The following is a 110,706-nucleotide window of genomic DNA, read 5'->3' as shown; positions in this document are numbered from 1 at the left end:
TAGACCGGCACGCCCGCCTCCGACAGCGCCAGCACGTCGCGGTGCACCGTGCGCTCGGAGACCTCCAGCTCCCTGGCCAGCTCGGCCGCCGTCATCCCGCCCCTGGCCTGCAACAGCAGGACCAGCGACATCAGCCGCGCGGCGCGCACAGCGGCAGCACCACGGCCGAGGGGCGGGCGGGGGAGTGGAACACCTCGACGTCGGCCGGCACCATCGGGCCGCCGGGCGCGCCCACCGGCTCGCCGGTGCCCGGGTTGCGGGCGATCGTCGGGTACGCGCCGGCCGCCACGTGCACCCGGATCCGGTGGTCGCGGCGGAACCGGTGGCCGATCGGCCACAACTCCACCCGTACCCGGCGCACACCGTCGCCGTTCCCTTCGTCGGCGGTGTGCGGGCCCAGCCGGCGCACGCCCTCGCACAGGTTGAGCGAGCGCCCGTCGGGGTGCACGTCGCAGACCCGGACCACGACGTCCACGTGCGGCGTGCTGGACCGGACGTAGACGTCGGCGTGCACCGGGCCGATCATCTCCACGTCCGCCTCCAGCGCCGCGGAGCTGTAGACCAGCACGTCGCGCCGGGCCTCCAGACGCCGCTGGTCACGCGGCCTGGAGTCGGCCAGCAGCACGGGCCCGCCGATCGCCGGCGTCGGGTGGGCGGGGTGGTAGCGGAACCGGTCGGACCCGTCCTCCTCGGGCTCCCGCGGGTCCAGCCCGCCGCCCGGCCGCAGGTGCCAGCGCTGCTCCCGCACGCCCGGCACCGGCCAGTCGGGGTAGTCGCGCCACTCGCCGGCCCCGGTGACGTACAGCCGCACCGGGTCGGCCCGCAGGCCGGACGGGTCGTCCATGAGGTGGGCGCGGAACCAGGCCAGCGCCTCGGCCATCGAGGGCCGCCCGTGCCGGGAGTCGACGTGGTACCAGGGCCCGATCGTCAGGTACGGCCGCCGCCCGGCCGCCCGCATCGCCGCGTAGTCCTTGAGCTGCCAGGGCAGGAAGACGTCGTACCAGCCGCCGAGCATGGTGACCGCCGCCTCCACCTCGCCGACCTTGAGGGAGAAGTCGCGCTTGTGCCAGTACGGCACCGCCGGGTCGGCGTGGTGGGCCAGCAGGTCGCGGAAGAAGCGCAGCGGCCGGCCCGCCGAGGCCACGTCCAGCTCGGCCACCGGCCGCCCCGACAACACGGCCCGGCGGGTCAGCCTGGGGGCGGTCAGCATCGCGGCCCCGCCGACGAAGCGGCGCCTCATGGTGTCGGTGAGCGTGGTCCAGCTCAGCGTCGACTCCAGTGCGAACGCGCCGCCCACGTAGGCGGCGTCCCTGAACTGGGAGGCGGTGATCTGCGTGGCCATGGCCTTGAGCTCGGGCCCGGCCTCGGCGGCGACGGCCCACTGGGCGTAACCCAGGTAGGAGGGGCCGAACATGGCGAACGAGCCGCCGTACCAGGGCTGCCGGCGCAGCCAGGCGATGGTGGCCAGGCCGTCGTCGTGCTCGTCGCCGAGCGGGTCGAGGCTGCCGCCGGAGCCGAAGCCGCCGCGGCAGCTCTGGATGAGCACGTGGAAGCCGTTCCTGGCGAAGCCGCGGCCGTACATCCAGCCGAACAGGCCGCGCCGCCCGTACGGCGAGCGGATCAGCACCGCCGGGGCCGGCCGCCCATGAGCCGGGGCGTAGTGGTCGGCCAGCAGCGTCACACCGTCGGGCATCGGGACGGGGATGTCCCGCCGCAGCCGCACGCGTCTCATGTCCTAACCAGTAACAGATGTGACGGGACAGGTGGTAGCCGGGGGTTACGGTCGCGTAGGGACAAAGGTCCTTGGCAAACTATCCGGTCATGGGACGAATCACTTCGTATGTCGCCCTAGGGGACAGCTTCACCGAAGGACTTGAGGACCCGGCCGACCACGGGTTCCGCGGCTGGGCCGACCGGCTGGCCGAGCACATCGAGGCCGACCGCCGCCAGGCCGGGGAGCCCGGACTGCGGTACGCCAACCTCGCCGTCCGCGGCCGGCTGATCGAGCAGATCGTGTCGGAGCAGGTGCCGAAGGCGGTCGAGCTCGGCGCCGACCTGGTCTCGCTGTGCGCCGGGGGCAACGACATCCTGCGGCCGGGCAGCGGACCGGCGTCCGTGGCCAGGCGGCTGGAGGCGGGCGTCAGGACGCTCACCGAGGCGGGCAGCCGGGTGCTCATGTTCACCGGCTTCGACCTGCGGCACGTGCCGGTGATGCGGCTGGCCCACTCCAAGATCGAGGTCTACAACCTGCACATCCACGACATCGCCCGCCGCTACGACGCGCTGCTGGTGGACCTGTGGCCGATGCGGGTCCTGCGCGACCCGCGCGCCTGGAACGCCGACCGCCTGCACCTCAGCCCCGACGGCCACCGCCGGGTGGCGCTGCGGGCCGCCGAGGTGCTCGGCGTGCCGGTGGCGGAGGACTGGCGTGAGGCGTACCCGGCCAGGCGGCCGCCGGTCTGGACGGCCGCCCGCCGCGAGGACCTGCGCTGGGCCAGGACCTACCTCGGCCCGTGGATCGGCAGGCGCATCAACCGCCGCTCCTCGGGCGACGGCGTCGCGCCCAAGCGCCCCGACCTCGCCCCGCTGCCGACCGCCGCCCCCTGACCCCCGCCCGGTTCCCGGCCCCTTCTTCCGGCCCGCCGCCGGTCCCGGCCGCCGATCCGGCCGCCGGCCCGGGGTCCCGCCGCACCAGGAACGGCGGGACCCCGGACGGTCAGGGCAGCGCCTTGTCCGGGCGCTCGGAGACGCGCACGCCGTTGACCAGCGTGGCCCCCTGCCGGGCGGCGAAGCGCACATTGAGCTGACCGTCGGTCACCTTCACCGTGTACTGCCTGGCCACCGCCGTGTACGTGCCCGCCTCCAGCGCCAGGTCCAGCGCCGGGATCGCGAGCTGGCCCTCGACGAGCACATCGAAGACCCGCTTGCCCATCTGCGTGCTCTTCACCTCGGCGAAGTCCAGCTCCACCGTGTACGTCCCGGCGGGCACGCCGTCGAACCGGTACTCCAGCATGCCCTCCCTGGCCGTCCGGAACAGCGCCTGGTCGCCGGTGCCCGCGATGGTCCTGGACGTGCTCGCCGTCTTGGACGAGGTCGCCACGTAGCCGTACCCGCCCTGGGTCCAGCGGCGGTCGGGCGACCAGGCGTCGCCGTCGGCGTCGGTCAGCGCCTTCGACCCGCCGACGTCGACGGCCACCTGGAACTTGGGCACCACCACGGTCACCTTGATCTCGATGGCCGGCTGCCGCCCGCTGGCCGACTTGACGACCAGCTTGCCGGTGCGCATCCCGCCGGGCGTCACCCCGGCGGCGGAGAGCGTCACCCGCAGCGTCGCCTTCTGACCCTTGGCCAGCTCGCCCGCCTGCGGCGTGACCGACGCCCAGTCGGCGTCGCTGGTCACCGTGTAGGCGGTGGGGGAGCCCAGGTTCGTCAGCTCCAGCGTGCGCGTCCTGGTCGCCCCGGCGGGCGTCACCGCGGTCAGCTCGGCGGCCGAGGCGCTCACCCGGCCGGTGACCAGAGCGGTGTCGATCCTGGTCAGCGTGCCGGGCGCGACCGTGACCGGCTTGGTGAAGGTGCCGTAGTTCTCCTTGGCCACCACCACGTCGTGGTCGCCCGCCGGGACCTGCCCGAAGAACGACCCGTCCGCGCCGGTCGTGAACGAGGCCGCGTCGCCCAGCTTCACCGACGCCCCGGCCAGCGGCTGGCCGTCGTTGGCGTCGGTGACCACGCCGGTCACCAGGCCGTGCCGGCTCGCGGTGAACGTCACGCCGCGGCCGGTGGCCAGCGCCGCCTCCTCGTAGGAGTAGAGCAGCGCGTCCGTGCCGGCCGCGTTCTCGATGCCGACCGTGGCGCTGGAGCCCTGGTCACGCTCGCTCTCGAGGTCCTTGTACCGGAAGGAGACCGAGCCGTCCTCGCCCAGCAGCGCCGCGAACGACACCCGCTCGCCGGTCGCGCTGTAGAAGGTGACGTTGCGCCACTCCACGACGTACTGGCGGTGCGGGGCGGTGCCTACCACGCCGGTGTAGACGCCCGCCTCGGCGTCCACCTTCAGGTCGTCCCAGTACGGGTAGACCGCGTTGTTCGGCGTGCCCGTGCCCGGCAGGCGGCTGTTGCTGCCCGTGGTGACCCGGTCGGCGGCGAAGGTGACGAACCCGTTCGTGCTGATCCACGCCCTGGACTGCCCGGTGCCGTAGAATGGGACCGCGAACGGCAGCGTCACCTGCACGGCCTCGTCGTCGCCGGTCAGCGCCAGCTTCTCGGTCCCGGCGACGTACGGCTGCGCCGCCGCCCGGCAGGTGTAGCCGAAGCCGTCGCCGCGCAGCGGCAGCTCCACGTCCCTGACCGTGTCGCCGTCCACGGCGACCTGCGCGCTCGCGCCGCTGGAGCAGCGCGAGACCGGCGTGACCGTCAGCGTGTACGTCCCGCGCGGCAGCGTCATCGTGTACCGGCCGGAGGCGTCGGTGACCGCGCTCACCGGCGTGCCGCCGGCGGCCACGGTCGCGCCCGGCTCGGGCACGCCGGCCGTGCTGACCGTGCCCGACAGCGTGCCGGACGGCTGCCGGACGAGCGTCACGTCGCCGGTCGTGACCTGATCGGCGGTCACCGTGGCCGTGGCGCTCCCGCGGTCGTAGCCGAACTTCTCCGCCGTCAGCGCGTACTCGCCGGGCAGCAGGCGCGGGATCGTGTACGTGCCGTCCTGGCCGGTGACCACCGAGCGGGCCAGCGGCCCGGTCACCTTGACCGTCACGCCCGGCACCGGCTCGCCCGCCGCGGTGACCGTGCCGCGCAGCTCGCCCAGCCCCTCGTCCGGCGCGGCCTGGACGGCGGCGTAGGCGTCCAGGCGGCCCTCGCCCCAGACGTTGTTGTCGGCCGCGGTGCCGCCGCAGCTCGTGTCGGCCACGTCGATCGCCGTGCGGTCCAGCAGCGGCCGGGTCGCGGCCACGTCGCCCTGCAGCCGGGGCGCGGCCGACCAGATCAGCGCCACCGTGGCGGCCACGTGCGGTGAGGCCATCGAGGTGCCGGTGTAGGAGTCGTAGTCGTCGTCCGGGACCGAGGAGCGCACGTTCACCGCGGGGGCCGCGATGTTCGGCTTGATCTCGCCGTCCTGGCCCTCGCCCTTGCTCGACCTGGCGTACAGCACGTTGTTGACGTCGAAGCCGCCCGCGCTGTAGCTGATGGCGTACTGGCCGGGCGAGCCGCTGGTGCGGCAGGCCGGGCCCTCGTTGCCGTTGGCGAAGGCGGGGAAGATGCCCGCGGCCACCCACGCCTGGACGGTCTCGACGTACCAGGGGTCGAACCCGTTGCCGCCCCAGGAGTTGTTGACGATGTCCGGCGCGAGGTCGGGACGCGGGTTGGCGCCGTTCAGGTCGGTCGGGGCCAGCACCCACTGGCCGGCGGCCAGCAGCGAGGCGTCGGTGCAGGTGTTGACCTCGCAGCCCTTGGCGGCGATCCAGCGCACGCCGGGCGCCACGCCGATGCCGTTCGCGCCCGCCATCGTGCCCATGACGTGCGTGCCGTGGCCGTTGTTGTCGCACGGCGCCGCCGACGGGCAGACGCGCGCCGGGTCGAACCAGTTGTAGTCGTGGGTGTAGGAGCCGTCGGGGTTCCTGCCCCGGTAGCTCGCGGCCAGGTCGGGGTGGTCGTACTGGACGCCGGAGTCGATCGAGGCGACCACGATGCCCTCGCCCCGGTCGCCCAGCTCGCTCCACACCCGCGGGGCGCCGATCCGGTCGACGTTCCACTCGACCGCGCCGGCCCTGGGCTCGGCCCGGCCGGTCACCGGCTCGGGCAGCGCCACGACGGTGACCGGGTCGATCCGGTCCACCTCGGGCAGCTCGCTGATCGCCGACGCCAGCTTGGCGTCCGCGGTCACCCGTACGGCGTCGACGATCCAGTACGAGGTGTAGTCGGCCTTCTGGGCCTCCAGCAGCTTGACCAGCCCGGCCTGCGAAGCCTTGGCCCGCTCGGTCTTGGCCTGGTAGACCAGCTGCGTCCTGGCCCGTTTGGTGGCGGCCCGGCGGGCGGCGCCGAGGTCGGCGGTGCCCTTCATCCGGACCCAGAAGGTGGCCTTGCCGTCCTCGTCCAGGTCGGCCTGGACGGCCTGGGAGATCTTGCCGGGATCGGGCGCCGCCTGCGCCGGGGCCTGGGGGACGGCCAGGGCGGCGGCGGTGACGATCCCGGTCAGGATCGCACGCCAGGTGAGGGTGTTGCGCACGTGCTCTCCTTCACGACGTTCACGACGGTGAGGAAGAGGTGATCTTTCCGCCTCTGTCGAGAAGGGTGAAGAGATCCTGTCGGGAAAGCAAGGGCGCTGATCCTAACAAGCTCGGATAAGTCCCGAAATGTAATGTGGTCAGCTGAAATGTCGCCACATCGGCCAGGTGGCGGACCACGGCCGCACCGGATCCCGGCACAGCCACACCGGCATGCCCTGCTCCTCGTTGTCGACGTCCGCGCCGTTGTCCACGCGGGCCTTCTGCTCGCAGGAGCCGAACATCGCACGGGCCCGGCCGCCCGCGTTCACCAGGATCGTCACGGTCGCGTCGTCCGGCGGCGGGCCGTACGCCCAGAGCTGGTTGTGGCCGGAGTACACGCGGGTCAGGCCCGCCCGGGCAAGGGCGCCGTACTCGCCGTAGTTGCCCGTCACGACCACCGCGCGGGCCCGCTCGTCCGGCGGCAACGCCCGCAGCACGCCGCCGACGGCCGCGGCGAAGCGCGGCCAGCCGACCGACTCGCGGGCCACCTCGTTGATCGCCGGCACCGGCGTGCCGGCCAGCGCGCCGACCGGCACGAGCGGCAGCGCGAGCACCGCGCAGGCCGCCGCGTTGACCGCGAGGAACGCCCACGCCGCGCGCACCCGCCCGGCCCGCGCCCGCGACACGCTCACGCACCCGGCCGCGAACAGCGCCACGATCAGCCCCGCGGTGTAGTCGAAGCGCCCGCCGCTGACCAGCGTCAGCACCGCCGTCACCGGATAGGCCACGGCCAGCGCCCGCACCCGCCGGTCGCGCCACAGCCGGACGAACCCCAGCGCCGCGACCACCGACACCACCGGCCCGAACAGCGTGAGCTGCATCGGCACGAACATCATCCGCATCTCGGCGCCCTTGTCGGCGCTGAGCGCGGCGGCCATCGACAACTGCGGCCAGTCGTGCGTGGCCTGGTAGACCAGGTTCGGCGCGGCCAGCACGGCGGCGAGCAGCGCGCCGCCCCACAACCACGGGCCGGCCAGCGCCCGCCGCGGCCCGGCGATCAGCAGCCCCGCCGCCAGGCCCAGCACCAGCAGCGCGATGAGGTGCTTGTTGTAGGTGGCCAGCCCGATCACCGCGCCCGCCGCGAGCCACCAGCGCGGCTGCCCGCGCAGCAGCGCCCGGAGCGCGAACAGGATCGCCGCCGTCCACAGCGGCAGGTCGAAGCTGACCGTCAGCAGCGTGTGCGCCGCGATCAGCGTGTACGCCCCGGTCGCCGCGCCCACGGCGGCCATCGTCTGGGCGAGCCGGTCGCCGCCCAGCTCCCTGGCCACCAGCGCCACCAGCACGACCACGGCCGCCGCGGCCAGCGCGGGGAACACCCGCAGCGCCGTCACCGTGTCGCCGAACAGCCCGAGCGCCGCCTTGGCCAGCATCGGCGTCAGCGGGGGCTGGTCGACGTACCCCCAGGCCGGGTGGCCGGCCAGGACCCGGAAGTACAGCTCGTCGCGGTGGTAGCCGTACCAGGGGCTCAGTGCGAGGGCCACGCCGGCGGTCAGGACCGCGGTCACCGTCACCGGACGCCACGCCCAGGGCCGTTCCATGGACGTCGAGGCTAGATCCATTACCCGCCGTTTGTCACTGCCGGAGCGGGTGTCGCGTTGCGCGATCTTGGTCCGGCGGTTAACCTGGGGGCATGCGAAATCGCCCTCAGATCCAGTGGTGGCGCCGCTCCTAGGCGGCGCGTTTTCGCATTCCTCTCAAAGGACGGCCGCCCCGGATGGCGGCCTTTCTCGTGTCCGCCCCCGGGGCCTCATGATGTGACGTGGTAAGGGGCAGCAAGTGGAGAGCAGCGGATATACCACCGCCGGGGGCGTCGGCGTCGAGCGCGAGGCACGCGACGTGTCGGAAGAGGCGCTCGAAGAGATCGTCACCGCGCTCGGCGAGCGGCGCGGCGGCGCCTTCTCGTCGGGCATGGACTACCCGGGCCGCTACAGCCGATGGGCCTTCGGCTACGTCGACCCCTGCCTGGAGCTGGTCGCCAAGGGGCGGGTCATCTCGGCGACCGCGCTCAACGAGCGCGGCAGGGTCGTGCTGCCCGCCGTGGCCTCCTGCCTGCTGGCCGCGGGCAAGCCGGTCAGCGAGCCGACGCCCGACCGCGTCGAGGTGCACGTCCCCGAGTCCGAGGACCTGCTGCCGGAGGAGATGCGCAGCCGCCGGCCCACCGTGTTCACCGCGATCCGCGAGGTCATCGCCGCCTTCGCGGGCGACGACCCCCACCTCGGCCTCTACGGCTCCTTCGGCTACGACCTGGCCTTCCAGTTCGAGCCCATCCGGCAGGAGCTGGCCCGTCCCGACGACCAGCGCGACCTGGTGCTCCACCTGCCCGACCGGATCGTCGTCATCGACCGCCAGCGCGAGACCAGCGTCGAGTACCGCTACGAGTTCACCGTCGACGGCGCCACCACCCGCGGCCTGGAGCGCACCGGCACCTCCGTCCCGCAGGTCGTCCCCGGCGAGCTGCCGAAGGACCCCGTGCGCGGCGAGTACGCCAAGGTCGTGGCCGCCGCCAAGGAGCGGTTCAAGCGCGGCGACCTGTTCGAGGTCGTGCCCGGCCAGATCTTCCACGCCGTCTGCACCGACCCGTCGGCCTTCTACCGCAGCCTGCGCCACAGCAACCCGGCGCCGTACGAGTTCATCATCAGCCTCGGCGACGGCGAGCACCTCGTGGGCGCCTCGCCCGAGATGTACGTCCGGGTCAACGGCGACCGCGTCGAGACCTGCCCCATCTCCGGCACCATCGCCCGCGGCAGCAACCCGGTCGAGGACGCCGAGGCCATCCGCACCCTCCTGAGCAGCGTCAAGGAGGAGTCGGAGCTGACCATGTGCACCGACGTCGACCGCAACGACAAGTCGCGCATCTGCGTCCCCGGCACGGTCAAGGTCATCGGCCGCCGCCAGATCGAGCTCTACTCGCGCCTGATCCACACCGTCGACCACATCGAGGGCCGGCTGCGTCCCGAGTTCGACGCCCTCGACGCCTTCCTCACCCACATGTGGGCCGTCACCGTCACCGGCGCCCCCAAGACGTGGGCCATGCAGTTCATCGAGGACCACGAGGCCACCACCCGCCGCTGGTACGGCGGCGCCATCGGCTTCATCGGCTTCGACGGCTCCATGAACACCGGCCTGACCCTGCGCACCGCCCAGATCAAGAACGGCGTGGCCACCGTCCGGGCCGGGGCGACCCTGCTGTTCGACTCCGACCCCGAGGCCGAGGAGCGCGAGACCGAGCTCAAGGCCAGCGCCCTGCTCGGCGCCCTGGCCGCGGTCAACCAGCCCGGCGCCGTCCCGCCCGCCGTGGTCAGGGAGCAGCCGGGGGCCGGCATGAAGGTGCTGCTCGTCGACCACGAGGACTCCTTCGTCAACACGCTGGCCGACTACTTCCGCCAGGAGGGGGCCGACGTGGTGACGCTGCGCCACGGCTTCCCGGCCCACACCATCGACGACGTCGCGCCCGACCTGGTCGTGCTCTCGCCCGGCCCCGGCTGGCCGTCCGACTTCGGCATGGCCGCGCTCATCGACGAGATCTACGCCCGCGACCTGCCCGTCTTCGGCGTGTGCCTGGGCCTGCAGGCCATGGTCGAGCACGCCGGCGGCTCGCTGGAGCTGCTCGACTACCCCGAGCACGGCAAGCGCGGCCAGGTCAGCCGCCTCGGCGACAGCGCGCTGCTGGCGGGGCTGCCCGAGGAGTTCACCGCGGCCCGCTACCACTCGCTGCACGCCAAGCGGCCCGGCGTGGTCGGCTTCACCCCGACCGCGCTCACGCCCGACGGCAACGTCATGGCCATCGAGGACGTCGAGCGGCGGCGCTTCGCCGTGCAGTTCCACCCCGAGTCGATCCTCACCCAGGAGGGCGGCGCGGGCGCGAAGATCATCGCGAACGTGCTGCGCCTCACCCGGCGCTGACCCGGGCCGGTTCGTCTGGGAAGGGGCAGGGTGTTCCTGTCGTAGGGCAAAACGTCCGCGGGGGCGTGCGGGGCTCCCCTAGAGTCTCCGCATGCTCCCCGTAGCCCTGCCCGACACGGTGCGTGACGCGCTGCTCGCCCCGCTCGTCGACCACCACTGTCACGGGGTTCGCCGGGACGACCTGACCCGGGCCCAGTTCGAGCCGCTGATCAACGCCGGCGGCGCCCCGGCCCCGCCCGGCACCACGCATTTCGACTCGCCGTTCGGCATGAGCCTGCGCCGCTGGTGCGCCCCGCTGCTCGGCCTGGAGCCGCACGCGCCCCCGGCCGTCTACCTCGCCCGGCGGGCCGAGCTGGGCGCCGGCGAGGTCAACCGGCGCCTGCTGGCCGGGGCCGGGGTGGTGGCGTTCCTGGTCGACACCGGCGACGAGGACATCGACCTGCTGTCGGCGGCCGAGATGGGCCGCCACGGCGGAGCCGCCGCCGACGAGATCGTCCGGATCGAGCAGATCGAGCAGGACGTCGCCGAGTCGGCGCAGCTCGCCGTCGACTACCTCGACGGCCTGGCCGACGAGCTGTCGGCCAGGGCCGCCAGGGCGGTCGGGCTCAAGACGGTCATCGCGAGCCGCTGCGGGCTCGACTTCGACCCGGCCAGGCCGAGCACCGGCTCGGTCATCGCCGGCGCCAACCGCCGCCTGGCCGACCCCAAACGGCCGCTGACCGACCCGGTGCTGCTGCGCCACCTGCTGTGGAGCGCGATCGACGTGGCCCGCGAGCGGGGGCTGCCGGTCCAGTTCCAGGCCGGGTTCGGCGGGCGCGGCCCCGACCTGCACCGTACGGACCCGGCCAGGCTCAGCGCCCTCATGGACGCGTTGCAGCCCCTCGGCGTGCCGGTCATCCTGCTCCACTGCTACCCCTACCACCGCACCGCCGCCTACCTGGCGGGCGTCTACCCGCACGTCTACGTCGACGTCGGCCCGGCCCTGCCGCACGCCGCCGCCTCGGCCCGCGTCATGGACGAGCTGCTGGAGCTGGCGCCGTTCCACAAGCAGCTGTTCAGCTCCGGGTGCCGCGGCGTGGCCGAGACCGGCTACCTCGGCGCCCTGTACCACCGGCAGGCGCTGGGCGCGGCCCTGCTGGCCAGGCTGGAGGCGGGGGAGTGGAGCCCGGCCGACGCGGCCAGGATCGCCCACATGATCGGCTCGGGCAACGCCCGCCGGGTGTACCGCCTCTGACGCCCGCGCGCCCGCCGGTGCCCGCCCGCGCGCCCGCCGGTGCCCGCCCGCGCGCCCGCCCGCCCGCGCGTCGCCGGTGGCGGCGGTGCGCGTTGTCTCCGTAACGGAATGCCATTAATTCACGACATTTCCATCACTAATCGGAAATTTACATTTCCGGTAATCAAATTGTGATTTGTCTGTTTGTCAATATTGCTGTGATGATCGTGGACGCCAGCCCCCCTACGCCACACCTGGAGGTGTCGTGTCCTGGCGTCCCTTCGTCCTCACGGCCGCAGCCCTGTCGCTCGCGCTGGCCGTTCCCGGTGTCGCGGCGGCCGACGACCCGCCGCAGCCGCAGGTGGAGTCCCGGGCCGGCACCCGGGCCCCCGCCGAGGTGAGCGGGCTGGCCGAGCCCGCCGCCGCGGCGGACCCCGTCGCCGCTGCCAAGGCGCACCTGGCCGACCCGCGCTACCACCTCGACCCCGCCGACCTGGTGCCGCTGCGCACGGTCGTGAACGGCCAGGACGAGACCGTCAGGTTCGCCCAGCGGTACCGGAACCTGCCCGTCTTCGGCGCACAGTACCTGGTGCGCTTCCGCAGGGACGGCGCCGGCCGCGAGGTGACCGGCGCCGGCGGCCGCTTCCTCACCGAGCTCGACGTGAACACCACGCCCACGGTCACCCCCGCCCTGGCGGCCCGGCTGGCCCGCGCCCGGCTCGTCCGGGACGACCAGGTCCGCGCCAGGGTCAAGGCCACGCCCGGCGAGCTCGTCGTGCTGCCGCGCGGCAAGGGCGTGCTGGCCTGGCACGTCACCCTGACCGGCGCCGACGCGGCCAGGAAGCGGCCCGTCCTGCTGGACGCCTACGTGGACGCCCACTCCGGCCGCCCGCTGTTCGCCCTGGACCGGCTGCGCATGGAGGGCCCGGCGACCGGCAGCGGGCAGACCGCGCACGGCAGGACCGTCCCGCTCAACGTCTACCAGCGGGCCGACGGCGCGTACGAGCTGCGCGACCGCGCCCGCCCGATGTGGAACGGCACCACCGGCGAGATCCTCACCTACGACGCCGCCGGCGCCGACGTGCAGCAGTTCCTCGAGCCCGGCGTGCCGGCGGGCACCGAGCTCGCCAAGTCGCCCACGCCCGCCTTCGGCCCCGAGCACACCGAGAGCGGAGCCGTGGACGCCCAGTGGGGCGCGGGCAAGGTCTACGAGTACTACAAGGGGCTCGGCCGCGACGGGCTCGACGGCAAGGGCGGCACGATGTACTCGGTCGTCAACGTCACCTACTTCGGCAGCCCGTTCGAGAACGCCTTCTGGGACGGCACCAAGATGGTCTACGGCGGCGGCGGCGCCGACCTGCACTCCTTCGCCGCCAGCCTCGACGTCGTCGGCCACGAGATGACCCACGGCGTCATCACCCACAGCGCCGACCTGGTCTACCAGGGCCAGTCGGGCGCGATGAACGAGGGCCTGGCCGACTACTTCGGCAACGCCATCCAGACCGGCGCGCTCGGCATCCCGATGAGCGACCCCGACGCCAGCCTGCTCGGCGAGGACCTGTGCAAGAGCCTGCCGCCCGCCCAATGCGCCACCCGCGACCTCGACGACGACCGCGACGCCGCCGAGGACTACCTCGGCGTCACCACCGCGATCGACGCGGGCGGCGTGCACCTCAACTCCACGATCTTCTCCGGCGCCCTGTGGGACGTCAGGGAGAAGCTCGGCGCCGGGTTCGACAAGATCGTCTACAAGGCGCTGACGGAGTACATGACCCCGCTCGACGACTTCGCCGACGGCCGCCGCGCCGTCGAGTCGGCCGCCCGCGCCGCCCGGCTGCCGGCGCGCGACCGGCTGGCGATCGCGCTGGCCTTCGAGCGGCACGGCATCAGGCCCGGCTGGGAGCGGCTGATCCGCACCGACAGCCGCGTCGTCCTGGACGGCCTCACCGACTCCCTCGACCCGCCCGCCCTGGCCGGTGACCGGTACGCCGTCACCGACAGCACCCCCGACGCGAACGGCCCCACCGTCATCAAAACCGGACGCGTGAGCGGCGGCCCCGCGACCACCGTGTCCGACGACGGCCGCTGGGACTGGACGCCCGCCACCGACGGCAGGCGTGCGGCGTGGGTCGCCCTCGACGCCGCGTCGGGCCGCTTCCAGGTCCGCTCCCGGCCGCTCGACGCCTCGGCGCCCTCCACCGTCCTGCACGAGACCACGGGCTACGTCTACGCCGTCGCGGTCTCGGGCGACGCCGTGGCCTGGTCCGGCGAGGACCCCGCGACCGGCGAGGTCGAGCTGTGGCTCAAGCGCGGGAACGCCGCCCCGGTCAACCTCACCGCCGACAAGGGCGTGGCCGGGTACATGCCGTCGGTCACCGGCGGCCGGCTCGTCTACGTGCGGGTGAGCTTCGGCTCCGGCGGCGGTCACAGCACGCCCGTCGTGCACGACCTGGCGACCGGCAAGGAGGTCGTGGTGCCCGAGGTGCCGCCGGCCGGCGCGATCCCGTCGCTGTCGATCCGCCCGGCGCTGACCGCCGGGCACGTCGTCTGGCTCTACGACGCCGACCGCGACGGCCGGATGGGCGTCATGCGGGCCGCCCTGGACGGCACCGGCCAGACCCCCGTCGTGCCGGACGGGCCGCAGGCGCCGTACGCCACGTGGCTCGACGCGAGCGAGTCGCGGGTGACCGTCGGCGTGCAGCCGGACGGGACCACGCTGGAGAACGCGAACCTGACGAAGATCTACCAGGTTCCGGTCACCGGCGGCGCCCTTGAGCGCTACTCCTGCAACCGCGGGGAGCAGGCGCTGTTCGCCGCCGGCGCGGCGGGCCGCGTCCTGTGGCTGGACGGGACCGCCGGCGACACCGACCTGGTGACCCGCGACCGGCCCGCGCACCGCTGCTGACCTGGCAAGGGCCCCGGCCCGGCGCCCGCCGTTCCTCCGGAGGGGGACGGCGGGCGCCGAGTCGCGCGCAGCCCCGGGAGCTGGTTTGCTTGAGCCCGTCACAAACCACAGAACCCGAGCGGGGGGCTCCCTTATGCGCAGTGTCGAACCCGAGGTCTTCATCGTCGCCCGTCCTGAGCTTGACTACGACGAGCTCGGCCGTTACCTCGCCGAGGTCGGCGGCGAGAGCTGGCTGGAGCGGCTCGACCGCGGCGACCTCGACGCCCAGAACCTCGCCGAGTTCGCCGGCCGCCTCTGCTACCGCTCCTTCGAGCCGGGCCTCAACCCCAACGTGGTGCGCATCAGGGAGAACCAGGACGACTACCTGCGCAACATCCTGGCCAGCGCGCACGGCTCGGTCCTCGAACACGTCAGCTTCAGCTTCGTGCTGCACAACGTCAGCCGCGTCCTGACGCACGAGCTGGTGCGCCACCGGCCCGGCGTGGCCATCTCCCAGGAGTCGCTGCGCTTCGTCCGGCTCGACGAGCTGCCGTTCTGGTTCCCCGAGTGGGCCCAGCAGGACCCTGAGCTGATGAAGCGGGCCACGGCCGTGCTGGAGCAGCTGGAGCAGTTCCAGCTCTGGATGGCCGGGCACTTCGGGCTCGACGAGGAGGGCGTGCCGTTCTCGGAGAAGAAGCACCGCACGTCGTTCATGCGCCGCTTCGCCCCCGAGGGCCTGGCCACCGGCCTCGTCTGGACGGCCAACGTGCGCACGCTGCGGCACACGATCGAGGCCCGCACCGCCGTCGGCGCGGAGGAGGAGATCCGCCTGCTGTTCCAGCGCATCGGCGAGCTCATGCGCAAGGAGGCGCCCGCCCTGTTCGGCGACTACGTCGTCGAGGACGGGGCCTGGGTGCCGGGCTGGCGCAAGGTCTGAGGCGTCAGGCGAGCGCGGGCAGCACGTAGACCTCGGCGCCCGGCGGCAGGGCGCAGTCCAGGCCGCCGAGCCCGCGGGCGTTCTCCCCGCACACGATCATGCTGATGTGCCGGCGGATGCGGCCGTAGTCGTCGCGCAGCCGCTCCTCCAGCAGCGGATGGGTGCGCCGCAGCATGTCGAGCGCCGAGCCGAGCGTGGGCGGGGAGTCGCGGTCGGCGCCGACCGCGAACACCTTCACCTCGGTGCGCCCGCTCACCCACCGCCGCAGCGAGCTGGGCAGCACGAACACGACCATCGTCACGGGCTTGGTGAATGACCTGGCCATCGGTCAGAGCACCGCCGCGCGCACGCTCAGCACGTCGGGCAGGTGGCGGGCGACCTGCGACCAGCTCTCGCCGTCGTCGCGCGAGCAGTGGACCTCGCCGTCGCGGGTGCCGAAGAACAGCCCGGCGGGGGAGGCGGTCATCGCGTCGCGCAGCACGGTGGCGTGCACCGGCCCCTCGGGCAGGCCCTCGCCCAGCTCCTGCCAGGTGGCGCCGGCGTCCTGGCTGCGGCAGACCCGGTAGCGGTGGCCGACCGGGGTGCGGTCGACGTCGGCCGTCAGCGGCAGCACGAAGATCGTGTCGGGGCGGGTGGGGTGGACCACGATGGGGAAGCCGAAGTCGGAGGGCAGCGCGGAGCCGATGTCGTGCCAGCTGCCGCCGAAGTCGTCGCTGCGGTAGACGCCGAAGTGGTGCTGCAGGTAGAGCCGGTCGGGCCGGGCGGGGTCGAGGCAGACCTTGTGCACGCACTGCCCGAACTCGGGGTACTGCTGTCCTTCCGGCAGGAAGGGCGCCCGGATGCCCTGGTTGGCGGCCTCCCACGACATGCCGCCGTCGCGGGTGCGGTAGAAGCCGGCCGCCGAGATCGCGATGCCCATGACCTCGGGGTCGGTGGGATGGGGGACGATCGTGTGCAGGCACAGCCCGCCGCCGCCCGGCTGCCATCGCGGCCGGTGGGGATGGTCCCACAGGCCCTCGACCAGCCGGTAGCTGACGCCGTTGTCCTCCGAGCGGAACAGCGCGGCCGGCTCCACGCCGGCCCACACCACGCCCGGCTCCGACGGCGAGGGCGTGAGCTGCCACACCCGGGTCAGCGTCGCGTCGGTCTTGTCGGGGAAGGCGATGGGCGGCTGGGGGGCCTCGTCCCAGGTCTCGCCGAGATCATCGGAGTACATCACGGACGGACCGAAATGGCCGTACTCGATACCGGCCAGCAACCGGGGTGTGCCTCCCCGGGTGTCGATGGCCACCGAGGGCACCGCGACCGTGGAGAACCGGATCGGCTCGATCTCGAACGGGCCGCCGCCCGCCGAACGGGCGAGGAACAGGCCCTTGCGGGTGCCGATCGCGAGGACTGCGTCACTCATAGCATCGCTCCCATGTTCGCTTGCCGCCATCGTGCCACGCGCGCGGCGGCGGTGCCGAGGACTGGGAGATTTGCCGCACGCCTGCCCCCCGGCCGCCCCCGGACGGCCGGAGCGGCACGGGCATTACCCGACAGGTAATCGTGATACTTCCCTCTAACCGCTAAATTTCCTGACATGGGAGCAGTAGCGATACAAGAAGAGACTTTTGGTGATTTGTTGCGTTCGTGGCGGCAGCGGCGCCGGGTGAGCCAGCTCGACCTGGCCATCGAGGCCGACGTCTCCTCCCGGCACGTCAGCTTCCTGGAGACCGGCCGCGCCCGGCCCAGCCGCGAGATGGTGATGCGGCTGGCCGAGGAGCTGGACGTGCCGCTGCGCCACCGCAACCGGCTGCTGGTCGCCGCCGGGTTCGCGCCGGTCTTCCCCGAGCGTGAGGTGCGCGCCCCGGAGATGGCCGTCGTCCGCCAGGCGCTGGACAAGATCCTGGCCGGGCACGAGCCGTACCCGGCGCTGGTCGTGGACGCGGCGTGGAACCTCGTGGCGGCCAACTCGGCGGCCGCCATGTTCATGGCCGGCGTGCCCGCCGAGCTGCTGGCCGAGCCGGTCAACGTGATGCGGCTGTCGCTGCACCCCGACGCGATGGGCGGCAGGCTGCTGAACCTGGCCGAGGTCCGCGCCTACCTGCTGCACCAGCTCCGCAGGCAGGCCGAGGCGTCGGCGGACGGCCGCCTGGCCGAGCTGCACGACGAGCTGGCCGCCTACACCTACCCCGGCGTCAACCTCAACGTGGCCCACGTGCCGGGACCGGGCGACATCCTGCTGCCGCTGCGCATCGCCGACGGCGACCGCGTCTTGTCGATGTTCACCACCATCGCCACCTTCGGCACGCCGATGGACGTGACCGTCTCGGAGCTGGCCATCGAGACGTTCTGGCCGGCCGACGAGGAGACCGCCGCCGCCTTCCGCCGCGACCCGGCGGCCTCCTGACGCCCCCCGGGAGGGCGTTCTAGCGTTCCCCCGGGACGACGTCGCGGTGGATGCGCGACAGCGGCACGCCGTCGGCCCGCAGCCGGCGCACGGTGCCGTCCACCATGCCGCCCGGGCCGCAGACGTAGACGTCGTGCTCGCACCAGGAGTGGAAACGCCCGGTCACCTCGGGCAGGTGGCCGCGCATCCCGGCGTAGGACGGGTCGCCCGAGACCACCGGCAGCACCTGCAGCCACGGGAAGGACGCCTGCATCGCCAGCAGGTCGGGCAGGTCGTACAGCTCGTCGGCGGTGCGCGCGCCGTGCAGCAGGTGGATCCGCGGCCGGCGGCCCGAGGCGATGACGTGCTCGACGATCGCCTTCAGCGGGGCCAGCCCGGTGCCGCCGGCCACGCACAGCAGGTCGCGGGCGCTGTGCTCGCGCGGCGTCATCGTGCCCATCGGCGGCCCGAGCATGACCGTGTCGCCGATCCTGGTGTGCCTGGTCAGCGCCGTGGACACCCAGCCGCCCGGCACCGAGCGCACGTGCAGCGTGACCGTCTCGTCCGGGCGCGGCGCGTTGGCGATGGAGAACGTGCGCCACACCCGCGGCCAGCGCGCGGTCTGGACGGTGACGTACTGGCCCGCCGTGTACGGCAGCCGCTGCGCGGGCCGCAGCGTGATCACCGCGATGTCGGGACGGCGCAGCTCGTGGTCGACGACCTCGGCCGGCCACCAGGCCGGCGTGACGCCCGCCTGCGACTCGGCCGACTCGATCATCAGGTTCGCCGCCGCCGTGTACGCCGACACCCACGCCGCCTCGATCTCGTCGTTCCACACCTCGGCGGCGAAACGCCGGATCGTGGCCAGCAGGGCGGTGCCGACGGCCGTGTAGTGCTCGGCGAGCACCCCGTACTTGCGATGGTCCCTGCCGAGCTGGCCGAGGTAGGCGGCCAGGCCGTCCGGGCTGTCCAGGCTCCACACGATCCGGGTCAGCGCGCCGAACAGCCGGTCGCGCTGGACGTCCATCGCGGGCGGGAACATCCCCCGCAGGTGCGGGCTCGCGGCGAACAGCCGCCCGTAGAAGTACGCGGTCGCCTTGTCGGCCACGGGCTCGACGAGTGAGAAGCTCTCCTTCACCAGTCGCGGATTCAACGACATGCACTCAACCCCACCCCATTGGACCGGAAATTCGATTCCGGCCGCGTCGGCCACCTCCTGACGGCTCCGGGTCGTGAACGCGCTGCGTGCCCCGGCACATCCGGCGCGCTCGGAAATGAGTCTTACACCACCTCTGATGCGTCACAACCGATTCACCCCAATTGCGATATGGGCTTTTCCGGCGGAGAAAACGAATAAAAGTGATTTTCGTCTTTCGGTTTCCGGTGTTTCCCGCCGGCCGGCGGAGGCGTAGCATCCCGCCATGACAGCCCGCCACCCCCAGACGGGTGGCCCGGAAAGGCGCGCACACCTTCGTGCCGGCCGCCAGCACGGCCATCACCACGGCCATCACCACGGCGACCCGCCCGGCCGCCGGCTCGGGATCTCGAACCAGTGCCGGCCCGGCGCAGGCCCGGCTGACCGCCGGGACGGCCTCCCGCCTGCCCTGACCCGCCCCTGGAGATCCGCATGTCCCGACCGCTCATCGGCATCACCGCCTACCTGGAGGCCGCCCGCTGGGGCGACTGGGTGCGCGAGGCCGTGCTGTCACCGCCGTCCTACGCCAAGGCGATCGAGCGGGCCGGCGGCGCGCCGGTGCTGCTGCCGCCGCTGGACCCCCACCTCGCCGGCGACCACGTCGGCGGCCTGTCCGGCGTCCTGCTGGCCGGCGGCGCCGGCCTCGGAGCCGCGGCCTACGGCGGCGAGCACGACGAGCGCGAGCCCGAGCCGCAGCCCCACCGCGACCGGTACGAGCTGGCCCTGGCCGGGGCCGCCGTCCGGGCCGGCCTGCCGATCCTGGCGATCGCCCGCGGCCTGCACGTCCTCAACGTCGCCCGGGGCGGCACGCTGATCCCGTGGCTGCCCGAGGTGCTCGGCCACGAGCGGCACGGCGCGCCGGGCGCGGTCCACGACATCCAGGTGAGCGTGTCGAGCAGGCTCGGCAAGGCCGTCGGCGACCACGTCGAGGCGGTCGCGCCGCACCACCAGTCCGTGCGCCGCCTGGGCAGCGGCCTGCTCGCGGTGGCCTGGGCCGACGACCAGATCGTCGAGGGCGTCGAGCTCCAGGGCCACCGGTTCTGCGTCGGCGTCCAGTGGCATCCCGAACGCGGCGGGGACAATCGGCTCTTCGATGCGTTCGTCGAGGCGGCCCGCTAGGCTGCGCTCATGCCGCTGCACCCCCAGGCGCGGGACTACGTCGCCCTCTACCCGTCGGACCTCAACACCGACCTGGCCACGCTCGACCTGGCCACGATCCAGGAGATGCGCGCGCACGACGGCTTCGCGGCCCAGCGGGGGCCGCTGACCAAACTCCCGTTCGTCCGCGACGAGCTGGCCGGCGACGTGCCGATCCGCATCTACCGCGCCGACCCCGGCGACGGCCTGCTGCCCGTCGTGGTCTACTTCCACGGCGGCGGCTGGGTCTTCGGCAGCGTCAGGCGCAACGACGCGCTCGGCCGCGACCTGGCCCTGCGCACCGGCGCCGTGGTCGTCTCGGCCGACTACCGGCTGGCCCCGGAACACCCCTTCCCGGCCGCCGCCGACGACGCCTGGACCGTCGTGCGCGACGTCTTCGCCAGGCCCGCCTTCTACCAGAGCAACGGCAGCGTGGCCGTCGTCGGCGACAGCGCGGGCGGCAACCTGGCCGCCGTCGCCGCCTGGCGGGCCGCCGGGTCCGGCATCCGGCTGGCCCACCAGGCGCTGGTCTGCCCGGTGCTCGACACGGCCATGGACACCCCCAGCTACCGCGCCTACGCCAAGGGCTTCGGCCTCGACGCCGCCGAGATGGCCTGGTTCGCCGAGCGCTACGCGGCCGGCGCCGACCCCGCCGACCCGCTGCTGAGCCCGCTGCGCATCGCCGACCTGACCGGCCTGCCGCCGGCCACCGTCCTCACCGCCGAGTACGACGTGCTCCGGGACGAGGGCGAACACTACGCCCGCCGCCTGGCCGACGCCGGCGTGCCGGTGGAGGCGCGCAGGTTCGACGGCGCCGTCCACGGCTTCTTCGGCCTGCCCGGCCTGTTCGACCAGGCGGCCGAGGCCAGGCAGTACATCGCCGACCGCCTGCGGGAGCACCTGTGACCTACACCAAGCTCAAGCTCGACACCCCGGCCGAGGGCGTGCTGCGCGTCACGATCAGCGAGCCCGGCAGGCTCAACGCCGTCGACATGACCGGCCACCGCGAGCTGAGCGAGATCTGGCGCGAGGCCGACCGCGACGACACCGTCCGGTCGATCGTGGTCAGGGGCGAGGGCACGGCGTTCTCGGCCGGCGGCGACCTGTCGATGATCGAGGAGATGACCCGCGACCACGCCACCCGGATGCGCGTGTTCGCCGAGGCCCGCGACATCGTCTACAACGTGCTCAACTGCTCCAAGCCGATCGTCTCGGCCGTCCAGGGCCCGGCCGTGGGCGCCGGGCTCGCCGTGGCGCTGCTGGCCGACGTCTCGGTCGCCGGCCGCACCGCGCGCATCATCGACGGCCACACCCGGCTCGGCGTCGCCGCCGGCGACCACGCCGCGATCATCTGGCCGCTGCTGTGCGGCATGGCCAAGGCCAAGTACCACCTGCTGCTGTGCGAGCCCGTCACCGGCGAGCAGGCCGAGCGCATGGGCCTGGTCAGCCTGTGCGTCGACGACGACCAGGTGCACGACAAGGCCATGGAGATCGCGGTCCGGCTCGCCCAGGGCTCCCAGGAGGCGATCCGGCTGACCAAGTACTCGCTCAACAACTGGCTGCGCCTGGCCGGCCCGTCCTTCGACGCCTCGCTGGCGATGGAGTTCCTCGGCTTCACCGGCCCCGACGTGGTCGAGGGCGTGCGCGCGGTGCGCGAGAAGCGGCCGCCCGCCTTCGGCTGAGCCCGGCGCGTGTGCTTGTCCGGGCCCGGGGTAGGCGCACCTTCATGACGGACAACGATGTGGTCGACCTGCTGGTGCGCCAGCACGAGCAGATCAAGAGCCAGTTCACGGAGGTCGAGAACGCTGCCCCCGAGGACAAAGCAGCGGCTTTCCAGAAGCTGGTGCGCCTGCTGGCCGTCCACGAGACAGCAGAGGAGGAGATCGTCCACCCCTACGCGCGCCGCCACGTCGACGACGGTGACGACCTGGTGGACGAGCGCCTGGCCGAGGAGAACGCGGCCAAGGACATGCTCACCCAGATGGAGCGGGCGGGCGTCGACGACCCGCAGTTCGCGGCCAACCTGGCCACGCTGCGCAAGGCCGTCGTCGAGCACGCCGAGGCCGAGGAACGCGAGGAGTTCCCCAGGCTGAGGCAGGCCGCCGGCGAGAAGGAGCTGCACGCGATGGCGATCGGGGTCAAGGCCGCCGAGGCGATCGCGCCCACGCATCCGCACGCCGGCGTCGAGACCGCGCCGAAGAACCTGCTGGCGGGCCCGCCCGCCGCGATCATGGACAGGGCCCGCGACGTGATCCGCAAGGCGACGGGCAGGGCCTGAGGGCCGTCAGAAACTCCGGGGCAACCCGAGCACCTGTGTCGCGAGGTAGTTGAGCAGAAGCTCCTCCGTCACGGGTGCCACCCTTCCGATACGGGCGTCGGCCAGCAACCTGGCCACCGGGTACTCCAGCGAGTACGCCATGCCGCCGTGCGTCTGGAACGCGGCGTCGGCCGCCTCCCACGCGGCCTGGGAGGCGGTCAGCTTGGCGATGTTGGCCTCGGTGCCGCACGGCAGCCGCCGGTCGAAGGACCAGGCCGCCTTGTACAGCATCAGCCGGGCCAGCTCGATCTTGGCCTTGACCTGCGCCAGCGGGAACGCGATGGCCTGGTTGGCGCCGATCGGGCGGCCGAACACCTCGCGCTCCTTGGCGTAGCCGACCGCCACCCGCAGCGCTACCTCGGCGCCGCCCAGCGCGGAGGCGGCCAGCAGCACCCGCTCGGGGTTGAGGATGTCCCACAACACGGCCGCGCCGCCGTCCACCTCGCCGACCACGCTGGTGGCGGGCACCCGCAGGTCGTCGACGAACACCATGTTGGACGGCGTGGTGTTCGCGCCCATCTTGGGGATCGGCCGGAAGGACAGCTGCCCGGCGGCGACCGCCTCGGGCACGTTCACCAGGAACACGGTCAGCCCGTGGGTGCGCGGCCTGGCCTCGGCCGCCGGGACCGTCCTGGTCACCAGCAACATCCAGGTGGCGCGCTGCACGCCGGTGATCCAGATCTTCTGGCCGTTGAGCACGTAGTCGCCGCCGTCCCGGCGGGCCGAGGTGGTGATCGCCAGCGAGTTGGAGCCGGCGTCCGGCTCGGTCAGGGCGAAGCACGTCTCGACCTCGCCCGTGGCCAGCCGGGGCAGCAGCTCGGCCCGCTGCTCGGCGGTGCCGTGCCGGGCCAGGGTGAGCGCGCCGAAGCCGGGGGTGAGCACGTAGGTGAAGGCCGAGCCGCCCGCCGCGCCCGAGCTCGCCAGCGTCTCGGTGGCCACCGCCAGCTCCAGCAGCCCCTGCCCGCCCCCGCCGTATTCCTCCGGCACGGCCAGGCCCAGCCAGCCGCCCTTGGCCAGGTCGGCCCAGACCTCCTCCGGCCAGCGCTTGTCGCTCTCGCACCGCTGCCAGTAGTCGAGGTCGTAGCGGGCGCAGATCTCGGCGACGCCGCGCTGGACGGCCTGGGCGCTCTCGGGAAGGGTGAAATCCATCACGCCATCGTAGAATCTCGTTCTGTTCAGGGTCGAGGTCTGCGGGCGTGGAAGACGAAGGCCGGGGGCGTGTTGCGCCACACCGTACGTCCGGGCACGACCTCCTCGAACCGCTCGGCCAGCAGCGCCCGGAACCGCCGGGCCGAGCTCAGCGGGATGGCGTGGATGTAGGAGAAGGTGGTGAAGGCGGCGCCGGGGCTCATCACCGACGTCACCGCGTCCAGCAGCTCGTGCTGCAGCCCCGTGGGGAAGGCCGCCCACGGCAGGCCGCTCACCACGACGTCGGCGTGGCTCAGCCCGCGCCCGGCCAGCAGCTCGCCCAGGCGCGCGGCGTCCGCGTGGGCCACGTCCACGGCGGGGAAACGCGCCGCGAGCAGCCCCGCGAGCCGCTCGTTCACCTCGACGGCCAGGTGGTGGCCGCGCCCGGCCAGCCGCTGCTGGATCTCCGCCGTGAACGGGCCCGTGCCAGGACCGAGCTCCACCACGGTCGGCTCGCCACGCTCCGGCACCGGCGCGCAGACGGCCGCGGCCAGCCGGCGCGAACTCGGGGCGACGGCGCCGATCACGGCGGGGGCGCGCAGGAACTGGCCGAGGAACATTGCGGTGTCGTTGGACATGGCCCCGAACGTATCGGGAAGATCACCCTCTGCGCTCCCTCCTCTGGACGAACCTGCGGCCACTAGGAGGAGACGGGGTCCTCCGCACGGAGGATCAGCTATCGGGCGAGGGTGGATAGCGTGAGGCCATGCGTTGGCGTGGTGTGCCGCTCGATGTCCTGCTCGCGGCATCTGGCGTGGGGCTGGACCTGTTGACGACGGCCCACGCGGGCGACACCGCGTACCTGCCGGCGGCGATGAACATCCCCATGGCTTTCCTGGTGGGCCTGCCCATGGGGTTCGTACGGCGGCGGCCGCTGGCCGTCACCCTCTACCTGGCCGCCTTCCTCGTGCTCAGCGACCAGCTCGGCTCCTACACCTCCAACACCGCGCAGATCCTCATCTGCGTCGCGCTCGGCGTGGTCGGCTTCCGCGTCCCGTGGCGGCCCGCCCTGGCCGGCGTGGGCGCCACCGTCCTGGCCACGGCGGTCAACATCGCCGACCCCGGCATCGCGATGACCGGCAACACCTGGATGTACTCGGTGCTGCTGCCCGTCTTCCCCACCGTGCTCGGCGCCTACCTGCGCGGCTCGGCCGAGCGGCTGGAGGAACGCGACGTCACGCCCGACGCGCTGCTGGCCGCCGGCGGCGTGGCCATCACCGTGCTCAGCACCTGGACCTCCTGGCACAGCGGCGCCCTGCCCGTGTGGGTGATCGGCCTGCTGGCCGTGGTCGGCGGGCTGTCGCTCGGCGTCGCCCGGCGCCTGCCCGGCCTGGTCCTGCTGCTGCAGGCCGTGCTGCTGATCGCCGCCGACACCTACCTCAACGACGCCGTCAACACCTGCCTGATCCTCACGCTCATCGCGATCGGCGTGTTCTCCATGCGCGTGGCCTCCTGGGGCTGGACGGGGGCCGCGTACCTCACCGGCTGCCTGCTGGCCGCCATCGCCGTCGTCGGCGAGGGCACCGAGGTCACCCCGCTCCGCGTCGGCGTGCTGATGACGCTGGTCGCCACGCCCATCGCGATCGGCCGCTACCTCGGCATGCGGCAGGCCGCGGCCGCCGCCGAACGCCTGCGCGCCGAGGAGTCGGCCCGGCTGGCGGTCGCCCAGGTGCGCGCCGACCAGCTCGCCGAACGCGAACGCATCGCCCGCGACGTGCACGACATCGTGGCCCACCACGTCGGCGCCATGGTGCTGCGCGCCAGCGCCGCCCGCTACACCGCGCCCGACGGGCCGGTCGCCGACGCGCTGTCCGACATCCGCGAGACCGGCCACCAGGTGCTGCAGGACCTGCGTGACCTGCTCGACCTGCTGCGCGACCCCGACCGCGGCCCCGACCTGCTGGCCAACCCCGCCGACGTGGTCCGCGAGTCCGCCGAACGCATGGCCGCCGCCGGCCTCGTCGTCGATCTCGACCTCGACCCGGCCAGCGACCGCGCCCCGCTCATCGCCCGCGCCTCCGCCGCGCGCATCGTCCAGGAAGGTCTCACCAACGTGCTGAAACACGCCGGGCCCGGCACCCGGGTCCGCGTCACCGTCGCCCCCGCGCAGGAAGGGTTGTCCATCGAGATCCGCAACGGCCGCCCGCCCACCGCCATCGAGCGGCTGCCCTCCTCCGGCCGCGGCCTGGCCGGCATGCGCGAGCGGGTGCGCGCCCTCGGCGGCACCCTCAGCGCCGGCCCCGACGGCGACGGCGGCTGGCTGCTGCTGGCCAGCCTGCCCGCCAGGAACGCCGCGTGATCCGCGTGCTGGTCGCCGACGACCAGGCGCTGGTCCGCGCGGGCGTGCGCATGCTGCTGCAGGCCGCGGGGGACATGGAGGTCGTGGGCGAGGCCGAGGACGGCGCCGAGGCCGTCCGCCTGGCCGAACGCCACGTGCCCGACGTCATCCTCATGGACCTGCGCATGCCCCGCGTCGACGGCCTGGAGGCGACCAGGCGGGTGCTGGCGGCCCGCCCGGCGGCCCGCGTGGTCGTGCTCACCACCTTCGCCGAGGACGCCGACGTGCACGCCGCCCTGCGCGCCGGCGCCGTCGGCTTCCTGGTCAAGGACGACGAGCCGGAACGCATGGTCGACGCCGTGCGCAGGGCCGCCGCGGGGGAGCAGCTGCTGGCCCCCTCGGTGCTGCGCCGGGTCGTGGAACGGTTCCTGGCCGCCGAGGAGCAGGCCGCCGCGCCGCCGCCGTCCGGGCTGACCGAGCGGGAGCTGGAGGTGCTCGCCCTGGTCGGCACCGGCCTGTCCAACGCCGAGATCGCCGAGGAGCTGCACGTCGGCGTCACCACCGTCAAGACGCACATCGCCGCCGCCATGGACAAGCTCGGCCTGCGCAACCGCATCCAGGCCGCCGTGGTCGCCCACCGCACCGGTCTCGTGGACGCCGCCTTCCGGCCGGTCCGTCCGCCACGTGGGGGACCGGGGGGTCATCCCGCAGGCTGACGACCGTATGCGGCCGCCCTCGACACGATATGGGTCCTTCGTTCGCAGAAAGGATCCACATCATGGGGGAGACACAGGTCATGCCGCGTCCCGGCACGACCCGGCAGGTGTCGGCCGGCCTGCTCTACAGCCTGCGCGTCGCCATCATCGCCCAGGCCGCCGCGCTGCTCGTGGCCGCCTCGTTCGCCGGGCAGGCCGTGTCGGCGGGCGGCGGGCCGGTGGCCGAGACGCACGTCATGGCGGGCATGGTCGTCCACCTGGTGGCGCTCGTGCAGATCCTGCTGGCGATCCTGGTCTGGCGGCCCGGCCGCGGCGCCGGCTGGCCGGTGTGGGCCAGCGTCGCGCTGTTCGTCGTCGGCGGGCTCCAGCACGTCACCTGGCTCTGGCTGGGCGCCCACGTGCCCAACGGGGTGCTGCTGTTCGGCCTCATCGGCGCGCTGCTGATCTGGTCGTGGTCGCCGTCGGCGGCGCGGCGCCGCTAAGGTCTGAGGTGTGTATGTGAAGATCTGCGGGTTGAGCGAGCCCGAGCACGTCGAGGCCGCCGTCGAGGCGGGCGCCGACGCCATCGGGTTCGTGCTCACCCGGAGCCCGCGCAGGGTCACGCCGGAGCGGGCGGCCGAGCTGGCCGCCCCGATCCCGGCCCACGTGCTCACCGTGGGCGTCTTCCGGGGCGAGACCCCCGAGGAGGTCCGGGCCGCCGCGCTGGCCTCGGGCGTGCGCGCCGTGCAGCTCCACGGCCACCACCCCCACGCCGACTTCACCGCGCTGAAAGACCTCGGCCGGCCGCTCGTGCGGGCCGTCGACGCCGCCGCCGACCTGCGGTGCGGCGCCTACGACGAAGACCTGCTCATCGTCGACGCCCCGCGCCCCGGCTCGGGGGAGCCCTGGGACTGGGCGGCGGTGCGCGGCCGCCCGTCCGGCCGGTGGATGCTGGCCGGCGGGCTCGACCCGGCCAACGTCGCCGAGGCCGTCGAGGCCGCCGGCCCGTGGGGGGTCGACGTGTCCAGCGGCGTCGAGACCGCGCCGGGCGTCAAGGACTCCGCCCTGATCAGGGCCTTCCTGCGGGCCGCGCGCGGTGGCTGACGAGCTGGCGCGGGCCCTTTCCTTCCTGCACGGCTTCGCCCGCCGCAAGGCGCCCGTCGTGGCGCCGGTCCCCGGCGGGTTCGCGGTGCTCGACGCGCGCTACCCGATGTCGCACGACGACAACAAGCTCGTGGTCTGGAGCGGCGCGCCGGGGCCGGTGCTCGCGGCCGCCGAGGAGCGGCTCGCCGGGCTCGGCCACCGGCTGGTGTGCGTCGACGACGACCGGCTGGGCCAGGAGTTCCGGCCCGCCTTCGCCGCCGCCGGATACAGCCACGAGGCGAACGTCGTCATGGCCTACCGCGGCGCAAGCCCCTCCGCATCCGCCGCTGCCGCCGCCGCCACCGACCGGCTCACGCTGGAGGAGCTGCTGCCCGTGCTGCGCGAGGAGTGGCGCGCGTCGCTGCCGCAGGCGCCGCAGAGCGTGGTCGACGGGCTCGCCGCCCGCGCCGCGGCCCGCGCGTCCGCCGCTGACCTGGTCGAGTTCCACGCCGTACGCGCCCCCGGCGGGGAGATCGCCGCCCACGCCGACCTCTACGTGCACGAGGGCGTCGCCCAGATCGAGAACGTCTACACCCTGGAGCGCCATCGCGGCCAGGGCTTCGCCCGCGCCCTGCTGACCGCGCTGACGGCCGCCACGGCCGGCGCCGAGCTGACGTTCCTGGTCGCCGACGCCGCCGACTGGCCGCGCGAGTTCTACGCCCGCCTCGGCTTCGAGCCGGTCGGCCACACCCACGCCTTCCTGCGCACCTGACCGCCTGGCCCGACCGCCCGGCCCGACCGCCCGGCCTGCCCCCGACCTGACCGCCCGTCCCGACCCGCCTGGCCCGACCGCCCGGACGGGCCTGGTGGTGCGCTCAGGTGCCCAGCCAGCGGGTCAGGGCCACCGCGGCGGGCCCGAGCAGGGCCAGGACGGCTCCCGACAAGGCGTGCACCACCGTGTACGCCAGCAGCGGCGTCCCGTTCCCCGACACCGCGCGCACCCCGCCCAGGACGGTCGTCAGGCCGTGCTGCCCGGTCACCGCGCCCAGCACCAGCGGCGGCGGGACCATCATCAGCTTGGCCCCCATGGCCAGCGAGATCACCACCGGCACGGCGGCCGTGGCGACCGCGCCCAGGGCCACCTGCCAGGCGTGCCGCGCCACCAGCTCCACCGCCGCCGGCCCCGCCGACAGCCCGAGCGCCGCCACGAACACGCCGAGCGCCACCTCGCCCACCACCCGCGCGGCGCCCGCGTCGTACTGCCCGAAGCCGGCCCGTCCCGCCCGTGCCCGGCCGAACACCAGCCCGGCCGCCAGGCAGCCGAGCGACGCCGTCAGGCCGCCCGCCAGGCCCGCCACCAGCCCCGCCACGAGCCCGGCGGCCAGGTAGACGACGTCGGCCCGCCGCCCGGCGTCAGCCCGCGCCCCGAGCCAGGACGCCGCCCGGTCCACGTCCCGCTTCAGCCCGGTCACCCGCACCACGTCACCGGCGCACAACTGCGTGCCGGGCCGGACCGGCAACCGGCACCCCACCCGCGTCACCTCGCACACGTGCAGGTCCTGCACCCCCTGGCCGGACAGCCCGGCGCGCAGCTCGCGCACGGTCGCCGGCGGCCTGCCGCCGAGCATGACGTCGGCCACCTCCAGGTCCAGGTCGAGCTCCCGCCCGCCCGGCACCTCGGGCCCGACCACCGCGCCGGCGTTGACGACGTCCTGCCGCACCCCGACGACCACCACCTCGTCGTCCCGCCGCAGCAGCGTGTCGGGGCCGAACGGGATCGGGCGGCCGTTCCTGCGCAGCCGCTCCACCGAGACCCGGGTGCCCATCGCGATCTCCGCCTGCCCGACCGTCCGGCCCTCGCCGGTGGTGACCTGGTGGGCCCGGCCCAGCACCGCCGGCGGCGGCGTCTCCTCCGCGCCGTCCAGCCGCCGCCACAGCGCCGCGGCCTCCTCCCGGGGGTCGAACCGGAGCGCCGCGGGCGCGGCCCTGACGGTCAGCAGCGCGATGGTGACCAGGGCGAGGAGGTAGGACAGGACGTACGCGGGCCCGAGCGCCTGCTGCGCGACCCCGGCGGCCTGCAGGGCGTCGGCCGCCGTGCCCAACGCCACCGGGCCGGCCGCCGCCCCGGCGACCAGCCCGGCCGTGGTGCCCGGGTCGAGCCCGAGCGCGTCCGCCGCGAGCGCCGCGACCGCCAGTGCCCCGACGACCTCGACGACCGTGAACCACAGGTACCGCAGGTTGCGTCCGGAGAACGCCGCGAAGAAGGCGGGCCCGAGGGTGTAGCCGAGGGTGAAGGCGAAGATCGAGAAGGCGATCACGCGCACCTGCTGGTGGACCTCGACGCCGCCGGTCAGCAGCCCGACGGCGAGGGCGGCGGCCAGCGTCCCGGCCGCGCCGCCGAGGGCCACGCCGCGGAACCTGAGCCTGCCCAGGGCGAACCCGAGGGCCAGGCAGAGGAACAAGGCGATCTCCGGCGCGTCCCGCAGCACGCCGGACTCCCAGGGCCACATCCGATCCCCCCAAGGCAGGCCGGCGACGCGGGGGGATCGATCATCCAGCCTTTTCCCGCCCCCACATGCCGCGAAACGCCACCGACCCCCGTCGGCCCCCGCGTCCGGGCGGGGGCGGGCGGGCGGGGAATGGTCCCTGGTGGGGCGTCTGTGCCGGAGTTCCACGCAGTAGGGTCTCTGCGTGAGCGAAACTTCCGCCGAGGACCGGATCTGGACGGTTCCCAACCTGCTGAGCTTCCTGCGCCTGCTCGGCGTGCCCGTGTTCCTCTGGTTGGTTCTGGGGCCCAGGGCGGACGGGTGGGCCATCGCCATCCTCATCGTGGCCGGGTTCACCGACTGGCTCGACGGCAAGATCGCTCGCGCGTTCAACCAGACCAGCAAGCTCGGCCGGGTGATCGACCCGGCCGCCGACAAGCTGTACGTCTTCGCCACGATCCTGGCGTTGCTGCTGCGCGAGGTCATCCCGTGGTGGCTGGTGGCCGTCATCGTGGCGCGGGAGCTCTTCGTCGCCTGTTCGTTCCCCGTACTTCGCAAACACGGATATAAGGCACTTCAGGTGCATTTCCTGGGCAAGGCCGCCATGTTCAACCTCATGTACGCCTTCCCGCTGCTCTTCCTCGCCTCCCACACCGGGTGGTATGCCGATATAGCGCGAATTGCCGGGTGGGCCTTCGCGCTCTGGGGCACGGGCCTGTATTGGTGGGCAGGGATCCTGTATGTGGTGCAGGTGCGCCAACTCGTAACCGCGACCACGAAGGAGTGATCGGGTGAAGGCGGTCGTCATGGCGGGCGGGGAGGGGACTCGGCTGCGTCCGATGACCGCCAACCAGCCCAAACCTCTGCTCCCGGTGGCCAACCGCCCGATCATGGAACACGTCCTGCGCCTGCTCAAACGGCACGGCATCACCGAGACGGTCGTCACCCTGCAGTTCCTGGCCGCCCTCGTGCGCAACTACTTCGGCGACGGCGACGAGCTGGGCATGAACCTCCAGTACGCCACCGAGGACCTGCCGCTCGGCACCGCGGGCAGCGTCAAGAACGCCGCCGCCCGCCTGCGCGATGACCGCTTCCTGGTCATCTCCGGCGACGCCCTCACAGATATCGACTTATCCGACATGATCCGTTTTCATCGCGAAAATTCGGCTCTTGTCACCATCGGTCTGAAACGCGTTCCCAACCCGCTCGAATTCGGGATCATCATCGTCGACGAGAGCGGACGCGTGCAGCGCTTCCTGGAGAAGCCCACCTGGGGCCAGGTCTTCTCCGACACCGTCAACACCGGCATCTACGTCATGGAGCCCGAGATCCTCGACGCCGTCGCCGACGGCGAACCGGTCGACTGGTCCTCGGACGTCTTCCCCGCCCTCCTGGAACGCGGCGCCCCCATCTACGGCTATGTCGCCGACGGCTACTGGGAGGACGTCGGCACCCACGCCAGCTACCTCAAGGCCCAGGCCGACGCGCTGTCCGGCCGGGTCCGCCTCGACATCGGCGGCTTCGAGCTCTCCCCGGGCGTCTGGGTGGCCGACTCGGCCACGGTCGACCCCGACGCCGTCCTGAAGGGACCGCTGCTGATCGGCGACTACGCCAAGGTGGAGGCGGGCGCCGAGCTGCGCGAGTACACCGTGCTCGGCAACAACGCGGTCGTGCGCGAGGGCGCCTTCCTGCACCGCGCGGTCGTCCACGACAACGTCTACCTCGGTCCCGGCGCCCACCTGCGCGGCTGCGTCATCGGCAAGAGCACCGACGTGATGGGCGGCGCCCGCGTCGAGGAGAACGCCGTCATCGGCGACGAGTGCGTCATCGAGGCCGAGGCGTACGTCTCCAGCGGCGTCAAGGTCTACCCGTTCAAGACCATCGAGGCCGGCGCGGTCGTCAACACCAGCGTCATCTGGGAGTCGCGCGGCCAGCGCAACCTGTTCGGCCCGCGCGGGGTCAGCGGCCTGGTCAACGTCGAGATCACCGCCGAGCTGTGCGTCCGGCTGGCCGGCGCGTACGCCACCACCCTGCGCAAGGGCGCCTACGTCGTCACCTCCCGCGACTGCTCGCTGGCCGCCAGGGCGCTCAAGCGGGCCGTCATCGGCGCCCTGACCGCCGCCGCGATCAACGTCCTGGACCTGGAGGCCGCGCCGCTGCCGGTGGCCCGCTTCCACACCGCGCGCGAGTCGGCCGCCGGCGGCATCGCCCTGCGCACCACGCCCGGCGACCCGCAGAGCGTCGACATCGTCATCATGGACGACCGCGGCGCCGACCTGCCCCCGGCCGCCCAGCGCAAGCTGGAGCGCGTCTTCTCCCGCCAGGAGTACCGGCGGGCCTTCCCCGGCGAGATCGCCGAGCTGCACTACCCGGCCAGGGCCGTCGAGGGCTACACGCACGAGCTGATGCGGGCCATCGGCGTCACCGGCGTCAAGGACATGAAGGTCGTGGTCGACTGCGCCGGCGGCACCTCCTCCCTGGTGATGCCCACGCTGCTCAGCCGCGCCGGCGTCGAGGTGCTCACCGTCAACGCCCGGCTGGACGACGTCTCGCCCACCGAGACGCTGGCCGAGCGCCGCCGCGACCTGCAACGCCTGTCGGAGCTGGTCAGCTCCTCGCGGGCGGCGTTCGGCGTGCGCTTCGACCCGGTCGGCGAACGCATCGCGCTGGTGGACGAGACCGGCCAGCTCATCAGCGAGGAACGCGCCCTGCTGGTCGTGCTGGACCTGGTGGCGGCCGAGCGCCGGGGCGGCCGGGTGGCGCTGCCGGTCACCACCACCCGGGTCGCCGAGCAGGTCTGCCGCTTCCACGGCGTGCAGGTGCAGTGGACCTCGACCGCGCTCGACGCCCTGACCTCCGCCGCCCAGGGCCCCGACATGATCTTCGCGGCCGACGGGCGCGGCGGGTTCGTCGTCCCGGAGTTCAGCCCGGCCATCGACGGCCTGGCGGCGTTCATGCGCCTGCTGGGGCTGGTGGCCCGCACCCGGCTGTCGCTCAGCCAGATCGACGCCAGGATCCCCGAGGTCAAGCTGCTGCGGCGGAGCGTCCCGACCCAGTGGGCGGCCAAGGGCGCGGTGATGCGCTCGGTCATCGAGGCCGCCGAGGCCGAGCCCGACGGCTGGCGCGTGGACACCACCGACGGCGTGCGCGTCGCCCGCGACGACGGGTCGTGGGTGCTGATCCTGCCCGCCGCCGCCGAGCCGGTCACCGACCTGTGGGCCGAGGCCCCCGACATGGACGGCGCGCAGGCGTTGCTCGAACGGTGGGCCCGCGTGGTCGAGCAGGCGGCCGTCTGATCACGTAGAGTAGCGGAAAAGCCTTCGCCCGAGATGTGCGCGCGGAGTGCCGCAAGATCGTAATGTAGAAACGCGCGGCGGCATGGACCACGGGGTGGGGGCGGCGGTAACTTTGTCAGCGTCCGAACCGCAGTCCAGCGCCCCGCCTTGACCTTTGCCGCTGATCAGCGTAAGTTGCGGCATTCGCAAACTTGAAGAGCGAAGGCAGGCGCGTCCCCAGCACCGTCGCCGCGTCTTCGCGGTAGGAGGCCGAGCCGATCGATGCCGAGCGTCTACTGCACGCAGTGCGGGCACGCCAACCCCGAGGATGCCCGTTTCTGTTCCCGCTGTGGGTCACCGCTGACCAGACCCGAGGTCTCCGGGGACACCACGTCGACGATCTCGGTCGCGGGAATCGAGGCGTACGAGGCTGAGACAGGCGACATGCTCCTGGCCGAACGGGCGCTGGTCGAACAGCTCCCGCCCGGCACGGCGTTGCTCACGGTGACCAGAGGGCCCAACCAGGGCAGCCGGTTCCGGCTGGACAAGGACCTCACCACGACCGGGCGCCACCCGGAGAGCGACATCTTCCTCGACGACATCACCGTCTCGCGCCGCCACGTCGAGTTCTACCGCCACCGCGGCGGCCAGTTCTCCGTACGCGACGTGGGCAGCCTCAACGGCACCTACGTCAACCGGGAGCGCATCGAGGAGGTCCCCCTGCACTCCGGAGACGAGGTGCAGATCGGCAAGTTCCGCCTCGTCTTCCTGATGAGGGTCAACGCCGGCGCATGAGCTCACAGGCGGCACGCTCGCACATGAGCATCGGGGAGGTGCTCGCCCTGCTGCAGGGCGAGTTCCCCGACGTCACCGTGTCCAAGATCCGCTTCTTGGAGGGTGAGGGGCTGATCGAGCCCGAGCGCAGCCCCTCGGGCTACCGCAAGTTCACCCATCTCCACGTCGAGCAGTTGCGGTTCATCCTGACCGAGCAGCGCGACCACTACCTGCCGCTGCGGGTGATCAAGGACAGGATGGCCGAGAGCTTCGGCCGTCCGCGCGCGGTGCAGCAGACCCAGGAGATCCGCTACGACCGGGCCCAGCTGCTGGAGGCGGCCGGCATCGACGAGGAGACCCTCGCCGAGCTGGAGGACTACGGCCTGCTCGCCCCCGTGGCCAGGCGCTACGACGAGGAGGCGCTGAAGATCGCGCGCACCGTCGGCGCCCTGGCCCGTTTCGGCCTGCACGCCCGCCACCTGCGCGCGGTCAAGGCCGCCGCCGAGCGGGAGTGCGGGCTGGTCGAGCAGACCGTCGCGCCCATACTCAAGCGGCGCGCGCCCGGCGCCATCGGCGAGGCCGACGAGGCCGCCAGGGAGTTGTCCACCCTCCTGCTCGACCTGCACGCCTCCCTGGTGCGCCTCGGCGTCAGGTCTGTCCTGGGCCGTTGAGGGCACGGAGCTGGAAGGCCGGGGCACATTCCAGGCCTGCCGGGTGTTACGTTGAAATACACAAGCGTGTAGCAGAAACGACCCAGTCAACAGCTGTGCCGGGCGACCGGCCGGTCGAATACGGAGCAGCCCGTGTTGCAGATGGAGGTCGTGGGCGTTCGAGTTGAGATGCCCACAAATCAGCCGATCGTCTTGCTCAAGGAGGCACACGGGGAACGGTTCCTTCCGATCTGGATCGGCATGACCGAGGCGACCGCGATCGCCCTGGCGCAGGCCGAGGAGCCGCCGCCCCGGCCGCTCACGCACGACCTGTTCAGGGACGTGCTGAGCGCGCTCGGCGTCGGGCTGCGCGCGGTCAACATCGTGGCCCTGCGTGACGGCATCTTCTTCGCCGACCTGGTGTTCTCCAACGGCGTGGAGGTCAGCGCCCGGCCCTCCGACTCGATCGCCCTGGCGCTGCGCACCGGCGCGCGCATCTTCGCCAGCGAAGAGGTCGTCCAGGAGGCCGGTGTGATCATCCCTGACGACCAGGAGGACGAGGTGGAGAAGTTCAGGGAGTTCCTTGACACGATCACTCCCGAGGACTTCGGCAGGGCGGGGTAGGTATTTCAGTGCATTTACGCTTCACGACGCGCCGAGCCGGATCGTTGACTGAGCATGGTCACGGTCCTACGGTGCAAGTGAAACCCGTGGTCGCCCTTTACGAACCCCCAGATCAGGCCATGGGATGAGAGAAAGCCGGAGGTCCGCGTGGCGGTCAGCAGCGGCGAGGGAAAGACGGCCGGCCAGGAAGATCCGGTGCGGCGCGAGAGCGCGCGGCAGCGTGCCGGAGAGCAGGGCCTGCTCTTCGACGAGCAGCCTGCGACCGTGCCCGACGACATCGGATACCGCGGGCCCACAGCCTGCTCGGCGGCCGGCATCACCTACAGGCAGCTCGACTACTGGGCGCGCACGGGCCTGGTCGAGCCCACGATAAGAGCCGCGCACGGCTCGGGCTCGCAGCGGCTCTACAGCTTCCGCGACATCCTGGTGCTCAAGGTCGTCAAGCGGCTGCTCGACACCGGGGTGTCGTTGCAGCAGATCCGCACCGCCGTGCAGCATCTGCGTGACCGCGGGGTCGCCGACCTCGCGCAGATCACGCTCATGAGCGACGGTGTCAGCGTCTACGAGTGCACCTCGGCCGACGAGGTGATCGATCTCCTCCAGGGCGGCCAGGGCGTGTTCGGCATCGCGCTCGGCCGGGTCTGGCGAGAGGTCGAGGGCTCCCTCGCGGAGCTGCCGGGGGAACGGGCGGCGGTCGAGGACACCGTCCCGGCCGACCATCCCGCTGACGAGCTCGCCAAGCGGCGTCGCGCACGCCGCACGGGGTGAGCTGAACCGCTGAACACACCGTAGTAATCTAGGACAGAGTAAGGCTGATGACCCCGTGCGGGAGAGTCCCTGGGCTTCGGTCCTGGGGCGCCGAAGGAGCAACCCTCCCCGGAATCTCTCAGGCATCCCGTACCGCTCGGGTGAGGCAACTCTGGAAAGCAGGTGCGCCCGCCAGGCGCACCTCACCGACGGTGCAAGCCCCACGGTGGGGTGAAGCTCTCAGGTCGCGATGACGTCGCGATGACAGAGGGGGAGATCCGGCACTCGCCCGCGCCCTGGCGCCGGTCTCCAAGCCTCGGGAGGCAACCTCCATGACCGACCTGTCCGCTCCGCCGTTCTCGTCCAGGCACATCGGCCCATCGGAGTCCGAGCAGCAGCGCATGCTCGAGGCCGTGGGCTTCGAGTCCGTCGGCGATCTGGTGGCCGTGGCCGTGCCCGAGGCCATCAGGGTCAAGGACCGGCTCAAGCTGCCGGCCGCCGCGAGCGAGACCGAGGCCATCGCCGAGCTGCGCGCGCTGGCCTCCCGCAACCGGGTGCTGACCTCCATGATCGGCCTGGGCTACTACGACACCGTCACGCCCGCCGTCATCCGGCGCAACCTGCTGGAGAACCCGGGCTGGTACACCGCCTACACGCCGTACCAGCCGGAGATCTCGCAGGGGCGCCTGGAGGCGCTGCTGAACTTCCAGACGGTCGTCTCCGACCTGACCGGCCTCGACGTCGCCGGCGCCTCCCTGCTGGACGAGGCCACCGCCGCGGCCGAGGCCATGACGCTGGCCCGCCGGGCCGGCAAGTCCAAGAGCGACGTGTTCGTCGTCGACGCCGACACGCTGCCCCAGACCAAGGCCGTGCTGGCCACCCGCGCCGAGCCGCTCGGCATCACGCTGGTCGAGCACGACCTCGACGGCGAGCTGCCCGAGTGCTTCGGCGTGCTCGTCCAGTACCCGGGCGCCTCGGGCCGCCTGCGCGACTTCCGCGACGTGGCCGCCAGGGCGCACGAGGCGGGCGCGCTCGTCGTGGCCGCCGCCGACCTGCTGGCCCTCACGCTCGTGGCCGCCCCCGGCGAGCTGGGCGCCGACATCGCCGTCGGCTCCTCCCAGCGCTTCGGCGTCTCCTTCGGGTTCGGCGGGCCGCACGCGGCCTACATGTCCGTACGCGAGGGCCTGCAGCGGCAGATGCCCGGCCGCCTGGTCGGCGTGTCGGTCGACGTCGACGGCGACCCCGCCTACCGGCTGGCCCTGCAGACCCGCGAGCAGCACATCCGCCGCGAGAAGGCCACCAGCAACATCTGCACCGCCCAGGTCCTGCTGGCCGTGATCGCCGGCATGTACGCCGTCTACCACGGCCCCGAGGGCCTGCGCCGGATCGCGCACCGCGTGCACCGGCACGCCGTCGCGCTGGCCGGCGGGCTGCGCGAGGCCGGCCTGGAGGTCGTGCACGGCGAGTTCTTCGACACCGTGCTCGTCCGCGTGCCCGGCAGGGCCGCCGAGGTGGTGGCCGCCGCCGCCGAGCGGGGCGTCAACCTGTGGCAGGCCGACGACGACCACGTCTCGATCGCCTGCGACGAGAAGACCGGCGCGGCCGAGCTGGTCAAGGTGTGGGCCGCCTTCGGCGTCGAGCGCGAGGAGGTGGCGCTGGAGGCCGACGCGCTGCCGGACGGGCTGCTGCGCGAGTCGGACTACCTGACCCACCCGGTCTTCCACAGCCACCGCTCCGAGACCGCGATGCTGCGCTACCTGCGCAGGCTCCAGGACAAGGACATCGCGCTCGACCGTTCGATGATCCCGCTCGGCTCGTGCACGATGAAGCTGAACGCGACCACCGAGATGGAGCCGATCACCTGGCCGGAGTTCGCCGGCGTGCACCCGTACGCGCCGGAGGCCCAGACCGAGGGCTACCGGGAGCTCATCGGCACCCTGGAGGGTTGGCTGGCCGAGGTGACCGGCTACGACGCCGTCTCCATCCAGCCGAACGCCGGCTCCCAGGGCGAGTTCGCCGGCCTGCTGGCCATCCGCGCCTACCACCAGGCCAACGGCGACACCGGGCGGGACGTGTGCCTGATCCCGTCCTCGGCCCACGGCACGAACGCGGCCAGCGCCGTCATGGCGGGCATGCGGGTCGTGGTCGTGGCCTGCGACAGCGACGGGAACATCGACCTGGCCGACCTCGACGCCAAGATCGCCAAGCACCGCGACAGGCTCGCCGCGATCATGGTGACGTACCCGTCCACGCACGGCGTGTACGAGGAGTCGATCACCGAGGTGTGCGCCAAGGTGCACGAGGCCGGCGGCCAGGTCTACGTCGACGGCGCCAACCTCAACGCCCTGGTGGGCCTGGCCAAGCCGGGCGAGTTCGGCGCCGACGTGTCCCACCTCAACCTGCACAAGACGTTCTGCATCCCGCACGGCGGCGGCGGCCCCGGCGTCGGCCCGGTCGCGGTCCGCGGCCACCTGGCGGCCTACCTGCCCGGCCACCCGCTGCGCGACGGCAGCCCGGTCGGCCCGGTCTCGGCGGCCCCGTACGGCTCGGCGGGCATCCTGCCGATCTCGTGGGCGTACGTGCGGATGATGGGCTCCGAGGGCCTCACCGCGGCCACCGAGCAGGCCATCCTGTCGGCCAACTACCTGGCCCGGCGGCTGGCCCCGCACTACCCGGTGCTCTACACCGGCCGCGGCGGCCTGGTGGCCCACGAGTGCATCGTGGACCTGCGCCAGATCACCAAGGAGACCGGCGTCACCGTCGACGACGTGGCCAAGCGCCTGATCGACTACGGCTTCCACGCGCCGACCATGTCCTTCCCGGTGGCCGGGACGCTGATGATCGAGCCGACCGAGAGCGAGGACCTGGACGAGCTCGACCGGTTCGTGGACGCCATGATCGCCATTCGCGGTGAGATCGCCAAGGTGGCCTCCGGCGACTACGACAAGACCGACAACCCGCTGCGCAACGCGCCGCACACGGCCGAGTCGGTCACCGCCGACGAGTGGGCCCACCCGTACTCGCGGACCGAGGCGGCCTACCCGCTGGCCTCGCTGCGCGAGGGCAAGTACTGGGTGCCCGTCCGCCGCATCGACCAGGCGTACGGCGACCGCAACCTGGTGTGCTCCTGCCCGCCGCTGGAGGCGTACGAGGACTGATCCGCCCGCGCGGGTCCCCGCCCGGGGGCCCGCGCCGGACCCGGCCCAGTCCGGCACCGTCAAGTGAGCAGACATGATCGCGACGAGCCGTTAGGCTCGGTGCGATCCGTCGCCGGAAGGAGCTCTCTTGACGTTCTCAGAGCTGCAGACCCCGCCCCTCGACACCGCCCGCCGCCTGGCCGAGGGGGGCGACCTGGAGGGTGCGGCGGCGATCCTGACCGAGCTGGTCGCCGACCCCGACAGCCCCGACCGGGCCCAGGCGGCCGTGGGGCTGGCCGTGGTGCTCGACGAGCGCGGCGACACCGAGGCCGCCCGCGCCGCGGCCCGCACCGCGCTGGCCACCGGCCATCCCGAGTACGCCGCCCAGGCCGCCTGCCACCTGGCCCAGGGGTTCGAGCGCGAGGGCCGCGACGACCAGGCCAGGGCCGCCTGGCAGGCGGTGCTCGGCGTCGGCACGCCGGCCTACGTCCCGCTGGCGCACCTCGCGCTGGCCCGGCTGGCCGGCAGCCCCCAGGAGGCCGGCAAGGAGCTGCGCTCCGCCCTCGACGCGAGCCTCGACTCAGGCGACGCCGAGGCCGCCGCGCACGCGGCCCGGCAGCTCGCCGAGACGCTGCTGGAGTACGGCGACCCGGGGGAGGCCGCCGGGCTGCTGCTGGACGCGCTGGAGTTCGCCCCGGCGCGGGAGCTGCCGGGGCTGCGGGTGCTGCTCGGCATCGCGCACCTGGAACTGGCCTGCGCCGAGTTCGCCGAGGCCGTCGAGAGCGGGGCCGACCCCCAGACGGGCGCGCTGGCCATCGAGCTGCTGGCGCGCACGCTGCCGCTGCGCGGGCGCACCGAGGACGCCGGCCAGGTGTGGACCTACGGCCTCGAACACGAGGACCGGACCATGGCCGCCGAGGTCCGGTTGCGTTTCCACCGCGACACCTGAGTGCCGTGAGGGGAAGGCTCAGCCGCGGCGCATGATGGCCACGGCGGCGGCCACGTTGATAGCGACGATCGCCAGCCACGTGATCGTCAGGCCGACCAGCCCCGAGTTGCCCGCCGCGATGGCGGTCAGCGGGATGCCGAGGCCCATCGAGCCCAGCGCGACGGGGATGATGGCGGCGCCGTTGTTCTGCCGCTGCTTCGCCTTGGCCTTGACCGGGGCGAGGCCCTGGCCGCTCAGCTCGGCCTGGACGCGGGCGGCGATGGTGGCGTCGAGCCGTTCGACGAAGGACTCGACGAGCGCGGCCTCGTAGTCGGGGCCGAGGTCGCGGCGGGCGTCGAGGGTGGCCTGCAGGTCGTCCCGGATCGGGCGCATCTCTGACATGAAAGCCATCATCCCGGTTGTCCGGCGCGCCGTCATCAGACCTGGGAGCCAACGGCGGATCCTCCCCAGGTACGGTGCTGCCATGGAGATCATGACTCCGCGGGGGCCGGCGCTGGTGCAGGTCGACGAGGCGGCCGAGGCCCGGCTGCTGCTGGTGCTGACCCACGGCTCGGCCGGGGGAGTGGACGCGCCCGACCTGCTGGCCGTCCGCGACGCCGCGCTCGGGGTGGGCGCGACCGTGGCCAGGGTGTCGCAGGCGTTCCGGGTCGCGGGGGCGCGGGCGCCGGGCTCGGCCGCCCGGCAGGACGAGGCCTGGGAAGCGGTGCTGGGCGAGTTGCGCGCCGGGTGGCCGGGGCTGCCGCTGGTGCAGGGCGGCCGGAGCAACGGCGCCCGGGTGGCCTGCCGTACGGCCTCGGCGGTGGGCGCGGCGGCGGTGGTGGCGCTGGCCTTCCCGCTGCACCCGCCCGGCAAGCCGGAGCGTTCCAGGGCCGAGGAGCTGCGCGGGGCCGGGGTCGACGTGCTGGTGGTCAACGGGGACCGGGATCCGTTCGGAGTGCCGGATCCCGCGGACTGCACCCGGCTGGTGGTGCTGCCGGGCGAGGGCCACGACCTGAAGCGGGACCCCGCCCGGGTGGGCGAGGTCGTGGCCCGGTGGATCGGCGGCTACGCCGCCGTCAGGCGGCGCCCACCAGGGGGTCGGGCCGGTGCGGCGCGATGACGGTGCCGCTGGGCAGCAGCTCCCCGGTGTCCTCGAACAGGACGACGCCGTTGCAGAGAAGGCTCCACCCCTGCTCGGGGTGGCATGCGAGGGTGCGTGCTGCCTCGCGGTCCGGCGCCTCGGCAGACGGACAGGCCGGGTCGTGCGGGCACATCGGCGTGCCTCCGATATCTCGTGGGTGCTCCCGGGAGAGGGACGGGAGCCGCTCGGGTTTGTTGTTCTGGCAAGTGTGCGACGTGTGTCACACGGTCCGACATAGCCCGTTCGGACTGTTACAGGAGGATCCCCCGGTCGTGTGACCTTCGACACAGCGTGCCTTATGCAGGATAACGGGCCAAGCGCGACACGCGCACTACGTTTGCAACCCCTTGAGCAAAGCGTCGAGCCCTCTTTCGAAGTCGACATCCGCTCTTTCGTCCCTCCTGACCCATTCATCGACTTCTGGGTCAGCCCATCCGGATTGCTGGACTTCGACCGCCACGCTGCCGAAGACGAACGCCCGCAGCGCGCGCACGGCCTCCGGGGCGTCGCTCAGGCCGCCGTCGGCCAGTTGCTCGGTCTGCTCCCTGATGGCCACCGTGGTGGCGCCCTTGGGCGGCTTGGTCAGCGCCAGGGCGAGCACGCCCGGATGCTCGCGCAGCAGCTCCCGGCCCGCCCGGCACCACGCCCTGGCCGTCTCCTGCCAGGTGGCCGCCTGCTCCACGTGCACGGTCGTGACGTGCTCGGCCAGCGCGTCCATCAGCGCCTCCTTGCCGCGGGGCAGGTGGTGGTAGATGGCCATGGCCTCCACCTCCAGGGCGTCGCCCAGCCGGCGCATGGTGAGCCGGCGCAGCCCCTGGCTGTCGGCGATGTGGAGTGCGGCCTCGATGATGCGCTCGCGGGAGAGTGGCACGGGAGGTCTCTTTGCGGGCATGGTGATCATCTTACTGGGCGGCCCCGTCCGTCGCCCGGTGTTCGGAGGCGGTGTCGGACGGCGTACCCTTGTGGGTTGAACAGCAAAGACTGCGTGAAGGGCAGGGTCGATGGCGTTTTTCCGTCCGCGGGTGAGCCGGGAGGCCGAGGTTCGCTACCACGCGGACCAGGAGATCTCCAAGGGCTTCCCGCAGCTGCTTGACAAGGCCAGGCAGGCCGAGCAGATCGTGCGCGACCTGCGTGCGGCCGCGGCCGACGAGATCGAGCTGCTGGCCGCGGGCCGGGCGTTCGACGTCGCGCTGACCGAGGCGCTGCGGGCCGCCGAGGCCGGGCAGCGGGCCACGTTCGGCGTGCGCTCGTACGACGACCGCATCGCGCGCCGCAAGGCCAGGGCCACCCCCCGCGGGGCCATGTGGACGGCCGAGGTCGACCGGCTGCGCACGCTGCGCGAGGAGAACCGCATGTGGGGCATCCCGCGCGTGCCCCGGCCGGTGCCCGCCACCGTCTGACCGAAGGCACCCGAAAGCCCCGGCGCAGCGCGCGCCGGGGCTCTTCGTGCGTTCCGGGCCCGTCACCGTCAGGTCCTGACGGCCGGGGCTCGCGTTCCGGGCCCGTCACCGTCAGGTCCTGACGGCCGGGGTCCGCGTTGCTGGGCCGTCGCCGTCAGGGGCTGACGGCGGCGGCCGGGGCGGTGCGGGTCAGCTGGCCCAGTCGAGCAGCGGGCGGGTGTTGCTCGGGTGGCGCAGCTTCGACAGCGACTCCTTCTCCAGCTGGCGGATGCGCTCGCGGGTCAGGCCGAGGTGCTTGCCGATCTCGTCCAGCGTGTGCGGCTTGCCGTCCACCAGGCCGAACCGCAGGGCCATGATCTTCGCCTCGCGCGGCGAGAGGTTGTCGAGCACGCCGCGCAGCTGGTCGCCCAGCAGCTGGCGGTCGACGATCTCCGACGCCTCCGGCGAGTCGACGTCCTCGATGAGGTCGCCGATCGTGGTCTCGCCGTCCTCGCCGATGGTCGCGTTCAGCGAGATCGGCTGGCGGCTGGTGCGCAGCAGCTCCTCGATCTGGTCCGGCGTCTTGTCGAGCTCGACGGCCAGCTCCTCGGGCGTGGGCTCGCGGCCCAGCCTCTGGTGCATGTCCCGCTCGATCCGCGACAGCTTGGAGAGCATCTCCAGCACGTGCACGGGCAGCCGGATCGTCCGGGCGGAGTCGGCGAAGCCGCGCTGGATGGCCTGCCGGATCCACCACATGGCGTAGGTGGAGAACTTGAAGCCCTTGGTGTAGTCGAACTTCTCCACGGCCCTGATCAGCCCCAGGTTGCCCTCCTGGACGACGTCCAGCAGGGACATGCCGCGGTCGGTGTACTTCTTGGCCACCGAGACCACCAGGCGCAGGTTGGCCTCCAGCATGTGGTCCTTGGCCTGCCGGCCGTCCTCGATGACCAGGTGCAGGTCGTCGCGCACGGACGGCGGCACGTCGGGGTCGGTCTCCAGCTTGTACTCGGCGTACAGGCCAGCCTCGATCCGGCGGGCCAGCTCGACCTCCTGGGCGGCGGTGAGCAGGGTACGGCGGCCGATCGACTTCAGGTACGTGTGGACCGAGTCGCCCATCACGGACTGGTTGTCGTCCAGGTCCATGGCCTCGTTCTCGATCTCGGCGTCCTCGGCCGTCAGCTCGAGGTCGTCGGGGGCCACGTCCTCCTCGTGCTCCGGCTTGCCGTCCACCGGGTTTTTTGCCTCGGCGGCCGTGCGGCCGGTAGCCTTTGCCCCGGAAGCCTTCCTCGGCTTGGGGGCGCTCTTGCTCGCGGTCTTCTGGGTGGTCTTTCTGGCGGCGGTCTTGGCCAGCGACGGCTCGTTCTCGGCAGCCAGGCTCACACCGGCCTCCGAGAGCTCGCGCAGGATCGTGCGGCCTTCAGAGGGGCTGATGCCGGCCTCGGCGAACGCGTCGCGCAGCTCCGCCAGAGAAAGGTGACCCTGGGCTCGCCCTCGTTCAATGAGCTGGTCGAGAGTCGCGGGTGGGGTCGCCACGGCGGTTCTGGGCATGAGGACACCTCCTCCGTACGGAGTCGAAGCGATCAGGCAGGTTGTGGTGGGGCGGTGGTCACTCCGCTCGGCGCACCAGTATCAATAACGCCATCCACCGCTATTTGTTCCCGGAGGGCTGAAAAAGGGGCGGAACGCCCACAGGGCGCGCCACCCCCGGAAGGCGGGAACTACTCCGCCACCTCGAAGCTTCCGGTCCCCTCCGGCATGGGCATCGGCTCGGCCTCTTCCATGCGCTTGTCGGTCCAGTAGTCGATGACCTCGCGCGGATCGGGATTGACCTCCGTGGAGACCACGACGCCCTCGGGGTCGCCGGGCGAAGGCGCCGGACGGCCGGTCGGCGACGTCTGCTCGGCCGCCTCGTCGGCTGCCTGGTCGACCTGCTGATCGACCTGCTGGTCGACCACGGCCCGGGTCTCCCTGGCGACGGCGTCGAGCTTGCCCGCCGAGGCGGCCGCCGCGACCGACGCGCCACCGACGACGATCACGCCGACGACCGCCGCGGACGCCCACATCTTGCGGGTCTGGTTCATGAAGGCTCCCTTCCTTCTCCCCGTTATGACGCAGCCGCGCCGCGTCAGGTTCCTGTACGCAGCCGTACGAGATCGGTCTTGCCGTTGGGCAGCAGCGGCAGACGGGGGAGGAGACGCAGGTCGCGGGGCGCGGCGTGGGCGGGCAGCCGGTCGCGGCAGTAGGCGCGCAGCTCGGCCAGCGTGGGCGGCGCGGCGGGGTCGGCCGGCACCACGAACGCCGTGACCGCCTCGCCCCACTCCGGGTCGGGCAGGCCGGCCACGGCGACGTCGGCGACCTCGGGATGCGTGCCGAGCACCGCGCTCACCACGGCGGCCACGACCTTCTCGCCGCCGGTGTTGACGACGTCGTCGGCCCGGCCGAGCACGCGCAGCCGGCCGCCGCTGAGCTCGCCGAGGTCGGAGGTGACGAACCAGTCGCCGTCGAAGCCGGTGCGCCCGGCGAAGCGGTAGCCGGAGAAGAGCACGGGCCCGGCGATCCTGATCAGGCCGTCCTCGCCGATTTTGAGATCTACATCGTAAAGGGGGCGGCCGTCGTAAACGCAGCCGCCGCACGTCTCGCTCATCCCGTACGTGGTGACCACCCGGGCGCCGAGCTCCACGGCCCGCTCGACCAGCCCCGCCCTGGGCGCCGCGCCGCCGAGCAGGATCGTGCGGAACACCGACAGGTCGGCGCCCGTCTCGACCAGCCGGTGGAGCTGCGTCGGCACCAGGGAGACGTGGTGGGCGCCCGAGGACAGCACGGCCCGCACGTCGAAGGAGGGGTGGATGATCGGCTCGCTGCCCGACAGCAGGGCCCGGACCAGCACCTGCAGGCCGGAGACGTGGGAGACGGGCAGGCAGCACAACCACCGGTCGCCCTCGGCGGCCCCGATCCTGCTCAGCGACGCCGACGCCGAGGCGCGCAGGGCGGAGGCCGACAACTGCACGCCCTTGGGCGCGCCGGTGCTTCCGCTGGTGGCGATGACCACCGCCACGTCGCCCGGGACGCCCTCGCCGCCGGGCCGCGGCTCGCCGCCGGCGTGCGTGGGCCGCAGAGCCTGCAGGACCTGGTGCTCGTGACCGGGCTGGAGCGGCAGGACGGCCGGCCCGTCGCCGGAGAGGGCGTCGCGGATCGCGGTGAGAAGGCCGGGGCCGGGAGGCTGCACAATGGCATGCAGCGGACGGTCCGGATGCGACGGGTTCCTCCACATGCTCGTAAGGTTAATGGCGACAGGTCGGACACAGGTGCAGGGTAGGGTCGTGACGCGTTCTCCCGTGGTCTTCCGGATTCCGATGCGGACGCGGTTTCGCGGGCAGACCGTCAGGGAGGGCGTGCTGCTGCACGGCCCGGCGGGCTGGGGCGAGTTCTCCCCGTTCCCCGAGTACGGTCCGCGCGAGTGCGCCCGCTGGCTGGCGTGCGCCCGTGAGGCCGCCTTCGACGGGTGGCCCGAGCCGGTGCGCGACCGCGTCCCGGTCAACGCCACCGTCCCGGCGGTCGACGCCGAGCAGGCCCACGAGCTGGTGCGGCGTTCCGGCTGCGGCACGGCGAAGGTCAAGGTGGCCGAGCGCGGCCAGACGTTCGCCGACGACCTGGCGCGGGTGGAGGCGGTGCGTGACGCCCTGGGGCCGTCCGGGCGGCTGAGGGTCGACGTCAACGGCGCCTGGGAGGTCGACGAGGCCGTCACCCGGCTCAAGCGGCTCGACCGGTTCGGCCTGGAGTACGCCGAGCAGCCGTGCGCGACCCTGGAGGAGCTGGCGGCGGTGCGCAGGGCGGTCGACGTGCCGATCGCGGCCGACGAGTCGATCCGGCGTGCCGAGGACCCGCTGCGGGTCAGGGCGGCCGAGGCGGCCGACATCGCGGTGGTCAAGGTGCAGCCGCTGGGCGGGGTGCGCGCCGCGCTGCGGGTGGTGGAGTCGTGCGGGCTGCCCGCCGTGGTCTCCAGCGCCGTGGAGACGTCCGTGGGGCTGGCCGCGGGGGTCGCGCTGGCGGCGGCGCTGCCGTCGCTGCCGTACGCGTGCGGGCTGGGCACGATGTCGTTGCTGGCCGGCGACGTGGTGGAGGACTCGCTGGTGCCCGTGGACGGATGGCTCCCGGTGCGCCGCCCCTCGGTGAATTTTCAGCATTTGTCGGAATTTGAGATTGAATCTCCCCAGTGGCTCGGCCGGATGCAGGAGGCGTCACTTTGAACCCCGCAACCGCGCTGGCCACGGTGCTCGTCGACGAGCTGGTGCGCTGTGGCCTGACCGACGTGGTGCTCGCCCCCGGCTCCCGCTCGGCCCCCCTCGCCCTGGCGCTGCACGCCGAGTCGCGGGTGCGCCTGCACGTGCGCATCGACGAGCGCTCGGCCTCCTTCCTGGCGCTCGGCCTGGCCAAGCGCTCCGAGCGGCCGGTGGCGCTGATCTGCTCCTCCGGCACGGCCGCGGCCAACTTCCATCCGGCGGTGATCGAGGCCGACGAGTCGGGCGTGCCGCTGCTCGTCCTGACCGCCGACCGTCCGCCCGAGCTGCGCGGCACCGGCGCCAACCAGACGATCGACCAGGTCAAGCTGTACGGCACCGCTGTCCGCTGGTTCGCCGAGGTCGGCGTGCCGGAAGACCGTCCCGGCATGGTCGCCTACTGGCGTTCGCTGGCCTGCCGCGCCTACCAGCGGGCCGCCGGGGCGGCCAACCCCGGCCCCGTGCACCTCAACCTGGCCTTCCGGGAGCCGCTGATCCCCGACGGCGACACGAGCTGGTCCGAACCGCTCGACGGCGGCGCGAACGGCCCCTGGGTGCGGGCCCGCGTCGCGCCCCCGCCCATCGCCCTGCACATCCCGCCCACCAGGCGCGGCGTGCTCGTCGTCGGCGACGGCGCGGCCAACGTCCGGCGTTACGTGGCCGCCGCCGGCATGGCCGGCTGGCCGGTGCTGTCGGAGCCCAACGGCGGCGCCCGCTACGGCGACCACTCCATCTCCAGCTACCACTACCTGCTCGGCACGCCCGAGTTCGCCGACTCCCACCGCCCCGACGTGGTCGTCACGCTGGGCCGGCCGGGGTTGTCGCGGCCGCTGCTGTCGTGGCTGAAGCGCACGGACGAGCACATCGTGGTCGCCCCCGACCTCGACCGCTGGCCCGACCCCACCCGGTCGGCCACCCAGGTCGCGCAGGCCGTGGAGATCCCGGTGGCCTCCGGCGACGACAGCTGGCTGCACGCCTGGCGGCAGGCCGACACGGCCGTCCGGTCGGCCCTCGACGCGGTCCTCGACGTCTCCGGCACCTCCGAGCCGCGCCTGGCCCGCGACCTGGCCGACGCGCTGCCCAACGGCGCGCTGCTGTTCTGCGGCTCCTCGATGCCGATCAGGGACCTCGACCAGTTCATGCGGCCGCGGCGCGGCATCAGGCTGATGGCCAGCCGGGGCGCCTCGGGCATCGACGGGCTGGTGTCCACCGCCATGGGCGCCGCGCTGGCGCACAACGGGCCCTCGTACGCGCTGCTCGGCGACCTGTCGTTCCTGCACGACCAGAACGGGCTGATCCTCGGCCCCCGCGAGCCCAGACCGGACCTGTGCATGGTGGTCGTCAACAACGACGGCGGCGGCATCTTCTCGCTGCTGCCGCAGGCGGCGGTGCGCGACCCGTTCGAGCGGGTCTTCGGCACGCCGCACGGCGTGGACCTGGCCTACGCCGCCGCCGCGAGCGGGACGCCGTACACGCTGCTCGGGGACGTCAGCGAGCTGTCCAAGGCCATGCGCGGCGAGGGGCCGCGGGTGGTGGAGGTGCGCACCGACCGCGAGGAGAACGCGGCCGTGCACGGCCGCCTGCGCGAGGCGGCCCAGGACGCCGTGCGGGAGTTCCTCAGCTCCTGAGCGCCTCCAGCAGGCGGTTGAGCGGGCTGTCGAGGCCGTAGCGGTCGGCCAGGGCCACCAGGGCCTCCGGGTCGCGCGGCTTGTCCGGCAGCGTCAGGTCGGCGGCGGGCAGCGGCGCGTCGGAGGCCACCTGGACCACGGCGGGCGCGGCGTCGAGGTAGTCGCGGGCCGCGGCCAGGCGGTTGCGGCTGCCGGCCGGGAAACCCTCGGTGACCCCGGAGTCGAGCGCCTCCAGCAGCGCGGCGAGCGAGCCGAACCGGGTGATCAGGGCCGCCGCCGTCTTCTCGCCGACGCCGGGCACGCCGGGCAGGCCGTCGCTGGGGTCGCCGCGCAGGGTGGCGAAGTCGGCGTAGGCGCGGCCGGGGACGCCGTACTTGGCGGTGACGAACGCCTCGTCGACGAACTGCAGGTTGCGGATGCCGCGCGCGGTGTACAGGACGCGGACCGGGCGGGAGTCGTCGACGAGCTGGAACAGGTCGCGGTCGCCGGTGACGATCTCGACGGCGCCCCGCGCCTGGTGGGTGAGGGTGCCGATCACGTCGTCGGCCTCGTAGCCGGGCGACTCGGGACGGGCGATGCCCACGGCGTCGAGGACCTGGTTGATCACGGCGATCTGCGGCACCAGCGCCTCGGGCACCTCCTCGACGTCGCCGTGGGCCACCCGGTGCGCCTTGTAGGTGGGGATCGCCGCCACCCGGAAGGCGGGCCGCCAGTCGGCGTCCATGGTGGCGGCCAGCGCCGCCGGTGAATGCTGACGGACCAGCGTGGCGATCATGTCGATGAGCCCGCGCACCGCGTTGACCGGGGAGCCGTCGGGCGCCTTGACCGACTCGGGCACGCCGTAGAAGGCGCGGAAGTAGAGGGACGGTGTGTCCAGAAGCATGAGCACCCGTCTATGGTCGCACTCCCGCCGCCCTCCCGTCCGGCTCCGGGACGGCGACGGCCAGCAGGCACGCGTCGTCCTCGGGGTTGGGGCCGCCGATGTCGGCCAGGAGGCGGTCGAGCCCGGCTTCTAGATCGTGGGCGGACAGGCCGCCGGCGGCCGCCAGCACCAGCTCAAGGCCGACGTCGATGTCGCGGGTGCGCCGCTCGACCAGCCCGTCGGTGAACATCAGCAGCAGGTCGCCGGGGCGCAGCCGGGTGCGGGCCAGCTCGTAGGGCCGCCCGGAGACCGCGCCGAGCAGCACGCCCCGCGGCCTGCCCAGCCGGGCCGCCCGGCCCTCGCGCACCAGGATCGGGTCGAGGTTGCCCGCCTGCCCCCAGGTGAACAGCAGCGTCTTGGCGTCGAGGTGGCCGATGACGGCCGTGGCGGTGGTGTCCTTCAGCTGGTGCAGGACGAGGTCGTTGAGCCACGACAGCAGGCGGTCGGCGGGCCGGCCGGTCATGGTGAGGCCGACGAGGGCGTGGCGCAGGTGGGCCATGTGGGCGATGGCGGGCAGCCCGTGGCCCGACACGTCGCCGATGGCCAGCAGCAGGCGGCCATCGGGGGTGGTGGCGGCCTCGAACCAGTCGCCGCCCAGACTGGCGGTCTTCTCGGCCGGCACGTAGCGGACGGCGATCCTGGCCCCCGGCAGGTCGAGGCAGCCGGTGGGCGCGGGCAGGATGGCCTCGCGCAGCGCCAGCATCACGTTGCGCTCCTCGGCCGCCTGCTCGCGGGCCTCCAGGAGCTGGCGGCGCGACTCCGACATCATGCGCTCGGCCCTGCGGCGGCCGGTGATGTCCTGGATGACGCCGTGCATGCCGACCGGACCGCCGGGCGACATCAGCGGTTCGAGCACGACGCGCAGATCGCGCAGCTCGCCCGTGCCGCGCCTGACGCGGAACTCGGCGTGCACGGGCTCGACGCCCTCCACCACGTGCCACAGCAGCCGGTCGAGCGCGTCGAGGTCGGCGGGCTCGACCATGGCGGCCAGGTCGGGAAGGGACAGCGGCCCCTCCTCACGGTCTCTTCCGAAGATCGCGTAGACCTGGTCGGACCAGATGGCGGCCCCGGTGCGCAGGTTCCATTCGGCCCAGCCCATGTTGCCCAGCCGCTCGGCGTGGGCCAGCCGGACGGCCAGCAGCTCCGCCCCCGCCCCGCGCGCCCGCCCGTGCGGGGCCTCCCTGACCAGCTCTGCCGCGCCTGCGAAGTCGACCATGGCCTCACTCTCAAAGTGCAGTGGAACTGGACAATTGGTCCCACACTACGTGATCAATGTGGAACGGAGTGTAGTCATGGGCTCCCATGTTGTGAGAAGTTTTCGCGGATTTTAGCCCTCGGCGGACAAGCGGCCTGCTGGAGTGGGGGCGCCGGGCGTCCGAGTAGATTTGGCTCGTGACGTCCTCAGACCTGTATCCCGTGTCCCGTCTTGCCGCCGCGCAGGAGGCCACCGCCAAGGCCGGCCTCGACGCCCTGCTGCTCACCCCCGGGCCTGACCTGCGCTATGTCAGCGGCTACGACGCCAAGCCGCTGGAGCGGCTGACCTGCCTCGTGGTGCCCGCCTCGGGGGAGGCGTACATGATGGTGCCCCGCCTTGAGCTGCCGGCCGCGCAGGCCTCGCCCGCCTCCCGGCTCGGGCTGGAGTTCGTGGCCTGGGACGAGACCGACGACCCCTACAGCATCGCCGCCGCCCGGCTGGGCCGGGTGGCCAAGGTGGGGCTGGCCGACCGCATGTGGGCCATGTCGTCGCTGCGCTTCCGCGACGTGCTGCCGGAGGCCGAGCAGGTGCTGGCCGGCACGGTGCTGCGCGACCTGCGCATGCGCAAGTCGCCGGCCGAGGTGGCCGCCCTGCGCGAGGCCGGCGAGGCCATCGACGCGGTCCACCGGCAGGTGCCCGAGCTGCTGCGCGCCGGCCGCACCGAGCGCGAGGTGGGCCGCGACATCGCCGAGGCGATCCTGGCCGCCGGCCACGCCACGGTCGACTTCGTCATCGTCGCCTCCGGGCCCAACGGCGCCAGCCCCCACCACGACGTCTCCGACCGGGTGATCCAGGCCGGCGAGCCGGTCGTGGTCGACATCGGCGGCCAGCTCCACAACGGCTACTGCTCCGACTCCACCCGCACCTACTGCGTGGGCGAGCCGCCCGCCGAGTTCGCCGCCTACTACGAGGTGCTGCGCCGCGCCCAGGACGCCGCCTGCGCCGCGGTGCGGCCGGGCGTGTCGTGCGAGTCGATCGACGCGGCGGCCCGCGAGGTCATCGCCGAGGCCGGCTACGGCGACTACTTCATCCACCGCACCGGCCACGGCATCGGCATCGAGACGCACGAGGAGCCCTACATCGTCTCGGGCAACGACGAGCCGATGGAGGCCGGGTTCGCCTTCTCCGTCGAGCCCGGCATCTACCTGCCCGGTCGCCACGGCGCCCGCATCGAGGACATCGTCGTCTGCACCGAGACCGGCGGCGAGCGGCTGAACAACACGCCGCGCGAGCTGGTGACCGTCCAGCCGTAACGGCATGTTCACCGAGGTCAGGTACGCCACCCGGCCAGGGTCGGCGCGGCCCAACGAGGACCTGGCGGTGGCCGGGCCCTCGTGGGCGGTCGTGCTCGATGGGGCCACGGCGGCGGCCGGGGCCGGCGGCGGCTGCGCCCACGGGGTCGCCTGGCTGGTCGGGCGGCTCGGCGGGGCGCTGGCCGCGGGGCTGGCCGCCGGCGGGCGCTCGTCGCTGGCCGACATCCTGGCCGAGGCCATCTCCGTCACCATGGGCGCACATGCGGGCACGTGCGATCTGGGCGACCCCGACTCGCCGTCCACCACCGTGGCCATGGTGCGCCTGGGCGGGGGAGTGGTGGAGTACCTCGTGCTGGGGGACTCCCCGGTGGTGCTCGCGCGGGCCGACGGCGGGGCCGAGGTCATCGGCGACGATCGGGTGGAGCGGCTGCCGGGCGGGCGGCCGTACTCGCCGGAGCTGGTGCGGCGTCTGCGCAACGCCGAGGGCGGGTTCTGGGTGGCCTCCACCCGTCCCGAGGCCGCCGGTCAGGCGGTCAGCGGGGTCGTGGAGGCGTCCGGGCTGCTGGGCGCCGGGCTGTTCACCGACGGGGTGACCCGGCTGGTGGAGTGGTACGGGTGGAGCTGGGAGTCCGTGCTGGCCGAGCTGGCCGGCGGGGGGCCGGGGGCGGTGATCTCGGCCGTACGGGGGCTGGAGGCCGAACGCGGCGCGGTACGCGGCAAACCCCACGACGACGCCACCGCCCTCTGGGCCGCCTTCCCTTCCCCCTGACGCCGCCCTTCCGTCGGCTGGCGGAGGTGGGAATGGCTTGATGGGGGTATGTGATCATGAAAGAATTCTTCGGCAGGTGCATTCGTCCGGCCGGCTGTTGGGGGGCGTCGCCATGAGCTGTGTACCGTGCGGGTGGCCCTAGGGTGCCCGGCGAGGAGCTGGAGGAGGCGTACCGGCTCGGCCGCACCTGCGCCCTGGCCGCCGAGTGCGGCAGGGACCTGCGGCGTTGCGCCCAGCTGTACGACGGCCTGTTCCCCGGCGCCGCCTTCGACGCCGAGTTCTACCAGACCCTGACCCTCGGCACGGCCTTCAGCGCCCCCTGGGCGGGCGCGGGCGGGCTGAAGGCGGTCAATCGCAGCGCCCTGTGGGTGCTGGCCGTCGGCCGTCTGGTCGACCACACCGCCACCACCCGCGAGCAGGTCGACCGGCTGACGCGCGCGTGCGTGGAGGTCGCCGGCGGCGCGGTGCCGCGGTCGCCGGTCACCCGCTTCCTGGCCGACCTGCGCGACGAGCTGGCCACCGTCGAGGGGTTCGGGCCGGCGCGGCGGCTCTGGCACGACCAGCTCGCCCGGACGCTGGACGGGATGGCCAGGGCCTGGGTGTGGCGGGACACCCGGGCCGCCCCCACGCTGGAGCGCTATCTCGACAACGCCGACAGCCGCGGCTCCTGCTTCGTGGACCTGTCCCACTGGATCTACACCGGCGACGGCTGGACCACAGGTCACCTGGAGGAGCTGCGGACGGTCAGCCGGCAGGTGCAGCGCTACCTGCACCTGCTCGGCGACGTCGCCTCCTACCGCAGGGACCTGAGCTGGGGCGACCTCAACGTGCTGGGGCTCGGGGTCACCGGCGGCGAGGTCACCGCGGCGATGGCCGGCCTGGCCCGCGAGGCGACCGGCCTGATCGAGGCGTTGCGCGGCTGCAGCCCGCGGACGGCCGCCTACCTGGGCCGACGGATCGGCTTCAACGCCGGCTTCACCGGCATTTCGGACCTCGACCCCGTAACCTAACGATCTCGTCGAATAAGCTGACAAGTCTCTTGACCGCCCGTCGCCCGCCAGGCGATTTATGGGACTACCGACGATAAATCGTGACATTTGGTTCGTTGTAAAAGTTTATGTCTTGAGTGGAAAATGTGGCGTTGCTAGGGTGGCTCGATGCCAGGCACGTCGAACGGCCTTCACCACGCGCCTTGACAGATATCACTGACCATGCGCGAAGGCCGGGACGTGCGCGGGACCTGTACGGGCGGTGCTGGATGGAATTCGGTCGCGTCGACCGTTGGCGGCTGCCGACCGCGATCAAGATCTTGATCGCCGGCGGATTCGGCGCGGGCAAGACCACCATGGTCGGCGCCGTCTCCGAGACCCGCCCGCTGCGCACGGAAGAGGCGCTCACCCACGTCGGCACGCACGTCGACGACCTGTCGGGCGTCGAGCGCAAGCTGACCACCACCGTCGCGATGGACTTCGGTCGCATCACCATCCGCGACGACTACATGCTCTACCTGTTCGGCACCCCGGGGCAGGAACGTTTCTGGTTCGTGTGGGACGAGCTGGCCATGGGCGCGCTGGGCGCCGTGGTGCTGGCCGACACCCGCCGCCTGGCCGACTGCTTCCCGGCCGTCGACTACTTCGAGAAGCGCGAGCAGCCGTTCATCATCGCGCTCAACTGCTTCGAGGGCACCCGCCCGTTCACCGTCGGAGAGGTGCGCTCGGCCATCGGGCTGGAACCCGACGTGCCCATCGTGCTGTGCGACGCCCGCCGGCGCGACTCCGGCCGCCAGGTGCTCATCACCCTGGTCGAGCACGCGATGAACCGAGGGGTCGCTCCCGTCGGGACCATGTCGTGACCATCACCGGCTACCTTTGACCGATGGAGGAGATCGACCGCCGGATCGTCACGCTGCTCGCCCACGACGGCCGCATGAGTTTCACCGACCTGGCCAGGGAGACCGGGCTCTCCGTCTCCGCGGTCCACCAGCGCGTACGCCGCCTGGAGAAGCGCGGCGTCGTCCGCGGCTACGCCGCTGTCATCGACCACGACGCGATCGGGCTGTCGCTGACCGCGTTCGTGTCGATCAAGCCGATCGACCCCGCCGCGCCCGACGACGCCCCCGTGCGGCTGGCCCATCTGAGCGCCATCGAGGCCTGCCACAGCGTCGCCGGGGACGAGAGCTACATCCTGAAGGTGCGGGTGGCCTCGCCGGTGGCGCTGGAGGACCTGCTGCAGCAGATCCGCGCCTCGGCCAACGTCTCCACCCGCACCACCGTGGTGCTGAGCACGCCCTACGAGCACCGTGCCCCCGTCGTCGCCCCCGACGTCACGCCCCCCGAGCCCGACGCGTCCGCCTGAAGGCCCACCGGAACGCCTTCCCCCGACAGCCCGACAGCCCCGACGGGCGCCGCCCCCGCAGGGACCGGCGCCCGCGTCCGGTGCACGTACCCGACGAGCGGCACCCGCCCGCCGGCGGCCCGGTCAGCGGGTGACCGGGAGCGCGAAGTGCGAGCGCAGCCGGGCCAGCGCGGACTCCGGAGCGCCCAGGTGTTCCAGCCCCAGCAGCGCCGCCCCCGCCACCGGCGGCAGGTCGGCCACCACGAGCTCGGCCTGCGGCGCCCTGGCCGCGAACGCCGACTCCAGCAGCGGCGTCAGCAGCGGGTCCCGGGCCGCCAGCATGCCGCCGCCGAGCACCACCTCGACCGGCGTCCCCAGCAGGCCGAGCCGGCGCAGGCACACCTCGGCCATCACCGTCACCTCCTCGGCCTGCCGCTGGACCAGCGATCGGGCGACCGCGTCCCCGGCCGCGGCGACGGCCAGCACGCCGGGGGCCAGCTCGTGCAGCCGCCCTTCGTCCACGCGCCCGAAGTGCAGGTCGAGCACCAGCTCCTCGACGGTGGCCGTGCCGAAGTGGGCCGTGACCAGCTCCGCCAGGGCCGTCGGGGCGCCGCGGCCGTCCTCGGCGCGCACGGCGTGCCACAGCGCCTCCTCGGCCACGCCCTGGCCGCCGCCCCAGTCGCCGCTGATCCGGCCGAGCGAGGGGAAGCGGGCGACCTGCCCGCCGGGGGAGACGCCGACCGCGTTGATGCCCGCGCCGCACACCACCGCGACCCCCCACGGGGCCGACGTGCCGGCCCGCAGCAGCGCGAAGGTGTCGTTGCGCACCACCACGTCGGCGAACCCGCGGGCGGCGAACTCGGCGGCCAGCGCCTCCTCCTCCACCGGGAAGTCGGCCCCGGCCAGGCAGGCCGACACGTGGCCGAACGCCTGGGCCGGCAGGCCGCTGCGGGCCGCCGCCTCGGCCACCACGTCCACGGCCGCCGCCACGCCCGCGCTCTGCGGCTCGAAGGGGCCCGCCCGGCCGGTCGCGACCACCTCGCCGTCGTCCGCGACCACCGCGACGTCGGTCTTGCTGTTGCCGCCGTCCACGGCCAGGAGCAGCCGGGAGCCCGCCACTAGCCCACCGTCCAGGGCAGGTGCTCGCGGTTGGCCGCCAGCAGCAGGCCGGTCAGCTCCTCGGCGACGTCGTCCTGGCCGATCAGGGGGTGCGCCAGCAGGGCGTCGCGCACGCGGTCCGCGCCGCCCCGGCGGGCGGCGTCCAGGGCCAGGGTCTCGTACGCCGACACGTGCGCGATCAGCCCGGCGTACAGCGGCTCGACGGGCGGGACCGGCAGCGGCGCGGCGCCGGCGGCGGTGATGGCCGCGGGCACCTCGATGACGGCGTCGTCGTCCAGGAAGGGCAGGGTGCCCTGGTTGCGCACGTTGACGACCTGGGCGTCGCCCCGGTCGCCGAGCAGCGAGGCGATCAGCGCCACCGCCGACTCGGAGTAGAAGGCGCCGCCCCGCCGGTCCAGCAGCTCCGGCTTGGTCACCACCGACGGGTCGCCGTACATCTCCAGCAGCCGCGTCTCCATCTCGGCCACCTCGGCCGCCCGCGACGGCTTGGCGCGCTGCTCGCGCACCACCGCGTCGTGGGCGTAGAAGTAGCGCAGGTAGTACGACGGGATGACGCCGAGCCGCCGGATCAGCTCCACCCGCAGCCCGAGGGACTCGGCGATCTTCTCACCGGCCCGGTCGATGATGTCGGGCAGCACGTCCCGGCCGTCGAGATGGACCGAACGCTCCCAGCTCAGGTGGTTCAGCCCGACGTGTCCCAGCGAGATGCGGCCGGGGTCGACGCCCAGGCCCGCGGCGAAGCGGCGCTGGAAGCCGATCGCGACGTTGCACAGCCCGATGGCCCGGTGGCCGGCGTCGAGCAGCGCCCTGGTGACGATGCCGACCGGGTTGGTGAAGTCGATGATCCAGGCGTCCGGGGCCTGCCGGCGTACGGTCTCGGCCAGCTCCAGCACGACCGGGACCGTGCGCAGCGCCTTGGCCAGGCCGCCCGCGCCGGTCGTCTCCTGGCCCACGCAGCCGCACTCCAGCGGCAGCGTCTCGTCGACGTTCCTGGCCGCCTGCCCGCCCACGCGGAGCTGGAACAGCACGACCTGGGCCCCCGCGACCCCCTCGGCCACCGAGGAGGTGGCCAGCACGCGCGCCGGATGCCCGGCGTGCGCCAGCATGCGCCGCGACATCCCCGACACCAGCTCCAGACGGGACGGATCCGGATCGATGAGGGCGATCTCCGTCACGGGCAGCTCGTCACGCAGCCGCGCGAACCCGTCGACCAGCTCCGGCGTGTACGTCGAGCCGCCCCCGACCACGGCGAGTTTCAACCCTTCACTCCTGTCAAGGTCACGCCCTCGATGAAGACTTTCTGGGCGAGGAAGAACACGATGATCACCGGGGCGGTCACCAGCAGGGTGGCGGCCATGGTGAGGTTCCACTGGACGCTGTGGAACGCCTTGAACGTGGCCAGGCCGAGCGAGAGCGTCCAGCCCTCCTGCTCGACGCCGGCGTACAGCAGCGGGCCGTAGTAGTCGTTCCAGCAGTAGAAGAACTGGAACAGGGCGACGGCGGCGACCGCCGGACGGGCCATCGGCAGGATCACCCGCACCAGCGTCCTGAAGTCCGAGCAGCCGTCCACCTTCGCCGCGTCGATGTACTCGCGCGGGATGGTGATCAGGAACTGGCGGAGCAGGAAGATCGAGAACGCGTCGCCGAACAACATCGGCAGGATCAGCGGCCACAGGCTGTCGGTCAGCCCCAGCCGGGCCCACACCAGGTAGATCGGCACCGCGATGACCTGCGGCGGCAGCATCATGGCGGTGATCACCAGCAGGAACGCCGCCCGCCGCCCGCGGAAGCGGAACCGGGCCAGCGCGTAGGCCACCGGGATCGAGGAGGCCAGCGTGAAGACCGTGCCGAGGCCCGCGTACAGCAGCGTGTTGATCCCCCAGCGCAGCAGCTTCGACTTCTCGAACACCACCACGAAGTTGTCGAAGTTCCACGTGCGCGGCCACAGGTCGCCGGTCAGCGCCTGCTCGTCGGTCATCAGCGCGGTCAGCGTCAGGAACACCACCGGCGCCAGGAACATCAGGGCCAGCACGATCGCCGTCGCGTGCGTGGCGATCCACATCAGCGTGCGCCGCCGCCGCGCCCTGACCCCCTGCCGCCGCGCGGGGGCCGCGGGCGGGGCGGGGGCGGTCATGGTCGCGCTCATATCGCCTCCTCGGCCCGGCGGAACTGCCGCAGCAGGATCAACGTGAAGATCATCGACGTGGCGAACAGCAGCAGCGCCAGCACGCACGCGTAGCCCATCGTCCAGTCGCGGAAGCCCGACTGGAAGAGCCACTGAGGCAGCGTCAGCAGCGACTCGTCCGGGTAGCCGGGGGTGAAGGTGGAGCCGGGGGAGTCGGTCGAGCCCGAGGCCACCCGGGAGGCGATCATCGCCTGGGTGAAGTACTGCAGGGCGTAGATGACGTTGGTGACCAGGGCGAACATCAGCACCGGCGCGATCGTCGGCAGCGTCACGCTGCGGAACTGCCGCCAGGCGCCGGCGCCGTCGATGGCGGCGGCCTCGTACAGGTGCCGGGGGACGTCCAGCAGCGCCGCCATGAAGATCACGGCGAGCTGGCCGCAGCTCCACAGCGACAGCAGCGTCAGGCTCGGCTTGGACCAGGCCGGGTCGCCGAACCAGTCGGGCCCGTGGATGCCGAACAGGGCCAGGAACTTGTTCCACGGCCCGGTGGCCGGGTTCATCAGGAAGACGAAGGTGATCGTCCCGGCCGCCAGCGGGACCAGCGACGGCAGGTAGAAGATCGTCCGCAGGATGCCGACGCCGGCCTTGAGCCGGACCACGAGCTGGGCCAGGGCCAGGGAGAACAGCACCGTGGCCGGCACCATGATCGCCACCAGCCACAGCGTGTTCTTGGCCGACATCGCGACGCGCGGGTCGTGCAGCAGGTAGGCGTAGTTGTCCAGCCCGATGAACTCCGGCGTGCTGGTCATGTCGTAGCGGTAGAAGGAGAAGTACACCGTGGACAGCAGCGGATAGACGAAGAAGATCGACACTCCGGCGATCCACGGCGACAACCACAGCAGGGCGCGCAGGCCCTCGCCGCGCCGCCTCGGCGGCGCGGCGTGGGGGGAGGAGGCCATCGCCGATCAGCCCCCGGACAGCTTCAGCTTGTCGTCGATCTGCTTGTCCACGCCCTTGAGCCCGGCGTCGAGGTCGGTGACCGCGCCCTTCTCCCACTTGACGACGAAGGTCGCCAGCGCCTCCTGGTTGAACACGCTGTTGACGCTCGGCGGCAGCGTCGAGGTCTTGGGGTGGGAGAAGATGTCGAGGAAGGTGGCGAAGTTCGCGTCCTTGGTCAGGTCCGGCGATTCCATCGCGGCCTTGGTCGTGGGCACGTTGCGCAGGGCGTTGGAGAGCGTCACCAGCGAGCTGGTGTCGGTGGTCAGGTACTTGACCAGCTCCCAGGCCTGCTGCGGGTTCTTGGCGCCCTTGGGGACGCCGATGACGGTGCCGGCGGTGAAGCCGCTGCCGTACAGGTCGGGTTTGTCGTCGGCGACCGGCAGGGGAGCGGTGGCGTAGTCGAGCTTCTTGGCGTCGTTGGCGATCATGGCGTTGCGCCATTCGCCGTCCAGGACCATGGCGATCTTGCCCTTGTAGAACGGGTGGTCGGCGCTCCACTCGTCGCCCAGGCTCTTGCGGAACTTCTCCAGCTTGTCGTAGCCGTACCAGTCGATGAGCTCCTTCTGCCAGCGCAGCAGGGCCTTCCACGCCGGGTCGGTGCCGATGGCGGAGGTGCCGTCGGCGTTGTACCAGGTGGCGCCGACCATGGGGGCCAGGTGGCTCGGGCTGTTCTCGTAGTACTGCGTGCTGGGGACGAACCCGGCCACCTTGATGTCGCCGTTCGCGTCCCGCACGGTCAGCTTCTTGGCCAGCTCGGCCAGCTCGGTCAGCGTCTTGGGCGGCTGGTTGCCCTTCATCAGGGCCTTGTTGTAGTAGAGGCCGTACGCGTCGGCCAGCAGGGGCAGCGTGCACTGCCGGCCGCCGAAGCCGGTGTAGGAACGTGCCACCTCGGGCAGCACCGACAGGTCGATGCCGTCCTGCTTGATGACCGGGGTGAGGTCCTGGAACGATCCCGACCTGCACCACTGGGCGACGTTGTCGGTCGTGAAGGAGGCCGCCACGTCCGGCGCGTTGCCGCCCCGGATGGCCTGGGTGATCTGGTCGTCCTGGACGCCCTTGGTGGCCTTGACGGTGATCTGCGGGAACTTGGCGTGGAACCCGGCGATGGCCTCCTCGAACGCCTTGACCTCGGCGTCGGTGGAGAATCCGTGCCAGAGCTGGATGGTGGCCGCCGGGAGGGCCGCGGAGGCCGAGCCCGAGGGTCTGGGCTGGGAGCCGAGCGAGGGCCCGGCCTCCCTGCCGGCGGTGCAGGCGGCGAGCGCGAGGATCGCGACGGCCGCCAGGGGGACGAAGCGCACGGGGGGTGCCTCCTACCGCTGGGGGATCATGAAGGGAGGGTGGAACGGGATGGAGAAAAAGGCTCTAGGAAGGGACGGTCGAGCTGAAGACCTCGTCGCGCACGGTGTCCAGGGCCAGGTCGAGCGCCCCGGCCAGCACCGGGTTGCCCTCCACGTGCGACAGCCGCACGACGGGGCGGGGGATGGTGAGCGCGTGCAGCTCGTGCTCGACCAGCTCGCGCAGCGGCTCGCCGCCCGACAGCACGACGCCGCCGGTCAGCACGATCAGGCCGGGGTCGATGACGGAGGTGATGGCCGCCAGGCCCACCGCCAGGCGGGCAGCGATGTCGCGCAGCCCCGCCTTGGCGTCGTCGGCCTTCTGCCCCGAGCCCTCCGAGACGCGTACCGCCTTGGCGATGGCCTGGCGGAAGTCGGTGCCGTGCACGCCGTAGGAGCGCAGCAGCCGCAGCACGGCCGGGCCGCCGGTGAGCGCCTGGTAGCCGTGGTTGGCGTAGCGGCCGGCCTCGCGGGCGGTCGGCGCGCCCGGGGTCGGCATGTAACCCACCTCGCCCGCGCCGCCGGTCGCGCCCCTGTGCATGCGCCCGCCGAGCACGATGGCCGAGCCGATGCCCTCGTCGGCCCACAGCAGCACGAAGTCGGAGTGCCCGCGGGCCGCGCCGTGCGCCTGCTCGGCCAGGGCGACGAGGTTGACGTTGTTCTCCACGTCCACGGCCGTGCCGAGACCCGCGCTGAGGGTGGGCACGAGGTCGTCGATCTGCCAGCCGGGCACGTCCTTGGCGGCGGCGTAGCCGAGCCGGCCGGTGGCCGGGTCGATCGCCGCCTGCACGCCGATCACGACCCGGCGCAGCTTGTCCGGCGGGTTCGCGCCGGCCAGCGCCGCGCCCAGCCGGTCGACCAGCTCGCCGCCCGGCCGCCGGGGCGTGGGCAGCGTGTACGAGCCCACGACGGTGCCGGTGATGTCGGCGACGCGGGCCTCGATGCGGTCGGGGGTGACGTCGAGGGCGCCCACGTAGGCCGCCGCCGGGTTGATCCGGTAGACCTCGGCGGTACGGCCCGGCAGGCCCTCCCTGATGCCGTCCAGGACCACCAGCCCGGCGTCCTGGAGGCGCGACAGGAGCTGGGAGGCGGTGGGCTTGGACAGGCCCGTCAGCGCGCCCAGCTCCGGACGGGTCAGCGACCCGCGCTCGAGGAGCGCCCGCAGGGCCGCGCGGTCGTTGATCGCGCGCAGCAGGCTGGGCGTTCCCGGAACCGGACCGCTCATCAGGAGGACCCCTTCGACGAAGTTAGGAAACTTTCCTAACTCGAGAACATAGGGAGTTCTCCCATGCTGGTCAAGAGGGCGAAACCAAGCCGTGACCCGGAAGGGGGAAGGGAAGATGGGAGTGCCTCGACAGGCGTGCTAATGTCATCGTTTGTCGCAACAACAAGCAGAATGGCCCGGAGTGTCCCATTAACCACAATAATGGTCAGGCGGCAACTCGTCAAACGGAGCTCGCCAAGGAGCAGTCCTACGTCACCGGTCTGTACGACCGCCTCGACGAGCTGCGCGAGCGCACCCAGCGCCGGCTCAAGGAGGTGCTGGCCACGGGTGCCGTCGGCACGATGCAGAACAGATCCGAGCGCGACTCCTTCGCCGACATGTACGCCGGGCGCCTGGCCCGGCTCTGGGCGGTGGAGCGCGGCCTGGTTTTCGGCCGGCTCGACCACGTCGAGGAGGGCCGCCTCTACATCGGCAAGCTCGGCCTCACCGACGACGAGCAACGCCGCCTGCTCATCGACTGGCGCGCGCCCGTCGCGCAGCCGTTCTACCGCGCCACCCCCGCCGCGCCCATGGGCGTGACCAGGCGCCGCCACCTGCAGACCAGGGAACGCAGCGTCGTCGGCGTCGACGACGACCTGCTCGACCTCGACGCGCTCACCGACGACGACCGCGCCACCCTCAACGGCGAGGCCGCGCTGCTGGCCGCCCTCGACGAGCGCCGCACCGGCCGGATGCGCGACATCGTCGCCACCATCCAGGCCGAGCAGGACCGCGTCATCCGCAGCGACCTCAACGGCGTCCTGGTCGTGCAGGGCGGCCCCGGCACGGGCAAGACCGTCGTGGCCCTGCACCGGGCCGCCTACCTGCTCTACACCCACAGGGAGCGCCTGGAGCGCCGCGGCGTGCTCATCCTCGGCCCCAACCTCACCTTCCTGCGCTACATCGAGCAGGTCCTGCCCTCGCTCGGCGAGACCGACGTGCTGCTGTCCACCGTGGGCGAGCTGTACCCCGGCGTGACCGCCACCCGGCGCGACCGTCCGGAGGTGGCCGCGGTCAAGGGCGACGCGCGGATGGCCCAGGTGATCGAGCGCGCGGTGCGCGAGCGGCAGAAGGTGCCGCGCAAGCCCGTCGAGCTGACGGTGGGGCGGCTGACGCTCACCGTCGACCGCGCCATGCTCGACGCGGCCAAGAACAAGGCCGTGCGCTCGCGCCGCCCGCACAACCAGGCGCGCGCGGTGTTCGTCAGGTCGCTGCTGAACGCGCTGGCCCGGCAGCAGGCCCGCAAGATCGGCAAGGGGCTCATCGACGACGACGAGCTGGCCGACCTGCGCGAGGAACTGCGGACCGAGCCGGTGGTCAAGGCGGCGCTCAACCGGCTGTGGCCGTACCTGACGCCCCAGCGGCTGCTGCTCGGCCTGTACGGGTCACCCGAGCGGCTCGAGGCGGCGGGGGGCGTCCTGAGCCCCGCGGAGAGGGCGCTGCTGCGCCGCGACTCGGCCGAGTGGACCGACGCCGACGTGCCGCTGCTGGACGAGGCCGCCGAGCTGCTCGGCGACATCGACGAGCACGTGCTGCGCGCCTCGGCGATGCAGGCCGAGGAGGAGCTGGCCGCAGCGAGGCAGGCCGAGGAGCACCAGCGCGAGGCCGAGCTGGCCTACGCGCGCGAGGTGCTGGAGCTGACCGGCCTGTCCGACGTCATGGAGGCCGAGCGGCTGGCCGAGCGCCAGCGCGGCGACGGCCCCTACCTCACCACCGCCGAACGCGCCGCCGCCGACCGCACCTGGGCCTACGGGCACGTGATCGTGGACGAGGCGCAGGAGCTGTCGCCGATGGCCTGGCGGGCGGTCATGCGGCGCTGCCCGACGCGGTCGATGACGATCGTCGGCGACATCGCCCAGACCGGCTCGGCGGCGGGGGCGCGCTCGTGGGCGCAGGTGCTCGACCCGTACGTGGCCGGGCGCTGGCGTCAGGAGCGGCTGACGGTCAACTACCGCACGCCGGTGGAGCTCATGGAGGTGGCCGCGCGGGTGCTGGCCACCATCGACCCGGCCCTGCAGGCGCCGACGTCCGTGCGCGAGCTCGGCGCGCGGCCCTGGTCGGCGCCGCTGTCCGCGCTGCCGGAGCTGGCCGGGGCCGAGGTCGCGGAGGGCGGCAAGGTCGCCGTCGTGGTGCCCGACGCGCTGCTGGACACGCTCGGCGCGCGGCTGGTCGCGGCCGTGGAGGGCGCCGCGGTGGTCACTCCCGGCGCCGGACGGGCCGCCGGGGCCGCCGCCCTGGACGCGCCCCTGGCGGTGATGGGCGTGGCCGACGCCAAGGGCCTGGAGTTCGACTCGGTGATCGTGGCCGAGCCGGACCTCATCGCCGCCCAGTCGCCACGCGGGCCGAGCGACCTGTATGTTGCTCTGACCCGTGCCACGCAACGGCTGGGCGTCGTCCACGAAGGGCCGTTGTCGCAGGCGCTGTCGGGCCTGCCGGGCAGGTCCCCGACGTCGGCAAATGGGCTTTGACCCGCTTTGCGATGGCAGGCCGAACATGTCCCACCTGCGGAAACTTGATGTTCCCGCTGATCGGGACACGGTTGACATCTGAGGTGGAGTCGGTAGTTTGCTGCGCAGTCCAGCACGGGACTTGGCCGGTTGGCCGTCTCTGACATCGCCGGATCCTGCGTCCGTGACGGAGCGTGACTTCGTCCACACAGCCAGGTGCAGGGCCGTCGGTCCGTCGAGTCGGGGCACCCCAACCGGTTGGGGGGTTGGACCCGGGACGGGTCCGGGAGCCCAGTAGACAACGGAATTCCGCGCTCGCCGCCGACGAGACGGGTCCGGTCCGAAGGGTTTCCGGGCCCTCTTCCCGCTCTCGTGCGCAGGATCGCGGATCGCGCCGGGTGATCCCGTCCCGAACGGGATCACCCAGCCGGCCGCCTGCGAGCGGCCGTTCTCGATCCCCATTTCCGATCTTCGCGTGCGCCGCCGGCCTGAGCGCGGCCCCGGGGCGGTAGCGTTTTCGCAAGCAGGCGTGCGATTTTGCGAGGAGACCCGGCGTGGTTCAGGACAAGACGAGCGTTCCGCCCGTCCCCGGGCGCGAACCGGCTCCCGAGGCGGAGGCCGCCGACGGCCCCGCGGACACCGTCTCCTCCGCGGGCGAAGGCATCGGCGCCCAGGGCGAGCGCCGGTGGGTCCTGGCCGCGCGGGTCGCCGCCATGGTCGCCGGCGGGCTGCTGCTCTACACCGCCTTCCCGCCGCTCGACTGGTGGCTGTGCGCGCCGATCGGCATCGGGCTGATCGTCGCCGCCCTCTACCGCGCCCGTCCCCGGCGCGCCGCGTGGCTGGGCTATCTGGGCGGCGCCGTGTTCCTGTTCCCGACCCTGGCCTGGGTGCGCACGATCGGCGACGACGTCTGGGTCATGCTGGTGGCCACCGAGAGCGTGTTCTACGCCGTCATGGCCGCCCTGGCGGCCCTGGTGTTCCGGCTGCGGCTGTGGCCGCTGTGGTTCGGCGCGCTGTGGGTGATGATGGAGTGGATCCGCAGCCTGGTGCCCGTCGGCGGCTTCCCGTGGGCGCGGGTGGCCTTCAGCCAGGGCGAGTCGCTGTTCACCTCCTACGCCGCGCTGGGCGGCGCGCCGCTGGTGTCCTTCGCCGTCACGCTGTGCGGCGCCCTGCTGGCCCACGCCGTCCTGGTGCGGCCCGCCGCCCCCGTGGGCAGGGCCGTGGACCACGTCGTGCGCAGGGCCGTCCCGGTGGCCGTGGCGCTGGCCGTGCCGCTGCTCACGCTCGTCCTGCCGAGGCCGGGCGACGAGGGCCGCTCGATCAACGTCGGCATCGTGCAGGGCAACGTCCCGGGGCGCGGCATGCACCCGCTCGGCGACGAGCCGGCCGTCGTCCTGCGCAACCACGCCGAGGAGACCAAGCGGCTGGCCGACGCCGTGCGCGCCGGGGCCCTGCCGAAGCCCGACATCGTCGTCCTGCCCGAGAACTCCACCGACATCGACCCCTACACCAGCGCCTTCGCCCGCCAGGTCATCGACGAGTCGGTCAAGTACGTCGGCGTCCCCACCCTGGTCGGCGCCGTCGTGGCCATCGGCGACGAGCACCGCGCCACGCGCAGCCTGGTGTGGGACCCGGTGAGCGGTCCCGGCGCCTACTACGACAAGCAGCACCTGGTGCCGTTCGGCGAGTACACGCCGTTCAAGGAGATCGTGCTGGCCCTGTGGGAGCGGGCCAACCTGGTCGGCCGGCAGTCGGTCGCGGGCACCAGGCCGGGCGACCTGAAGCTCGGCCCGGTCACCATCGGCGCGGTCAACTGCTACGAGGTGGCCTACGACGACACCGTGCGCGGCACCGTGCGCGCCGGCGGCACCCCGCTGGTGGTGCAGACCAACAACGCCAGCTACGCGCTGTCCAACCTGCCGCCGCAGCAGCTCGCGATGTCCAAGCTGCGGGCCGTCGAGCACAACAGGGCCGTCGTCACGGCCGCCACGACCGGGATCTCCGCATATGTCACGCCTGACGGTAAAGTCTCCTGGCAGACCCGTGAACTTGTCCCTGACATGAACGTGGTCAAGGTGCCCGTACGCACCCAGGAAACGATCGCCACAAAGGTGGGCGACCTTCCTGAATGGGCATTGATGTTGATGGGAGCGGTGGCTGTCGGAGTCGCCGCACGGCGCGGCAGGCGAGGCGACCGAATGGGGAACGGCTCATGATGGAGACTGTCGGCCGGGTGCTCGTCGTCGTCCCGACCTACAACGAGCGCGACAACCTGCCCGCGATCGTCGAGCGGGTGCGCGCCGCCGTGCCGGACGCCCACGTGCTGGTGGCCGACGACAACAGCCCCGACGGCACCGGCGCGGCCGCCGACGCCCTGGCCGAGGCCGACGAGCACGTCCACGTGCTGCACCGGCCGGGCAAGCAGGGGCTCGGCGCGGCCTACATCGCCGGGTTCCGCTGGGGCCTGGGCGAGGGCTACGACGTGCTGGTCGAGATGGACGCCGACGGCTCCCACCAGCCCGAGGAGCTGCCCAAGCTGCTGCAGGCGCTGGCCGACGGCGCCGACCTGGCGATCGGCTCCCGCTACGTGCCCGGCGGCAAGGTGGTCAACTGGCCCCACCGGCGCGAGCTGCTGTCCAAGGGCGCCAACATCTACACCCGGGTGATGCTCGGCCTGCCGGTGCGCGACGCCACCGCCGGTTTCCGCGCCTACCGGGCCGCCACGCTGGAGAAGGTGGGCCTGGCCGGGGTCGAGTCGCAGGGCTACTGCTTCCAGGTCGACCTCACGCTCCGCACGTCCAGGCACGGGCTGCGGGTGGTGGAGGTGCCGATCACGTTCGTCGAGCGCACGGTCGGCAAGAGCAAGATGAACGGCAAGGTCATGTCCGAGGCGTTGTGGCGCATCGGCATGTGGGGCGTCACCGGCCTGCCCCGCCGCCTGCGCCGCACCCGCGGCTGACGGGCGCGTGAGGATCCGCGTCCAGGAACGCGCGCGGCCCGCCGGACGTTGTTCCTGATGTACGTGTGCGCGGAATCGAGGAAACGATGCGGCTGCTGCTGTTGCTGGCCCTGCTGGGCGTCCCGGTGCTGGAGGTCTGGCTGCTGATCCAGGTCGGATCGATGATCGGCGGATGGCCGACCGTCGGCCTGCTGATCGCGGGCAGCCTGCTGGGCGCCTGGCTGGTGCGCCGCGAGGGCCGCCGGGTCTGGCGGCGTCTGCAGGCGGCCCTGTCGGAGGGCCGGGTGCCCGACCGTGAGCTGGCCGACGGCGGCCTGGTGCTGGCCGGCGGCGCCCTGCTGACGATCCCGGGCTTCTTCACCGACCTCGTCGGCTTCGTCTTCGTGCTGCCCTTCACCCGGCCGCTGATGCGGCGGCTGGCGTCGTCGTTCTTCGACCGGCGGATCAAGCGGATGGCGGCGGCCTCGCCGTACGCGAACGTGTTCCCGCCGGCGCCCGGCGTGGACCGGGCCCCGCAGGGCGGCAAGGTCGTGCACGGCGAGGTCATCCACGGCGAGGTCATCCACGGCGATGTCATCCGCCACGAGGTCATCCGCCACGACCGCGACGCCTGAGGGCGCTACCAGCGCCGGTAGACCTCCTCGGCCCAGCCGTACAGGCCGTCGACCGTGACGCTCTCGCCGTCGTCGGCGACGACCGTGCCGCGGTAGTGCCCGAACGCCTGGGCCTCCTGGCTGCGCATGTAGAACGCGCGCCGCACGTCGGCCTCGCGCACGTGCTCGGGGACGAACTCCAGGTCCACGCGCTCGCCCTCGATGCGCCAGGGCGCGCGCCAGTCGGTGGTGTCGTACCGCCAGACCAGCTCCTCGCTGATCTTGTGCAGCCGGCCGTCGAGGATCAGGCCGTTCTCCACGCTGCCGGTGCCGTCGGTCCACTTGCCGCCGATCTGCAGGGCGACGTCGCGGCCGCCGGGCCGTCCGGCGGCCGCCCCCCAGTTCCAGCGGATGTCGCCGGGCCAGCGCCCGCGCCCGAGGTCGAGGGTGGCCAGGGCGTCGGCGGGGTCGAACTCGTAGGTCAGCCCGCCCACGCGCACGGTGCCCTCGGCGGGCCGGCCGACGTCCTTGACCGTGTACTGGAAGCGGCGGGGGCTCCAGGGCACCACGACCGACAGGCTCTCGCGGCCCGGCACCCGGCGCACCAGCACGTCGGCGGTGATCTCGGCGGACTTCAGCCGCAGCCGGGTGCCGTCGGCGGTCTCGTCGACGCTGATGCGGACCGGGCCGGCGCCGATGCGCACGCTGCCCTCGCCGCCGCGCTCGGAGAAGGACACGCCCCTGGCCGGGACGAGCAGGCCCCGGCTGGAGACCTGCTCGCCGGTGCGCCGGTCGAGGAAGAACGCCGACTCGCCGGCCAGGTAGTCGAGGCTGCTGGCGCTGAAGGCGAACACGTGGCCGGGGCTGGTGACGCACCAGTAGTCCCAGCGCATGGTGCGGCCCCAGCCGCGGATGTTGGCGCGGTGCAGCGGGGTGCGGCTCCAGCCGACCGCGCCCGGGTTGAGCCGGCCGTCGGGCAGGCACAGGTCGACCCGGCGGGTGATCTCGCGCTCTGCGACCGCGCGCGGGCTCGTCTTCATCGTGCTCTCCGTCGTGCTCTCCGTCATCGTCCCAGCCCCACGCTGAGGTACTTGTACTCCAGGTAGTCGGCCACCCCGTGGTGGCCGCCCTCGCGCCCGTAGCCGCTGCTCTTGACCCCGCCGAACGGCGCCTGCGGCGGCGCCAGCGGGCCGCCGTTCACGGTGACCATGCCGAACTGCAGCTCCTCGGCCACCCGCAGGGTCCTGGTCAGGTCGTTGGTCCACACGTAGGCGGTCAGGCCGTACGGGGTGGCGTTGGCGCGTTCGACGACCGTGTCGCAGTCGTCGAACTCCAGCACCGGCGCGACCGGCCCGAACGTCTCCTCGCGGCAGACCAGCATGTCCTCGCTCACCCCGCCCAGCACGGTCGCCGGGTAGTACGTGCCCGCCCCCTCCGGACGCCGCCCGCCGGTCAGGACGGCCGCGCCCTTCGCGACGGCGTCCTCGACGTGCCTGCTCACCTTGGCCACGGCCGCCTCGTCGATGAGCGGGCCCAGCTCGGCCGCCCGCGCCTGGCGCACCAGCTCGTCGGTGAAGGCGGCGGCCAGCGAGGAGTGGACGAAGAGGCGGTTGGGCGAGGTGCAGGCCTGCCCGGCGTTGAGGAACTTGCTGCGGGCCACCGCGCGGGCGGCGGCGACCGGGTCGGCGTCGGGGAAGACCAGCACGGGCGCGTGCCCGCCCAGCTCGACGCTGAGCCGCTTGACGTCGTGGGCGCTCTGCCTGATCAGCTCGCGGCCGACCTCGGTGGAGCCGGTGAAGGACACCTTGCGCACTCGCGGGTCGGTCATCACCGCCTGCCCGAACGCGGCCGGGCGGGACGTGGTGACCAGGTTGAACACGCCCGGCGGCAGCCCGGCCGCGACGAACGCCTCGGCCACCGCGATCGCCGACAGCGGGGTCTGCTCGGCCGGCTTCAGCACGACCGTGCAGCCGGCGGCCAGCGCCGGGCCGAGCTTGCGGGTGATCATCGAGACCGGGAAGTTCCACGGGGTGATGCCCGCGACCACGCCGACCGGCTCGGGCAGCAGCCAGATGCGGTTGCCCTCGTGCGCGCCGGGCACGGTCTCGCCGTACAGGCGGCGGGTCTCCTCGGCGGCCCACAGCAGGTGGTCGGCGCCCGAGAGCACCTCGCCGGTCGCCTCGGCGAGCGGCTTGCCCTGCTCGGCCGTCATGATCGCGGCGATCCGGTCCGCCCGCGCGGTCAGCTCGCCGGCGGCGGCCCGCATGAGGCCGGCGCGCTCGTGCGCGGGCATGGCCCGCCAGCCGGGCAGCGCCGCCGCGGCCGCGTCGATCGCCTGCGTGGCCAGCTCGGGGCCGCAGTCGGCGACCTGCGCCAGCGGCTCGCCGGTGGCGGGGGAGCGGACGGTGAAGGTCTGGTCGGCCTCCTGCCATGCGGCTCCGATGAGAGCCCTGCGGGTGTCAGCCATGTGTCTCCTGGATTCCTTCGATGAGGGCCTTCATGGCGGCCATCTCGTGCGCGTGCTGCAGCCTGCCCGCCAGCGGGATGTCGCCCTCGACCAGGGCGTTCCTGATGGCGATGTGCTCGGCGTGCGACTTGGGCAGCCGCCAGGGCACCAGGCGGAAGCCGCGCTGGGCGGTCTCCGTGCGGGCCCACAGGCTCTGCAGCATGCGGTGGGTGAGCTTGCTGTGCTCGGTGTCGCACAGCAGGGAGTGGAAGCGCCGGTTGAGGCGGGCGAAGGCGGCGACGTCCTCGCGGGCGACGGCGGTCTCGCACTCGGCGAGCACGGCGTCGACCTCGGCCAGCCGCGCGCCCTCCAGCGGCACGCCGCCCAGCTCCAGCGCCAGCGCGGTGAGCGCGGCCCGGACGCTGTAGAGCTCGCGCACGTTGGCCACCGTGAGCTCGGCGACCACGGCGCCGACGTGCGGGCGCTCGACCAGCCAGTCCTCGGAGCAGAGCTGCTTGATCGCCTCGCGCACGGGCGTCTCGCTGATGCCCACGGCCTCGGCCACCACCCTCGTGGTGATCTTCGTGCCGGGAGGCGCCTCGCCACTCATGATCAGATGTTTGATGTGCTCCGCCGCAAGATCCGCCTTGGTGCGGAAGGGGGAACGCGATTCGGCCATGGTTGAGGAGCCCTTCAGACCCGCTGGACGGTGAGCGGCTCGATCGCCGCGTGGTCCAGCTCTACACCGATTCCGGGCCCCGTCGGAACGGCGACGAGACCGCGGGAGTCGGGCAGCAGCGGTTCGGTCAGCATGGCGTGGAACACCTCCGGGACGATCACCGGCGGATCGTAGGGGTACTCCAGCCAGTCGCAGTTCGGCAGCGAGGCGCAAAGTTGCAGGTTGCCCGCCACGCCGAGCCCGGTGGCCCAGGCGTGCGGGATGACCTTGCGCTGCCGGGCGGCGGCCATGGCGCCGAAGTCGCGCAGCGCGCCGATCTCCTCGCTCTCGTTCGCGTCGGGCTGAAAGATGTCGAAGCAACCATCCTCCAGCATGCGCACGAGCTGGCCGATGCCCCGGTTGTGCTCGCAGCCCGCGATCGGGATCGGCGAGGCCGCGGTCAGCTCGCACAGGGCGCGGTAGTCGTGCCGGGGCAGCGGCTCCTCCAGCCACGCCACGCCCAGCCCGGCCAGCTCCCTGGCGGTGGTCAGGGCGCGCTCGAAGTCCCAGATCAGGCGGGTGCCGTCGGGGGCGTAGCGCCAGCGGGCGGCCGCCTGGTTGGCGTCCACCATGATCGCCACGTCGGGGCCGACCGCCTCCCGCACGGCGGCGACCTGCCGCACGTCCTCGGCGACGGTGGCTGCGTGCACGCGCAGTTTGATCCCCTGGAAACCTCGTTCGACGGCGGCCAGGGCGTCCTCGGCCCGCTGGGCCGGGTCGCGGAGCTCGCCGAAGCTCGCGTACGCGCGGACAGCTCCCGAGTGCCCGCCCCAGAGCTTGTACAGCGGCTGCCCGCAGGCCTTGCCGACGGCGTCCCACACGGCGACGCCGACGACCCACGGCCGGGGGAAGACGTACTCGGCCACGTACCGCAGCCGGTTGGCGACGTGCGTGGTGTCGAAGGCGTCCAGGCCGACGAGCTGCGGGCGGATCCAGCCGCGGATCGCCTCCAGCAGCATCGGCCCGGTGCCGTGGCCCATGTCGCCGCCGGACACCCCGACGATGCCCTCGTCGGTCTCGACCTCGACGATGACCGCCGACATCGCCCGGTGCGCGCCCTCCGGGGCCCACGACGGCACGAACGGCCGGGGATAGGGCAGCTCGATGACCCGCGCGCGGACGTCTGTGATCCTCATCGGCTCCTCACCCCTTGGTCGCGCCGTCCGCGAGACCCTTGATCAGGTACTTCTGCACCAGCAGCGCGAAGACCACCACGGGCAGCACGGTCAGCACGCCGACCGCGGCCAGCGGCCCCCACATCCCGCCCTTCTCGGTGTCGGCCGCGATCCCGGCGATGGCGACGGGGATGGTGACCGCCCGGTCGTTGGTGAGGATCAGCGCGAACAGCAGTTCCTCCCAGGCCAGGATGATGCAGAAGATCAACGTCGAGACCAGGCCGGTCAGGCTCGTCGGCACGATGATCCGGAAGAACGCCCCGAACCGCGAGCAGCCGTCGATCATCGCCGCCTCCTCCAGCTCCTTGGGCAGCCCGCGGAAGAAGGCCCGCATCAGCCACACCACGTACGGCACCAGGAAGGTCACGTACGCCAGGATCACGGTGATGTACTGGTCGGTCAGCCCGAGCTTCCTGGCCACCAGGAACAGCGGCACCACCAGCGCGATCGGCGGCACCGCGCGCGAGGCCAGGATCAGCCCGCCCACCACGCCCGCGCCGCGCATCCGCAGCCGCGACAGCGCGTACCCGGCCATCGAGCCGGCGACCATGGAGATGGCCGAGGCGCCGGCCGCCACGATGACCGTGTTGACCATGCGGGGCAGGATGCGCGCCTGCTGGAAGTAGCTGACGTAGTTGTCGAGGGTGAACTCGCTCAGCCAGCGCGGCGGCACCGTGAAGATGTCCCTGGGCAGCTTGAACGAGATCGAGACCATGTAGAGCACGGGGAACAGGAAGGCCAGCGTCACCAGGACGGCCCCCGTGACGGCCGCGTACCGTCTCACCATCGGTTCTCCAGACGCCGGGTCACGCGGAACAGGACAAAGGTGATCAGCATCGTCAGGACCAGGACGATCGTCGCCATCGAGGAGGCCGAGCCGAACTCCAGGCTCCGGAACCCCTTCTCGTAGATGTAGAGGTTGATGACGTTGGTCGAGTTGCCCGGCCCGCCCCTGGTCGCGGCCAGCGCGATGTCGAACATCTTGACCGCGCCCAGCCAGCGCACCACGAACGCGGCGGCCATCACCGGCACGAGCAGCGGCAGCGTGATGCGCCGCAGGATCGCCCAGCGGCCGGCGCCGTCGGAGCGGGCGGCCTCGTACACGTCGCCGGGCAGCGCCATGATCCCGGCCGAGGCGATGAGCACCACGAACGGCGTCCAGCGCCAGGTGTCGATGACGATCAGGCTGACCATGGCCAGCGCCGGGTCGCCGATCCACTCGACGGGCCCGACGCCGACCAGGCCGAGGGCGTAGTTGACCACGCCCCACAGCGGGTCGAGCAACATCCGCCACACGCCGCCGGCGACCACCGGGGCCACCACCATCGGGATGAGGAACAGGGCGCGCAGCACGCCCCGCCCCCGCCAGGCGACGTTGAGCAGGAACGCGATGGCGAACCCGAGCACCATCTGCAGCGGCAGCGCGATCACCAGGTAGACGCCGGTGACCCGGAGCGAGTCCAGGAAGCCCGGATCGCGCAGCACGGCCTCGTAGTGCCGCCAGCCGACCCACCCGGACGGCTGGAAGGAGGCCAGGTCGAAGTCGGACACGCTCACCCAGGCCGTGTAGAGGATCGGGTAGAGCAGCATGCCCGCCAGCAGCAGCAGGGCGGGGGCCAGGAAGAGCCAGGCCGTGCCCGGCTCTCCCAGTCGGGCACGCCTCACTGGTTGTAGCCCTTGGACGTCAGCAGGTCGCCGATCTCCTTGGCGGCCTGGTCGATCGCCTGCTGCGCGGTGGCCTGCCCGGACATGGCCCGGCTGGTCTGCAGCGCCAGGATCTGCTGCACGGCGTCGGACTCGGGCAGCCTGGGCCGCCACATCTCACCCTTGGAGACGACCTCGTAGCCGTCCTTGAGCGCCTTGTAGACCGGGACGGCCCACTCGGCCGGCGGCGTGCCGTCGAGGCTGGAGTTGCGGGCGGGGAAGGTGCCGAACGCCTTGCCGGTGAACTGCTCGCCCTCCTTGGAGGTCACCCACTGCAGCCAGGTCCAGGCGGCGGCCGGGTGCGTGGACTTCTTGGAGATGCCCGCCGTCCAGATCCCGCGGTGGGCGCCCGGCGCGGTCGATCCGGCGGGCAGGGTGGTGAGGCCCACCTGCTCGGGGGTCAGGGTGGTGGTCTCCTTGTCCACGGCGGTGCCCTTGTAGACGCTGCCCCACATGAACATGGTCGCCGTCTTGCCCTGCCGGAAAGCCTCCAGCGGCTCGTTGAACTGGTACGTGCTGGCCCCGGGCGGCGCGTACTTGAGCAGGTCCACCTGCGTCTGCAGGGCCTTGACGCCCGCGGGGCCGCCGAAGGCGACCTTCGTGCCGTCCAGGATCTTGCCGCCGTCGGAGTTGAGCACGGTCTGCCACACGGTGGGGGTGAGCGGGTCCTTGGTGAAGTACGTGCCCACGGCCCAGGAGTCGGTTTTGCCGTCGCCGTCGGTGTCCTGGACGAGTTTGGGGGCGTCCTTGAAGTACTGCTCCCAGGTGGTCTCGGCGGTCGGCTCGGCCACGCCGGCCTTCTTGTACAGCGACTTGTTGTAGAACATCAGCAGCAGGTTGGAGCGCACGGGCACGGCGTACTGCTTGCCCTCCCACTCCCCGGCGGCCAGCGGCGAGGGGTTGAAGTCGGCCCAGTCGTAGCCGGGGTCGTTCCACTTGGCCAGCTCGGGGCCCTTGAGGTCGTACAGGGCGCCGGTCTTGGCCAGCTGCGGCAGCCAGGGGTCGTCGGCGAGCACCACGTCGTAGGTGGCGGTGGTGCCGGTCAGCTCCAGCATCGTCTTGGGCAGCTGGTCGTTGTAGGGGATGCCGTCGACGGTGACCTTGATGTTCGGGTGCTTCTTGGCGAACTCCGGCACGAGCTTGTCCTGCCACTGCTTGGCGAAGGCGTCGTTGGCGATCACGCGGATCGACACCGGGGCCTGCGCCGTGCCGAGGCCGCCGCCGTCGGCCGGGACCTCCTGCGACGACGAGCCGCAGGCGGCGACGCTGAGCGCGAGCACGGCCGCGGCCGTGACGAGCCGGGTGTTGGTCAACACGGGTGTCCTCCCGGAGGGGAATGGGGGATTTCAGGCGGAGGGGTCGACGGCGAGCTTGACGACGTCCCGGCCGTCCAGCGGGTGGCCCGAGCCCAGGGCCTCGAGCGCCTCGCGGACCCGGCCGAGCGGCACGCGGTGGCTGACCACGCGCTCGAAGGGGCTGCCGCCGCGTTCCAGGATCGTCAGCGCCTGGTGGTAGCGGCGCTGCATGTCGGGGCCGGCGCCGTAGACGCCGGCGATGGTGAGGTCCCGCTTGAGCAGGTCGCTGTGGGGATTGAAGGGGACGGCGCCGCGGTCGGTGAAGTTGCCCAGCTCGGCCAGCACGCCGCCGTCGGCGACCAGGCCGAGCGCCTCGGTGAACGCCTCGGGCGAGCCCGCGGTGCCGATGACGGCGTCGGCGCCCGCGCGTCCCAGCGCGTCGAACACCGCCCGGCGGCGCCCGGCGGGTCCTTCGCCGAGGCCGACGACGGTGTCCGCGCCGAGCAGCGCGGCCAGTTCCAGGCGGGCGTCCGGCGCGCCGACGGCGACCACCCTGGCCGCCCCGGCGGCGCGGGCGGCGACCACGGCCATCAGGCCGATCGCGCCGACCCCCTGGACCACGACGGTGGAGCCGATCCGGATCGCGGAACGTTCCACGCCGTGCAGGGCCACCGACAGCGGCTCCTGCAGCACGGCGACCTCGGCGGGCAGCTCGGTCCGGTAGAACACCGTGCCCGCGTTCGAGGCGTACAGGTGGGTGGCGAAGCCGCCGGTCAGGTACGGCGGCCGGTCGGCGGGGGAGGCGAACCCGTAGGACGGCCGCCGGTCCGGGCAGCTGCCCGGCCTGCGGCGCACCTGGCACTCGAAGCACCGGCCGCAGCTCAGCGACGGGAAGACGCCGACCCGGTCGCCGACGGCCACCGGCCGGCCCGCGTGGTCGGTCGCGACGCCGTCGCCGAGCGCGGCCAGCCGGCCGACGATCTCGTGCCCGAGCAGCGCGGGGAACCGCACGCTGGCCAGCCGGCCCCGGTAGATGTGGGCGTCCGTGCCGCACATGCCGCACAGCTCGACCTCCAGGACGAACTCTCCCGGACCGGGCTGCGGCAGGCCGTACTCGCGCACCTCCACCGCTCCCGCGACGTCGGTGACGATCGCCGCGCGTGCCGTCGCGTCCATGCACCGCCTCCTGCATTCTGCTTTCTATAGAATGTGGAAGACGCTAGTTCGTCCGGTTTTGTACGGTCAATCCTTGTTACCGGAATGTTTCTGAGGCCACGTCCACGAAGTAGGCCCGCAGCAGCCTGCGTCCTTGCTCGATCATGGCCGGATCGCCCTGCGGCGTCGCGGAGAACGTCAGGTGCAACACCGCCGCCGTGGACTGGATCGCCAGCCGCATCACCCGGTACGGATCCGGCAGCGCCGGCAGCCCCGCCTCCTCCAGTGCGAAGTGGTAGAGCCGCTCGGCCAGCACGTCCCCGCTCTCCCGCACCCGCCCGGCGGGCAGGAACGACGGGCCGCCCGGCCGGGTGTCGGCGAAGTCGACCACGGTGAAGCCCGGCACGCTCCTGCGCATCTCCACCGTCTCGGCCAGCACCAGCTCCGCCGCCCGCGGCCAGGTCAGCGGCGGCTCCTCGGCGACCCTGGCCCGCAGCCGGGCCAGCAGCACCTCCAGGTTGCGCAGCGCCAGCTCGCGCAGCATGCCCGGCTTGCCGTCGAAGAACTGGTAGATCGTGCCGGAGGGCACACCGGCGCTCCTGGCGACGTCGGAGATCGTCAGGGCGTCCAGGCCGACCTCGTCCAGCAGCCGGGCGCAGGCGTCGAGGATGCGTTCGACCCTGTCGATGCTGCGTCGCTGGACCGGTCGCCGCCGGATGCCGGGGTTCTCCACGAACAAGTCTTAACATAACGACCTGTCATGTTCTAACGTGACATCCTCTCACGTTCCCCGTTCCCCCGTTCCCCCCAGGGAGGACCTGCATGGCCCAAACGCGCCTCGCGCCTGACAGACGGGTGTCCGCGGGCTGGATGTCCCTGCTGGCGCTGGCCCAGATGGGGGTCATCATGGCGATGACCGTCGGGAACCAGATCCTGCTCCCCTCCCACGTGGCACGCATCGACCCGCAGCACAAGGAGGCGTCGCTGGCGGTGGTGTTCGCCGTCGCCGCCGTCTGCACGATCGTGGCCAACCCGCTGTTCGGAGCTCTTTCCGACCGCACCCGCGCCCGGATGGGCCGGCGCCGCCCCTGGATCGCGGGCGGCGCGCTGGTCTGCGCCGCGTCGCTGGTCTTCCTGTCCCGCCAGGACTCCCTGGCCGGGCTGGTCGTCGGCTGGGCGGTCGCCCAGCTCGCCTTCACCGCCGCCCTGGCCACCGCCATCGCCACCGTGCCCGACCAGGTGCCGATCAGCCAGCGGGGCAAGGCCTCGGCACTGGCGGGCGTGGGCCAGCTCGCCGGGCCGCTGCTGGGCGGCGTCGTGGTCACCGTCGTGGCGACCGGCTCGCAGGCCGGGTTCCTGGCGATGGCCGTCCTGGTGCTGCTGCTGGTGCTGCCGTTCAGCCTGTTCACCAAGGAACCCGCGAGCGCGCCGGCCGACCTGCCGCCGTTCGGGCCGCGCTCGCTGCTGCGCAGCTTCAAGGTGAGCCCGCGCAGGCACCCCGACTTCGCCTGGGCCTGGCTGAGCCGCTTCCTGATCACCCTCACCCTGGCCATGGCGATCGGCTACCTGCAGTACTACCTGCGCGACGGCGTCGGCTACGAGGCGCTCTTCCCCGGCTCCACCGTCGAGCAGGGCGTCGTGGTGCTGGTCGCGGTCTTCACGCTGAGCAGCGTCGCGCCCACCCTGGTCGCGGGCTGGTTGTCGGACCGGTTCGGCAACCGCCGCACGGCCGTCTTCGTCGGCGGGCTCACGATGGCCGCCTCCGGGCTCGTGCTGACCTTCCTGACCAGCTGGCCCGCCGCGATCGCCGCCAGCGTCCTGCTCGGCGCCGGCTACGGCATGTTCGCCGCCGTGGACCAGGCCATGGTCACCCAGCTCCTGCCCGCCGACGCCGACCGCGGCAAGGACCTGGGGATCGTCAGCCTGGCCAACTCCGCCTCCAGCACGTTCGGGCCGGTCATCGCCGCGCCCCTGGTCACCTCCGCGGGCGGCTACCCGCTCATGTACGCCGTCGCGGCGGCCTTCGCCGCGCTCGGCGCCTGCCTCATCTGGAGAATCCGCAGTGTCCGATGAAACAGTGTCCGATAAAGCAGTGTCCGATAAAGCAGTGCCCGACGGTCCGGCAGTCTTCGACGGCGACGCCTGGTGGCGTGACGCCGTCGTCTACCAGATCTACCCCCGCAGCTTCGCCGACGCCGACGGCGACGGCCAGGGCGACCTGCCCGGCGCGCTGGCCCGCCTGGACCACCTGGCCGACCTGGGCGTGGACGCCGTCTGGCTGAGCCCGTTCTACCCCTCGCCGCTGGCCGACGGCGGTTACGACGTCGCTCACTACACCGACGTGGACCCCCGCTACGGCACGCTGGCCGACTTCGACGCCTACGTGGCCGCGGCCGCCGCCCGCGACATCAAGGTCATCGTCGACATCGTGCCCAACCACTGCTCGGCCGCCCACCCGCGCTTCCGGCAGGCGCTGGCGGCCGGCCCCGGCAGCCCCGAGCGCGAGTGGTTCCTCTTCCGCGACGAGCCCAACAACTGGCAGTCCATGTTCGGCGGCCCGGCCTGGACCCAGACCCCCGACGGCCAGTGGTACCTGCACCTGTTCGACTCCGCCCAGCCCGACTGGAACTGGCGGCACCCCGGTGTCACCGCCATGTTCGAGGACGTGCTGCGGTTCTGGCTGGACCGCGGCGTGTCCGGGTTCCGCATCGACGTGGCCGCCATGCTGTTCAAGGAGGACGGCCTGCCCGACGTCGTCCCCGGCAGCCAGGGCGCGCCGCTGGCGCCCGGACGGTCCGCGGTGCCGTACGAGCACCAGCCCGAGCTGCTGGAGCTGTACCGGTCCTGGCGCAAGATCCTGGCCGCCTACCCCGGGCCGCGCGGCACGGTGGCCGAGATCTGGTTCGCCGACCCCGCCCAGGCCCGGCCCTACCTCACCGGCGACGGCCTGGCCCAGCTGTTCAACTTCCGCCTGATGCCCCTGCCGTGGTCGGCCGCGGAGTTCCGCGCGGTGATCGAGGAGTCGCACCGGCTGGCCCGCGAGACGGGCGGGTCGATCCCCTGGGTGCTGGGCAACCACGACGTGCCGCGGATGGCGACCAGGTTCGGCATCGACCAGGACCTCGTCCGCGCCCCCACCGCCGACGTGCTGCTCGGCAGGGTCGCCGTCGACCACGAGCTCGGCCGCAGGCGGGCCCGCGCCGCGACGCTGCTGCTGCTCGCCCTGCCCGGCGCCGCCTACCTCTACCAGGGCGACGAGCTCGGCCTGCCCGAATACCTCGACATGCCGGCGCAGGCGCGGCAGGACCCGATGTTCGAGCGCACCGGCCGCGCCTTCATCGGCAGGGACGGCTGCCGCGTGCCGCTGCCCTGGTCGGGCACGTCCGCGCCGTACGGGTTCGGTCCGGGCGGCACCTGGCTGCCCCAGCCGGCCGACTGGGCGCACCTCACCGTCGCCGCCCAGCGGGACGACCCCGGCTCCACCCTCAACCTCCACCGCGCCGCCATCGCCCTGCGCCGGGAGCATCCCGCGCTCGGCGACGGCGACCTGACCTGGCTCGACGCCCCGCCCGGCGTGCTGGCCCTCACCCGCGAGCCCGGCTTCACCCTCATGGTCAACTTCGGCCCGGACGCGGTGCCGCTGCCCCCGCACCACGACGTCCTGCTGGCCAGCGGCCCCCTGGACGGCGGCGTCCTGCCTGCCGACACGGCGGTGTGGCTGTCGTGACCGGCGACCCGATCCCGCTGCCGGAGTACCCCCGGCCCCAGCTCGTCCGCGACAGCTACGTCAACCTCAACGGCCGCTGGCAGTACGCGATCAACGACGGCTCGCGGCCCGGGGCCTACGACGGCGACATCCTCGTGCCGTACTCGCCGGAGGCGCCGCTGTCCGGGGTCGGCCGGCAGCTGCTGCCGGGGGAGACGCTGTGGTACCGCCGCACCTTCCGGCCGCCCGCCGGGCCCGCGGGCGGGCGGGTGATCCTGCATTTCGGCGCCGTCGACCAGACCTGCCGGGTGTGGGTCAACGACGTCGAGGTCGGCGGCCACAGCGGCGGCTACCTGCCGTTCTCCTTCGACGTCACCGACGCGCTGACCGAGGGCGTCAACACCCTCGACGTGGCCGTCCAGGACGACAGCGACACCGGCTGCCAGTCACGCGGCAAGCAGCGGCTGCGCCGCGGCGGCATCTGGTACACCGCCCAGTCGGGCATCTGGCAGACCGTCTGGGCCGAGCGCGTGCCCGGCCTGCACGTGGAACGGCTCACGCTGACCCCCGTGCTCGCCGAGGAGTGCGTCGAGGTGACCGTGCACGCCGCGGGCGGCGAGGCCGAGGTCGAGATCCTCGCCGGCGGACGGGTGGCGGGCCGGGCCACCGTCCCCGCCGGGCGGCCGGTGCGCGTCCCGCTGCCCGGCGCGCGCCCGTGGACCCCCGAGGACCCCTTCCTGTACGACGTGACCGTCTCGCTCGGCGAGGACCGCGTCCGCGGCTACGTCGGCATGCGCTCCTTCTCCGTCGGCCCGGACGCCGACGGTGTGCCCCGGCTGCTGCTGAACGGCCGGCCGTACTTCCACGCCGGGATCCTCGACCAGGGCTACTGGCCCGACGGCCTCTACACGCCGCCCTCCGACGAGGCCATGGTCGACGACATCGTCATGATGAAACAGCTCGGCTTCACGATGCTGCGCAAGCACATCAAGATCGAGCCGCTGCGCTGGTACCACCACTGCGACCGGCTCGGCATGCTCGTCTGGCAGGACCTGGTCAACGGCGGCCAGACCTACCGGCCGCTGGTCGTCACCACCCCCGCGCTGCTGCCGCTGCGCCTTGACGACCGCCGCCACCGCCGCTTCGGACGAGCCGACGCCGCCGGGCGGGCCGCGTTCGAGGCCGAGCTGCGCGAGACCGTCGAGCACCTGCGCAACGTGGTCGCGCTGGCGGTCTGGGTGCCGTTCAACGAGGGCTGGGGCCAGTTCGACGCCGCGCGGATCGCCGGCGAGCTGGCCCGGCTGGACCCCACCCGCACGATCGACCACGCCAGCGGCTGGCACGACCAGCGCGCGGGCGACCTGCACAGCCTGCACGTCTACTTCCGCCGTTTCCGGCCGCCCCGCCCGGACGGCCGCGTCCTGGCCCTGACGGAGTACGGTGGCTACAGCCTGGCCGTCGAGGGCCACACCTGGGGCGAGAAGGAGTTCGGCTACCGCCGTTACCGCACCGCCGACGAGCTGGGCGCGGCGTTCGTCCGGCTGCACGAGGAGCAGATCGTCCCGGCCATCCGCAAGGGCCTGAGCGCCACCGTCTACACCCAGCTCTCCGACGTCGAGGACGAGCTGAACGGCCTGCTCACCTACGACCGGGCCGAGCTGAAGCTGCCCGCCGACCTCATCCGCTCCGTCACGAGGAGGCTCGCCTTCCATGACCACCCATGAACGGGAGCTCACCGCCCCCGCCGACCTGTGCCTGCCCGGCGGGCGGCTGAACCCGGCCGCGGTCGGCTGGACCCGCACGCCGCTGCACTGGGCCAACCTGCGCGGCTGGGGACGGCGCAAGCGCTGGGAGTACTGGGGCGTCGTCACCCCCTCCCACATCATCGGCCTGGTGGCCTCCTCGCTGGACTACGCCGGGGTGCACGGCGTCTACGTGCTCGACCGGGCCACCGGCGCGGAGTTCGCCAAGGACGTCGTCGTGCCGCTGGCCCGCGGCGCCGTCTTCCCCGACCGCAGCGGCGCCGGCACGGTGTCCGTGCGCGGCGGCGGGCTGACGATCGACATCCGGCAGGACCCGGCCGCCACCGTCATCCGCGCCGCCGCCCCCGGCGTGCGGATCGACCTGGAGGTGCCGCTGCCGCAGGGCCACGAGTCGCTCGGCGTCGTCGTCCCCTGGGGGCCGAACCGGTTCCAGTACACGGTCAAGGACGTCGGCCGCCCGGCGCGCGGACGCCTGCGCCTGGGCCCGGACGAGTTCGCGATCGACCCCGCGGACTCCTTCGCGGTGCTCGACCACGGCCGGGGAAAGTGGCCGTACGCGGTCACCTGGAACTGGGCGGCCGGCAGCGGGCCAGGCCGGTCCGTCCAGCTCGGCGGCAAGTGGACCGACGGCACCGGCGTCACCGAGAACGCCCTGTTCACCGGCGGCCGGCTGCACAAGATCGGCGACGAGCTGGAGTGGGCCTACGACCGCGGAGACTGGCTGCGCCCCTGGCGGATCACCGGCCCGCGGGTCGAGGTGGAGTTCCGGCCGTTCCACGAGAAGGTGGCCCGTACCCAGCTGGGCGTGGTGGCCAGCGAGACCCACCAGTGCTTCGGCCACTTCTCCGGCCGCGTCCAGGACGACGACGGCGCGTGGGTGGACCTCGACGGCCTCACCGGCTGGGCCGAGGAGGCGCGTCAGCGCTGGTAGCGGGGGCCGGGCACAGCAAAACCCCCGGGCGTCGCCCGGGGGTTTTCACCGTGAGAAGTGGTCAGGCGCTCTTGCGGCGCTGGGCGCGCAAGACCGCGAGCCTCTCGTTGAGCACCTCTTCCAGATCCTCGATGGACCGCCGCTCCAGCAGCATGTCCCAATGAGTCCGTGGGGGCTTGGTCTTCTTCGACTCCGGCTGCTCACCGTCGACCCGCACCGCGGTCGCGCCGCACATGCGGCACTCCCAGGTCGCGGGGATCTCGGCCTCGGCGGCAAGCGGAACCTCGAAGCGATGGCCCTTAGGACAGGTGTAGGACACCTCCTGGCGTGGGGCCAGATCCGTGTTACGGTCGTTCTCGTAGCTGGTTGCCCCGAGCCGGGTGCCACGAAGCGCGCGCTCGCCCATGTCTAAATGCCTCCTACAGGGCCCCCATACGTGGGGGGTCTGTCTCCCACGGTGTCTAACGCTTGGTACCGTGATGGGATTCCCACCCGCGGGGTGATCCAATCGCGCTTGGGGCCTCGGGTATTCGAGCCCGCTCCCACCGGCGCTCCTTCCTCAGGCCGCGGCGGTCGTCCGCGGGGCTCTGAGCAGGCTCGCCGCCAGCCACAACGCGCCGATCATGATGAGCGCCCCGTGCGCGATCCGCACCGGGTACGGGCCGAAGAACTGCGGGATGAACAGCGCCAGACCCAGCGCGAGCGCCGTCCCGGCACCCTTGGGCAGCATCCCCGAACGCCACACCGCCACGGCCGCCATCACCGTGCCGACGCCCAGCAGCGCCAGCCCGGCGGCGAACAGGGTGATCGCCAGCGGGTCGAAACGGAACCGCTCGGCCAGTTCCATCAGCGCGGGCGTGCCGTCGCGCAGGGAACGTTGCGCGATCACGTGCAGGCCGAAGTCCTCGGCCCCGTAGTAGGGGAGTGTCAGGCCGGCGCCGGCCCAGGTCACCGCGGCCGCGCGCAGCGACAGACGGTCGCCGAGCACCTGGTGCAGCCCGAGCGTGCCCAGCCCGAGCAGCACGAACCCGAGCATCGCGGCCAGATGGCCGGTGACCCACGCGGTCGAGGCCATGGCGACGGCGTCGTCACCGGACGGCCGCACCAGCGGGTAGACGAACAGCAGCACGCCGCCGAGGGCGAAGGCGGCGGAGGTGAGGCGGGGGGAGGTCATGGACAACTCCTGGTTGAGGGCATCGCTCTGTTGTGAGAGCAATGCTCTCGTGACAGGGGTTCTGTGTCAAGAGCACTGCTCTCTCTTTGGGGCGATGGCCGCATTCGGGTGTCAGGCCAGCAGCGGCACCAGGGTCCGGTCGCCGAACCTGGTCATCGCGGCCAGCGGCGCGGAGGCCGCCCCCACCAGCAGCGGAAGGCCCGGCCTGCCCTTGTCCCTGGCGATGCGGGGACCCAGGGCGGCCATCAGCGCGGTCAAGCCCGGCAGTGGCCTGATCCACATGGTGATCTCCCGGACCAGGCCGTCGTCGTCCAGTTCGAGCTGGGCCACCTCGTTCAGCGGCTGGCGGCCCACCCGGGCGGTCGCCGTCAGCATGCGGGTGCGGCCGTCGCCGATGTCGCTGCGGTAGCGCAGGTCCGACAGCACGTCGAAGACGGCTTCGAACAGCGCTCCCACCTGCGTCAGGCCCTCGAACCTGGCCCGGTAGCTCAGCGGCGAGTGGAACACCACGCCGTCGGCGAGGGTGGCCTTGAGCGCCTGGACGTCGTGCGCCTCGCCGGCCCGGCGGTACGCGCCGGCGGGTGAGTCCTGAATGTGAACTGTCATGGGTTCACAATATCAACCGACTATCATGGGTGCATGAACAGGTTCGGTGAGATGCACTGCTCCATCGCCCAGGCCGTCGGCGTCATCGGCGAGCCCTGGACGCCGCTGATCCTGCGCGACCTGTTCCTCGGCCTGCGCAGGTTCGACGACCTCGCCGCGGACCTCGGCATCTCGCGCAACCTGCTGGCCCGCCGGCTCGACCATCTCGTCGCCACGGGGGTCGTGGAGAAACGGCCCTACCAGGAGCGTCCGGTGCGTCACGAATACCTGCTGACCGAAGCGGGGCGTGACGTCGTGCCCGCCCTGCTGACGCTCATGGCCTGGGGCGACCGGTGGTCCACCCCGCCCGGCGGGCCGCCCGCGCTGCTCGTCCACTCCTGCGGGCGGGAGTTCACGCCCGTCGTCACCTGTCCCCACTGTGGCGGCGAGGCCACGGCCGAGACCGTGCTGCCGATGCCCGGCCCCGGAGCCGCCCGGGGGCCGGGCACCATGGTGCTCGCCGCCGATCTGTGACGCCACGTGTTTGACGCGCGACCCTTCGTGAGAGGACTCTCATGGCCCGCTCACGGCCGCCCCACGGCGGCCCCGCAGGCTGAGGGAACCGCGACGTCGATCAGGAGGCGTAGATGGATCTCGTGCCACGCTGCTCCGCGGCGGCCGCCGCGCTCGCGTTCGTCCTCGTCGGGGGAGGGACGCTGCTTCCGGCCCACGCGGCGGCCGGGCCGCCTCCGGCGCTCGTCGTGGCCGTCCACGACGACGACGACGATGACGACGACCGCGCGGCCCCCCGGTCCGGGCGGCGCGAACCGGCCAGGAGACCGGCCCACGCCCCGCGCCGGGACGACGACGTCGAGGCCATCCCCGGCCTGGAGGCCCGCGACTCCCGGCCGGCCGAGCCCGTCACCCGCCCGGCGCAGGCTCCGGAGCGGGCTGAGATCCGGCTGGAGAGCGGCGCCCTGACCGGCGGCGGGCACGCCGGCCCGCTGGTGCTGCTGGCCATCCTGGGCACCGGAGCGCTGGTGGGCGCCTCGTACTGGCTCTCGCGCCGGTACGGCCCCTGACGGGCCTCAGATCCCCGCGGGGACCTCGTTGCCGGCCGCCCTGATGGCCTTGGGCAGGTTCGTCAGGGCGAGCAGCACGAAGCCCGCCACGAAGAATATGATCATGGACACGATGGCGATCCGGTAGCTGTTGGTGACCTGCAGCGCGATCGTCACGGTCAGCGATCCGATGAACGCCGAGCCCTTGTCGCTGATCTGCAGCAGGCTGAAGTACTCCGCCTCCCGCCCCTTCGGGATCACCTGCGAGAACAACGACCGCGACAACGCCTGCGTGCCGCCCAGCACGATGGCGATGGCGAAGGCCATCAGGTAGAACTGCAGCGCCTGCCCCTCGCCGACGAACATCGCCACCACCACGATCCCGGTCCACACCACCAGGCTGGCCAGCACCGTGCGCTTGGTGCCGAAACTGCGCGCCAGCCACCCCAGCAGCAGCGCCCCGAAGAACGCCACGAACTGCACCATCAGGATCGCCGTGATCTGTACGGTCTTGTCCAGCTTGAGGGCCTCGGAGGCGAAGGCCGCGCTGTTGCCGATGACCGTCTGCACGCCGTCGTTGTAGACCAGGTAGGCCACCAGGAACAGCAGCGTCAGCGGGTAGCGCCGCAGCTCGGCCAGCGTCCGGCCGAGCTGGCGGAAGCTGCCGCGCACCGAGCGCAGCGCCGTGGTCTCGTGCGCCGCCACGGGACGGTTGCGCAGCCGCAGCAGCGGGATGACCGTGAACGTCGCCCACCACAGGCCGGCCGACATCATGCTGATGCGCACCGCCATGCCCTCGCTCAGCCCGAGGCTGTCGTGCTGCAGGAACAGCGCCAGGTTGAGCAGGAGCAGCAGCCCGCCGCCGAGGTAGCCGATCGCCCAGCCGCGCGAGGAGACCCCGTCGCGCTCCTCGGGGGTGGAGATCTGCGGCAGGAAGGAGTCGTAGACCACCACGGAGGAGCCGTAGGCCAGGTTGGCCACCACGAACAGCACGCCGCCCAGCAGGTACCGGTCGCCCTCGACGAAGTACAGGCCCATGGTGGCCAGCGCGCCGACGTAGGCGAAGCCGCCGAGCAGCTCCCGCTTGCGGCCGGTGTGGTCGGCCAGCGCGCCCACGATGGGCAGGAACACGATCTGCAGGAACACCGCAACGGTCAGCGTCAGCCCGAAGAAGGCCGCGGGCCTGATGTCGGCGCCGAGCACGTCGACGTACCCCAGGCCGGGGTGGCGCAGGACCAGCGCGTCGAACTGGGAGGCGCACGTCTCGGGCGCGAGGCCGGGGAAGTCCTTCGCGCAGGCCGCGGTCCTGGCGACCGGGATCAGGTACGGGCCCAGGAAGACCGAGATGATCGTGGTGTAGAAGGCCGAGTTGGCCCAGTCGTAGAAGTACCAGCCGCGCTGCTCGCGGCGGCGTGCCGCGGGGGAGTCGTCGAGGGCCGCGGGGGGTGCGGTGGAGGCCATGGTGTCGTGTCGCTCCTCTGCGGCCGGGCGGCCGGGGGGGCCTCGCGCGGCCCGGCCACGGGGTGGGGTCATGCCTGACGAAGTGCCCATCTTCGCAGGTCGTGGGTCACGTCCACGTGTCGTGCCCATGACCTTACAGTGATCACCTCAGGAGAGGAAGGTCACCGCCGGGCGGGTCAGGCCGCCAGGCCGCGCGGGTGCCACAGGCCGCGCCGTTCGAGCACCTCGCGCAGGCCGGTGACGTTGTCGGTCATGATCCCGTCGACGCCGAGGTCGAGCAGGTGCTCCATGCGGACGGTGTCGTTGATCGTCCACACGTGCACCTGCATGCCGATGGCGTGGGCCGTGCGGACCAGGCGCCGGGTGGTGACGCGCAGGCCGCGGAAGCCCACCGGCACCTGCGCGCACGGGATCCCGGCGCGCGACAGGCGGGCCAGCAGCCGGCCGTAGCCGGAGGTGGCGGCGGCGGCCCGCAGCGCGGCCACCCCGCGCGGGCCGAGCGCCGAGCACACCTCGCGGCCCATGGCGGCCCTGGCCATGACCAGGCGCTCGTCGGAGAAGGAGGTCAGGCAGACGCGGTCGTAGGCGTCGGTGCGGCGGATCGCCTCGGCCAGCGGCGCGATGGCCGCCGCCTCCTTGACGTCGATGTTGAAGCGCACCTGCGGCCAGGTGCCGAGCAGGTCCTCCAGCAGCGGGATCTCGTGCACGCCGGCGATGCGGGCCTGCCGGACCTCCCGGTAGGGCAGCTCGGAGATGCGGCCCCGCCGGTCGGTCACCCGGTCGAGGGTGTGGTCGTGGAAGGCGAGCAGCACGCCGTCGGCGGTGGCGTGCGCGTCGGTCTCCAGGTAGTCGTAGCCGAGCGCGACCGCGCGTTCGAAGGCCGCCAGGGAGTTCTCGGCGCCCTCCAGCGCGCCGCCGCGGTGGGCGAAGGCCAGCGGCCCCGGATGGTCGAGAAAGGCGAAACGACGGCTGAGCACGACCCGGTGTCCCTTCCGATGGTGGACGGTTCGGTCACGGTTCGGGGAGATTCTCCCACTCCTGGCGGCGCGCCTCGGCCAGCGCGATGGCCGCGGCCACCGACACGTTGAACGAGCCGACCCGCCCGACCTGCGGGATGTAGCAGACGCCGTCGGCGGCCTCCAGCAGGGCGGGGGAGCAGCCGTGGTCCTCGCTGCCGACCACCAGGCACACGTCGCGGCCGAGGTCGGCGCGGTGCAGCGGCACGGCCTCGGCGGTCAGCTCGATGGCCAGCACGGCGTAGCCGTCGTCCTTGGCGGCCTTGACCGCCTCGGTGGCCGGGACCGGCTCGTGCCAGGTGACCAGGCGCTCGGTGCCGAGCGCCGTCTTGCCCGCCTTGGGGTTGGTGGGCGGCGTGGCGTTGCCCGCCAGCCAGATCTGGTCGACGCCGAACGCCGCGGCGCTGCGGAAGATCGAGCCGACGTTGAACGGGCCCGTCACCGACTCCAGGATCAGCGCGAGCCGGTTGTCGGTGTTCCTGCGCCAGGTGCGGTTGAGCCGCTTGACGTCGGTGGGGCGCAGCTGCCTTCTCATCGGGCCACCTTCAATATGCGGTAGGCGGCTCGGGAGGCCTCGCGGGAGGCCTGCCAGCCCTGCTCGCCGAGCCAGCGTTGCAGGGAGTCCGAGCCGAGGTGTTTCTGGACGACCAGGTAGGCGACGCCGTCGGGCGTCAGCCGGGTGAGCCACCTGGTGAGCATCTCGTGCAGAGCCGGCTTGCCAATCCGGATGGCGGGATTGGACCAGATGGCCCGAAATTTCACGTCATCCGGCACTTCATCAATATGAACGGGTCTTACTTTGTAAAGGCCGGCGGCCTGGGCGTTCCGTCCGGTCAGCTCCAGGCTCCGCCGGTTCACGTCGACGGCCCACACCGTCGCCCCGGGCGCCCGCGAGGCCATCGTCAGCGCGATGGGGCCGTAGCCGCAGCCCAGGTCGAGCAGGTCGCCCTCCTGCGGCGGCGGCGGGACCGACTCCAGCAGCGCGCGCGTGCCGACGTCGACCCGGTCGGGTGAGAACACGCCCCGGTCGGTCTCCAGCCGCAGGTACAGGTCGGGCAGGACCAGGTCGACCGAGCCCGGCCTGCTCGCGGTCTCGGGACGTTCGGAGAAGTAGTGGGCCACGTGGGAAAACGTTACGGGATGCGGGTGCCGAACAAGACCGCGGCGCCGGCCACCAGCAGCCCGAGCACGATCGCGGCCACGATGAACCACTGGGTGATCTCCTGGCTGACCAGCTTGAACCCCAGCGAGGTGCCGATCTGCTCGTAGACGTCGCGCAGCTCGCTGCCGGACTCGGCGGCGTAGGCGCGGCCGCTGGTGCCGTCGGAGAGCGACTGGAGTGTCTGCTTGTTGACCGGGACGTTCACGGGCCTGCCGTCGATGTCGACGGTGCCCTCCTGGGTGCCGTACGCGATGGTGGAGACCGGGACGTGGGCCTGCTGGGCGGCCTCGATGGCCTCGGTCACCGACCGGCCGGAGGTGTTGTCGCCGTCGGACAGCAGCACGATCGCGGCGGGCGGCGGGTCGGTGGCGGCCTGCTGGTCGAAGGAGCGCACCGAGTCGAGCGAGTTGAAGACGGCCTCGCCGATCGCGGTGCCGGGCCGGGTGGTCAGGTTGCCGATGGCGGTGACGACGGCCTGGTGGTCGGTGGTGGGGGAGATGACGACGTTGGCCGAGCGGGCGAAGGAGACCACGCCGACGTTGAAGCGGTCGGGCAGCTCCCTGGCGAACGCCTGGGCGGCGGCCTTGGCGGCGCTGATCCGGTTGGGCTGGACGTCGCCGGCGTCCATGGACAGGGAGACGTCGAGGGCGATCATGATGGTGGCGCGGTCGCGGGGGACGCGTACCTGGTCGGCGGGCTTGGCGGCGCCGACCACCAGGAGCGACATCATGACCAGGAACAGCGCGGGGGGCACGTGCCGGCGCCAGCCCGGCCCGGCGGGGGCGACGAGGTTGAGCAGCGCCAGGTTGGTGAAGCGCACGGTGTAGCGGCGGCGGGCGAACTGCGCCACGACGTAGCCGGCCACCAGCAGCGCCACCAGCACGAACAGCCACAACCAGCCGGGCGCGAGAAACGTCATACGGGTCTCCGGTGGGCGAGGTGGCTCATGCGGCGCTGGCGCAGGACGAACTGCGCCACGTCGAACACCCAGTCCCGGTCGGTCCGCAGCACCAGGTGGGCGATCCCGGCGCGGCGCAGGGCCAGCCGGGTGCCCTCGCGCTGCAGGGCGGCGGCTTCTGCATATGCTTGCCGGACTTTGGGAGAAAGGTGCACTTCACGTACGTTCCCGGTCTCGGGATCGGTGAACGCCACCCGGCCGACGTCCGGCAGCTCCAGCTCGCGCGGGTCGATGACCTCCACGGCCAGCACCTGGTGGCGCGCGGCCAGCCGCCTGATCGGGCGTTCCCAGGGGCGTTCGGCGTCGGGGTCGAGCTCGGGGCGGTCGTCGAGGAAGTCGGAGACGACCAGGCGCAGGCCCCTGCGGCGGCGGGTGGCCGCCAGCACGTCGATGCCCTCGGCCAGGTCGGGCGCGTCGGGCACGGCCCGGCCGCGCGGGGCGTCCATGAGGGAATTGAGGAGCCCGTACAGGGCCGGGCGGCCGGTACGGGCGGGCATGCGGTGGATGTACTCCTCGTGCAGCACCAGCGCGCCGAACCGGTCGCCCATGCGGCTGGACAGGAAGCCGATCGCGCCGACGGCGGCCACGACCAGGTCGCGCTTGTCGGTGTCGGCGGTGCCGAAGTCCATGCTCGCCGACAGGTCGGCCAGCGCCCAGGTCTCCAGCTCGCGATCGGCGATCAGGTCGCGGACGTGCGGGACGGTCGTGCGGGCGGTGACGGCCCAGTCCATGCGGCGCACGTCGTCCTCGCCGGGCACGTACAGGCGGCTGTCGCCGGTCTCGCTGCCGGTGCCGGGCAGCAGCCCCTGGTGGGCGCCGTGCAGCAGGCCGTCGAGCCGCCGCGTGACGGTCAGCTCCAGCCGTCGCAGCGCCTGCTCGGCGGTGTTCAACGGTTCTGGTTCCAGACGACCAGGGGCGGCGGCACCGCGTGCAGGATCTGCTTGACGACCTGCTCGGGATCGACGCCGTCGGCCAGGGCGTCGAAGGTCAGCATGAGCCGGTGGGACATGACGTCGACCGCCACGTCGCGCACGTCGTCGGGCAGCAGGTAGTCGCGGCCGCGCAGCAGGGCCAGCGCGCGCCCGGCCGAGACCAGGCCGAGCGTGGCGCGGGGGCTGACGCCGATCTCGATCGTCTCGGCCAGGTCGCCGAGCCCGTAGTCGGCGGGCGCGCGGGTGGACATGACCAGGCGCACCACGTAGTCGGCCACGAGCTGGTGCACCGAGACCTGCTCGGCGGCCTGCTGCAGGGCCAGCAGCCGGGCCGGGTCGAGCACGCGGTCGGGCACGGGCGGCGTGACGCTCATGCGGTGGAGGATCTCCAGCTCCTCGTGCGCGCTGGGGTGCGGCACCCGCACGCGGAACAGGAAACGGTCGCGCTGCACCTCGGGCAGCGGGTAGACGCCCTCGGACTCGATCGGGTTCTGGGTGGCCAGCACGATGAACGGCCTGGGCAGCGGATGGGTGACGCCGGCCAGCGTGACCTGGCGCTCGGCCATCACCTCCAGCAGCGCGGACTGCACCTTGGCGGGGGCCCGGTTGATCTCGTCGGCCAGCAGGAAGTTGACGAACACCGGACCCAGCTCGACGTCGAACTTCTCGTTGGAGGGGTGGAAGACGCGGGTGCCGACGATGTCGCTCGGCACGAGGTCGGGGGTGAACTGGATCCGGGCGAACGTGCCGCCCACGACGGTGGCCAGGGTGGAGGCGGCGAGGGTCTTGGCGACTCCCGGCACACCTTCGAGCAGGCAGTGACCGCGGGCCAGCAGGGCCACGACCAGCCGCTCGACCATGTGCTCCTGTCCCACGATGACACGCCGGACCTCGTCGAGACTTCGGCGCAGCAGTGCCGCGTCGTTTCCGCCTGGCAACTCTTCGGCGACGCTCATGACGCCATTCCACCAAACGCGCCGCGAACGTGCACGACGCCACGTCTGTGCTTTCATGGCAAACGTGGCAAGTCCCCTGCAGTACGGTGATCCGCCCCAGCTGGGGCGCTACGTCGTGCAGGCCCGCCTGCACACGGCTCCGGCCGGGTTCGTCTACCTGGGACAGGGACCCGACGGGCGCGCGGTGTCGCTGGCCGTGCTCACCCGGGGCGCCGCCCTCGACGCGGCGGCGCGCGACCGGTTCCTGACCGCGATCAAGGAGGCGTCGGGGCGGTCCGGCGGGCGCGGGTGGCTGGGGCTCGGCCGGGCGCGCGCCTCGGTGCTCGACGGGACGCCCGAGGTGCTCGACGTGCACGACGGGCCGGCGCCGTGGGTGGCGGTGCCGTACGCGCCGGGGCAGCCGGGGGCCGAACGCTTCCTGGAGCCGGTCATGGTGGGCGGGACGCTCATCGGGCAGGCGCACGGGCCGGACTTCGTGCCGTACTGGCTGACCGACCGCGCGCCCGCGCTGCCGGGGCCGCTGGCGCGGCGGCTGCCGCTGACCGAGACGCGGCGGCGGGTGCTGCTCGCCGCGCTGGCGCTGGCGCTGCTGCTGGTGCTGGTCACGACGATCCTGCTGTTGCTGCTGTTCGGCCGGCGCGACAGCGAGCCGATGCCGCGGCAGCTCCCGCCGACGGTGTTCGTGCCCACGCCGCCGCCCACACCGGCCACGCCGGTGCCGGAGTCCTCGCCGTCGCAGTCGCCGTCGCCGACGCGTACCGGTCCGGGCACGCCGGGGCAGTCGCCGGGCGACGATCTGGGCGAGTCGCCGCTTTAATGCGTTTGAGCCTCACGTTACGTGAGGCTTTAGCGTCCGCGGCATGGAGTTCATCGTTCACGACACGCTCACGGCCATGGCGGACCTGCTCGCCCGGCCGCTCGCCGACCGGCCCGAGGCGCTGCGGGAGATGCTGGCGCCGATCCGGCCGGCGATCCCGGTGCCCGGCGACATCGTCGACATCCACCACCAGGGCGGCGGCTTCCGCGTCGACGCCGAGGACGCCCGTTACCTGCCCGCCGTCCTGGCCATGATCGAGGCCGACGTGCTCGGCCAGGTGCGCAGGGAGCTGGAGCGCGCCTCCCCCGCGCTGAAGGAGGCCAGGCAGGCTTCCTCGCTGCAGGTGATGTTCGTGCTCGGCGACCCGGACAACGAGCACCTGATGAAGGTCAGCGGCGGCTACTACGGGATGGGCGGCTCGCCCGGCTGGCTGTACCTGCTGGGCTGGCCGTCGCAGGAGGTCATCGGCCGGATCGCGCACTGCGCGGTGCACGAGTTCCACCACAACGTGCGCTACACCAACGTCGAGTGGGACCCGCGGAAGGTCACCGTGGGCGAGCACGTGGTGGCCGAGGGGCTGGCCGAGGCGTTCGTCCGGGAGCTGTCCGGGCCGGAGGCCATGGGGCCGTGGTCGCGGATGGTGACGGGGGAGGAGCTGGAACGCGCCCACGAGCTGATCATGGACGCGTTCGACCTGGAGGGCATGCACAACACCCCGGCGTACGTGCTGGGCGACAGCGCCATGCGGCGCTTCGGGCAGGAGCCCCGCGGCATTCCCGACATGGCGGGTTACGCGGTGGGGCTGCGGCTGGTGGACCGGGCCCTGGCCGAGCAGGGCCTGAGCGCCGCCGAGGCCACCCTGCTGCCGGCCGCGCGGCTGCTCGGCCGATCTCAGCCGGGCGAGACGAACCCGGACTCGTAGGCGGCGATCACGGCCTGGGTGCGGTCGCGCGCGCCCAGCTTGGCCAGGACGTTGCCGACGTGCGTCTTGACGGTCTCCTGGCTGACGACCAGCTCGGCGGCGATCTCGGTGTTGGACATGCCCCTGGTCATCAGCCGCAGCACGTCGCCCTCGCGGCCGGTGAGCCGGTCGATGCCCGGCACGTGGGCCTGCGGGCGGCGGCCGGCCAGGGTGCGGATCGCGGCCGGGAACAGCAGCGACTCCCCGGCCGCCACCAGCCTGATCGCCTGGAGCAGGTCGTCCGGTCTGGTGCGTTTGAGCAGGAAGCCGCTCGCGCCGGCGCGCAGGGCGTCGTAGACGTGGTCGTCGTTCTCGAACGTGGTCACGACCAGGACCTTGGGCGGGTCGTCGAGCGCCACGAGCCGGCGGGTGGCCTGGATGCCGTCCATGGCGGGCATGCGGACGTCCATCAGCACGACGTCGGGGCGCTCCCGGCGGACGACCGGCAGGACCGCGGCGCCGTCGCCGGCCTCGCCCACCACGCGCAGGCCGGGCTCGGCGTCGATGATGACGCGCAGCCCGGCGCGGATGAGGTCCTCGTCGTCGGCGATCACGACCTTGAGTGTCATGCCCCCGACCGTAGCGGCACCCCGGGCGGGGAGGGGCGGGGGGCGTCCTTGGGTTGACGGGGGCCTGGGGGCCTGTCCTGGGAGCGAGCTGTCTGGAGGGGGGCAGGGTGTGGGAGTCAGGGGGCCGGGCGCAGGGGGAGGCGGACCGAGACCGTCCAGCCGTCCTCGTCGGGGCCGGCGTGCAGGTCGCCGCGGAGCAGGCGGACGCGTTCGCGCATGCCGGCCACGCCCCGGCCGCCCCGCCCGTGGCTCCCGGCGCGCTTCCCGGCGGGGTTGCTGACCTCCAGCCGCAGGTCGTCGCCCTGGACGGCGGCGGCCAGCCGGACCGTGCCGCCGCCGTGCCGGATCGCGTTGGTCAGCGCCTCCTGCAGGATGCGGTACGCCTCCCTGGAGACGACGGCGGGCACGCCGGACAGGTCGCCCACGTCCTGCCGCACCTCGGCGCCGGAGCCCGTCACCAGCGCCGCGAGGTCGGCCAAGGTCCCCTGCGGCGCCCGCCGCGCCGCCTCACCGTCCTCCCGATGACCCTCGCGGCGCCCCTCCCGCCTGTCCTCGCCCACGTCCTCGCGCCCTTTGTCGCGTGCGTGCTTGCGTGCGTCCTCGCGCCCGTCTTCGCGCAGGACGCCGAGCACGTGGTCGAGGTCCTCCAGTGCGGCGCGGGCCGACTGCTCGATGGCCGCCAGCGCGGTCCTGGCGGTGGCCGGGTCGCGGTCGAGGACGCGGCCGGCCGCGGCGGCCTGCAGGGTGACGACGCTGAGCGCGTGCCCGACCGAGTCGTGCAGCTCGCGGGCCAGCCGGTTGCGTTCGGCCAGCGTACGGGCATGATCTTCGGCGGCGGCCAGCCGTTCGGCGGGGGTGGGGCCGAGCAGCGGGGGAGCCAGGGCGGCCAGCAGCGCGCCCGCGCCCGCCGCGCCCGCCACCAGCAGCGCCAGCGCCCCCACGCCCGCCGCCGCCCACAGCAGGGACGGCCACCCCGGCTCGGCCGTGAGGCCCAGCACCGGCATCGGCTCACCGACGAACGGCAGCGCCATCGTGAACATCGTGAACGGCACCACCGCCAGCGTGAACCCGCTGACCACACCGCCCACCGCCAGATGCAGCGTGAACCACGCGGCAGTGCGCCGCCGCTCCTGCCACGACCGGCGGGCCTGCCGCGGCGGGGTCTCCACCCGGGCCCCGAGCAGCCCCTGGGCGGCGTTCACCTCCAGCGCGCGCACCGGCAGGAACAGCCCGGTCACCGCCACCACTGGCAGCACCGCGACGAACACCCCGACCTGGATCGGCATCAGCAGGTCGGACGACACGCCGCGCCACAACCCGGCGACCAGCACCCCGGCCATCATGTACGGCATCAGCAGCGCCCCGCCCAGGATGAGGCACGCCCAACGACGGGGGAGGTTCCTTCTCACATCCGGGATTGTATGTCGATACTTTTTCGCGCTGGGAGTAATGCGCCTTGAGTGAAATGCGCCCCCAGCGAAAATGGGGCGGAATTAGCCGCCGCCGGGTCTAGCGTTTTTCGCGGAATTAGTTTCGGCAGAAAGGCGACGTCAATGACGGAGACCCAGCGCGCGGCCTGGCCTGACCAGCTCAGTCAGCGCCTGCTGAAGGAACGCATCGTGGTCCTCGGCCAGGAGGTCGACGACGAGATTTGCAACCGGCTCTGCGGTGAGCTGCTTTTGCTGGCCGCCGAAGACCCCAATCGGGACATAACGCTCTACATCAATTCGCCGGGCGGCTCGGTGACGGCCGGCATGGCGCTCTACGACATGATGCAGTTCGTCCCGTGCGACGTGGCGACGGTGGCGATGGGCTTCGCCGCCTCCATGGGCCAGCTGCTGTTGACCGCCGGCGCGCCGGGCAAGCGTTACGCCCTGCCCAACGCCCGCATCGTCATGCACCAGCCGCTGGGCGGCATCGGCGGCTCGGCCAGCGACATCCAGATCCAGGCCGACAACATGCTCTACACCAAGCGCAGGATGGCCGAGATCATCGCTCACCACACCGGCCAGCCGCTGGAGCGCATCCAGGCCGACTCCGACCGCGACCGGTGGTTCACCGCCCAGGAGGCGCTGGAGTACGGGTTCGTCGACCACATCGCCGAAGGGATGAACTGACCATGAGCGGTCGCTACGTGCTGCCCTCCTTCACCGAGCGCACCTCCTACGGGGTACGGGAGATGAACCCGTACAACAAGCTGTTCGAGGACCGGGTGGTGTTCATCGGCGCGCCGATCGACGACACGGTGGCCAACGACGTCATGGCCCAGCTCCTCACGCTGGAGTCGCTCGATCCCGACCAGGACATCAACATGTACATCAACTCGCCGGGCGGGTCGTTCACGGCGATGACGGCCATCTACGACACGATGCAGTTCGTCCGGCCGGAGATCCACACGGTCTGCATCGGGGAGGCGTCCTCGGCGGCGGCCGTCCTGCTCGCGGCGGGCACGCCGGGCAAGCGGGCGGCCCTGCCGCACGCGCGCGTCCTGCTCCACCAGCCGGCCACCGAGGGCGGCCGGGGGCAGTCGAGCGACCTGGAGATCCACGCCAGGGAGATCGTGCGGATGCGTGACCAGCAGGAGGAGATCCTGGCCCGGCACACCGGGCGCGGGGTGCTGGAGATCAGGAAGGACATCGAGCGCGACCGCATCTTCACCGCCGAGCAGGCGCGCAGCTACCGGCTGATCGACGACATCTACGCCTCCAGGAAGCGCGCCCTGGTCCCCGCCCGCTGACCTGCCGGGGCCCGGCCGGGCCCCGGGGTCATCCGTCCCGGCCATCGCGTCCGGCGCGCAGGCGGCGCAGGGCGAGCAGCCCGCCGACGCCGGGGACGAACGCGCTCCAGCGGGCCCCGGGCGTCCCCTGTGCCCTGGGCGTCATGGCCGCCGTGGCGATGACGACCAGGTAGGACATGCCGTGCAGCGGTCCGGCGTAGGTCGTGACCGGCTGGGCGTGCACGGTGAGCAGGTTGGCCAGCAGGATCGCCAGCGTGACGGCCTCGACGGCGGCGGCGATGCGCAGGGTGAGCACGTTCAGGCTCCCGTCTGCTCGCCGGGGCGGACGATCATGAGCACCACGACGACCGCCCACAGCAGGTTGTAGACGCCGGCGAGCATCGCCAGTGTGCGCAGCCGCCGGCCGTCGTCGGGGGCGTCGAGCGCCTGGCGCTGGCGGGGGTGGATCTGGGTGGCCAGCAACGCGCCCGCGACGGCGGTGAGGATCATCGCCACGACGATCCAGGTCTGCCCCATCCGTCCCTGCACGCCTGCCAGCACGATCCCGGCCAGCGGGACGACCAGCCCGAACACGGCGTAGCCGCCGGTGATGCGGTGCAGCACGGCGGCCACGGCGGCGTTGCGCTCCGTGTTGCGTTCCGTGCCGGGGGGTGTGGCGGGGCCGGCGACGCGGCCGGCGACGGGGGCGTAGCGGGGGAACAGGCTCGACGCCACCGCCGAGCCGCCGACGAACACGATGGCCGCCAGCACATGAACGGACAACAGGACATGCTCCATGGATCTCCTCCAACCTTCAGGGTGCCTGAAGCTTAGCGAGACCTTCAGTCCCCCTGAAACTCGGCCGGACGTCTGGAGGCTCCGCCGCAGCGCCACGTTCTCGAACGAGAGGCTCCCGCTGCTACGTCCGGACGGGGGCGGAGCGCACCACCGCGACCACCGCCGAGGCGGGCAGCAGGCCGAACTGCCGTGAATCCGCGCTCCGGCCCGGGTTGTCGCCCAGGACGGCGACCCGCCCCACGGGCACGAGGCCGCCCCCGAGCACGGCGGGCAGCCGCTCCCCCTCGCACGCGGCCAGTCGCTTCACCATCAGCCCGCGGCCCCCGCGCACCACGACGATGTCACCGGTGACGCCCGCGCCCCTGCGCGCGAGCAGTCGCTGACCCGGCCGCAGGGTGGGCACCATGCTGACGCCCTCGACGGTGACCGCCAGGTAGCGCCCGCGCAACCACGCCAGCCCCGCCGCTGTGACCGCCGCTGTGAGCGCCGCCACCAGCAGGTACCTCATCCGACCGCCTCCGCGACGTACCCGCTGGACTGCAGGGTGAACAGCCGGGAGTAGGGGCCGTCGCGTCCCATCAGCTCCCGGTGCCGGCCCTGCTCGACGACCCGTCCCTCGTCCAGGACCACGATGAGGTCGGCGTCGCGCACGGTGTTGAGTCGGTGCGAGATGAGCAGGCTCGTCCGGCCCGCCCGTCCCGCCCGCATCCGGAGGTGGATGTCGTACTCCGCCTCGGGATCGAGCCCGGAGCTCGGCTCGTCCAGGATCATCAGCTCCGGATCGTCCCGCAGCAGGGCGCGGGCGATGGCGATCCGCTGCCACTGCCCGCCCGACAGTTCGACCCCCGCGCTGCCCTCGGCCTCGTCGTCGAAGAACAGCCTGGTCAGCAACGTGTCATAGCCTCTGGGCAGCGCCTCGATGGCGCCGTCGATCCCCGCTCGCGCGGCCGCGGCCCTGATGGCGGATGCCGAGCCGATCAGCGGGAGGTTACCGAGTCCGATGTTCTCGGCGGCCGACAGGTCGTAGGCCATGTGGTCCTGGAACACCGCGCTGATCCTGGCCCGCAGGTCCTGCGGCGCCGCGTCGCGCAGGTCGACGCCGTCCCACAGGATCGTGCCCCTGGTGGGGTCGTAGAACCTGCACAGCAGCTTGACCAGGGTGCTCTTGCCCGCGCCGTTCAGGCCGACGAGGGCGAGGGCGCCGCCGCAGGGGATGAAGAGGTCGACGCCGCGCAGGATCCAGGGGTGGTCGTCGCCGTAACGGAACCACACGTCGCGCAGCTCGATCCCGCGGCGCAGCACGGGCAGCGGGACGGCGGCGACCGGCAGGTCGGGCGGGGTGGAGGTGACGCGGAGGTAGTGGGCGAAGAGCCGCAGGCTCTGCGAGATCTGCGCGATGGTCTGCGCCAGCGTGTTGAGGCCCTGCTGGGTGCCCGCCACGGCGCCCGCGAACATCGCCACGTCACCGACGCTGAGCTCGCCGGCGCTCGCCGCCAGCCCCGTCCACACCAGCCCGCCGCCGGCGACCAGCGCGGCCAGCAGTTCGAGCCCGCCGTGCGAGGCCAGCTGCAGCACGTCCAGGCGGCGCCGGACGCGGTTGACCTGCCTGCGCTCGTCGAGCATGCGGCCGCGCAGGAAGGCTCCCGTCCCGAAGAGCCTGATCTCCTTGGCGGCCTGGGTCCCGGTGAGCAGCTGCCCGTAGAAGAACTGGCGGCGTTCGGCGGGGCTGGTCCGCCACAACATCGCCGCCTGCCGCCTGGCCAGCCCCAGCTGGACGGCGAGCGCGGGCACCAGCGACGCCAGCACGACGGCGGCCATCCAGGCGTTGATCAGGGCCACGGCGCCCAGGAACCCGGCGATGGTGAGCGCGGCCCGGCCCGCCTCGAACACCGATCCGAGCAGCCCGTGGCAACTCGCGGTGGACTGCTGGGCCAGGCGCAGCCGGTCGAGGAACGCCGGGTCCTCGAAGTGCCGCAGCCCCACGAAGCGCTCGGTGGCCCCGAAGAGCCGGTCGGTGGCGCGCAGTCCCACCGACCGGCCCAGCGCGCTGTTGGCGAAGGACGACACCGCGGGCAGCACCCCCGCCGCCAGCCCGCAGGCGGCCAGCCCCAGCGCCGGGCCGAGCACGGGACCGCTGTGCCGGCTCAGCGCGTCGAGCAGGGCCTTGGTCAGCCATGCCGCGGCGATCGGCAGCAGCGCCTGGGCCAGCGTGGTCGCGACGTAGACGATCACCATGGCGGGCGCGCCGCGCCAGGCCAGTTCCGCGGCCCCGGCCAGCGCGCGAGGGGAGGACACCTCAGCCATGCGTGGCGGCGAGCACGTCGTCGAGCGTGTGGCCGGCGGCCAGCACGGTACGGCCGGCGTCCAGGAGGAACACCTGGGGGAACGCCTCGACCTTGAACGCCTCGGCCAGCGGCCCGCCGTCCGGCCCGCCGTGCCGGACCCTGGCGACGGGGTCGAGCAGTTCCCGCAGCGTGCCCGTGTCGTCGGGGAATCCGGCGATCACCGCGACGACCTGCTCGCGTCCCATGGTCGCGGCCAGTTCGGCGAACCCGGGCGCCAGCTTCTTGCACGGGGCGCAGGTGGGCGAGAAGAAGCCGATCAGCGTGCGCTCGGGCAGCGGGGCTCCCGGCTCGAACCCGGCGACCGTCTCACCGGGCTGCACGGCGGGCGGCGGGCCGCCGGCGGGCCGCTCGTACAGGGCGTTGAGCCGTTCGGTGTGCTCGCGGAGCCTGCGGATGACGCCCATCGCGAGCATCGCGTTGGCCACGCACAGCACGGCAAGGATCATGACGGCGGTCCACAGCGCGTACATCATCTGACCTCCTCGTCGAGGGAAAAGGAGGGCCGGACCCCGGTGGCGGAGCCCGGCCCGCGGATCACGGCTTCGACGGGTTCCTAACAGACCGTCCAGCCGTTGCACCTGGTCCCGGTGCTGTAGACGCAGCACCGGCGGCAGTAGCGGCCGTTGATCTCGTCCCAGCAGTTGCTGGCCGCGGCCGTCAGGCGGGGGACGAGCCGGGCGACGAGGCGGTCACACAAGTCGTGCATCATGAGCCCTCCTAGCAGGCCACGTAGCCGTTGCACCTGGTTCCGGACGTGTAGAGGCAGCACCAGCGCTTGTAGCAGGTGCCGTCGACGTGGAGGTAGTCCCAGTAACAGTTCGAGGCTTCAGCCTCGACCCGGGGGACGAGCAGCGCGACCGTGCGGTCGCAGAGCCGGGTGAACACGCTCATCGAACCCTCGCTTCCTGCGGCGAACGAACCTTTCGCCTGCACACTGACCCGGCCGTCTCAGCGGTTTCTCAGTGATTTCGCAGCGATTTCTCAAAGGCGCGAGAGGTGTTCCCCGTGCGGCCCGGCGCGGGCGCGCTTCCTGCCTGGATGGCCGGCGGGCCGCGTGGGGGGCGTGTCGCAGGTCAGGCGGGGGAGGTGGTGTCGCCGGGTCGGCGGGGGCCGGTGAAGGCGGTGCGGATCGCGTCGCCCACCTGCTGGTGGATCGGGTCGGCGTCGGGGCCGAAGAGGCGTTCGTCGACCTTGGTGACGGCCTGGGCGGCCTGCCGCAGGAGGCGTTGTCCCTCGGGGGTGAGTTCGATGGTGGAGGCCGACCCCGCCCGCGCCGTACGGTCGCGCACCAGCCCCGCCTGGACGAGCCCCTTCACCGCCGTGTGCACGCTCTGCACGGAGATGCCCGACATGCGCGCCAGGTCGCTGAACGACGCGCCAGGCACGCCGGCGATGTGTCCCAGCAGCCCCAGACGGCTGATCGTCAGCTCAAGCGGCGCCAGCTCGGCGGACAGCTCCGTCTCGACCCGCCGCGCCAGCGTCAGCACCACGATGGAGGTGCTCGACACGGGCGGTCCGTTCTCGATCGTCACCGGTCCAGTCTCGCCTACCCGGCCACATCGTCCGCCCGCCGGTCACCCGCGCAACGCCGGGTCGCCGACAGGCCGGCCCCCTCCTGGCCGCCTGACTGCTTCACCTGAGGGATGGGTGATTGAAGGGGGGCTGTAGTCTTCTGGGCGTTTCCTGGGGGAGTGGGGGAGCGGCGTGCCGCTGGAGCAGGTTGTGGTGTTGCTGGCGGCCGCGGCCGGCGCCGGATGGGTCGACGCGGTCGTGGGCGGCGGCGGGCTGGTGCAGCTGCCGGCGTTGCTGATGACCGGCATGCCGCCCGTCCAGGCCATGGCGACCAACAAGTTCTCCTCGGTGTTCGGCACGGCCTCGGCCGCCGTGGCGTACGCGCGCTCCACCAAGATCGACCGTCAGGTGGCGTTACCGGGCGCGGCGCTGGCCGTGGTGAGCGCCGGGCTGGGCGCGTGGGCGGCAGCGGCGATCTCGGCCGACGTGCTGCGCCCGGTCGTGATGGTGGTGCTGCTCGGCGTGGCGGCGTTCGTCACGTTGCGTCCTTCGATGGGCGCCCTGCCGCAGCCGCACCTGCGGACCGGCGCCCGCGTGGTGGCGGCGGTGGCCGCGGCGGGCGTGGGCATCGCCTTCTACGACGGCATCATGGGGCCGGGCACCGGCATGTTCCTCATCATCGCCTTCACCACCATCCTCGGCCTGGACTTCGTCTCCGCCTCCGCCTCGGCGAAGATCATCAACGTGGGCACCAACCTCGGGGCGCTGGCGGTGTTCGGGCTCCAGGGCCACGTGCAGTGGGCGCTCGGGCTGGGCATGGCGCTGTGCAACGTGGCCGGCGCCCAGCTCGGCGCCAGGATGGCGATCAGGCGCGGCACGGCGTTCGTCCGGGTCGTGCTGTTGTGCGTGGTGGTGGCGATGGTGATCAGGCTCGGCTGGCAGCAGTTCGGCTGAACCCCGGCCCGCCGCCCGTGCCCGGACGCCTCAAGGGCGCACGGCGGGGGCCGTCAGGGCCACGAAGGCCGCCATCAGCGCCGGTACGGCCAGCGCCCGGGGCAACCCGGCGAGCTGGGCCACCGCCCCGATGATCACCGGCCCCGACAGGAACCCCAGGTACCCGACGGACGCCACCCGCGCCAGCGCCCGCCCGGCGAAGGCCGGGTCCCGGTGCCCCGCGGCCGAGAACACCTGCGGCACGATGCACGACAACCCCGCGCCGAAGCAGCCGAACCCCACCACCCCGGCCACCGGCCCACCGCCGAGCAGCGCCAGGCCGAGCCCCGCCGCCGCCAGCAGCCCGCAGCACCGCACCAGCGCCACCGGGCCGAACCGGGCGGCCAGCCGGTCCCCCGCCAGCCGGCCCGCGGTCATCGCGATCGAGAACGCGGCGTACCCGGCGGCGGCGAACCCCGCCGAGGAGGCCAGGTCCTCGCGCAGGTAGACGGAGCTCCAGTCGGCCGCCGCCCCCTCGCCCACCAGGCAGCAGAAGGCCAGCACGCCGAGGAACAGGATGCCCTTGGGCCGCCCGGACCCCGAGCCGCCGGCCGGCAGGGGAGCGGGCGCCGAGCGCAGCGCCCACCGCCACGCCCACACCGCCAGCACGGCGATCACCGCCCCCACGCAGCCGAACGTCACCGACGGCGGCAGCCCGGCCTGCGCGAACAGCCCGCCCGTCGTGGCCCCGGCGAACCCGCCGATGCTGTAGACGGCGTGGAAGGACGACATCACCGGCCGCCCGTGGGCGCGTTCCACCTCGACGGCGTTGGCGTTCATGGACACGTCCAGGACGCCGTGGACGATCCCGAAGGCCAGCAGCGCGGCGGCCAGCGCGCCCAGGCCCGGCGCGAAGGCGGGCGGCGCCAGCACCACGCCCTGCGACAGGGCCGCCGGGATCATGACCCGGCTGCTGCCGTACCGGTCGACCAGGCGACCGACGGTCGTCATGCCCGCGACCGCGCCCGCCGCGATGGCCAGCAGCGCCAGGCTGAGCCGTCCCGCGTCGAGGCCGAGGCTCTCCTTGATGGCGGGGATGCGGGCCGTCCAGGTGCCGATGGCCAGGCCGGCCAGGAAGAACAGCAGGTAGACGGCCGTCCGTTCGCGTCTCACCCGGCCTCCTTGACGTCCACCCCGGCCGCGACGAGCGCGTCACGCTGCTCGGGCGGCACGCCTTCGTCGGTCACCACGACGTCCAGGCGGGAGATCGGGCAGACCGCGCCGAATGCCGTACGGGAGAACTTGCCCGAGTCGCAGGCCACGATCACCCGCCGGGCGGCGGCGATGGCCGCCCGTTTGACCGCGACCTCGGGCAGGTCGTGCGCGGTCAGGCCGTGCTCGGCCGACAGGCCGCAGCAGCCGATCACCGCGGTGTCGAAGCGCAGCGCCGCGATCGAGCTCTCGGCGAGCGGGCCGGTGAGGTTCAGCTCGCCCTTGCGCACCTCGCCGCCGGGCAGCACCAGGCGCACCCGCGGCGCGGCGGCCAGCAGCGAGACGGCCTGCAACGCCAGCGGCAGCACGGTCAGCCGCCGCCCGGCCAGGGCGCGGGCCACCTCCAGCACGGTGGTGCCCCCGTCCAGGACGACCGCCTCCCCGTCCGCGATCAGCGCCGCGACCTGGACGCCGATGCGCCGCTTGGCCTCCACCGCCTCCCGCTCGCGCACCCCGAACGGCGGCTCCTCGCCGCGCAGCAGCAGGGACAGCGCCCCGCCCCTGACCCGGCGGACCACGCCCTGCTGGGCCAGCTCGTCCAGGTCGCGGCGGATCGTCATCTCCGACACGCCGTGCCGCTCGGCGAGCTCGGTCACCGTGACGCTGTCCTGGGCGCGCAGGGCGTTCATGATGGCGGTCAAACGTTCCATCTGTTCATACAAACACCGAAAATGTGCGCAATACAATGACGGATATGCGCGCCAGCCGTCTGCTCTCCCTCCTCCTGCTGCTGCAGACGCGGGGCCGCATGACCGCGCCCGAACTGGCCGCCGAGCTGGAGGTGTCGATCCGCACGGTCTACCGGGACGTCGAGGCCCTGTCGGCGGCCGGCGTCCCGGTCTACGCCGACCGCGGCCCGGCGGGCGGCTACCAGCTCCTGGACGGCTACCGCACCCGCCTGACCGGGCTGACGGCCGAGGAGGCGTCCTCGCTGTTCCTGGCCGGGCTCCCGGGGCCGGCCGCCGAGCTGGGGCTGGCCGACGTCGCGGCGACCGCGGAGCTGAAGCTGCTGGCCGCGCTGCCGCCCGAGCCGCGCTCGCACGCCTCCCGCATGCGCGAGCGTTTCCTGCTGGACGTGCCCAGCTGGTACCGCTCGGCCGACGATGTGCCGCACCTGAGCGACGTGGCCGAGGCGGTGTGGGACCAGCGGCCGCTGCACATGACCTACCGCCGGTGGGGGCAGCGGGAGGTCGACCGGGTGATCCACCCGTACGGGCTGGTGCTCAAGGGCGGCTCCTGGTACCTGGTCGCCGCCCCGCCCGAGGGCTCACCGCGCACCTACCGGGTCTCGCGCATCCTCACCGTCGAGCAGCTCCCGGGGCGTTTTCGCAGGCCGGAGGGGTTCGAGCTGGCGGCGTTCTGGCGGGCGTACGCCAAGGAGTTCCGCGAGCGCATGTACACCGCCGAGGCCGTCATCAGGCTGGCGCCCGGCCGGGAGGACCTGCTGGCGTACACGATGGGGTCCGACGTGGTCGCCGCGGCGCTGGCCGCGGCCGGCGAGCCGGACCCCGAGGGCTGGCGCACGATCACCGTGCCGGTCGAGTCGCTCACCCACGCGCGCTGGCTGCTGCTGCGCATGGGCGCCGACGTCGAGGTGCTGGAGCCGGCCGAGCTGCGGGCGCTGATGGCCGAGGCGGTGGCCGGCCTCGGCAAGCTGTACCTCTAGATCCACCTGTCCGGATAAATCGCGAGAAATGGGCCACCTTCTCTGTCAGCATGCCCACCATGTACCTTCTGGCTTTCGTCGGCGCGTGCTTCCTGGTGGCCATGGTCCCCGGCGTGAGCACCGCCGTCATCCTGCGTCAGACGATCCGCTCCGGCCGCGGCTCCGGCGTGGCGGCCACGCTGGGCAACGAGACCGGCATCCTGCTGTGGGGGCTGGCCGCCGCGTTCGGGCTGTCGGCGCTGCTGGTGGCCTCGCAGGTCGCCTACGACGTCATGCGCGTCACGGGCGCGATCGTGCTGGTGGTGATGGGCGCGCAGGCGTTGTGGAACGCGCGCCGGGGCACCCCGCCGGTGGAGGGCGAGGCGGTGGCCGGGCTGCGCGGGTCCTACCTGTCGGGGCTCGGCACCTGCCTGGCCAATCCCAAGGCCGCGGTGTTCGCGATGTCGTTCCTGCCGCCGTTCGTGCCGGCCGGGCAGAACGTGCCGCTGACGCTGGTGACCCTCGCCGTCGTGTGGGTGCTGGTGGACACCGTCTGGTACGGCCTGCTCATCTGGACCGTCGCCAGGGCCAGGGACTTCCTGGGCCGCCCGGCCGTCCGGCGCCGCCTGGAGCAGATCTCCGGCGTCGTGCTCATCGGCCTCGGCGTCCGCCTGGTCCTGGACGCGCGATGACCTGCTGAGCGGCGGGAGATCGTGGACTACCGTTAGGGCATGACCAACGACCTGGCGTCCCTGATGAGGCAGGCGCAGGACGACGATCCGCTGCTGGCCCTGCACGCCACCACCGCGCTGCGGCGCGAGATCGAGCGCCTGGAGGCCGTCCAGGTGCGCCGGGCCAGGGTGGCGGGCCTGCCCTGGGCGCAGATCGCCGACGCGATCGGCGTCAGCAAGCAGGCCGTGCACAAGAAGTACGGCCGCCGCTGATCAGGCCTGCGCATCACGCACGCGTCCATCGGGCGGCGAACCAGCCCAGCACGATGTTCCAGGAGTAGCCGCGGCGGATGCGCCCGGCCACGTCCGGGGGCAGGGTGTCCAGGCCGCGGTGTTCGAGCAGCACCTGCGTGCCGTCCCCGACCGCGGTGAAGGCCACCTCGATCTCCATCCGGCCGCCCGGGTTGAGCAGGTCGGCCCAGACCAGGCGGTGGGGCGGCTCCCAGCGCACGATCCGGCCCAGGTCGGCGTGGCCGCCGTCGTCCCACAGCTCGCGCAGGTAGCCGTCCTGGAAGCGGATGGCCACCGCGCGGGCGGGATCGACCCAGCTGTGGCGGCCGCGCACGTACCACTGGTCGATCTCGTCGGTGAACATCCGGAACGCGGTCGCCGGATCGACCGGCACGACGACCGCCGCCCGTACCGCGGTCACCGCCCGCGCTCCACGTGGTCCTTGAACGAGCCGAGCTGCTCGGCCCAGAACGCCTGCACCTGGTCCAGCCACGCCTGCAGCGCCGCGAACGGCTCCTGGCGCAGGGTGTAGAGCCGCAGCCGGGCGTCGTCGCCGCCCGCCTCGGCCCGCACCAGGCCGCCGGCCCGCAACACGCGCAGGTGCCTGCTGAGCGCGGGGGCGCTCATCCGCACCGCCTGGGCCAGCTCGCCGGCCGGGCGCGGGCCCTCGCGCAGCAGGTCGATCACCTTGCGCCGGGTGGGGTCGGCGAGCGCGGCCAGCGTGGCGTCCAGATCGTTAACGTCGTTGTTAATCTTTGCCTGCTTCCGTTATGGTGTTGGTGCTTAACGTCAGCGGCAATTATTGCGGGGAGACGTGCATGACTGTCCAACTGGGTTACTACACCCTGTCGGTCGAGGACCTGGAGCGGGCGGCGGCGTTCTACGGGCCGCTGTTCGGCTGGGAGTTCAGGCGCGAGCACGAGCGCTACCTGCACGTCACCAACACCGACGTGCCGATGGGCCTGCACGCCGCCGGCCGGTCCGCGCAGCCCAACCTCTACTACCACGTCGAGGACATCGACGCCGCCGTCGAGCGGGTGCGCGAGCTCGGCGGCACGACGGGCGAGGTGTACGAGAGCAAGTCCGGCCGCGGCTGCACCTGCACCGACGACCAGGGCACCGAGATCAGCCTGTGGCAGCCCGCCCCCGGCTTCGCGTGACCCTCGCCCGGCCGGCGTCACTGCCTGGGTAGGCTTCGCCGGTGACGACAGACGCGTGGCGCATCACCGGCCAGTCCCAGATAGACAGTTATGTCGGTAGATGGGTTGATCTGGCCGTCCTACTGGTCAACGAACTGGCCGTCACCCAGGTGCGTGGTCGTCCCGCCGGTCCGCCGGCCGACCGGCGCGCCGCCCTCGACGCCGCCTTCGTCCGGCACGGTTGGACGCCCAGCAGGGCGCTGACCATGGCCGACGCCGACCGGCTGGCCGGGGTGGCCGGCGAGCTGCGGCCCGCCTTCACCGCGAGCCCCGCCGCGCCGGCCGCGCTGAACCGGGCCCTGCTGCGCCACGGCGCCGTGCCCAACCTGCACGGCGACCCGCCGGTCCTGGCCTTCCACGGGCCCGCCGCCGGCCTGGTGGAGGCGTGGGCGGCCGACACGGCCACCGCGCTGGCCATGGTCATCGGCGTCGGCCAGGGGATACGGCTGCGCACGTGCGAGGCGGCGGCGTGCGAGCTGGTCTTCTTCGACGTCACCCGCAACGCCTCGCGCCGGTTCTGCGGCCTGTCGTGCCAGAACCGCGCCAAGGCCAGCGCCTACCGGGCCCGCCGCCGTACCTGATCTACAACGTAAAGGCGTCGGGCCAGGACGGTCACCCCGTCAATGCACGGAGAAACCGCCGTCGACGAAGAGCAGCTGGCCGGTGACGAACGCCGAGGCGTCCCCCGCCAGGAACACCGCCGCGCCCGCGAAGTCGCCGGGCACGCCGTTGCGCCCGGTCATGTGCCGGGCGGCCAGCTCCTCGACGCGGCCGGGGACGGCCTGGGCGGGCTCGGTGAGCGGGGTGAGCACGAACCCGGGGATGATCGTGTTGACGCAGACGCCGTGCGCCGACCACGCCTCGGCCTGCGAGCGGGTGAGGCCGGCGACGGCGGCCTTGGCCGCGCCGTAGACGCCGCTGTGGCCGAAGGCGCTGATGGACTGCTGGGAGCCGACGTTGATGATGCGGCCCCGGCCGCGGGCGGCCATGCGGGGGCCGAAGTGCTGGCCGAGCAGGTAGGGGGCGGTCAGGTGCACGGCGATGGTCTGCTCGTAGTCGCCGGGGGTGAGCTCGGCCATGGGCTTGCGGATGTTGTTGCCGGCGGCGTTGACCAGGATGTCGATCTCTCCGGCGGCGGCGCACAGGCGGGCCAGGGCGTCCCGGTCGTGCAGGTCGGCGCTGACGGTGGAGGTGGTGACGCCGTGGGCGCGCAGCCGTTCGGCGGCCCGGTCGAGCTCGGCGGGCCTGCGGGCGGCGAGGACGACCTCGGCTCCGGCCCGGCCGATCGCCTCGGCCATGGCCAGGCCGATGCCGGAGCTGCCGCCGGTGACGAGGGCGCGGCGGCCGTGCAGGGAGAACAGGTCACGCAGATAGTCCGACACGACGGCTCAAGGTAGCAGCAGCCGCGGGAAGGCGGGCGAGCGGCGTCGGTTGCCGGAACGGCGAAGGGGGGCTAGGCTCGTGAGCTCGACAATACGAGAAGCGGCTCCACAGAGCTCCCGTAAAGGAGTATAGCAGGGAATGGCTAATCGTCAAGATGGTCTCGCGCAAGCCCTTGACAGCGAGCAGCGTACGGTCCGGCGGCTGTACGCCCGGCTCGACGCGGCCAGGGAGCGGGCGCAGGCGACGCTGCGCCAGGTGTACGCCGGCGGCGGCGCGCCGGGCACCCGCCAGGCGCGGTTCGAGCGCGAGGTGACCGCCGCCGAGCAGGCGCGGCGGCTGGCCCAGCTCAACGCGGTCGAGCGCGGCCTGTGCTTCGGCCGGATCGACGACTCCGGCGGCGTCAGCACGTACGTCGGCCGGATCGGACTGCGCGACGAGGACCACGAGTCGGTGCTGATCGACTGGCGGGCCCCGGCCGCGCGCCCGTTCTACGTGGCCACCGCCACCGACCCGGGCGGCCTGGTGCGGCGCCGGCATCTGCACCTGAAGGACCGCACGGTGGTCGGCATCGACGACGAGGTGTTCGACCTGGACGGCATGTCCGACGGTGACCGGCGCACTCTGGTGGGCGAGGCGGCGCTGCTGGCGGCGCTGCGGCGGGGCCGTACCGGCCGGATGGGCGACGTGGTGGCCACGATCCAGATCGAGCAGGACCGGGTGATCAGGGCGGGCCTTCAAGGGGCGCTGGTGGTGCAGGGCGGGCCGGGCACCGGCAAGACCGTCGCGGCGCTGCACCGGGCCGCCTACCTGCTCTACACCCACCGCGACACGCTGGAGCGGCGCGGGGTGCTGGTGGTGGGGCCCAACCCGATGTTCCTGCGCTACATCGGGCAGGTGCTGCCGGCGCTGGGGGAGACGCAGGTGGTGATGGCCACGATGGGGGAGCTGTTCCCGGGGGTGCGGGCGGTGGCGGCCGATCCGCCGGCGGCCGCGGTGGTCAAGGGCGACCTGCGGATGGCCGAGGTGGTGGCCGCGGCGGTGGCCGACCGGCAGCGGGTGCCCGCGGGGGATCTGGAGGTGGAGCTCGACGGGCTGCGGCTGCGCGTGCCGCACGCGGTGTGCGTGCGCTTGCGCGAGCGGGCGCGGGCGGTGCGCCTGCCGCACAACATGGCCCGCAAGCTGTACGTCACCGAGCTGCTGAAGGAGCTGGCCAGGGCGGAGGCGCGGGCGCTGGAGGAGTCGCTGCACCTGGAGGAGCTGGCGGCCGACGACCCGGAGCTGGCCGAGCCGCTGGACCTGGAGGGCGACCTGGACGAGACGGACATCGCGCTGGCGGCCGAGCGGCTGTGGGGGGAGGAGCCGGTGCGGCGCGCGGTGGCCGAGCTGTGGCCGGAGCTGACGCCGCAGGAGCTGGTCGCCGATCTGCTGTCCACGCCGGACACGTTGTGGTCGGTGTGCCCGCCGGGCCTGGACTGGACGGCGCTGGTGCGGCCCCGCGAGTCGCCGTGGACGGTCGGCGACG

General features: G+C 72.8%; 112 protein-coding genes and 1 riboswitch (2 of these 113 only partly in view). Of the genes, 54 read left to right on the top strand and 58 right to left on the bottom strand.

Annotated elements, in window-relative coordinates; all coding sequences use genetic code 11:
• On the bottom strand, positions 1–149 hold the 5' portion of the coding sequence (locus tag ACFYYW_RS21650; RefSeq protein ID WP_387650855.1) for a helix-turn-helix transcriptional regulator. The gene continues 796 nt to the left of window position 1, outside the view; only the first 149 of its 945 coding nucleotides appear in the window; the start codon lies at positions 147–149; its stop codon lies off the left edge, out of view.
• Positions 131–1,732, bottom strand: coding sequence for a CocE/NonD family hydrolase (locus tag ACFYYW_RS21645; RefSeq protein ID WP_387650854.1), 1,602 nt, complete (start codon positions 1,730–1,732; stop codon positions 131–133). Before ACFYYW_RS21645 ends, ACFYYW_RS21650 begins: the two co-directional genes overlap by 19 nt.
• 89 nt (positions 1,733–1,821) lie before the next feature.
• On the opposite strand from ACFYYW_RS21645, the gene ACFYYW_RS21640 reads away from it, so the two are divergent.
• Positions 1,822–2,607, top strand: coding sequence for an SGNH/GDSL hydrolase family protein (locus ACFYYW_RS21640; protein WP_387650852.1), 786 nt, complete (start codon positions 1,822–1,824; stop codon positions 2,605–2,607).
• 109 nt (positions 2,608–2,716) lie between these two features.
• Here ACFYYW_RS21640 and ACFYYW_RS21635 read toward each other — a convergent pair whose 3' ends face one another.
• Both ACFYYW_RS21635 and ACFYYW_RS21630 read right to left on the bottom strand, forming a co-directional pair.
• Positions 2,717–6,214, bottom strand: coding sequence for a S8 family serine peptidase (locus ACFYYW_RS21635; RefSeq protein ID WP_387650851.1), 3,498 nt, complete (start codon positions 6,212–6,214; stop codon positions 2,717–2,719).
• Between the two features lie 138 nt (positions 6,215–6,352).
• A complete protein-coding gene (locus ACFYYW_RS21630; protein ID WP_387650849.1) occupies positions 6,353–7,792 on the bottom strand; it encodes a glycosyltransferase family 39 protein in 1,440 nt (479 codons plus the stop codon).
• A gap of 238 nt (positions 7,793–8,030) precedes the next feature.
• Between ACFYYW_RS21630 and ACFYYW_RS21625 the strand changes: the two genes are divergently transcribed.
• From ACFYYW_RS21625 to thyX, 4 genes are all read left to right on the top strand, one after another.
• Positions 8,031–10,157: an anthranilate synthase component I gene (locus ACFYYW_RS21625; protein ID WP_387650847.1), complete on the top strand. Its 2,127-nt coding sequence runs from the start codon at positions 8,031–8,033 to the stop codon at positions 10,155–10,157.
• Between the two features lie 91 nt (positions 10,158–10,248).
• On the top strand, positions 10,249–11,391 hold the full coding sequence (locus ACFYYW_RS21620) for an amidohydrolase family protein (protein WP_387650845.1): 1,143 nt from the start codon (positions 10,249–10,251) through the stop codon (positions 11,389–11,391).
• A gap of 244 nt (positions 11,392–11,635) precedes the next feature.
• Positions 11,636–14,275 carry a M4 family metallopeptidase gene (locus ACFYYW_RS21615; protein ID WP_387650844.1) on the top strand — a complete coding sequence of 880 codons (2,640 nt, stop codon included), beginning with the start codon at positions 11,636–11,638 and terminating at the stop codon, positions 14,273–14,275.
• Positions 14,276–14,408: 133 nt separating this feature from the next.
• Positions 14,409–15,191: an FAD-dependent thymidylate synthase gene (gene thyX / locus ACFYYW_RS21610; protein ID WP_352330108.1), complete on the top strand. Its 783-nt coding sequence runs from the start codon at positions 14,409–14,411 to the stop codon at positions 15,189–15,191.
• A 4-nt stretch (positions 15,192–15,195) separates the two neighbouring features.
• Here thyX and ACFYYW_RS21605 read toward each other — a convergent pair whose 3' ends face one another.
• Positions 15,196–15,516, bottom strand: coding sequence for a hypothetical protein (locus ACFYYW_RS21605; RefSeq protein ID WP_352330107.1), 321 nt, complete (start codon positions 15,514–15,516; stop codon positions 15,196–15,198).
• A 3-nt stretch (positions 15,517–15,519) separates the two neighbouring features.
• Entirely contained in the window at positions 15,520–16,599 is a 1,080-nt protein-coding gene (locus tag ACFYYW_RS21600) for a WD40/YVTN/BNR-like repeat-containing protein (protein ID WP_387650842.1), read from the bottom strand.
• Between the two features lie 213 nt (positions 16,600–16,812).
• Between ACFYYW_RS21600 and ACFYYW_RS21595 the strand changes: the two genes are divergently transcribed.
• Positions 16,813–17,583 (top strand): helix-turn-helix transcriptional regulator, encoded by a 771-nt coding sequence (locus tag ACFYYW_RS21595; RefSeq protein ID WP_358009331.1) that lies wholly within the window; start codon positions 16,813–16,815, stop codon positions 17,581–17,583.
• A 19-nt stretch (positions 17,584–17,602) separates the two neighbouring features.
• On the opposite strand, the gene ACFYYW_RS21590 is transcribed toward ACFYYW_RS21595, so the two are convergent.
• Positions 17,603–18,721 carry a globin domain-containing protein gene (locus ACFYYW_RS21590; protein ID WP_352330101.1) on the bottom strand — a complete coding sequence of 373 codons (1,119 nt, stop codon included), beginning with the start codon at positions 18,719–18,721 and terminating at the stop codon, positions 17,603–17,605.
• Between the two features lie 287 nt (positions 18,722–19,008).
• On the opposite strand from ACFYYW_RS21590, the gene ACFYYW_RS21585 reads away from it, so the two are divergent.
• The 5 genes from ACFYYW_RS21585 to ACFYYW_RS21565 are packed head-to-tail and all read left to right on the top strand — an operon-like array spanning position 19,009 to position 22,172.
• Positions 19,009–19,170, top strand: a complete 162-nt coding sequence (locus tag ACFYYW_RS21585; protein WP_387650840.1) for a hypothetical protein — start codon at positions 19,009–19,011, stop codon at positions 19,168–19,170.
• Positions 19,171–19,189: 19 nt separating this feature from the next.
• Positions 19,190–19,876 (top strand): gamma-glutamyl-gamma-aminobutyrate hydrolase family protein, encoded by a 687-nt coding sequence (locus ACFYYW_RS21580; protein WP_387650839.1) that lies wholly within the window; start codon positions 19,190–19,192, stop codon positions 19,874–19,876.
• A gap of 9 nt (positions 19,877–19,885) precedes the next feature.
• Positions 19,886–20,800: an alpha/beta hydrolase gene (locus tag ACFYYW_RS21575; RefSeq protein ID WP_387650837.1), complete on the top strand. Its 915-nt coding sequence runs from the start codon at positions 19,886–19,888 to the stop codon at positions 20,798–20,800.
• Entirely contained in the window at positions 20,797–21,576 is a 780-nt protein-coding gene (locus ACFYYW_RS21570) for an enoyl-CoA hydratase/isomerase family protein (protein ID WP_364390411.1), read from the top strand. The genes ACFYYW_RS21575 and ACFYYW_RS21570 overlap by 4 nt, the downstream gene beginning before the upstream one ends.
• A 44-nt stretch (positions 21,577–21,620) precedes the next feature.
• The gene (locus ACFYYW_RS21565; RefSeq protein ID WP_352325628.1) at positions 21,621–22,172 is read left to right on the top strand and encodes a hemerythrin domain-containing protein; all 552 of its coding nucleotides are present in this window, start codon (positions 21,621–21,623) and stop codon (positions 22,170–22,172) included.
• Positions 22,173–22,178: 6 nt separating this feature from the next.
• Here the strand turns inward: ACFYYW_RS21565 and ACFYYW_RS21560 are convergent, their stop codons facing one another.
• Positions 22,179–23,360, bottom strand: a complete 1,182-nt coding sequence (locus ACFYYW_RS21560) for an acyl-CoA dehydrogenase family protein (protein WP_364420298.1) — start codon at positions 23,358–23,360, stop codon at positions 22,179–22,181.
• Between the two features lie 26 nt (positions 23,361–23,386).
• A complete protein-coding gene (locus ACFYYW_RS21555; protein ID WP_387650834.1) occupies positions 23,387–23,977 on the bottom strand; it encodes a class I SAM-dependent methyltransferase in 591 nt (196 codons plus the stop codon).
• A gap of 128 nt (positions 23,978–24,105) precedes the next feature.
• Between ACFYYW_RS21555 and ACFYYW_RS21550 the strand changes: the two genes are divergently transcribed.
• The 5 genes from ACFYYW_RS21550 (at position 24,106) to ACFYYW_RS21530 (ending at position 28,227) form a co-directional block, all read left to right on the top strand.
• Positions 24,106–25,698, top strand: a complete 1,593-nt coding sequence (locus tag ACFYYW_RS21550; RefSeq protein ID WP_387650833.1) for a sensor histidine kinase — start codon at positions 24,106–24,108, stop codon at positions 25,696–25,698.
• On the top strand, positions 25,695–26,393 hold the full coding sequence (locus ACFYYW_RS21545) for a response regulator transcription factor (RefSeq protein ID WP_352325623.1): 699 nt from the start codon (positions 25,695–25,697) through the stop codon (positions 26,391–26,393). Before ACFYYW_RS21550 ends, ACFYYW_RS21545 begins: the two co-directional genes overlap by 4 nt.
• Before the next feature lie 62 nt (positions 26,394–26,455).
• Positions 26,456–26,875, top strand: coding sequence for a hypothetical protein (locus ACFYYW_RS21540; protein WP_387650831.1), 420 nt, complete (start codon positions 26,456–26,458; stop codon positions 26,873–26,875).
• A gap of 10 nt (positions 26,876–26,885) precedes the next feature.
• Entirely contained in the window at positions 26,886–27,476 is a 591-nt protein-coding gene (locus tag ACFYYW_RS21535; protein WP_352325620.1) for a phosphoribosylanthranilate isomerase, read from the top strand.
• On the top strand, positions 27,469–28,227 hold the full coding sequence (locus tag ACFYYW_RS21530) for a GNAT family N-acetyltransferase (protein WP_387650829.1): 759 nt from the start codon (positions 27,469–27,471) through the stop codon (positions 28,225–28,227). Before ACFYYW_RS21535 ends, ACFYYW_RS21530 begins: the two co-directional genes overlap by 8 nt.
• Before the next feature lie 103 nt (positions 28,228–28,330).
• Here ACFYYW_RS21530 and ACFYYW_RS21525 read toward each other — a convergent pair whose 3' ends face one another.
• Entirely contained in the window at positions 28,331–29,965 is a 1,635-nt protein-coding gene (locus tag ACFYYW_RS21525) for a hypothetical protein (RefSeq protein ID WP_387650827.1), read from the bottom strand.
• 181 nt (positions 29,966–30,146) lie between these two features.
• On the opposite strand from ACFYYW_RS21525, the gene ACFYYW_RS21520 reads away from it, so the two are divergent.
• From ACFYYW_RS21520 to ACFYYW_RS21485, 8 genes are all read left to right on the top strand, one after another.
• Positions 30,147–30,728 (top strand): CDP-alcohol phosphatidyltransferase family protein, encoded by a 582-nt coding sequence (locus tag ACFYYW_RS21520; RefSeq protein WP_352325617.1) that lies wholly within the window; start codon positions 30,147–30,149, stop codon positions 30,726–30,728.
• Between the two features lie 4 nt (positions 30,729–30,732).
• The gene (locus ACFYYW_RS21515) at positions 30,733–33,237 is read left to right on the top strand and encodes a mannose-1-phosphate guanyltransferase (RefSeq protein WP_352325616.1); all 2,505 of its coding nucleotides are present in this window, start codon (positions 30,733–30,735) and stop codon (positions 33,235–33,237) included.
• Positions 33,238–33,498: 261 nt separating this feature from the next.
• Positions 33,499–34,011 (top strand): FHA domain-containing protein, encoded by a 513-nt coding sequence (locus tag ACFYYW_RS21510; protein WP_352325615.1) that lies wholly within the window; start codon positions 33,499–33,501, stop codon positions 34,009–34,011.
• 23 nt (positions 34,012–34,034) lie between these two features.
• A complete protein-coding gene (locus ACFYYW_RS21505; protein WP_387650826.1) occupies positions 34,035–34,661 on the top strand; it encodes a MerR family transcriptional regulator in 627 nt (208 codons plus the stop codon).
• A 132-nt stretch (positions 34,662–34,793) separates the two neighbouring features.
• Positions 34,794–35,264: a bifunctional nuclease family protein gene (locus ACFYYW_RS21500; RefSeq protein ID WP_090771501.1), complete on the top strand. Its 471-nt coding sequence runs from the start codon at positions 34,794–34,796 to the stop codon at positions 35,262–35,264.
• A gap of 147 nt (positions 35,265–35,411) precedes the next feature.
• A complete protein-coding gene (locus ACFYYW_RS21495; RefSeq protein ID WP_352325612.1) occupies positions 35,412–36,032 on the top strand; it encodes a MerR family transcriptional regulator in 621 nt (206 codons plus the stop codon).
• A gap of 48 nt (positions 36,033–36,080) precedes the next feature.
• Positions 36,081–36,177, top strand: a riboswitch (glycine riboswitch).
• 166 nt (positions 36,178–36,343) lie between these two features.
• On the top strand, positions 36,344–39,169 hold the full coding sequence (gene gcvP, locus ACFYYW_RS21490) for an aminomethyl-transferring glycine dehydrogenase (RefSeq protein WP_387650825.1): 2,826 nt from the start codon (positions 36,344–36,346) through the stop codon (positions 39,167–39,169).
• 127 nt (positions 39,170–39,296) lie between these two features.
• Positions 39,297–40,097, top strand: coding sequence for a hypothetical protein (locus ACFYYW_RS21485; RefSeq protein ID WP_352325609.1), 801 nt, complete (start codon positions 39,297–39,299; stop codon positions 40,095–40,097).
• 18 nt (positions 40,098–40,115) lie between these two features.
• On the opposite strand, the gene ACFYYW_RS21480 is transcribed toward ACFYYW_RS21485, so the two are convergent.
• Positions 40,116–40,478 carry a hypothetical protein gene (locus tag ACFYYW_RS21480; protein ID WP_352325608.1) on the bottom strand — a complete coding sequence of 121 codons (363 nt, stop codon included), beginning with the start codon at positions 40,476–40,478 and terminating at the stop codon, positions 40,116–40,118.
• An 82-nt stretch (positions 40,479–40,560) separates the two neighbouring features.
• On the opposite strand from ACFYYW_RS21480, the gene ACFYYW_RS21475 reads away from it, so the two are divergent.
• The gene (locus tag ACFYYW_RS21475; RefSeq protein WP_387650824.1) at positions 40,561–41,196 is read left to right on the top strand and encodes an alpha/beta family hydrolase; all 636 of its coding nucleotides are present in this window, start codon (positions 40,561–40,563) and stop codon (positions 41,194–41,196) included.
• On the opposite strand, the gene ACFYYW_RS21470 is transcribed toward ACFYYW_RS21475, so the two are convergent.
• Both ACFYYW_RS21470 and ACFYYW_RS21465 read right to left on the bottom strand, forming a co-directional pair.
• On the bottom strand, positions 41,153–41,350 hold the full coding sequence (locus ACFYYW_RS21470; RefSeq protein WP_125637444.1) for a DUF5999 family protein: 198 nt from the start codon (positions 41,348–41,350) through the stop codon (positions 41,153–41,155). The two genes, ACFYYW_RS21475 and ACFYYW_RS21470, sit on opposite strands and share 44 nt — an antisense overlap.
• Positions 41,351–41,548: 198 nt before the next feature.
• On the bottom strand, positions 41,549–42,088 hold the full coding sequence (locus ACFYYW_RS21465) for a TetR/AcrR family transcriptional regulator C-terminal domain-containing protein (protein ID WP_387650823.1): 540 nt from the start codon (positions 42,086–42,088) through the stop codon (positions 41,549–41,551).
• A 130-nt stretch (positions 42,089–42,218) separates the two neighbouring features.
• Here ACFYYW_RS21465 and ACFYYW_RS21460 point away from each other — a divergent pair, with 130 nt between their 5' ends.
• Positions 42,219–42,617, top strand: a complete 399-nt coding sequence (locus ACFYYW_RS21460; protein WP_352331214.1) for a hypothetical protein — start codon at positions 42,219–42,221, stop codon at positions 42,615–42,617.
• Positions 42,618–42,806: 189 nt separating this feature from the next.
• On the opposite strand, the gene ACFYYW_RS21455 is transcribed toward ACFYYW_RS21460, so the two are convergent.
• The 3 genes from ACFYYW_RS21455 to ACFYYW_RS21445 form a co-directional block, all read right to left on the bottom strand.
• The gene (locus ACFYYW_RS21455; RefSeq protein ID WP_352331384.1) at positions 42,807–44,144 is read right to left on the bottom strand and encodes an RNA polymerase sigma factor; all 1,338 of its coding nucleotides are present in this window, start codon (positions 44,142–44,144) and stop codon (positions 42,807–42,809) included.
• A 170-nt stretch (positions 44,145–44,314) separates the two neighbouring features.
• Positions 44,315–44,677, bottom strand: coding sequence for a hypothetical protein (locus ACFYYW_RS21450; protein ID WP_387650822.1), 363 nt, complete (start codon positions 44,675–44,677; stop codon positions 44,315–44,317).
• A gap of 44 nt (positions 44,678–44,721) precedes the next feature.
• The gene (locus ACFYYW_RS21445; RefSeq protein ID WP_352326796.1) at positions 44,722–45,867 is read right to left on the bottom strand and encodes an AMP-binding protein; all 1,146 of its coding nucleotides are present in this window, start codon (positions 45,865–45,867) and stop codon (positions 44,722–44,724) included.
• Positions 45,868–45,949: 82 nt separating this feature from the next.
• Between ACFYYW_RS21445 and ACFYYW_RS21440 the strand changes: the two genes are divergently transcribed.
• Positions 45,950–46,843, top strand: coding sequence for an o-succinylbenzoate synthase (locus ACFYYW_RS21440; protein ID WP_387651262.1), 894 nt, complete (start codon positions 45,950–45,952; stop codon positions 46,841–46,843).
• Positions 46,840–48,501 carry a 2-succinyl-5-enolpyruvyl-6-hydroxy-3-cyclohexene-1-carboxylic-acid synthase gene (gene menD, locus ACFYYW_RS21435; protein ID WP_352326798.1) on the top strand — a complete coding sequence of 554 codons (1,662 nt, stop codon included), beginning with the start codon at positions 46,840–46,842 and terminating at the stop codon, positions 48,499–48,501. Before ACFYYW_RS21440 ends, menD begins: the two co-directional genes overlap by 4 nt.
• On the opposite strand, the gene ACFYYW_RS21430 is transcribed toward menD, so the two are convergent.
• Together ACFYYW_RS21430 and ACFYYW_RS21425 are read right to left on the bottom strand one after the other, a co-directional pair.
• Positions 48,491–49,384 carry a 5'-3' exonuclease H3TH domain-containing protein gene (locus tag ACFYYW_RS21430; protein WP_352326809.1) on the bottom strand — a complete coding sequence of 298 codons (894 nt, stop codon included), beginning with the start codon at positions 49,382–49,384 and terminating at the stop codon, positions 48,491–48,493. The two genes, menD and ACFYYW_RS21430, sit on opposite strands and share 11 nt — an antisense overlap.
• 10 nt (positions 49,385–49,394) lie before the next feature.
• Complete coding sequence (locus tag ACFYYW_RS21425; RefSeq protein ID WP_387650821.1) at positions 49,395–50,639, bottom strand: PP2C family protein-serine/threonine phosphatase; 1,245 nt, start codon at positions 50,637–50,639, stop codon at positions 49,395–49,397.
• 176 nt (positions 50,640–50,815) lie between these two features.
• Between ACFYYW_RS21425 and ACFYYW_RS21420 the strand changes: the two genes are divergently transcribed.
• From ACFYYW_RS21420 to ACFYYW_RS21400, 5 genes are all read left to right on the top strand, one after another.
• Complete coding sequence (locus ACFYYW_RS21420) at positions 50,816–51,931, top strand: M24 family metallopeptidase (protein WP_387650819.1); 1,116 nt, start codon at positions 50,816–50,818, stop codon at positions 51,929–51,931.
• A 4-nt stretch (positions 51,932–51,935) separates the two neighbouring features.
• Positions 51,936–52,700 carry a protein phosphatase 2C domain-containing protein gene (locus tag ACFYYW_RS21415; protein ID WP_364419147.1) on the top strand — a complete coding sequence of 255 codons (765 nt, stop codon included), beginning with the start codon at positions 51,936–51,938 and terminating at the stop codon, positions 52,698–52,700.
• Between the two features lie 143 nt (positions 52,701–52,843).
• A complete protein-coding gene (locus ACFYYW_RS21410) occupies positions 52,844–53,710 on the top strand; it encodes a terpene synthase family protein (protein WP_387650817.1) in 867 nt (288 codons plus the stop codon).
• 248 nt (positions 53,711–53,958) lie between these two features.
• On the top strand, positions 53,959–54,552 hold the full coding sequence (locus tag ACFYYW_RS21405) for an ATP/GTP-binding protein (protein ID WP_352326803.1): 594 nt from the start codon (positions 53,959–53,961) through the stop codon (positions 54,550–54,552).
• 23 nt (positions 54,553–54,575) lie between these two features.
• Entirely contained in the window at positions 54,576–55,055 is a 480-nt protein-coding gene (locus ACFYYW_RS21400; protein ID WP_387650816.1) for an Lrp/AsnC family transcriptional regulator, read from the top strand.
• A gap of 123 nt (positions 55,056–55,178) precedes the next feature.
• On the opposite strand, the gene ACFYYW_RS21395 is transcribed toward ACFYYW_RS21400, so the two are convergent.
• From ACFYYW_RS21395 to ACFYYW_RS21370, 6 genes are all read right to left on the bottom strand, one after another.
• Complete coding sequence (locus tag ACFYYW_RS21395) at positions 55,179–56,153, bottom strand: BadF/BadG/BcrA/BcrD ATPase family protein (RefSeq protein WP_352326805.1); 975 nt, start codon at positions 56,151–56,153, stop codon at positions 55,179–55,181.
• Positions 56,153–57,412, bottom strand: a complete 1,260-nt coding sequence (locus tag ACFYYW_RS21390; protein ID WP_387650814.1) for a 6-phospho-beta-glucosidase — start codon at positions 57,410–57,412, stop codon at positions 56,153–56,155. Before ACFYYW_RS21390 ends, ACFYYW_RS21395 begins: the two co-directional genes overlap by 1 nt.
• Positions 57,409–58,299 (bottom strand): carbohydrate ABC transporter permease, encoded by an 891-nt coding sequence (locus tag ACFYYW_RS21385; protein WP_352350803.1) that lies wholly within the window; start codon positions 58,297–58,299, stop codon positions 57,409–57,411. The genes ACFYYW_RS21390 and ACFYYW_RS21385 overlap by 4 nt, the downstream gene beginning before the upstream one ends.
• Positions 58,296–59,237 (bottom strand): sugar ABC transporter permease, encoded by a 942-nt coding sequence (locus ACFYYW_RS21380; protein WP_364390392.1) that lies wholly within the window; start codon positions 59,235–59,237, stop codon positions 58,296–58,298. The genes ACFYYW_RS21385 and ACFYYW_RS21380 overlap by 4 nt, the downstream gene beginning before the upstream one ends.
• Before the next feature lie 6 nt (positions 59,238–59,243).
• Positions 59,244–60,575, bottom strand: coding sequence for an ABC transporter substrate-binding protein (locus ACFYYW_RS21375; protein ID WP_387650813.1), 1,332 nt, complete (start codon positions 60,573–60,575; stop codon positions 59,244–59,246).
• Positions 60,576–60,639: 64 nt separating this feature from the next.
• Entirely contained in the window at positions 60,640–61,836 is a 1,197-nt protein-coding gene (locus ACFYYW_RS21370; protein WP_364419154.1) for an ROK family transcriptional regulator, read from the bottom strand.
• A gap of 341 nt (positions 61,837–62,177) precedes the next feature.
• On the opposite strand from ACFYYW_RS21370, the gene ACFYYW_RS21365 reads away from it, so the two are divergent.
• The 4 genes from ACFYYW_RS21365 to ACFYYW_RS21350 all read left to right on the top strand — a co-directional run bounded on the left by ACFYYW_RS21365 (position 62,178) and on the right by ACFYYW_RS21350 (position 67,895).
• Complete coding sequence (locus tag ACFYYW_RS21365; protein WP_387650812.1) at positions 62,178–64,343, top strand: HelD family protein; 2,166 nt, start codon at positions 62,178–62,180, stop codon at positions 64,341–64,343.
• 533 nt (positions 64,344–64,876) lie between these two features.
• The gene (lnt, locus tag ACFYYW_RS21360; protein ID WP_387650811.1) at positions 64,877–66,538 is read left to right on the top strand and encodes an apolipoprotein N-acyltransferase; all 1,662 of its coding nucleotides are present in this window, start codon (positions 64,877–64,879) and stop codon (positions 66,536–66,538) included.
• The gene (locus ACFYYW_RS21355; RefSeq protein WP_352324930.1) at positions 66,535–67,281 is read left to right on the top strand and encodes a polyprenol monophosphomannose synthase; all 747 of its coding nucleotides are present in this window, start codon (positions 66,535–66,537) and stop codon (positions 67,279–67,281) included. The genes lnt and ACFYYW_RS21355 overlap by 4 nt, the downstream gene beginning before the upstream one ends.
• A gap of 86 nt (positions 67,282–67,367) precedes the next feature.
• Positions 67,368–67,895, top strand: a complete 528-nt coding sequence (locus tag ACFYYW_RS21350) for an FxsA family protein (RefSeq protein ID WP_387650809.1) — start codon at positions 67,368–67,370, stop codon at positions 67,893–67,895.
• Between the two features lie 5 nt (positions 67,896–67,900).
• Here ACFYYW_RS21350 and ACFYYW_RS21345 read toward each other — a convergent pair whose 3' ends face one another.
• The 9 genes from ACFYYW_RS21345 to ACFYYW_RS21305 form a co-directional block, all read right to left on the bottom strand.
• Complete coding sequence (locus ACFYYW_RS21345) at positions 67,901–68,914, bottom strand: DUF2804 domain-containing protein (RefSeq protein ID WP_387650808.1); 1,014 nt, start codon at positions 68,912–68,914, stop codon at positions 67,901–67,903.
• A gap of 23 nt (positions 68,915–68,937) precedes the next feature.
• Complete coding sequence (locus ACFYYW_RS21340; protein WP_387650806.1) at positions 68,938–70,341, bottom strand: NAD-dependent succinate-semialdehyde dehydrogenase; 1,404 nt, start codon at positions 70,339–70,341, stop codon at positions 68,938–68,940.
• The gene (locus tag ACFYYW_RS21335; protein WP_358286581.1) at positions 70,334–70,999 is read right to left on the bottom strand and encodes a GntR family transcriptional regulator; all 666 of its coding nucleotides are present in this window, start codon (positions 70,997–70,999) and stop codon (positions 70,334–70,336) included. Before ACFYYW_RS21335 ends, ACFYYW_RS21340 begins: the two co-directional genes overlap by 8 nt.
• A gap of 14 nt (positions 71,000–71,013) precedes the next feature.
• Complete coding sequence (locus tag ACFYYW_RS21330; RefSeq protein ID WP_387650804.1) at positions 71,014–72,174, bottom strand: mandelate racemase/muconate lactonizing enzyme family protein; 1,161 nt, start codon at positions 72,172–72,174, stop codon at positions 71,014–71,016.
• A 7-nt stretch (positions 72,175–72,181) separates the two neighbouring features.
• A complete protein-coding gene (locus ACFYYW_RS21325; protein ID WP_352324937.1) occupies positions 72,182–73,000 on the bottom strand; it encodes a carbohydrate ABC transporter permease in 819 nt (272 codons plus the stop codon).
• Positions 72,994–73,878: a sugar ABC transporter permease gene (locus ACFYYW_RS21320; protein ID WP_352324938.1), complete on the bottom strand. Its 885-nt coding sequence runs from the start codon at positions 73,876–73,878 to the stop codon at positions 72,994–72,996. Before ACFYYW_RS21320 ends, ACFYYW_RS21325 begins: the two co-directional genes overlap by 7 nt.
• Complete coding sequence (locus ACFYYW_RS21315; RefSeq protein ID WP_387650802.1) at positions 73,875–75,233, bottom strand: ABC transporter substrate-binding protein; 1,359 nt, start codon at positions 75,231–75,233, stop codon at positions 73,875–73,877. Before ACFYYW_RS21315 ends, ACFYYW_RS21320 begins: the two co-directional genes overlap by 4 nt.
• Positions 75,234–75,263: 30 nt before the next feature.
• Positions 75,264–76,388 (bottom strand): zinc-binding dehydrogenase, encoded by a 1,125-nt coding sequence (locus ACFYYW_RS21310; RefSeq protein WP_387650800.1) that lies wholly within the window; start codon positions 76,386–76,388, stop codon positions 75,264–75,266.
• Between the two features lie 76 nt (positions 76,389–76,464).
• Positions 76,465–77,100 carry a TetR/AcrR family transcriptional regulator gene (locus tag ACFYYW_RS21305; RefSeq protein ID WP_358287560.1) on the bottom strand — a complete coding sequence of 212 codons (636 nt, stop codon included), beginning with the start codon at positions 77,098–77,100 and terminating at the stop codon, positions 76,465–76,467.
• An 89-nt stretch (positions 77,101–77,189) separates the two neighbouring features.
• Between ACFYYW_RS21305 and ACFYYW_RS21300 the strand changes: the two genes are divergently transcribed.
• The 4 genes from ACFYYW_RS21300 to ACFYYW_RS21285 are packed head-to-tail and all read left to right on the top strand — an operon-like array spanning position 77,190 to position 82,767.
• On the top strand, positions 77,190–78,440 hold the full coding sequence (locus tag ACFYYW_RS21300) for an MFS transporter (RefSeq protein WP_387650798.1): 1,251 nt from the start codon (positions 77,190–77,192) through the stop codon (positions 78,438–78,440).
• A 19-nt stretch (positions 78,441–78,459) separates the two neighbouring features.
• Complete coding sequence (locus ACFYYW_RS21295) at positions 78,460–80,094, top strand: alpha-amylase family glycosyl hydrolase (protein WP_387650797.1); 1,635 nt, start codon at positions 78,460–78,462, stop codon at positions 80,092–80,094.
• Positions 80,091–81,797, top strand: coding sequence for a glycoside hydrolase family 2 protein (locus ACFYYW_RS21290; protein WP_387650796.1), 1,707 nt, complete (start codon positions 80,091–80,093; stop codon positions 81,795–81,797). The genes ACFYYW_RS21295 and ACFYYW_RS21290 overlap by 4 nt, the downstream gene beginning before the upstream one ends.
• Positions 81,784–82,767 (top strand): DUF2804 domain-containing protein, encoded by a 984-nt coding sequence (locus ACFYYW_RS21285; protein ID WP_387650795.1) that lies wholly within the window; start codon positions 81,784–81,786, stop codon positions 82,765–82,767. Before ACFYYW_RS21290 ends, ACFYYW_RS21285 begins: the two co-directional genes overlap by 14 nt.
• A gap of 61 nt (positions 82,768–82,828) precedes the next feature.
• Here the strand turns inward: ACFYYW_RS21285 and ACFYYW_RS21280 are convergent, their stop codons facing one another.
• From ACFYYW_RS21280 to ACFYYW_RS21270, 3 genes are all read right to left on the bottom strand, one after another.
• Positions 82,829–83,173 carry an RNA polymerase-binding protein RbpA gene (locus ACFYYW_RS21280; RefSeq protein WP_043625492.1) on the bottom strand — a complete coding sequence of 115 codons (345 nt, stop codon included), beginning with the start codon at positions 83,171–83,173 and terminating at the stop codon, positions 82,829–82,831.
• 153 nt (positions 83,174–83,326) lie between these two features.
• Positions 83,327–83,941 carry a hypothetical protein gene (locus ACFYYW_RS21275; RefSeq protein WP_387650793.1) on the bottom strand — a complete coding sequence of 205 codons (615 nt, stop codon included), beginning with the start codon at positions 83,939–83,941 and terminating at the stop codon, positions 83,327–83,329.
• Positions 83,942–84,052: 111 nt separating this feature from the next.
• Positions 84,053–84,547: a nuclear transport factor 2 family protein gene (locus tag ACFYYW_RS21270; RefSeq protein ID WP_352324947.1), complete on the bottom strand. Its 495-nt coding sequence runs from the start codon at positions 84,545–84,547 to the stop codon at positions 84,053–84,055.
• 33 nt (positions 84,548–84,580) lie between these two features.
• Between ACFYYW_RS21270 and ACFYYW_RS21265 the strand changes: the two genes are divergently transcribed.
• Positions 84,581–85,060 carry a winged helix-turn-helix transcriptional regulator gene (locus tag ACFYYW_RS21265; RefSeq protein WP_387650791.1) on the top strand — a complete coding sequence of 160 codons (480 nt, stop codon included), beginning with the start codon at positions 84,581–84,583 and terminating at the stop codon, positions 85,058–85,060.
• Positions 85,061–85,173: 113 nt separating this feature from the next.
• Positions 85,174–85,608, top strand: coding sequence for a hypothetical protein (locus ACFYYW_RS21260; RefSeq protein ID WP_387650790.1), 435 nt, complete (start codon positions 85,174–85,176; stop codon positions 85,606–85,608).
• A 6-nt stretch (positions 85,609–85,614) separates the two neighbouring features.
• Here the strand turns inward: ACFYYW_RS21260 and ACFYYW_RS21255 are convergent, their stop codons facing one another.
• The 7 genes from ACFYYW_RS21255 to ACFYYW_RS21225 form a co-directional block, all read right to left on the bottom strand.
• Entirely contained in the window at positions 85,615–87,048 is a 1,434-nt protein-coding gene (locus ACFYYW_RS21255; protein ID WP_387650788.1) for an MFS transporter, read from the bottom strand.
• A gap of 176 nt (positions 87,049–87,224) precedes the next feature.
• Positions 87,225–88,025 (bottom strand): glycerophosphodiester phosphodiesterase family protein, encoded by an 801-nt coding sequence (locus ACFYYW_RS21250; RefSeq protein WP_387650786.1) that lies wholly within the window; start codon positions 88,023–88,025, stop codon positions 87,225–87,227.
• Positions 88,026–88,059: 34 nt separating this feature from the next.
• Positions 88,060–88,599 carry a TrmH family RNA methyltransferase gene (locus ACFYYW_RS21245; RefSeq protein ID WP_352328100.1) on the bottom strand — a complete coding sequence of 180 codons (540 nt, stop codon included), beginning with the start codon at positions 88,597–88,599 and terminating at the stop codon, positions 88,060–88,062.
• Positions 88,596–89,186 carry a class I SAM-dependent methyltransferase gene (locus tag ACFYYW_RS21240; RefSeq protein ID WP_387650785.1) on the bottom strand — a complete coding sequence of 197 codons (591 nt, stop codon included), beginning with the start codon at positions 89,184–89,186 and terminating at the stop codon, positions 88,596–88,598. The genes ACFYYW_RS21245 and ACFYYW_RS21240 overlap by 4 nt, the downstream gene beginning before the upstream one ends.
• Positions 89,187–89,197: 11 nt before the next feature.
• Positions 89,198–90,145: a VWA domain-containing protein gene (locus ACFYYW_RS21235; protein ID WP_387650784.1), complete on the bottom strand. Its 948-nt coding sequence runs from the start codon at positions 90,143–90,145 to the stop codon at positions 89,198–89,200.
• Positions 90,142–91,074, bottom strand: a complete 933-nt coding sequence (locus tag ACFYYW_RS21230) for a DUF58 domain-containing protein (protein ID WP_364337258.1) — start codon at positions 91,072–91,074, stop codon at positions 90,142–90,144. Before ACFYYW_RS21230 ends, ACFYYW_RS21235 begins: the two co-directional genes overlap by 4 nt.
• Positions 91,071–92,072, bottom strand: coding sequence for a MoxR family ATPase (locus ACFYYW_RS21225; RefSeq protein ID WP_352328096.1), 1,002 nt, complete (start codon positions 92,070–92,072; stop codon positions 91,071–91,073). Before ACFYYW_RS21225 ends, ACFYYW_RS21230 begins: the two co-directional genes overlap by 4 nt.
• Before the next feature lie 55 nt (positions 92,073–92,127).
• On the opposite strand from ACFYYW_RS21225, the gene ACFYYW_RS21220 reads away from it, so the two are divergent.
• Together ACFYYW_RS21220 and ACFYYW_RS21215 are read left to right on the top strand one after the other, a co-directional pair.
• Entirely contained in the window at positions 92,128–92,889 is a 762-nt protein-coding gene (locus ACFYYW_RS21220) for a hypothetical protein (RefSeq protein ID WP_387650783.1), read from the top strand.
• Between the two features lie 43 nt (positions 92,890–92,932).
• Complete coding sequence (locus ACFYYW_RS21215; protein ID WP_387650781.1) at positions 92,933–93,811, top strand: DUF2268 domain-containing protein; 879 nt, start codon at positions 92,933–92,935, stop codon at positions 93,809–93,811.
• Here the strand turns inward: ACFYYW_RS21215 and ACFYYW_RS21210 are convergent.
• Entirely contained in the window at positions 93,781–94,419 is a 639-nt protein-coding gene (locus ACFYYW_RS21210; protein WP_387650779.1) for a response regulator, read from the bottom strand. The genes ACFYYW_RS21215 and ACFYYW_RS21210 overlap by 31 nt on opposite strands.
• A 116-nt stretch (positions 94,420–94,535) precedes the next feature.
• A complete protein-coding gene (locus ACFYYW_RS21205; protein ID WP_387650778.1) occupies positions 94,536–95,828 on the bottom strand; it encodes a sensor histidine kinase in 1,293 nt (430 codons plus the stop codon).
• Positions 95,829–95,972: 144 nt separating this feature from the next.
• Between ACFYYW_RS21205 and ACFYYW_RS21200 the strand changes: the two genes are divergently transcribed.
• Both ACFYYW_RS21200 and ACFYYW_RS21195 read left to right on the top strand, forming a co-directional pair.
• On the top strand, positions 95,973–96,536 hold the full coding sequence (locus ACFYYW_RS21200) for an ATP-dependent Clp protease proteolytic subunit (RefSeq protein ID WP_352328091.1): 564 nt from the start codon (positions 95,973–95,975) through the stop codon (positions 96,534–96,536).
• Between the two features lie 2 nt (positions 96,537–96,538).
• A complete protein-coding gene (locus ACFYYW_RS21195; protein WP_352328090.1) occupies positions 96,539–97,156 on the top strand; it encodes an ATP-dependent Clp protease proteolytic subunit in 618 nt (205 codons plus the stop codon).
• Positions 97,157–97,184: 28 nt separating this feature from the next.
• Here ACFYYW_RS21195 and ACFYYW_RS21190 read toward each other — a convergent pair whose 3' ends face one another.
• From ACFYYW_RS21190 to ACFYYW_RS21155, 8 genes are all read right to left on the bottom strand, one after another.
• Positions 97,185–97,451 (bottom strand): DUF3817 domain-containing protein, encoded by a 267-nt coding sequence (locus ACFYYW_RS21190; protein ID WP_364390375.1) that lies wholly within the window; start codon positions 97,449–97,451, stop codon positions 97,185–97,187.
• A 2-nt stretch (positions 97,452–97,453) separates the two neighbouring features.
• On the bottom strand, positions 97,454–97,933 hold the full coding sequence (locus ACFYYW_RS21185; protein ID WP_387650776.1) for a hypothetical protein: 480 nt from the start codon (positions 97,931–97,933) through the stop codon (positions 97,454–97,456).
• Positions 97,934–98,054: 121 nt separating this feature from the next.
• Positions 98,055–98,441, bottom strand: coding sequence for a S26 family signal peptidase (locus tag ACFYYW_RS21180; protein WP_387650775.1), 387 nt, complete (start codon positions 98,439–98,441; stop codon positions 98,055–98,057).
• On the bottom strand, positions 98,438–100,237 hold the full coding sequence (locus tag ACFYYW_RS21175; RefSeq protein ID WP_387650774.1) for an ABC transporter ATP-binding protein: 1,800 nt from the start codon (positions 100,235–100,237) through the stop codon (positions 98,438–98,440). Before ACFYYW_RS21175 ends, ACFYYW_RS21180 begins: the two co-directional genes overlap by 4 nt.
• A complete protein-coding gene (locus ACFYYW_RS21170) occupies positions 100,230–100,751 on the bottom strand; it encodes a TlpA family protein disulfide reductase (protein WP_387650773.1) in 522 nt (173 codons plus the stop codon). Before ACFYYW_RS21170 ends, ACFYYW_RS21175 begins: the two co-directional genes overlap by 8 nt.
• Before the next feature lie 80 nt (positions 100,752–100,831).
• Positions 100,832–100,987, bottom strand: coding sequence for a hypothetical protein (locus tag ACFYYW_RS21165; protein ID WP_352328259.1), 156 nt, complete (start codon positions 100,985–100,987; stop codon positions 100,832–100,834).
• Between the two features lie 8 nt (positions 100,988–100,995).
• Positions 100,996–101,169, bottom strand: a complete 174-nt coding sequence (locus ACFYYW_RS21160; RefSeq protein WP_352328260.1) for a hypothetical protein — start codon at positions 101,167–101,169, stop codon at positions 100,996–100,998.
• Between the two features lie 182 nt (positions 101,170–101,351).
• Positions 101,352–101,810, bottom strand: coding sequence for a MarR family winged helix-turn-helix transcriptional regulator (locus ACFYYW_RS21155; protein ID WP_352328261.1), 459 nt, complete (start codon positions 101,808–101,810; stop codon positions 101,352–101,354).
• Positions 101,811–101,982: 172 nt separating this feature from the next.
• Here ACFYYW_RS21155 and ACFYYW_RS21150 point away from each other — a divergent pair, with 172 nt between their 5' ends.
• The gene (locus ACFYYW_RS21150; protein ID WP_387650771.1) at positions 101,983–102,744 is read left to right on the top strand and encodes a TSUP family transporter; all 762 of its coding nucleotides are present in this window, start codon (positions 101,983–101,985) and stop codon (positions 102,742–102,744) included.
• A 30-nt stretch (positions 102,745–102,774) separates the two neighbouring features.
• Here ACFYYW_RS21150 and ACFYYW_RS21145 read toward each other — a convergent pair whose 3' ends face one another.
• Both ACFYYW_RS21145 and ACFYYW_RS21140 read right to left on the bottom strand, forming a co-directional pair.
• Positions 102,775–103,896, bottom strand: coding sequence for an MFS transporter (locus tag ACFYYW_RS21145; protein WP_387650770.1), 1,122 nt, complete (start codon positions 103,894–103,896; stop codon positions 102,775–102,777).
• On the bottom strand, positions 103,893–104,645 hold the full coding sequence (locus ACFYYW_RS21140; RefSeq protein ID WP_387650769.1) for a DeoR/GlpR family DNA-binding transcription regulator: 753 nt from the start codon (positions 104,643–104,645) through the stop codon (positions 103,893–103,895). The genes ACFYYW_RS21145 and ACFYYW_RS21140 overlap by 4 nt, the downstream gene beginning before the upstream one ends.
• A gap of 44 nt (positions 104,646–104,689) precedes the next feature.
• Here ACFYYW_RS21140 and ACFYYW_RS21135 point away from each other — a divergent pair, with 44 nt between their 5' ends.
• Genes ACFYYW_RS21135 through ACFYYW_RS21125 form a run of 3 tightly spaced genes read left to right on the top strand, consistent with a single transcriptional unit; the run spans position 104,690 to position 106,584 of the window.
• Complete coding sequence (locus ACFYYW_RS21135; protein WP_387650767.1) at positions 104,690–105,661, top strand: helix-turn-helix transcriptional regulator; 972 nt, start codon at positions 104,690–104,692, stop codon at positions 105,659–105,661.
• A gap of 59 nt (positions 105,662–105,720) precedes the next feature.
• On the top strand, positions 105,721–106,332 hold the full coding sequence (locus ACFYYW_RS21130; protein ID WP_387650765.1) for a LysE family translocator: 612 nt from the start codon (positions 105,721–105,723) through the stop codon (positions 106,330–106,332).
• A 39-nt stretch (positions 106,333–106,371) separates the two neighbouring features.
• Complete coding sequence (locus ACFYYW_RS21125) at positions 106,372–106,584, top strand: hypothetical protein (protein WP_352328267.1); 213 nt, start codon at positions 106,372–106,374, stop codon at positions 106,582–106,584.
• A 13-nt stretch (positions 106,585–106,597) separates the two neighbouring features.
• On the opposite strand, the gene ACFYYW_RS21120 is transcribed toward ACFYYW_RS21125, so the two are convergent.
• Both ACFYYW_RS21120 and ACFYYW_RS21115 read right to left on the bottom strand, forming a co-directional pair.
• Positions 106,598–107,023, bottom strand: coding sequence for an SRPBCC domain-containing protein (locus tag ACFYYW_RS21120; protein ID WP_387650763.1), 426 nt, complete (start codon positions 107,021–107,023; stop codon positions 106,598–106,600).
• Positions 107,020–107,322 (bottom strand): metalloregulator ArsR/SmtB family transcription factor, encoded by a 303-nt coding sequence (locus tag ACFYYW_RS21115; RefSeq protein ID WP_364390571.1) that lies wholly within the window; start codon positions 107,320–107,322, stop codon positions 107,020–107,022. The genes ACFYYW_RS21120 and ACFYYW_RS21115 overlap by 4 nt, the downstream gene beginning before the upstream one ends.
• Positions 107,323–107,420: 98 nt before the next feature.
• Between ACFYYW_RS21115 and ACFYYW_RS21110 the strand changes: the two genes are divergently transcribed.
• Positions 107,421–107,762, top strand: coding sequence for a VOC family protein (locus ACFYYW_RS21110; RefSeq protein WP_387650761.1), 342 nt, complete (start codon positions 107,421–107,423; stop codon positions 107,760–107,762).
• Positions 107,763–107,803: 41 nt separating this feature from the next.
• Positions 107,804–108,382, top strand: coding sequence for a CGNR zinc finger domain-containing protein (locus ACFYYW_RS21105; RefSeq protein ID WP_387650759.1), 579 nt, complete (start codon positions 107,804–107,806; stop codon positions 108,380–108,382).
• A gap of 39 nt (positions 108,383–108,421) precedes the next feature.
• Here the strand turns inward: ACFYYW_RS21105 and ACFYYW_RS21100 are convergent, their stop codons facing one another.
• Positions 108,422–109,183: an SDR family NAD(P)-dependent oxidoreductase gene (locus tag ACFYYW_RS21100; RefSeq protein ID WP_387650758.1), complete on the bottom strand. Its 762-nt coding sequence runs from the start codon at positions 109,181–109,183 to the stop codon at positions 108,422–108,424.
• Positions 109,184–109,322: 139 nt separating this feature from the next.
• Between ACFYYW_RS21100 and ACFYYW_RS21095 the strand changes: the two genes are divergently transcribed.
• On the top strand, positions 109,323–110,706 hold the 5' portion of the coding sequence (locus ACFYYW_RS21095; protein ID WP_387650756.1) for a HelD family protein. The gene runs 914 nt beyond the window's last position; only the first 1,384 of its 2,298 coding nucleotides appear in the window; its start codon is at positions 109,323–109,325; its stop codon lies off the right edge, out of view.

This window comes from Nonomuraea sp. NPDC001831 (genome assembly GCF_042892035.1).
GTDB lineage: Bacteria > Actinomycetota > Actinomycetes > Streptosporangiales > Streptosporangiaceae > Nonomuraea.
This window is presented reverse-complemented; position numbering and strand designations above follow the sequence as displayed.

Bases quoted from the DNA above. Each gene is read 5' to 3' on its own strand.
- ACFYYW_RS21335 (WP_358286581.1), bottom strand. From the start codon at position 70,999: ATGGCCGAATCGCGTTCCCCCTTCCGCACCAAGGCGGATCTTGCGGCG.
- ACFYYW_RS21565 (WP_352325628.1), top strand. From the start codon at position 21,621: ATGACGGACAACGATGTGGTCGACCTGCTGGTGCGCCAGCACGAGCAG.
- ACFYYW_RS21195 (WP_352328090.1), top strand. From the start codon at position 96,539: ATGAGCGGTCGCTACGTGCTGCCCTCCTTCACCGAGCGCACCTCCTAC.
- ACFYYW_RS21575 (WP_387650837.1), top strand. From the start codon at position 19,886: ATGCCGCTGCACCCCCAGGCGCGGGACTACGTCGCCCTCTACCCGTCG.
- ACFYYW_RS21200 (WP_352328091.1), top strand. From the start codon at position 95,973: ATGACGGAGACCCAGCGCGCGGCCTGGCCTGACCAGCTCAGTCAGCGC.
- ACFYYW_RS21330 (WP_387650804.1), bottom strand. From the start codon at position 72,174: ATGAGGATCACAGACGTCCGCGCGCGGGTCATCGAGCTGCCCTATCCC.
- ACFYYW_RS21325 (WP_352324937.1), bottom strand. From the start codon at position 73,000: ATGGTGAGACGGTACGCGGCCGTCACGGGGGCCGTCCTGGTGACGCTG.
- ACFYYW_RS21450 (WP_387650822.1), bottom strand. From the start codon at position 44,677: ATGAACCAGACCCGCAAGATGTGGGCGTCCGCGGCGGTCGTCGGCGTG.
- ACFYYW_RS21185 (WP_387650776.1), bottom strand. From the start codon at position 97,933: ATGGAGCATGTCCTGTTGTCCGTTCATGTGCTGGCGGCCATCGTGTTC.
- ACFYYW_RS21590 (WP_352330101.1), bottom strand. From the start codon at position 18,721: ATGTCGTTGAATCCGCGACTGGTGAAGGAGAGCTTCTCACTCGTCGAG.
- ACFYYW_RS21210 (WP_387650779.1), bottom strand. From the start codon at position 94,419: ATGACACTCAAGGTCGTGATCGCCGACGACGAGGACCTCATCCGCGCC.
- ACFYYW_RS21550 (WP_387650833.1), top strand. From the start codon at position 24,106: ATGCGTTGGCGTGGTGTGCCGCTCGATGTCCTGCTCGCGGCATCTGGC.
- ACFYYW_RS21255 (WP_387650788.1), bottom strand. From the start codon at position 87,048: ATGGCCTCCACCGCACCCCCCGCGGCCCTCGACGACTCCCCCGCGGCA.
- ACFYYW_RS21560 (WP_364420298.1), bottom strand. From the start codon at position 23,360: ATGGATTTCACCCTTCCCGAGAGCGCCCAGGCCGTCCAGCGCGGCGTC.
- ACFYYW_RS21340 (WP_387650806.1), bottom strand. From the start codon at position 70,341: ATGGCTGACACCCGCAGGGCTCTCATCGGAGCCGCATGGCAGGAGGCC.
- ACFYYW_RS21345 (WP_387650808.1), bottom strand. From the start codon at position 68,914: ATGAAGACGAGCCCGCGCGCGGTCGCAGAGCGCGAGATCACCCGCCGG.
- ACFYYW_RS21480 (WP_352325608.1), bottom strand. From the start codon at position 40,478: ATGTCAGAGATGCGCCCGATCCGGGACGACCTGCAGGCCACCCTCGAC.
- ACFYYW_RS21125 (WP_352328267.1), top strand. From the start codon at position 106,372: ATGACCAACGACCTGGCGTCCCTGATGAGGCAGGCGCAGGACGACGAT.
- ACFYYW_RS21380 (WP_364390392.1), bottom strand. From the start codon at position 59,237: ATGGCCTCCTCCCCCCACGCCGCGCCGCCGAGGCGGCGCGGCGAGGGC.
- ACFYYW_RS21300 (WP_387650798.1), top strand. From the start codon at position 77,190: ATGGCCCAAACGCGCCTCGCGCCTGACAGACGGGTGTCCGCGGGCTGG.
- ACFYYW_RS21130 (WP_387650765.1), top strand. From the start codon at position 105,721: ATGTACCTTCTGGCTTTCGTCGGCGCGTGCTTCCTGGTGGCCATGGTC.
- ACFYYW_RS21310 (WP_387650800.1), bottom strand. From the start codon at position 76,388: ATGGACGCGACGGCACGCGCGGCGATCGTCACCGACGTCGCGGGAGCG.
- ACFYYW_RS21235 (WP_387650784.1), bottom strand. From the start codon at position 90,145: ATGACGTTTCTCGCGCCCGGCTGGTTGTGGCTGTTCGTGCTGGTGGCG.
- ACFYYW_RS21225 (WP_352328096.1), bottom strand. From the start codon at position 92,072: ATGAGCGTCGCCGAAGAGTTGCCAGGCGGAAACGACGCGGCACTGCTG.
- ACFYYW_RS21645 (WP_387650854.1), bottom strand. From the start codon at position 1,732: ATGAGACGCGTGCGGCTGCGGCGGGACATCCCCGTCCCGATGCCCGAC.
- ACFYYW_RS21140 (WP_387650769.1), bottom strand. From the start codon at position 104,645: ATGGAACGTTTGACCGCCATCATGAACGCCCTGCGCGCCCAGGACAGC.
- ACFYYW_RS21165 (WP_352328259.1), bottom strand. From the start codon at position 100,987: ATGATGCACGACTTGTGTGACCGCCTCGTCGCCCGGCTCGTCCCCCGC.
- ACFYYW_RS21245 (WP_352328100.1), bottom strand. From the start codon at position 88,599: ATGAGAAGGCAGCTGCGCCCCACCGACGTCAAGCGGCTCAACCGCACC.
- ACFYYW_RS21445 (WP_352326796.1), bottom strand. From the start codon at position 45,867: ATGTGGAGGAACCCGTCGCATCCGGACCGTCCGCTGCATGCCATTGTG.
- ACFYYW_RS21400 (WP_387650816.1), top strand. From the start codon at position 54,576: ATGGAGGAGATCGACCGCCGGATCGTCACGCTGCTCGCCCACGACGGC.
- ACFYYW_RS21215 (WP_387650781.1), top strand. From the start codon at position 92,933: ATGGAGTTCATCGTTCACGACACGCTCACGGCCATGGCGGACCTGCTC.
- thyX (WP_352330108.1), top strand. From the start codon at position 14,409: ATGCGCAGTGTCGAACCCGAGGTCTTCATCGTCGCCCGTCCTGAGCTT.
- ACFYYW_RS21505 (WP_387650826.1), top strand. From the start codon at position 34,035: ATGAGCATCGGGGAGGTGCTCGCCCTGCTGCAGGGCGAGTTCCCCGAC.
- ACFYYW_RS21355 (WP_352324930.1), top strand. From the start codon at position 66,535: ATGATGGAGACTGTCGGCCGGGTGCTCGTCGTCGTCCCGACCTACAAC.
- ACFYYW_RS21620 (WP_387650845.1), top strand. From the start codon at position 10,249: ATGCTCCCCGTAGCCCTGCCCGACACGGTGCGTGACGCGCTGCTCGCC.
- ACFYYW_RS21525 (WP_387650827.1), bottom strand. From the start codon at position 29,965: ATGTGGCCCTGGGAGTCCGGCGTGCTGCGGGACGCGCCGGAGATCGCC.
- ACFYYW_RS21455 (WP_352331384.1), bottom strand. From the start codon at position 44,144: ATGCCCAGAACCGCCGTGGCGACCCCACCCGCGACTCTCGACCAGCTC.
- ACFYYW_RS21640 (WP_387650852.1), top strand. From the start codon at position 1,822: ATGGGACGAATCACTTCGTATGTCGCCCTAGGGGACAGCTTCACCGAA.
- ACFYYW_RS21160 (WP_352328260.1), bottom strand. From the start codon at position 101,169: ATGAGCGTGTTCACCCGGCTCTGCGACCGCACGGTCGCGCTGCTCGTC.
- ACFYYW_RS21555 (WP_387650834.1), bottom strand. From the start codon at position 23,977: ATGTCCAACGACACCGCAATGTTCCTCGGCCAGTTCCTGCGCGCCCCC.
- ACFYYW_RS21365 (WP_387650812.1), top strand. From the start codon at position 62,178: ATGCAGAACAGATCCGAGCGCGACTCCTTCGCCGACATGTACGCCGGG.
- ACFYYW_RS21220 (WP_387650783.1), top strand. From the start codon at position 92,128: ATGGCAAACGTGGCAAGTCCCCTGCAGTACGGTGATCCGCCCCAGCTG.
- ACFYYW_RS21260 (WP_387650790.1), top strand. From the start codon at position 85,174: ATGGATCTCGTGCCACGCTGCTCCGCGGCGGCCGCCGCGCTCGCGTTC.
- ACFYYW_RS21580 (WP_387650839.1), top strand. From the start codon at position 19,190: ATGTCCCGACCGCTCATCGGCATCACCGCCTACCTGGAGGCCGCCCGC.
- ACFYYW_RS21385 (WP_352350803.1), bottom strand. From the start codon at position 58,299: ATGAGCGCGACCATGACCGCCCCCGCCCCGCCCGCGGCCCCCGCGCGG.
- ACFYYW_RS21460 (WP_352331214.1), top strand. From the start codon at position 42,219: ATGGCGTTTTTCCGTCCGCGGGTGAGCCGGGAGGCCGAGGTTCGCTAC.
- ACFYYW_RS21110 (WP_387650761.1), top strand. From the start codon at position 107,421: ATGACTGTCCAACTGGGTTACTACACCCTGTCGGTCGAGGACCTGGAG.
- ACFYYW_RS21280 (WP_043625492.1), bottom strand. From the start codon at position 83,173: ATGGGCGAGCGCGCGCTTCGTGGCACCCGGCTCGGGGCAACCAGCTAC.
- ACFYYW_RS21510 (WP_352325615.1), top strand. From the start codon at position 33,499: ATGCCGAGCGTCTACTGCACGCAGTGCGGGCACGCCAACCCCGAGGAT.
- gcvP (WP_387650825.1), top strand. From the start codon at position 36,344: ATGACCGACCTGTCCGCTCCGCCGTTCTCGTCCAGGCACATCGGCCCA.
- ACFYYW_RS21425 (WP_387650821.1), bottom strand. From the start codon at position 50,639: ATGGTCGACTTCGCAGGCGCGGCAGAGCTGGTCAGGGAGGCCCCGCAC.
- ACFYYW_RS21370 (WP_364419154.1), bottom strand. From the start codon at position 61,836: ATGAGCGGTCCGGTTCCGGGAACGCCCAGCCTGCTGCGCGCGATCAAC.
- ACFYYW_RS21270 (WP_352324947.1), bottom strand. From the start codon at position 84,547: ATGACAGTTCACATTCAGGACTCACCCGCCGGCGCGTACCGCCGGGCC.
- ACFYYW_RS21540 (WP_387650831.1), top strand. From the start codon at position 26,456: ATGGGGGAGACACAGGTCATGCCGCGTCCCGGCACGACCCGGCAGGTG.
- ACFYYW_RS21440 (WP_387651262.1), top strand. From the start codon at position 45,950: ATGCGGACGCGGTTTCGCGGGCAGACCGTCAGGGAGGGCGTGCTGCTG.
- ACFYYW_RS21415 (WP_364419147.1), top strand. From the start codon at position 51,936: ATGTTCACCGAGGTCAGGTACGCCACCCGGCCAGGGTCGGCGCGGCCC.
- ACFYYW_RS21405 (WP_352326803.1), top strand. From the start codon at position 53,959: ATGGAATTCGGTCGCGTCGACCGTTGGCGGCTGCCGACCGCGATCAAG.
- ACFYYW_RS21275 (WP_387650793.1), bottom strand. From the start codon at position 83,941: ATGACCTCCCCCCGCCTCACCTCCGCCGCCTTCGCCCTCGGCGGCGTG.
- ACFYYW_RS21170 (WP_387650773.1), bottom strand. From the start codon at position 100,751: ATGATGTACGCGCTGTGGACCGCCGTCATGATCCTTGCCGTGCTGTGC.
- ACFYYW_RS21475 (WP_387650824.1), top strand. From the start codon at position 40,561: ATGGAGATCATGACTCCGCGGGGGCCGGCGCTGGTGCAGGTCGACGAG.
- ACFYYW_RS21265 (WP_387650791.1), top strand. From the start codon at position 84,581: ATGAACAGGTTCGGTGAGATGCACTGCTCCATCGCCCAGGCCGTCGGC.
- ACFYYW_RS21630 (WP_387650849.1), bottom strand. From the start codon at position 7,792: ATGGAACGGCCCTGGGCGTGGCGTCCGGTGACGGTGACCGCGGTCCTG.
- ACFYYW_RS21285 (WP_387650795.1), top strand. From the start codon at position 81,784: ATGACCACCCATGAACGGGAGCTCACCGCCCCCGCCGACCTGTGCCTG.
- ACFYYW_RS21350 (WP_387650809.1), top strand. From the start codon at position 67,368: ATGCGGCTGCTGCTGTTGCTGGCCCTGCTGGGCGTCCCGGTGCTGGAG.
- ACFYYW_RS21470 (WP_125637444.1), bottom strand. From the start codon at position 41,350: ATGTGCCCGCACGACCCGGCCTGTCCGTCTGCCGAGGCGCCGGACCGC.
- ACFYYW_RS21605 (WP_352330107.1), bottom strand. From the start codon at position 15,516: ATGGCCAGGTCATTCACCAAGCCCGTGACGATGGTCGTGTTCGTGCTG.
- ACFYYW_RS21430 (WP_352326809.1), bottom strand. From the start codon at position 49,384: ATGCTTCTGGACACACCGTCCCTCTACTTCCGCGCCTTCTACGGCGTG.
- ACFYYW_RS21600 (WP_387650842.1), bottom strand. From the start codon at position 16,599: ATGAGTGACGCAGTCCTCGCGATCGGCACCCGCAAGGGCCTGTTCCTC.
- ACFYYW_RS21175 (WP_387650774.1), bottom strand. From the start codon at position 100,237: ATGGCTGAGGTGTCCTCCCCTCGCGCGCTGGCCGGGGCCGCGGAACTG.
- ACFYYW_RS21180 (WP_387650775.1), bottom strand. From the start codon at position 98,441: ATGAGGTACCTGCTGGTGGCGGCGCTCACAGCGGCGGTCACAGCGGCG.
- ACFYYW_RS21135 (WP_387650767.1), top strand. From the start codon at position 104,690: ATGCGCGCCAGCCGTCTGCTCTCCCTCCTCCTGCTGCTGCAGACGCGG.